This window comes from Streptomyces sp. NPDC091287 (assembly GCF_044768525.1).
GTDB lineage: Bacteria > Actinomycetota > Actinomycetes > Streptomycetales > Streptomycetaceae > Streptomyces.
Map to the genome: position 1 here is coordinate 100583 of NZ_JBIVUV010000020.1, position 115343 is coordinate 215925.

The window sequence follows — 115343 nt, forward strand, 5'->3', positions numbered from 1 at the left end:
CCATCCCGACGCCCCAACCGGTGCTGCCCCGGCCGATGTTCGGCGCCCTGGGACGAGCGGCCGCCCAAGGCTCGTTCAACTTCGTCTCCGCCGCCGCGATCGAGGACGGGCTGCCCGAACGCCTCGCCCTGCACAAGCGGTTCGTTCCCATCACCAGCACCCGGGGGGTCACCAAGGCGGACATGCGGGAGAACGACGCCCTGCCCCAGGTCCACGTCGACCCCGACAGCTTCGCCGTCACCATCGACGGCGACCCGGTCGAGCCCGCGCCGGCGGCGGAACTGCCCATGGCCCAGCGCTACTTCCTCTTCTGAGCGGATCCGGCCATGTCACGCGCAGCACTCCTCGTCCTCGCCGACGGCCGGTTCCCGGCCGGAGGACACGCCCACTCCGGCGGCGCCGAACCGGCCGTCGCCGAGGGCCGCGTCCTCGACGCCGACTCCCTCGCCGACTTCTGCCGGGGCCGGCTGCACACCGCGGGCCTCACCGCCGCCGCCCTCGCCGCGGCGGCGGCCCACGGCCTCGACCCGCTCGCCCTGGACGAGGCCGCCGACGCCCGTACGCCCTCGCCCGCCCTGCGGGCCACCGCGCGGAAGCTGGGCCGGCAGATGATGCGGGCCGCCCGCGCCACCTGGCCGAGCCCCGAGCTGGACGCGCTCGCGGCGGCCCGGCCGCGCGGCGCCCACCAGCCGGTCGTCCTCGGGCTCACCGCGCGGTCGGCGGGTCTGGACCCCGTGGACGCCGCCCACTGTGTCGCGTACGAGACCGTCAGCGGCCCCGCCACCGCCGTCGTCCGGCTCCTCTCCCTCGACCCCTTCCACGCCACCGCCGTACTCGCCCGGCTCGCCCCCGAGCTGGACCGGGTCGCCGAACAGGCCGCCGAGGCCGCCCGGCAGGGCATCGACGCCCTGCCCGCCGCCTCGGCGCCGCTCCTCGACATGACCGCCGAGGCGCACGCCGCCTGGCCGGTCCGCCTCTTCGCCTCGTAACCCGCACCCACAGGAGCCCCCATGCACCTCGGCCACTCCCACGACGGCCCCGCCGCCGTCAGCGCCGACGCCACCCGTCCCGACGGCACCCGGCGCGCCCTGCGCATCGGCCTCGGCGGCCCCGTCGGTTCCGGCAAGACGGCCACCGTCGCCGCCCTCTGCCGGGAACTGCGCGACCGGCTCTCCATCGCCGTCGTCACCAACGACATCTACACCCAGGAGGACGCCGCCTTCCTGCTGCGCAACGCGGTCCTGCCGCCCGAGCGGATCCAGGCCGTCGAGACCGGCGCCTGCCCGCACACCGCGATCCGCGACGACATCTCCGCCAACCTCGAAGCGGTCGAGGACCTGGAGGACGCGGTCGGCCCGCTCGACCTGATCCTCGTCGAGTCCGGCGGCGACAACCTCACCGCCACGTTCTCCAAGGGGCTGGTCGACGCGCAGATCTTCGTCATCGACGTCGCGGGCGGCGACGACATCCCGCGCAAGGGCGGCCCCGGCGTCACCACCGCCGACCTGCTGGTCGTCAACAAGACCGACCTCGCCCCCTACGTCGGCTCCGACCTGGAGCAGATGGCCCTCGACGCCAAGAAGCAGCGCGGCGAACTACCCGTCGCCTTCACCTCGTTGACCTCGGCCGAAGGCGTCGGGCCGGTCGCCGACTGGGTGCGGGCACAGCTCGCCGCCTGGGCCGCGTGAGCGTCCGCGCGATGGCCCGGCTCCGGGCCGAGCCCGACGGGCGGGACGGGACCGCCCTGCCCCTCCTGGTCAGCGACGGCCCGCTCGCCCTGCGCCGCACCCGCTCGCCGCAGGCCGCGTACGCCCGGGTCACCGTCGTCGGCGCGATGAGCGCCCCGCTCAACGGCGACCGGCTGGCGATCGAGGCGGACATCGCGGACGGGGCACACCTCACCGTGGACGCGGCGGCGGCCACCGTGGCCCTCCCGGGCCCACGGCCGGACACCGGCCCGTCCACGTACGGGGTGGACCTGACCGTGGGGGAGGGGGCCGTGCTGCACTGGCTCCCCGAACAACTCGTCTCCGCCCACGGCAGCGACCTGCACCAGACCACCCGGGTCCGACTCGCCCCCACCGGCCGCCTGTTGCTGCGCGAGGAACAGATCCTCGGTCGGCACGGGGAGCCCACCGGCGCGCTCACCACCCGGCTCACCGTCCACCGCGCGGGCCGCCCGCTCCTGGACCAGCAGCTGGCCTACGGGCCCGGCGCCCCCGGCGGCTGGGACGGCCCGGCCGTCCTCGGCGGGCACCGGGCCGTCGGCCAACTCCTCCTCGCCGACCCCGCCTTCGAGGACGCCCCCCTCCCCGCACGCCTCCTCGGGCCCACCGCCGCCCTCACCCCGCTCGCCGGCCCCGCCGTCCTGGTGACCGCCGTGGCCGCCGACGCCCGCCTGCTGCGCGGGGTCCTGGACGGCGCGATGCGCGAGCTGCTGGAAGGGCTCAAGGCGGACCACGACGCGGGCTGAACACGGACCACGGGGGCCCGAGTCCGCTCAGCGAACCTCCTTCACCGGTTATGGGTTCGGTAAAGAAACAGGTGTACGCCCTGGCCCCGGGTGCCCACAGGCGAAAGGATCCCCGCGATGTACCGATGACCACGCCGCCTTCGGCGGCGGATCGGACGAAGGGGGAGGTTCCACGTGAGACGTACCAAGGTGCTCGGTTCGGCCGGGGCTCTCGTCGCGGGCACGCTCATAGCGGGGGCGATGGCCGCACCCGCCGCCAGTGCCGACGGCAGCCGGCACGGCCGGGGCGACGCGGAGGCGCGCGGGGTCGCCGTCGCGGCGCACCGGGCGGCGAATGCCGGGATCGACTGGAAGGACTGCCCGGAGGACTGGGGCCTGACCGCCCCCATCCAGTGCGGCTGGGTGACCGTGCCGCTCGACTATGCCAGGCCGAACGGCAAGAAGATCAAGCTCGCCGTCGACCGGCACGTCAGCACCGGCACGAAGGGCGAGCGCCAGGGCGCACTGCTCTACAACCCGGGCGGGCCCGGCGGTTCGGGACTGCGCTTCCCCGCCCGGATCACCGCCAAGAACCCGCTCTGGACGAAGACCGCGAAGGCGTACGACTTCGTCGGCTTCGACCCGCGCGGCGTCGGCCACTCGGCCCCCATCTCCTGCGCCGACCCGCAGGAGTTCGTCAAGGCACCCAAGGCCGACCCGGTCCCCGACAGCGAGGCCGACAAGCGCGCCCAGCGCAAGCTGGCCCGCGAGTACGCCGAAGGATGCGGCGAGCGCAGCGGCGCGATGCTGCCGCACATGACGACGCCCAACACCGCACGCGACCTGGACGTCATCCGGGCCGCGCTCGGGGAGAAGAAGCTCAACTTCCTCGGCGTCTCCTACGGCACCTATCTGGGCGCCGTCTACGGCACGCTCTTCCCGACCCACGTCCGGCGCATGGTCGTCGACAGTGTGGTCGACCCGTCCCGGAAGAACATCTGGTACCGGGCGAACCTCAACCAGGACATCGCCTTCCAGACGCGCTGGGACGACTGGAAGGCCTGGGTCGCGAAGCACGACTCCGTCTACGGCATCGGCGACACCCCGCAGAAGGTCGAGCAGGCCTGGCTGGAGCTGCGGGCCGCCGCCAAGAAGGAGCCCATCGGGGGCGTTGTCGGGCCCGCCGAGCTCATCGGATTCTTCCAGGGCGCGCCGTACTACGACTCCGCCTGGGCCCCCACGGCCAAGACCTGGAGCGCCTACCGGGCCGGTGACACACAGGCCCTGGTCGACGCCGCCGCCCCCGACATGAGCGACCTCGCGGGCAACGCCGCCGCCGAGAACGGCAACGCGGTCTACAACGCCGTCGAATGCGCCGACGCCAAGTGGCCCACCGACTGGCGCACCTGGGACCGGGACAACACCCGGCTGCACGAGAAGTATCCGTTCATGACGTGGGCCAACGCCTGGATGAACCTGCCCTGCGCCACTTGGCCCGCCAAGCAGCAGACCCCGCTGGACGTGAAGACCCGCAAGGGCCTGCCGCCGGTCCTCATCGTGCAGTCCACCCGCGACGCCGCCACCCCGTACCAGGGCGCTGTCGAGCTGCACAAGCGGTTCAAGGGCTCACGGCTCATCACCGAGAAGGACGCCGGATCCCATGGCGTCACCGGACTGGTCAACCCCTGCGTCAACGAGCGGGTGGACACCTACCTGCTCACCGGGAAGACCGACCGGCGCGATGTGACGTGCGCCCCGCACGCCACGCCGAAGCCGTAGATCACCCAGGAGGCGCCCGGCCGGGGACCGCTCACCGTCCCCGGTCGTGCGCCTCCAGCCAGGCGTCCTCCGCCGCGTAGTCGAAGAGCCATGCACCGTAGTTGGCGAGCATCTTCGGGAACGCCTCGCGCCAGTCGCGCTCCGCCAGCTGCCCGGCGAGCCACTCGACCGTCTCCGGCAGCGACTCCACGTACCCGGTCACCGGGCGGTACCCGAGCTGTTCCTCGGCGGCCGTCATGTCGTAGACCACGGGGTGGGCGCCGCTCCACGGTGTCACCCCGACATGCCCCTCCGGGGAAGCGCCGTCGATCAGCACCGTCTCCGTCTCCCGCCCGAGCACGTCGTCGATCGCCGACGCGATCTCCGCGACCGTGGGAGCCTCGGGGTCCCCGGCGTTCAGCACGCGTGATCCCGGCTGCCCGGCGGCCAGCCGGATCAGCTCCGCCGCGTTGGACACATGGACCGGATGGAAGCGGCTCTCCCCGCCGTACGCGAACACCCGGCGCCGGCGTCCGTCGAGCAGCCGCTTCACCACGTACAGCTCGCGCGGTGTGCGGCAGTACGGGCCGTGGACGGCGCCCGCGCGCAACAGCGTCACCGGCAGCTCCTCGCCCGCCGCCAGCAGCTCCCGCTCCAGCAGGATCTTCCGCGTCGCGTACGAGGTGTCACCCGGTGCCACCGTGCGCCAGGTCTCCGGCAGCGGCACCGGGAAGCGGGGGAAACCGTCGCTCGAAGCCTGCGTGTCGAAGCTGCGGCCCCGGTCGTCCTCGTACACCGCCCCGCTGGAGATCACGACGGCCGATCCGATCCGGCCGGCCAGCCCCGTCAGCTGCCGGGCGTGCGCGCCGTCGAACGCCACCATGTCGACCAGCACGTCACAGCCGTCGCCCAGCGCCCGGCCGAGCGCCCCCTCCTCGGCACGGTCGAGCGACACCGCCCGGACCCCGGCGTCCCATCCCCCGTCCCGGCCGCCACCGCGCGAGGCCGCGGTGACCTCCCAGCCGTCCGCGGCCAGCGCCCGCACCGCGGCCCGCCCGATCTGGCCCGTCGCTCCCAGCACCCATGCGTGTCCCTTGCTCATGGATCCGACGCTAGGGGAGCCGATCCGCCGGGGCGAGGGCGCTCTGCCGGTGGCGTATTCGCGCTCAGCGTCGCAGCTTGGGGAACTTCCTCGGCGGCGCGGCCTCCTGTTCGGCCGCCTTCACCTTGGCCGCGTACTCGTCCACGTACTCCTGGCCGGAGAGTTCGAGGATCGCGTACATGATCTCGTCCGTCACGGCCCGGATCGCGGCCTTCTGGTTCTCCATTCCCGCGTAGCGGGAGAAGTCCAGCGGTTCGCCGAAGCGGATCGCGACCCGTTTGATCTTCGGCACGACCTGGCCGGGCGGCTGGATCTCGAAGGTGCCGACCATGGCGCAGGGAACCACCGGCGCCTGCGCGGTGATCGCCATCACCGCGACCCCGACCTTGCCCTTGTAGAGCCGGCCGTCGTGCGAGCGGGTGCCCTCCGGGTAGATCCCCAGCAGCTCGCCCTTGCTCAGCACACCGAGCCCCTCGCGGATGGCCGCCTGCCCGGCGTCCTTGCCGGACCGGTCCACCGGGATCTGGCCCGCGCTGCGGAAGAAGGCCGCGGTGAGCCGGCCCTTGATGCCCGGGCCCGTGAAGTACTCGGCCTTCGCCAGGAAGGTGATGCGGCGCTTGATGATGGCCGGCATCAGGAAATGGTCGGAGAAGGAGAGGTGGTTGCCCGCGACGATCGCCGCGCCGTCCGTAGGAATGTTCTCCAGGCCCTCGATCCGGGGCCGGAACAGCAGCCGCAATATGGGCCCCAGCACGACATATTTCAGGACGTAATAGAACACCTTGCGGGTGCACCTCGCTCTGCCGGGTCGGCGTCAGGGCTGTACTGCCGGGTTCAGGGCTGTGTACTACCAGGTCACGGTGGTGCCGGGGCGCTACAGCGTAGACCCCGGCACCACCGTGCGACCGTAGCGAACCGGTCTCCCGGCTCGTACCCGCCTCCGGGCCCGTCAGGCGTCCTCACCCGCTGCTGGGAACCGTCCCGCAGGCTCAGGTGTCCTGCGTGGCCAGCATGCCGAGGGTGCACAGTCCCAGCACCACCCAGCCGAACCAGAGCCAGCCACTGCTTCCCAGCGCCACCGTGTACGCGGTCACCGCGATCAGGGCCCCGCCGGTCATGTATCCCATGGTCTTCGTCGATCCGGACATGCGCGCACGCTCCTCGTCGGCCGCGCGGCCGTTGTCCCCATGGTCACCCCGTATGCGCCCTCCGCGCTACTGTCCGCGCGCCTGCAAAGACGCGAGATAGGCGTTGTACGCCGCCAGCTCCTTGTCACCGTCGCGGTCCGCCGCCCGGTCGGTGCGCCGCGCGGTGCGCTGCTCGGAGCGGTACCACTGGAAGACCAGCGCGATCAGCACCAGCACGGAGGGGATCTCGCTGAACGCCCAGGCGATCCCGCCCGCCCAGTTCTGGTCGCTCAGGGCGTCGATGCCGAGCGAGGCCGGCGGGTTCTTGTACGTCTCCACCATCGGCGTCGACGCCATCATCAGCGCGATCCCGAAGAACGCGTGGAACGGCATCCCGGCGAACAGCTCCAGCATCCGCATCAGATACCCGGGCCGGTGCGGGCCCGGGTCCACGCCCATGATCGGCCAGAAGAAGACCAGGCCGACCGCGAGGAAGTGCACCATCATCCCGATGTGGCCCGGCTTCGAGCTCATCAGGAAGTCGAAGATCGGCGTGAAGTACAGCGCGTAGAGGCTCGCGATGAACAGCGGGATCGTGAACACCGGATGCGAGATGATCTTCATGTACCGGCTGTGCAGCAGCTTCAGCAGCAGCTCGCGCGGCCCGATCCGCCCCCGCCCGGCCGGCGGCAGCGCGCGCAGCGCCAGCGTCACCGGGGCGCCCAGCAGCAGCAGGATCGGCGACAGCATGCTGATCACCATGTGCTGCACCATGTGCACGCTGAACATGACCATGCCGTAGTCGTTGAGCTTGGTGCACATCACCAGCGCGATGCTCAGCACGCCCACGGTGAAGAACACGATCCGGTTCACCGGCCAGCCGTCCCCGCGCCGACGCAGCCGCACCACGCCGTACCCGTACAGGGCGAGCGCCAGGACGCAGCCGGTCAGGAAGAACGGGTCGACGGAGAGCTCCAGCCCCCGCCCCAGCGTGAACGGCGGCAGATCCATGTTCATGCCGTGCCCGCTGTGATCCATCTGTTCACTCCCGATGGGGACACGTCCCCGTTTCGTGCCGGTTGTCCGGTCCAGAGTAGAACTGCCCCCGGCCGCGGTTGCGGCCGGGGGCAGTTCTGGACGACGTGTCCTGACGAGGTGTTCTAGAGCACGCACTCCGCCTCGGCGTACCGCTCGGCGGGGACCGTCTTCAGCGTCTCGACGGCCTCGCCCAGCGGGACCATCACGATGTCGGTGCCGCGCAGCGCGGTCAGCATCCCGAACTCGCCCCGGTGCGCCGCCTCCACCGCGTGCCAGCCGAACCGGGTCGCCAGGACCCGGTCGTACGCGGTGGGCGTGCCGCCGCGCTGGACGTGGCCGAGGATGACCGGGCGGGCTTCCTTGCCGAGCCGCTGCTCCAGCTCCCCGGAGAGCTGTGTGGCCACCCCGGCGAACCGCTCGTGACCGTAGATGTCCTTGACGCCCTGCTCGAACTGCATGGAGCCCTCGCGGGGCTTGGCACCCTCGGCGACCACCACGATGGCGAACTTCTTGCCCGCCGAGAAGCGCTTGCCGACCAGCTCGGTCAGCTCGTCGATGTCGAAGGGGCGCTCGGGCACCACGATGGCGTGGGCGCCGGCGGCCATGCCCGAGTGCAGGGCGATCCAGCCGGTGTGACGGCCCATGACCTCGACGATCAGCACCCGCTGGTGTGACTCGGCGGTGGTCTTCAGCCGGTCCAGGGCCTCGGTGGCGACGCCGACGGCGGTGTCGAAGCCGAAGGTGACGTCGGTGGAGGCGATGTCGTTGTCGATGGTCTTGGGGACGCCGACGATCGGGAGACCGGCCTCGGAGAGGAGGTTCGCGGCCTTGAGGGTGCCCTCGCCGCCGATCGGGATGATGGCGTCCAGACCGAGGTCCGCGACATGGCCGCGGGCGCGCTCCACACCGTCGCGCAGATGCGCGGGCTGGACCCGGGAGGAACCGAGGATCGTGCCGCCGCGGGCCAGGATGCCGCCCACCGCGTCAAGGTCGAGCTTGCGGTAGTCGCACTCCAGCAGGCCCTTCCAGCCGTCGTGGAAGCCGATGACCTCGTCGCCGTGGTCCACCACCGCGCGGTGCACGACGGAACGGATGACGGCGTTGAGGCCGGGGCAGTCGCCGCCGGAGGTGAGTACGCCAATGCGCATGGCCCGGAAACCTTTGCAACGTTAAGTCGACGACCGGACCACGTCGTCCGGTTGGATCCCCGCCACCCTACCGGCGCAGGGTGGCGGGACCGAACCGGCCGTCCGCCTGCTGGACGCCGCTCAACCGAGCGGAAAACACCTCAGGCGGACACCGCTCAGGCGAGCGGAAAGTACCTCAGGCGGGCTGGGTCGCCGAGGCGATCCGCTCGGCGCGCAACGCGTCGTACCAGCGGTCGTCGGTGGGCGGCAGCGCGTTCACGTCGAGGGCCAGCTTCAGCAGCAGATCGGCGATCTGCGGGTTGCGGGCCATCACGGGGCCGTGCATGTACGTCCCGAATACCGTGTCGTTGTACGCGCCCTCCGTGCCGTCCCCGGTGCCGTTGCCCCGGCCGAACTGCACCCGGGCCAACGGCCGTGCCGTGGGGCCGAGATGGGTGACGCCCTGGTGGTTCTCGAACCCGGTCAGCGGCGGCAGTCCGAGGTGCGGGTCGATGTCCGCCAGTACGTCGCCGACGCACCGCGCGCCCTCGCCGCGGGTGGAGACCACGTCGAGCAGACCGAGACCGGCCTCGCGCTCGCCGAGGTCGTTGACGAACTCGTGCCCGAGGATCTGGTAGCCCGCGCAGACCGAGAAGATGATCGCGCCGTTGGACGCGGCCCGGCTCAGCCCGCCGTCGCGGCGCAGCCGCTCGGCCGCCAGGCGCTGCGGACGGTCCTCACCGCCGCCGATCAGATAGATGTCGCCGGACGTCGGCACCGGCTGGTCGCTGCGCACGTCGACGCGCTGCACGTCCAGACCGCGCTGCCGGGCACGCCGCTCCACGACCAGGGCGTTGCCCTGGTCGCCGTAGGTGCTGAGCAGGTCGGGGTAGACCCAGACCAGACGCAGACCGTTGTTGCTCATGCTTCGTCCTCTCCGGAGGTGGCCGGGGCCGGGGTCAGTTGCCGACACGACGGCGCAGATCCTGGAAGGCGGTGTAGTTGGCGATGACCTCGATGCGGCCGGGCGGTGCGTAACTCACGGCCTCGTCGAGCGTCTCGCAGACCCGGAAGTCGAGACCGGCCACTTCGAGGCGGACCGCGAGGTCCAGCTTCCGGTCGCCGAGCACGAAGATCGGGTGACCCGCCAGCTGCGTGTAGTCCACGTCCCACAGCCAGGAGGTGTCCGTGCCGTCCGCGCCGCGCGCGTTCACCGAGAGGATCACCGGCGTCGGCGGCGGATCGATCAGCGAGAAGGTCTCCAGCCAGCCGGCCGGGTTCTTCGCCAGCAGCAGACGCAGCTCACGGTTCTGGAAGGTGACGACGTCATAGCGGCCGGCCACCGCCTGTACCTGGTACATCCGCTCCAGCGCGACCTGCGGCGGCACGCCGAAGACGGCGGCGACGGCGGCGGAACTGGTGGCGTTCGCCTTGTTCGCCCGGCCCGGCAGCTGGAGGTGGATCGGCCACGCCGAACCGTGCGGGTCCAGGACGTAGTCGCCGTTCAGCGCCCAGCTCGGGGCGGGGCGGCGGAAGCCGCACTGCCCGCAGAACCAGTCGTCGCCCGGGCGCTGCATCACACCGCCGCAGGACGGGCAGGACCAGGCGTCGTCCTTCCACGCCTGGCCGGCCGCCACCCACACCACATTGGGCGAGGAGGAGGCCGCCCAGACGACCAGCGGGTCGTCCGCGTTCGCGATGACCACGGCCTTCGAGCCGGAGAGGCCCTCGCGCCAGTGCTCGGCCATCATCCGGGTCTCCGCCGCGCGGTCCAGCTGGTCCCGCGAGAGGTTGAGCAGCGCGATCGCCTTGGGTGTGGTGTCGCGCGCGACACCCGCCAGATACTTCTCGTCGACCTCGATCACGCCGAACTTCGCGTCCGAGCCGCCGGCCAGCGCCGAGGTGATGCCCGCGGGCATGTTCGCGCCGAGCGCGTTCGACACGACGGGCCCGGCGGCCCGCAGCGCCTCGGCGATCAGCCGCGTGGTGGTCGTCTTGCCGTTCGTCGCCGACACGAGGATCACGTCCAGGTGCTGCGCCAGCCGCCCCAGCAGGTCGGGGTCGAGTTTGAGCGCCACCCGGCCGCCGATCACCGATCCGCTGCCCCGCCCCGCGGCGCGTGACACCGCCGCCGCGGCCTTGCCCGCCGTCACGGCCAGTTTGGCCCGCGGCGACAACGGCTCCGTGTTGCCTGCCATCGTCCTAGATCCTCCTTGCATCGGTCCGCGCCCAGCCTATCGATGTCCGGCGCGGCGACCGCACCGCGGCACCACGGGAACTGCCCGGCCCCGGTGGAACGTACGCTTGCCGCCATGCGAAACCGCCCGATCCCCGGCAGTTCCGGACTCGTCCGTGAGATGAGTCTGCTCGGCGACCCGTTGCTCCACCGCGCCTGCGAGGACGTCACGGACTTCGGCCCGTCGCTGGCGCGGCTGGTCGAGGACATGTTCGCGACGATGTACGCCGCGCAGGGTGTCGGGCTCGCCGCCAACCAGGTCGGCGTCCCGCTCAAGGTGTTCGTCTACGACTGCCCGGACGACGACGATGTCCGCCATCTGGGACACGTGGTCAATCCCGAACTGGTCGAGGCGGACGGACTCACCGTACGCGGACCGGAGGGCTGTCTGTCACTTCCCGGTCTGGAAGCGGGCACGGATCGCTTCGACCACGCGGTCGTCGAGGGCCTCACGATGACCGGCGAGCCGGTCCGGATCGCCGGGACGGGATGGTTCGCCCGCTGCCTCCAGCACGAGTGCGACCACCTGGAGGGCACGGTCTACACCGACCGGCTGACCGGGCTGCGGCGCACCCGGGCGCTGCGCGCGGCGCGGCGCGCACCCTGGGCGCGCGGGGACTGAGCACGACGGGCTCCCGGGCCCGGCATCCGGAGCGGGTCGGAGCCCGGCGTCCGGAGCGGGTCGGAGCCCGGCATCCGGAGCGGGTCGGAGCCCGGCATCCGGAGCGGGTCGGAGCCCGGCATCCGGAGCGGGTCAGAACCCCGGGCCGCCCTGGAGGTCGCCCGCCTCCGCGAGCCTGCCCCACAGCAGATCGGCGAGGCTGCTCACCAGCCGTTCGCGGGAGCAGGGCCGGTCGCCGAGCCACCAGTCGCCCGCCGCGTGCATCATGCCGACGATCCCGTGCCCCCAGATGCGGGCCATCTGCTCGCTGTCCGGTCCCAGGTCGACGCGCTCGGCGATCACCTGGCCCAGCTCCTCGCCGAGACGGCGCAGCAGCGGGGCGGAGTGCCGGCCGACGTCGAAGCCCTGCTCGGGGGAGGGGGCTGTGTCGGCGGCAGCACCGTCAGCAGGATGCATCAGGAAGCGGTAGACCTGGGGGCGGGCCTCGATCGCGGCGAGATAGGTGTCGAGCGTCGACTCCACCCGCTCACGCCGGTCGGCGGGCGCGTCCAGGGCGGCCCGCAGGGCGCTGAGCAGCGCGTCGGTGTGGCGCTTGGCGAGGGCGCGGTAGAGGCCGCCCTTGTCCCCGAAGTGGCGGTAGAGGATGGGTTTGGTGATCCCGGCCTCGGCGGCGATGGCGTTCATCGAGGCCTGCGGTCCGTCCCTGAGCACCACCCGGTCCGCCGCTTCCAGCAACTCGCGGCGACGGCGCTCGGCCGCGGTCCGCTGTCGCTCGGCGCTTCGTGCGGTCTCCATGTCGTCTCTTCTCCCACCCCTGGCCACGCGATGCCGTCGCATCGCCTCTGCACGCCCGCGCAACGTAACACTCCGCAAGGCGGGCGCCTGATCGGCTCCGTGGCGGTTGACAGTACCTACTTGTCGGTAACAGACTGTGGTTACCGCAAGTAACACATGGTTTTCGCCGCAGTGCCTGGAGGGGAAACATGGCCGAGTTCACGCTTGAGCTCAACGACGACCAGAAGCAGGTCAAGGAGTGGCTCCACGGCTTCGCGGCGGATGTCATCCGCCCCGCCGCCTCGGAGTGGGACGAGCGTGAGGAAACGCCCTGGCCCGTCATCCAGGAAGCGGCCAAGGTCGGCATCTACTCCCTGGACTTCTACGCCCAGCAGTTCTTCGACCCTACGGGTCTCGGCATCCCCATGGCCATGGAAGAGCTCTTCTGGGGCGACGCGGGCATCGCCCTGTCGATCGTCGGTACGGGCCTGGCGGCCGTCGGCGTCCTCGCCAACGGCACCGAGGAGCAGATCGGCACCTGGATCCCGCAGATGTACGGCGACGCCGACGACGTGAAGGTCGCCGCCTTCTGCTCGTCCGAGCCCGACGCCGGATCGGACGTCGCCGCGATGCGCACGCGGGCCGTCTACGACGAGGCCAAGGACGAGTGGGTCCTCGACGGCACCAAGACCTGGGCGACCAACGGCGGCATAGCCAACGTGCATGTGGTCGTCGCCGTCGTCGACCCCGACATCGGCTCCAAGGGCCACGCCTCCTTCATCGTGCCGCCGAACACCCCCGGCCTCTCCCAGGGCCAGAAGTTCAAGAAGCACGGCATCCGCGCCTCGCACACCGCAGAGGTGGTCCTGGAGGACGTCCGCGTCCCCGGACACTGCCTGCTCGGCGGCAAGGAGAAGCTCGACGAGCGCCTCGCCCGCGCCCGGGAGCGCGCCAAGTCCGGCGGCGAGCGCGTCAAGAACGCGGCGATGGCCACCTTCGAGGCGTCCCGCCCGGCCGTCGGCGCGATGGCCGTGGGCACCGCCCGCGCCGCCTACGAGGTCGCCCTCGACTACGCGAAGACCCGCAGCCAGTTCGGCCGCCCGATCATCGACAACCAGGGCATCGCCTTCCAGCTCGCCGACATGCGCACCCGGATCGACGCCGCCCGGCTGCTGGTCTGGCGCGCCTCCTGGATGGCCACCACCGGAAAGCCGTTCACCTCGGCCGAGGGCTCCATGTCGAAGCTGTACGCGAGCGAGACCGCCCGGGACGTCACCGCGCAGGCGATCCAGATCCTCGCCGGCAACGGCTACACCCGCGAGTACCCGGTCGAGCGCATGCACCGCGACGCGGCCATCTACACCATCTTCGAGGGCACCAGCGAGATCCAGCGCCTGGTGATCGCCCGCACCCTGTCGGGCATGCCGATCCGCTGACGGCGAGAGGAAGGGGGCGGTCCGGGACACGCGAACCGGACCGCCCCCTCCCGGCATACTCAGCCGGGCAGCTGCGCCTCGATCGCCGCCACGACCTCCGTGGCCTCGGGCTCGGAGCGCGGCCGGAGCCGGGCGACGGGCTCACCGGCCGGCGAGATGAGGAACTTCTCGAAGTTCCACTGGACGTCCCCGGCCTTCCCGTCCGCGTCGGCCAGCTTCGTCAGCTCCACGTACAGCGGATGCCGGTCCGCGCCGTTGACGTCGATCTTCTCCAGCAGCGGGAAGGTGACCCCGTACGTCGTCGAGCAGAAGCTCTGGATCTCCTCCGCGCTGCCCGGCTCCTGCCCGGCGAACTGGTTGCACGGGACACCGAGCACGGTCAGGCCCCGGTCCCCGTAGTTCTGCTGCAACCGCTCCAGGCCCTCGTACTGCGGGGTGAGCCCGCACTTGGAGGCCACGTTCACCAAGAGGACGGCCCGGCCGCTGTACGCGCCCAGCGTGGTCGGCTCGCCCGCGAGGGTGCGCAGCGGAATGTCGTGCAGCGTCATGAAACTCTCCCTGATCGTTGCGTGGTGGTGCCCATGGTGCCGCCCGCCGCTCACGTAGCGGCGAGCTCCTTGTAATAGAAAGTGGTCGGCTTGAGGCTGCCCGCCGGATCCGCCGCGTATCCCGGTACGCTCCCGACCTTCGTCCAGCCCGCCTTGCAGTAGACCTGCTCGGCCAGACTGCCGCTCTCGGTGTCCAGGATCAGCAGCGTGATGCCCTCGGTCGCCGCGTACGCCTCGACCGCGGCCAGCAGCGCCCCGCCGAGCCCCTGGCCGCGCGCGGCGGGCCGGACCATCAGCTTGGCGACCTCCGCGCGGTGCCGGGCGTTCGGCAGCGGCGCACGGACCAGGGCGATCGTCCCCGAGACCCGCCCGCCCTCGCGGGCGATCCAGATGCCGATCCGCCCCGCCTCCACGTCGGCGGCCCGCTCACGCCACCAGGCGGCGGCCGTCTCCCGGTCCAACGGGGCGAGGAAGCCCACCGAGGACCCCTCGTCGACAGTCTCGGCCAGGAGGCCGGCCAGGTCGTCGGCGTACGTGACCAGCTCGGGGGCGGACACGTGGACGATCTCGGTCATGCGCGGGGGTCCTTTCACAGGGCAGGGGTCGCAAGAAACCGTACGGCCCGCGGCGGAGGCTCTGTCTTCCAGGGTGCACGGGTGCTCCACCCCGGCGACATCATTTCCCACGATGCCGTCCACCCCCTACCCGGATGCGCCGCCCGACACCGGGCGCGCGTGAGGTCACCCGGTCTCGCGAACCCCGCGGTGAGATCCAGACCCGGCAGGTGGGACAGCGCGATGCCCCCCACCGCGCCCACGAACATCGCGGGGAAGACGGGTCCGCCCCGGAAACAGCGTTGCGGTCTGACGTCCCACTCCCCGGGGCCCGGCGGCGCCGCGGCCTCCCGGTCCATGAGGTGATCCTCGCGGAGCTCGTCAGATCTCTTCGGTAGTCCGTCAGGCCTCTTCGGCGAGCCGGCGGTCACGGTCACGCCGGAGTCCGACCCGTTGCCAGATCGCCCGCTGGGCCTTGAGCGTGGCCGCGCCCACCACGATCAGGACCAGGATGTTGACCACGAGCTGGATGGTCGAGCCCCGCACGTCGGACCAGCTGGTGAACGCCGTGGAGACGGCGATGTCCGCCGCGGCCGGGATCGTCGTGACGGAGATGAACACGCCGAGCAGGGCGCTGGTCCTGGCCTCGGTGAGCGACACGATCCCGACGATCCCGGCCAGGGTCGCGACGGCGACCGAGAAGAAGTTCGGCGTGTTGATGAGGTTGGAGACGGGGCGCAACCCCCGGTCGAAGGCCTCCGACTGCATCCCGAAACCGCGGATGAGGAGGGCGAAGAGGAACGTGGCGACGATGGTGAGGAGGAAGCCGGTCCCCATGGCGGTCAGCCCGCTGCGCACCATGGCCCGATGGCCCCGGTCGATCCCCAGCGCCACGCTGACGATGGCGCCGTACTCCGGCCCGACGACCATCGCCGCCACGATCAGGATCTGCGAGTTGGTGACGATGCCGACCGAACCGATCAGCCCGGCGACGACCAGATAGAGAAAGAAGCTCGGCGGGTACCGCCCGCCGGATCTGATGCGCGCCTCGACCTGCTCCCAGACCGGAGCCCGGCTCAGCGGCCCCAGCTCGCGCTGTCCCCCTTCGGTGGCGGCGCCGGAGAAGGCCATGTCGACCGGCTCGATGACGAGGGACCCACGCTGGTCCAGCCGGACGGCGCGCAAGCGGTGCAGCACGTCGTTCGCCGCCCCCGTCAGCACGTCGCAGGCGATGGAGTCGCCGTCGGGACGGCGCGCGGCGTCGCGCTGGACGATGAGATTGAGCACGCAGGGGTCGCCCGAGAGCAGGCCGACGACCTCGTCGGTCAGGTCCGGCGGGCTCACCGCGCGGATGTGGATCATGTCCATCCCGGTACCTCCGCGGCTCCCGGCCCCGTCGCACGGCGCGCCACCCGGCCGGTGGCCCCGGGGGCTCACTCCAGTAACACGGCCCCGCCCCCGTTCGGCAAACCGGGCACAGGCCGCGGTGCCGTACTGGCAGGATCGGCGTGTGGAGATTCCCGACGCCCTTCCCGAACCGCTGCCCGGTGCCGCCGGAGCCGTCGCCCGGGGCCCCGCCGCCGAGGGCGAGCAGCACCGGGGCCGCCGTCTCGTCCGCTGCCGCCTCTGCGGCCGGCCCCTCACCGGGACCGACTCGCGCCGGGCCGGCCTCGGACCGTCCTGCGACGCCAAGCTGCACCCGGCGCCGCCGGACATCCGCACCCGCCGCCACGAGGTCGACCAGGACCCGCTGCCCGGCACGTAAGAAGGGGGGGCTGTAGTCAGAAGGGGGGCTCTAGTCGCTCGTCAGCCGCCGGAACAGCCCCTCCTGCACCACCGACACCAGCAGCTGACCCGAACGGTCGTAGATCCGGCCCCGCGCCAGCCCCCGGCCGCCCGTGGCGATCGGCGACTCCTGGTCGTACAGGAACCACTCGTCCGCCCGGAACGGCCGGTGGAACCACATCGCGTGGTCCAGCGAGGCCATGTCGAAGCCGCGCGGACCCCACAGCGGCTCCACCGGGATGCGGACCGCGTCCAGCAGCGTCATGTCGCTCGCGTACGTCAGCGCGCAGGTGTGCACCAGCGGGTCGTCGCCCAGCGGGCCCACCGCCCGCATCCACACCGCGCTCCGCGGATCCGCGTCCTTGATCTCGTCCTTCGTCCAGCGCAGCCGGTCGACGTAACGGATGTCGAAGGGCTGCCGCCGGGCCATCCGCTCCAGCGCCTCCGGCAGCACGCCCAGGTGCTCGCGCACCTCCTCGGCCACCGTCGGCAGCTCCTCCGGGTCCGGGACGATCCGGGCCGGCGGCAGCTGGTGCTCGAAGCCCGCCTCCTCGGGGCGGTGGAACGACGCCGTCAGGTTGAAGATCGTCCGGCCCTCCTGGACCGCCGTCACCCGCCGGGTGGTGAACGACCGGCCGTCCCGCACCCGCTCCACCTGGTACACGATCGGCACTCCGGGACGGCCCGGCCGCAGGAAATAGGCGTGCAGCGAGTGCACCGGCCGGTCCCCGTCGGTGGTCCGGCCCGCCGCCACCAGTGCCTGGCCCGCCACCTGCCCGCCGAAGACCCGTTGCAGGGACTCCTCGGGGCTGCGGCCGCGGAAGATGTTGACCTCGATCCGCTCCAGGTCGAGAAGATCGACCAGGCGCTCGGCCGGGTTCGTCATGCCGTACCTCTCCACTCCGGTGTCCGCTTGCTCGCCTGAGGGCTCCTCACAGCTGGCCGACCTCGGTGACCCGGACGACCGCCCGGCCCTCCTCGTCGGACGCCGCGAGATCCACCTCGGCCTTGATGCCCCAGTCGTGATCGTCCGCCGGGTCGGCGAACGCCTGCCAGACCCGCCACAGTCCGTGCGCCGGGTCCTCCTCGATCTTCAGCAGCTTCGGACCGCGCGCGTCCGGACCGGTCCCGATCTCCTCGTGCGCGTCCCAGTACGCGTCCATCGCCTCGCCCCAGGCGTCCTCGTCCCACCCGGCGTCGCCGTCCAGCTCGCCCAGGTCCCGGACCCGGTCCAGCGCGGCCAGCTCCACCCGGCGGAACATCGCGTTGCGCACCAGCACCCGGAAGGCGCGGGTGTTGGCCGTGACCGGCTTGACCTCGTCCGCCTTCTCCTGCGCCTGCTCGGCGGTCTCCACCTCGGGGTTGGCCAACTGCTCCCACTCGTCCAGCAGGCTGGAGTCCACCTGACGGACCATCTCGCCGAGCCAGGAGATCAGGTCCTGGAGGTCCTCCGACTTCACGTCGTCCGGGATCGTGTGCTCCAGCGCCTTGTACGCGCTCGCCAGATACCGCAGCACGATGCCCTCGGTCCGGGCCAGCTCGTAGTGCGAGGTGAACTCCGTGAAGGTCATGGCGCGTTCGTACATGTCCCGGATCACCGACTTCGGCGACACCGGGTGGTCGTTCACCCACGGGTGGCTCGTGCGGTACACGTCGTAGGCGTGCCACAGCAGCTCGCTCAGCGGCTTCGGGTACGTGACCTCCTGGAGCCGCTCCATCCGCTCCTCGTACTCGACCCCGTCCGCCTTCATCTGCCCCACGGCCTCGCCGCGCGCCTTGTTCTGCTGGGCGGCCAGGATCTGCCGGGGATCGTCCAGCGTCGACTCGACGACCGAGACCATGTCCAGCGCGTACGAGGGGGATTCGGCGTCCAGCAGGTCGAACGCGGCCAGCGCGAACGTGGAGAGCGGCTGGTTCAGCGCGAAGTCCTGCTGGAGATCGACCGTCAGACGGACGATCCGGCCCTCGGCGTCCGGCGTCTCCAACCGCTCCACCACCCCGCCGTCCAGCAGCGAGCGGTAGATGGCGATGGCCCGCCGGATGTGCCGCAGCTGCGCCCGGCGCGGCTCGTGGTTGTCCTCCAGCAGATGCCGCATCGCCTCGAACGCGTTGCCCGGCCGGGCGATGACCGCGAGCAGCATGGTGTGGGTGACCCGGAAGCGGGAGCTCAGCGGCTCGGGATCGGAGGTGATCAGCTTGTCGAAGGTGGTCTCCGACCAGGCGACGAAGCCCTCCGGGGCCTTCTTGCGCACCACCTTGCGCTTCTTCTTCGGGTCGTCGCCCGCCTTCTTGACGTTCTTCTCGTTCTCGATGACGTGCTCGGGGGCCTGCGCCACGACGAAGCCGGCCGTGTCGAAACCGGCCCGCCCGGCCCGGCCCGCGATCTGGTGGAACTCCCGCGCGCGCAGGGTCCGCACCCGGGTGCCGTCGTACTTGGTGAGCGCCGTGAACAGCACCGTGCGGATGGGCACGTTGACGCCGACGCCGAGCGTGTCCGTCCCGCAGATCACCTTCAGCAGACCCGCCTGGGCCAGCTTCTCCACCAGGCGGCGGTACTTGGGCAGCATCCCCGCGTGGTGCACCCCGATGCCGTGGCGTACGTAACGGGAGAGGTTCTGGCCGAACTTGGTGGTGAAGCGGAAGCCGCCGATCATGTCGGCGATCTTCTCCTTCTCCTCCTTCGTGCACATGTTGATGCTCATCAGCGACTGCGCCCGCTCGACGGCCGCCGCCTGCGTGAAGTGCACGATGTAGACCGGCGACTGCCGGGTGTCCAGCAGCTCGGTCAGCGTCTCGGTGATCGGCGTGAAGCGGTATTCGTAGCTGAGCGGCACCGGACGGGTCGCGGAGCGCACCACGGAGGTGGGCCGGCCGGTACGCCGGGTCAGGTCCTTCTCGAACATCGCGACGTCGCCGAGCGTCGCCGACATCAGCACGAACTGGGCCTGCGGAAGCTCCAGCAGCGGGATCTGCCACGCCCAGCCCCGGTCCGGCTCGGCGTAGAAGTGGAACTCGTCCATCACGACCTGGCCGATGTCGGCGTACTTGCCGTCGCGCAGCGCGATGGAGGCCAGCACCTCTGCCGTACAGCAGATCACCGGGGCGTCCGCGTTGACCGAGGCGTCGCCGGTGAGCATGCCGACGTTCTCGGTGCCGAAGAGCTTGCACAGGTCGAAGAACTTCTCCGACACCAGCGCCTTGATCGGCGCCGTGTAGAAGGTGACCTTGTCCTGCGCCAGCGCCGTGAAGTGCGCGGCCGCCGCCACCAGGCTCTTCCCGGAGCCGGTCGGGGTGGAAAGGATCACGTTCGCCCCGGAGACCACCTCGATCAGCGCCTCCTCCTGAGCCGGATAAAGGGTGATGCCCTGGGTCTCGGTCCATGACGAGAAGGCCTCGAAGAGGGCGTCCGGGTCGGGTGTCTTAGGCAGCTGGTCGATGAGGGTCACGCCCCCATCTTGCCTGTCTTCGGCCCGGATGAGGGAACCGGCGGACGGCACGAAGATCACGGACGATACGCTGCGGTCTCAACCTGCCCGCGCCGTACCGGTGATGGGCGTACGAAGCGCTTGGGGCGGGAAAAGACCATGATGGGACCGGCACACTCTCTGTCAGGGGCAGCGGCCTGGCTGGGGGTGGGCGCGGCGGCCGCCGCCGCAGGCCACACGATGCCCTGGCCCGTCCTCGTCGTCGGGGCGCTGATCTGTGCGGGAGCCGCGCTCGCCCCCGACCTCGACCACAAGTCCGCGACCATCTCGCGCGCTTTCGGCCCGCTCTCCAAGGGGCTCTGCGAGATAGCCGACAAGCTCTCGTACGCCGTCTACAAGGCCACCAAGAGCAAGTCCGACCCCCGCCGCACCGGCGGCCACCGCACCCTCACCCACACCTGGTTCTTCGCCGTCCTGATGGGCGCCGGCTGCTCCTTCGCCGCGATCACCGGCGGGCGCTGGGCGGTCCTCGCGATCCTCTTCGTCCACCTGGTGCTCGCCGTCGAGGGCCTGCTCTGGCGGGCCGCCCGGGTCTCCAGCGACGTCCTCGTCTGGCTGCTCGGCGCCACCAGCGCCTGGATCCTCGCCGGCGTCCTGGACCAGCCGGGCAACGGGGCCGGCTGGCTCTTCGACGCCCCCGGCCAGGAGTACATGTGGCTCGGCCTGCCCATCGTGCTCGGCGCCCTGGTCCACGACATCGGGGACGCGCTGACCGTCTCGGGGTGCCCGATCCTCTGGCCGCTCCCGATCGCCGGAAAGCGCTGGTACCCGCTCGGCCCTCCGAAGTTCATGCGGTTCCGGGCCGGCAGCTGGGTGGAGATCAAGGTGCTGATGCCCGCGTTCATGGTGCTCGGGGGAGTGGGCGGGGCGGCCGCCCTCAACTTCATATGACCGGTCGCCGCTCGCGCGGGTGGGCGACGCGCTCCGCCCCGTAGCACGATGGCACCATGCTGCTCGCCGAGCTCGCCCAGGTGTCCCTGGAGGTCGCCGCCACCTCCGCCCGGTCCCGCAAGACGGCGCTCCTCTCCGGCCTCTTCCGGGACGCCGGACCCGAGGACGTCCCCGTCGTCATCCCGTACCTCGCCGGACGGCTGCCCCAGGGCCGCATCGGCGTCGGCTGGCGGAGCCTGGGGGACCCGGTGGAACCGGCCTCCGAGCCCACCCTCACCGTCACCGGCGTCGACGCCGAGCTGACCGCCCTCGCCGCCACCTCGGGGCCGGGATCCCAGGCCCTGCGCCGCGAGCGCCTGCGCGCCCTGTTCGCCGCCGCCACCGCCGACGAGCAGCGCTTCCTGCGGGCCCTGCTCACCGGCGAGGTACGCCAGGGGGCCCTGGACGCCGTCGCCGCCGACGCCCTGGCCCACGCCGCCGGAGCACCGCCTGCCGACGTCCGGCGCGCCGTGATGCTCGCCGGGTCCCTCCAGGAGGTCGCCAAGGTCCTCCTCGCCGACGGACCCGGAGCGCTCGCCGGCTTCCGCCTCACCGTCGGGCGGCCCGTCCAGCCGATGCTCGCGCGCAGCGCCGCCTCGGTGGGCGAGGCCCTCCACGAGCTGGGCCCGTGCGCGGTCGAGGAGAAGCTCGACGGAATCCGGGTGCAGGTCCACAGGGACGGCGACCGGATCCGCGCCTACACCCGGACCCTCGACGACATCACCGACCGGCTGCCCGAACTGGTCACCGCCGTCGCCGCGCTCGACGCGCGCCGCTTCGTCCTCGACGGCGAGCTGATCGCCCTGGGGGAGGACGGCAGGCCCCGGCCGTTCCAGGAGACCGCCTCCCGGGTGGGCTCACGGCGGGACGTCGCCGGAGCCGCTGCGCACGTGCCCGTCGTCCCCGTCTTCTTCGACGCCCTTCTCGTGGGTGACGAGGACCTGCTCGACCGGCCCTTCGCCGACCGCCACGCGGCTCTGGCCCGGCTGCTCCCCGAGAGCCTGCGGGTCCGGCGCACCCTCGTCACCGATCCGGACGGCCCCGAGGCCCGCGCGGCGGCCGACGCGTTCCTCGCCGACACCCTGGAGCGCGGTCACGAGGGAGTCGTCGTCAAGGACCTGGCCGCCGTCTACAGCGCGGGCCGCCGGGGCGCGTCCTGGCTGAAGGTGAAGCCGGTGCACACCCTGGACCTGGTGGTCCTGGCCGTCGAGCGGGGCAGCGGCCGGCGCACCGGCAAGCTCTCCAACCTGCACCTGGGCGCCCGCCGGCCCGACGGTACGTTCGCGATGCTCGGCAAGACCTTCAAGGGGCTCACGGACGCCCTGCTGGACTGGCAGACCGAGCGGCTGGGGGAGCTGGCGACCGACGACGACGGCCATGTCGTCACCGTACGCCCGGAACTCGTTGTGGAGATCGCCTACGACGGACTCCAGCGCTCCACCCGCTACCCCGCCGGGGTCACCCTCCGGTTCGCCCGCGTCCTGCGCTACCGGGAGGACAAGACCGCACAGGAGGCGGACACCGTGGAGACGGTCCTGTCCCGGCAGCCGTGAGCGCGCCCCGGGGAACCCGGGACGCGCTCACACGGAGACCGGCCGCTCAGTGCTTGATGACCGTCGCCGCCGTGTGCTCCTTGATCTGCTCCGGCGTCAGATAGGCGTCCGTGTACTCGAAGTCCCGCAGCGTCGCCGGCTTGCGGGACTGGAACCCGGTCCGTACGAAGTCGTCACCGGCGACCGCGTTCAGCATCCAGTTCGTCATCACCCGGGTCTTGGCGACGTTCGTCCGCAGCGCCGACCAGTGATAGCCGCGCGCCACCGCCTGCGCGGGCAGCCCACGCAGCTCGATGCCCAGCGGCTTGGACACGGCGTCCTTGCCGCCGAGGTCCACGACGAGCCCCAGATCCTTGTGCACGTAGTCCCGGAGCGGCTGATGGCGCAGCGAGGCGATCAGATTGTCCGCCAGCACCTTGCCCTGGCGCATCGCGTGCTGGGCCGTCGGCGGGCAGACCGCCCCGTCGCCCTTCGCCAGGTCCGGCACCGCGGCCGCGTCGCCGAGCGAGAACACCCCGTCCGAGCCCGGCAGATTCAGCTGCGGGGTCACCGCGAGCCGACCGCGTACGGTCTCCGCGCCGAGCGTGGCGATCAGCGGGCTGGCGGCCACTCCGGCGGTCCAGATCAGGGTCCGGCAGGGCAGCACCCGGCCGTCGGTGAACGTGACCTCCTCCGGTCCCGCCTTGGCGATCGAGACCCCGAGCGACACCTCGATGTTCCGCTTGCGGAGCACCTCCAGGGCGGCCTGCCCCAGCTTGTCGCCCAGCTCCGGCATCAGCTTGGGCGCGATGTCGATCAGATGCCACTTGATCAGCCGCGCGTCCAGCCGCGGATAGTGCCGGACCGCGCTGGTGGTCAGACGCTGGAGGCAGGCGGCCGTCTCGGTGCCCGCGTAACCGCCGCCGACCACCACGAACTGGAGTCGGGAAGCCCGCTCCGCCTCGTCATGACTGGCGTCCGCCAGATCCAGCTGGGCGATGACGTGGTCCCGGACGTACGCGGCCTCGGCCAGCGTCTTCATCCCTCGGGCGTTGTCCAGCAGCCCCGGGATGTCGAAGGTCCGGGTGACGCTGCCCGCCGCCAGCACGATGTAGTCGTACGGCTCGTTGACGATCTCGTCCGTGATCTTCCGGATCACACAGACCTTCGCCTGCGTGTCCACGCCGATCGCCCCACCCGGCACGATCCGGGTCCGGTGGCGGCGGCTGCGGCGCAGCGACACCGCGACGGACTGCGGTGTGAGCACCCCGGAGGCCACCTGGGGGAGCAGTGGCAGATACAGCTGGTAGGAGAACGGTGTGACGAGCGTGATCTGGGCCTCTCCCGGAGCGAGCCTGCGCTCCAGGCGGCGTACGCACTCGACGCCTGCGAAGCCGGCGCCGACGACGAGAATCCTGGGTGGTGCCACGGTCTGCGTCCCTTCTCGGGCTTGCGTGGTTCTGCGCTCGCCTGCCCCGTTTACCGGGTGATTCACCCCTCATCCTCACCGGATGCTCCGCCGACCGCCTCCTGGCAGGGGTGAACGGGGGCCCGCCACAGGGGTGGAGCGGCCCACAGCACCCGCGGCAGATGGACCGAGGGGCGCGTACCACCGCCCCCTCCTCCCCCCGGAGCGTGGGGAGTTCGGCAGCCGGCCCCGTGCGAGGATGCTGCGGTGACCACCTCGCCCCCCTCTCCCGTGGCCGACGACTCCCCTTCGGCGGACGCCCCGCCCCGCGATCGTGGCCTGGGCCCCCGCGCCGCCGCGGTCCTCGTGTTCGGATCATCGGCCGCGGTCCTGGTGGTCGAGATCGTCGCCCTGCGGCTGCTGGCCCCGTACCTCGGCCTCACCCTGGAAACCAGCACGATGGTGATCGGCATCGCGCTCACCGCCATCGCGCTGGGCTCCTGGCTGGGCGGGCGCGTCGCCGACCAGGTCGACCCGCTCCGGCTCATCGCCCCGGCGCTCGGGGTGTCGGGCGTGGTCGTCGCGCTCACCCCGCTCCTGATGCGTACCACCGCCCAGTGGTCGCCGGCGCTGCTCCTGCTGGTCGCGTCGGCGACCCTCCTGGTGCCCGGCGCACTGCTCTCCGCGGTGACCCCGTTCGTGACGAAGCTGCGGCTCACCAGCCTCGCCGAGACGGGAACGGTCGTCGGGCGGCTGTCGGGCGTGGGCACCTTCGGCGCCATCGTCGGCACCGTCCTCACCGGATTCGTCCTGGTCTCGCGACTGCCCGTCAGCTCCATCCTGATCGGCCTCGGCACGCTGCTCGTGCTCGGCGCCGCACTCGTCGGATGGCGGGCCCGCCGCTGGCGGCGCGCCGCGGCCGTCGCGCTCGCCACCGTCGTCGTGGGCTCCCTCGCCACCGCGTTCGCCCCCGGCGGCTGTGACGCGGAGACCCGGTACCACTGCGCACAGGTCGTCACGGACCCCGACCGGGACAGCGGCCGCACCCTCGTCCTCGACGGCCTGAGCCACTCCTACGTCGACGTCGAGGACCCGACGCACCTGAAGTTCGCGTACGTGCGCGCCATCGCGTCGGTGGCCGACACCGCCTTCCCCCGGGGCGAGCCGCTGACCGCCCACCACATCGGGGGCGGCGGCCTCACCTTCCCCCGCTACCTCGCGGCCTCACGCCCCGGGACGCGCAGCACCGTCTCCGAGATCGACGGCGGAGTCGTGCGCATCGACCGCGACCGGTTCGGCCTGGGGCCGTCGACCGCCACCGGGATCGACGTACGCGTGGAGGACGGCCGACTTGGCCTGCGCAGGCTGGAGGCGGGCAGCCACGACCTGGTCGTGGGCGACGCCTTCGGGGGCGTCAGTGTGCCGTGGCACCTCACGACGTCGCAGGCGCTGGGAGACGTCCGCCGGGCGCTCGACGAGGACGGCCTGTACGTCGCCAACCTCATCGACCACGGCGAGCTGGCCTTCGCCCGCGCCGAGGTCGCCACCCTCGCCGCGACCTTCGAGCACGTCGCCCTCCTCGGGAAGCCCGCGGACATCGGGCTGGACCCGACCGCGTCCACCATCGGCGGCAATCTGGTGGTGGTCGCCTCCGGCCGGCCGGTCGACGCCCCCGCGATCCAGGAAGCCCTGGACGCCCGGAACGTCGGCTGGAAGATCAGCACCGGCGACGACCTCGCCACCTGGACCGGGAACGCCCGGGTCCTCACCGACGACCACGCGCCCGTCGACCAGCTCCTCCAGCCCGACCGCACGCGGACGGCCCGGTGATCCCCGGGCCGTCCGCCGGGCGGCTCACCCGTGCCAGGACCGCCACAGGGACGCGTACGCGCCGTCCGCCGCCACCAGCTCGTCGTGGCTGCCCAGCTCACTGATCCGGCCGTCCTCCACGACCGCGATCACATCCGCGTCGTGCGCGGTGTGCAGCCGGTGCGCGATCGCCACCACCGTGCGGCCCTCCAGGACCCGGGCCAGCGAACGCTCCAGATGGCGGGCGGCCCGCGGATCCAGCAGCGAGGTCGCCTCGTCCAGCACCAGCGTGTGCGGATCGGCCAGCACAAGCCGGGCCAGCGCGATCTGCTGGGCCTGCGCCGGGGTCAGCGCGAACCCGCCCGAGCCGACCTCGGTGTCCAGCCCCTCCTCCAGGGCCTTCGCCCAGCCGTCCGCGTCGACCGCGGCCAGCGACGCCCACAGCTCCGCGTCCTTCGCCCCGTCGCGGGCCAGCAGGAGGTTGTCCCGGAGCGAGCCGACGAAGACGTGGTGCTCCTGGTTGACCAGGGCCACATGCTCGCGGACCCGCTCCGCCGTCATCCGCGACAGCTCCGCCCCGCCGAGCGTCACCTCACCGGTGCGCGGCGCGTAGATCCCCGCCAGCAGCCGGCCCAGCGTGGACTTGCCCGCGCCGGAGGGGCCTACCAGGGCGATCCGGGTGCCCGGAGCCACGTCGAGCGACACCTTGTGCAGCACGTCGACGCCCTCCCGGTACCCGAAGCGGACGTCGTCCGCCCGCACGTCCCGGCCGTCCGGACCGACTCCGGCGTCGCCCGCGTCCGGCTCGATCTCCCGGACGCCGACGAGCCGGGCCAGCGACACCTGGGCCACCTGGAGCTCGTCGTACCAGCGCAGGATCAGACCGATCGGGTCGACCATCATCTGGGACAGCAGCGCTCCCGTCGTCAGCTGCCCGACCGTGATCCAGCCCTCCAGCACGAACCAGCCGCCGAGCAGCAGCACCGCGCCCAGGATCGTCACGTACGTCGCGTTGATGACGGGGAACAGCACCGAACGCAGGAACAGCGTGTACCGCTCCCAGGCCGTCCACTCCGTGATCCGCCGGTCCGACAGCGCCACCCGGCGGTCGCCGAGGCGGTGCGCCTCCACGGTCCGCCCGGCGTCGACGGTCTCCGCGAGCATCGCGGCGACCGCCGCGTAACCGGCGGCCTCCGAGCGGTACGCCGAGGGGGCGCGGCGGAAGTACCAGCGGCAACCCACGATCAGCACCGGCAGCGCGACCAGCACGGCCAGCGCCAGCGGGGGAGCGGTCACCGCCATCGCGCCGATCAGCAGACCGGCCCAGACGACTCCGATCGCCAGCTGCGGCACGGCCTCGCGCATCGCGTTCGCCAGCCGGTCGATGTCCGTGGTGATCCGGGACAGCAGATCGCCCGTCCCGGCCCGCTCCAGGACCCCGGGCGGCAGCCCGACGGACCGTACGAGGAAGTCCTCACGCAGATCGGCGAGCATCTCCTCGCCCAGCATCGCCCCGCGCAGCCGCATGCTGCGGGTGAACAGGGTCTGGATGACCAGCGCGACCGCGAAGATCGCGGCGGTGCGCTCCAGATGCAGGTCGGTGACGCCATTGGACAGGTCCTCCACCAGCCCGCCCAGCAGATACGGCCCGGTGATCGAGGCGATCACCGCCACCGCGTTGACCGTGATCAGGACGGCGAACGCCCTGCGGTGCCGGCGCAGCAGACTCCCTACGTAACTCCGCACGGTCGTCGGCGTGCCCACGGGCAGCGTCGTCGCCGACTCCGGGGCCGCGGGGTCGTACGCCGGGGGTGCGACGCCGATCATGCCCTCTCCTCGATTTCCTGGATGCTCTTCATGGCGGGGACTTCGCCGACGCCGTTCGGCGCGCTCGTGGCGGCCGCCTCGTCGTCGGTCTCCCGGGTGACGACCGCCCGGTAGCGGGGTTCGGTGCGCAGCAGGTCGCGGTGGGTTCCCACGGCGATCACCGTGCCCTCGTGGACGAGCACCACCCGGTCGGCGGCGTCGAGCAGCAGCGGGGACGAGGCGAACGCCACCGTCGTACGGCCCCGGCGCAGCTTCGCGATCCCGGCGGCGACCCGCGCCTCGGTGTGCGAGTCGACCGCGGAGGTCGGCTCGTCCAGCACCAGCGCCTCCGGGTCGGTGACCAGCGACCGGGCCAGCGCGAGGCGCTGGCGCTGACCGCCGGACAGGGACCGGCCGCGCTCGGTGATCCGGGTCCGCATCGGGTCCCCGTCGTTGTCGGGGGAGGCCTGTGCCAGGGCGCTCAGCACATCACCGCACTGCGCCGCCTCCAACGCCGCCTCGGCGGTGACCAGGCCCGAGGCCGGGATGTCCAGCAGCTCCTGGAGCGTGCCGGACAGCAGCACCGGGTCCTTGTCCTGGACCAGCACCGCGGCCCGTGCCGCGTCCAGCGGGATCTCGTCCAGGGCGACCGCGCCGAGCAGCACCGACGGAGTCCCCGCCGAAGCAGCCCCGTCCTCCTCGCCGGTCTCCGCGTGCCCGCCGAGCCGTTCGGCCAGCCGGCCGGCCTCGTCCGGGTCGCCGCAGACGACGGCGGTGAACTGCCCCCGGGGGGCCATCAGTCCGGTCGACGGGTCGTACAGATCACCGGAGGGCGTCACACCCTCGACGGTGGCCTCCCGCGCACTGCGGCGCAGCGACAGCACGCGCACCGCACGCTGGGCGGACGGCCGTGAGAAGGAGTACGCCATCGCGATCTCCTCGAAGTGCCGCAGGGGGAACAGCATCAGGGTGGCCGCGCTGTACACGGTGACCAGCTGGCCGACGTCGATGCGGCCGTCCCGGGCCAGCGTCGCCCCGTACCAGACCAGGGAGATCAGCAGGATCCCGGGCAGCAGCACCTGCACCGCCGAGATCAGCGCCCACATCCGGGCCGAGCGCACCGCCGCCCGGCGGACCTCCTGGGAGGCGCGGCGGTAGCGGCCCAGGAACAGCTCCTCGCCGCCGATACCGCGCAGCACGCGCAGTCCGGCGACCGTGTCCGAGGCCAGCTCGGTGGCCTTGCCCGCCTTCTCGCGCTGCTCGTCGGCGCGCCGGGTGGCGCGCGGCAGCAACGGCAGCACGGCCAGGGCGAGCACCGGCATCGCGAGCGCCACCATCAGACCGAGGGACGGGAGGTAGAACGCCAGCCCCACACAGATCAGCACGAGGGCGGTGGCGGCGGCCGCGAAGCGGGAGAGTGCCTCGACGAACCAGCCGATCTTCTCCACGTCGCCGGTCGAGACGGCGACGACCTCACCGGCCGCGACCCGCCGTGTCAGCGCCGAGCCCAGCTCGGCGGTCTTACGGGCGAGCAGCTGCTGGACCCGGGCGGCGGCGGTGATCCAGTTGGTCACGGCGGTCCGGTGGAGCATGGTGTCGCCGACGGCGATCAGGACGCCGAGGGCGACGATGAGGCCGCCGGCCAGGGCGAGCCGCCCCCCGGAGCGGTCGATGACGGCCTGGACGGCGAGTCCCACGGTGACCGGGAGACCGGCGATGCCCAGCTGGTGCAGCAGCCCCCAGGAGAGGGCCTTCAGCTGGCCCGCGAGCTGGTTGCGCCCGAGCCAGTAGAGGAACCGAGGGCCTGAACGGACATCGGGGTCGCCGGGATCCGAATACGGAAGGTCGCGAATCTGCATGACGTCCCAGGGCTTGTGAAACGGAGATCCCGACGGGACCTCGAAGAACGGGGTGACGTGCAAGGTTCCCTGTTCGTCCCGGTCCGGGGCAACCGGTTTTCCGGCCCTCACCGCAGCCCTGCGGGGTCCCGGGCCCACGCGGCCCGGGACCCCGGGGACGTCACTCCGCGGGCTTCTCGGAGTCCACGCCGGACCGGGCCTTCTTCCACTCGCCCCGGGTGAAGTCCGGGATCGGCAGCGGCGCGCCCTTGGCCTTGATGGAGAGATGGCTCAGCGGCACGGGGGCCGTCCAGACCGCCGCGTCGTACACGTCGAAGTCGGGGACCAGGCCGAGCCGCATGCACTGCATGAGCCGGAAGACCATCATGTAGTCCATGCCGCCGTGCCCGCCGGGCGGGTTCGCGTGCTCCTTCCAGAGCCAGTGGTCCCACTCGGCGTACTTCTTGAAGTCGTCCCACTGGTGGTTCGTGTTCGTGGGCTCCAGGTAGACGCGCTCCGGGTAGTCCTCGAACACGCCCCGCGTACCGCCGAGGCTGTTGATCCGCGAGTACGGGTGCGGGCTCGACACATCGTGCTCCAGCCGGATCACCCGGCCCTTGGCCGTCTGTACGAGGCTGATCGTCCGGTCGGCCCCGATGTACGACTCCTTCCAGCTGGGGTCGCCGGCCGGCATGTGCTCCTTCCGGTACTCGGCGAGGGACAGGGCCGGGGTGCCGATGCTTGTGATGCTCACGGCCCGGTCGCCCCGGTTGACGTCCATGTAGTTGGCGACCGGCCCGAACCCGTGGTTGGGGTAGAGGTCACCGCGCAGCCGGGTGTGCCACAGCCGGCGCCAGGGGCCCTCGTAGTAGTCGGGGTCGAACATCAGCTCGCGCAGATCGTGGTTGTAGGCGCCCGCCCCGTGCAGCAGATCGCCGAAGAGACCCGCGTGCGCCATGCGCAGCACCCGCATCTCGTTCTTGCCGTAGCAACAGTTCTCCAGCTGCATGCAGTGCCGCCGCGTGCGCTCCGAGAGGTCCACCAACTGCCAGAGCTCTTCCAGCCGCATGGCGATCGGGCACTCCACGCCGACGTGCTTCCCGTTCAGCATCGCCGCCTTCGCCATCGGGAAGTGGAGTTCCCAGGGCGTCGCCACATAGACGAAGTCGAGGTCCCCGCGCTTGCAGAGGTTCTCGTAGTCGTCCTCACCCTTGGCGTAGACGGTGGGTGCGGGCTGACCGGCGGCCGTCACCTTGGCCGCGGCCTTCTCCGCCTTGTCCCGGACCGGGTCGCAGACCGCCTTCACCTGGACACCCGGCACGGCGAGGAACAGGTCGATCATGCTGCCGCCCCGGTTGCCGAGACCCACGATGCCGACCCGGATCGTGGAGCGCCCCTCGAAGCGGACGCCCGCCATGGTGCGGCCCTGCCGGGCGGGAGCGGCGGCGGCCGCTTCCGCGGCGGAGAGGGCTTGCGGGGCGGTCGCCTCGGCCGCCGACGCGTTCCCCGTACCCAGTGCGCCGAGGCCGAGTCCGGCGCCGGCCACACCCGCCGTGGTCCACAGCACCGAACGGCGGCTGGGATCCTGCCGCGCCGCCTCGTCGGCCGCGCCGCTGTGCGGGGGCATGTCCTGCGGTTCCGGTGCGGGCCGGGCGTCGTCGTTCATCGAGCCTCCAGGTGGGGTTGGGGGTTCAGACGGTGCGCGAGCGCGTCCGGCCCCCGCACGGATGACGAGCGCGGGGACCGGGTCTCGGTAAGGACCCTGGAGGGTGAGGCTGATGGTGCGCAAGAGAAGTATTTGGACTCTCGTCCTCAAACCATGGACTTTCTTCACGGCACGCCGAAGCCCCGACTGGTGCAACCAATCGGGGCCCGGAAACGCTCACATGTGCACGTCGGGAGGGGTGTTGGCGACCGACGTCGGATACTCAGCGGAGGGTCGGCCGGGTGGCGTGCTCCAACTCGATCAGCGCTGAGCGATAGGGCTGCCCGGTGGCTCGTTCCATGCCGATCTCGCACATTCGGTTCGCCGACAGATAGGCGTCGTAGTCGCGGAGGCCCACCTCGGCCGCCTCCTTGGCCGTCGCCGAATCGGTCAACTCCTTGTGCAGCATCCCCCGGTCGCCCGCGAACGCGCAGCACCCCGCGTCGTCCGGCACCACGACCTCGTCCGCGCATGCCTCGGCCAGCGCGCGCAACTGCCCCACGTCACCCAGGTGTTCCATCGAACAGGTCGGATGCACGACAGCCGACCCGGCGGTGCGGAACACCGTCAGCTCCGGCAGCAGCTCGTCGGCCGCCCACACCAGCGAGTCCACAACGGTCAGTTCACGGTGCAGCGCCCGGTTGTCCTCGCTGAGGTAGGGCACCACCTCCTCGGCGATCCCGAGCGTGCACGAGGACGCGTCCACGACCAGCGGCAGCGTCCCGCCCGCCGTCCAGCCCCAGGCGGCCTCCACGATGCGGTTCGCCATGATCCTGTTGCCCGCGTCGTACCCCTTGGAGTGCCAGATCGTCGCGCAGCACGTCCCCGCGACGTCCTCGGGAATCCACACCGGCTTCCCGGCCCGCCCGGACACGGCGACCACCGCCTCGGCCAGGGAGAGGCCGGGGAGGCCGTCCGGCCCGGCGAAGATGCGGTTGACGCAGGCCGGGTAGTAGACCGCGCTCGCCCCGACCCGGTCGGTACGCGGCAGCCGTCGGGCCGCCGCCCCCGGGATCTGGGGCAGCCACTCCGGTACGAGATCGGGGCGGACGGCCTTGCGGGCGAGCCGCGTCACGGCCCCGAGCGGACCGTCGCCCACCCGGTCGCCGACCGCGTCGGCCACCGCCACTGCCAGCCGCGCCGAGGCCTCCACCACACGGAAGTTCTTCGCGGTGAGCGCGGCGATCCGCTCCTCGCGCGGCGTGTGCCTGCGGTGCCGGAAGCCCTTCATCATCGCCCCGGTGTCGATGCCGACCGGACAGGCGAGCTTGCAGGTGGAGTCCCCGGCGCAGGTGTCCACGGCGTCGTACCCATAGGCGTCCAGCAGACCGGCCTCGACCGGTGAACCGTCCACCTGGCGCATCATCTCCCGGCGCAGCACGATCCGCTGGCGCGGAGTGGTCGTCAGATCCTCGCTGGGACAGGTCGGTTCGCAGAAGCCGCACTCGATGCACGGGTCGGCGACCGCCTCCACCTTCGGAATGGTCTTCAGACCCCGCAGGTGGGCCCGCGGATCCCGGTCCAGGACGATGCGGGGAGCGAGCACCCCGGCGGGATCGATGACCTGCTTGGTCCGCCACATCAGCTCGGTGGCGCGCGGCCCCCACTCCCGCTCAAGGAAGGGCGCGATATTGCGTCCGGTGGCGTGCTCCGCCTTGAGCGATCCGTCGAAGCGGTCCACCACCAGCGCGCAGAACTCCTGCATGAAAGCGTCGTACCGCTCGACGTCGGCCGGCTTCGCCGCGTCGAACGCGAGCAGGAAGTGCAGATTGCCGTGCGCGGCGTGACCGGCCACGGCGGCGTCGAAACCGTGGCGCGACTGGAGCTCCAGCAGCGCCTCGCAGGCTTCCGCCAGCCTGGCGGGGGGCACCGCGAAGTCCTCCGTGATCAGGGTGGTGCCCGAGGGCCGGGACCCCCCGACCGCCGTGACGAACGCCTTGCGGGCCTTCCAGTACCCGGCGATCATCCCGGCCTCCCGGGTGAAGGCGTTGGTCACCGACACGGCCGGGACGACCAGGTCCAGACCGGCGACGACGGCGTCGGCCACCCGCTCGAACGCCTCCTGGCCCGGCTCGTCGTCCGCCCGGAACTCCACCAGCAGCGCGGTCGTCTCCCGGGGCAGCGCCGCCCAGTCCGCCGGAACGCCCGGCACGCTGACGGAGGCGCGCAGGGTGTTGCCGTCCATCAGCTCCACGGCGATGGCCCCCGCCTCGTTGAACCGGGGCACGGCGGCCGCGGCGGCGGTGAGGGAGGGGAAGAACAGCAGGGCGCTGGAGATCCGCCGGTCGAGCGGCAGGGTGTCGAAGACGACCTCGGAGATGAAGCCGAACGTGCCCTCGGAGCCGACCATCAGCCCCCGCAGGATCTCCACCGGCGTCGCCCCGTCGAGGAAGGCGTCCAGGCGGTAGCCGTTGGTGTTCTTGATCGTGTACTTGGCGCGGATGCGGGCGGTCAGCTCCTCGTCCGCCACGATCTCCGCCTTCAGCTCCATCAGCCCCGCGCACAGCTCCGGTTCGGCGCGGGCCAGCTCCTCGTCGGCGGCCGGATCGGCGGTGTCGACGACGGTGCCGCTCGGCAGGACGAAGGTGAGCGAGGCGAGCGTCCGATAGCTGTTGCGGGTGGTGCCCGCGGTCATGCCCGAGGCGTTGTTGGCGACGACCCCGCCGACGGTGCAGGCGATGGCGCTGGCCGGATCGGGGCCCAGCAGCCTGCCGTACCGGGCGAGGGCGATGTTGGCACGCATCACCGTCGTCCCCGGCCCGATCCGGGCCCGCGCCCCGTCGTCCAGCACCTCGACGCCGGTCCAGTGGCGGCGTACGTCGACCAGGATGTCCTCGCCCTGTGCCTGGCCGTTGAGGCTCGTACCCGCGGCCCGGAAGACCACGTCACGGCCCTTGCCGTGGGCGTACGACAGGATCGCGGAGACGTCGTCGAGGTCCTCGGGGACCAGCACGACCCGGGGGAGGAAGCGGTAGGGGCTGGCGTCGGAGGCGTACCGCACGAGGTCGGAGATCTTCCAGAGCACCTTGTCCGCGCCGAGCAGGGCCGTCAGCTCGCCGCGCAGCGGCTCCGGGGTGCCGCCCGCGCTGCGGTCGGTGACCCGGTCGGGGGCGGGTTCCCGTGCGGTTCCGGGGCGCAGGGCTTCCGGGTCGGGCTCCAGCAGCGGCATGTCGGCCATCTCCTCGGCGGTTCGGCGGTTCGGCGCGGTGTTCAGCAGTGGCGTTCCGGCATGCCGTCGACCAGGGCGGACAGCAGCCCGCCGAGGACCTCGCGCTGATCGGCGGTCAATGGGGCCAGGATCTCCTCCGCGGCGGCCCGGCGCGCGCTGCGCAGGGACCGCAGCGTGGCGCGTCCCTCGTCCGTGATCTCGACGCGGACCACCCGGCGGCTGTCGGGATCCGGTGCGCGGCGAACGCGGCCACTCGCCTCCAGGGCGTCGACCAGCGTCGTCACCGCGCGCGGAACAACGTCCAGGCGCCGGGCGAGATCCGCCATCCGGGGGGCCGCCTCGTAGCTCGCGACCGTCCGCAACAGCCGGAACTGGGCCGGAGTGATGTCGATCGGCTCCAGCTGGCGGCTCTGGATGCGGTGCAGCCGGCGGGTCAGCCGCAGCAACTGCTCGGCGAGCATGCCGTCGGTGTCGGGGGAGCCGGGGGAGCTGAGCGGACCGGGGGAATCGGGGGCGTCCATACGGGGAACAATATCAGGACCTTGTTCATTGTGAGTATAGGTAACAATGAGCTAGGCTCTCCATGTGCGAGGGCCGGGTCTGTCCGGCCACGCCTCACGCTCGACGAAGGAGCCCATGAAACCCGACGAGCCCACGTGGACGCCCCCGCCCGGTGCCCACACCGCCGCCGCCGCCGACCGGCCGCCCGCCGAGGTGCGCCGCATCCTCCGCCTCTTCCACCCCTACCGCGGCCGGCTGGCCGTCGTCGGCCTGCTGGTCGGCGCGTCCTCCCTGGTATCGGTCGCCTCCCCGTTCCTGCTGCGCGAGATCCTGGACACCGCGATCCCGCAGGGGCGCACGGGCCTGCTGACCCTGCTGGCGCTCGGCATGATCCTCACCGCCGTGATGACCAGCGTCTTCGGCGTGCTCCAGACCCTGATCTCGACCACGGTCGGTCAGCGCGTCATGCATGACCTGCGCACCGCCGTCTACACCCAGCTCCAGCGGATGCCGCTCGCCTTCTTCACCCGCACCCGCACGGGCGAGGTCCAGTCCCGCATCGCCAACGACATCGGCGGTATGCAGGCGACGGTCACCTCCACCGCGACCTCGCTGGTCTCCAACCTCACGGCCGTCATCGCGACCGTCGTCGCCATGCTCGCGCTCGACTGGCGGCTCACCGTCGTCTCGCTGCTCCTGCTGCCGGTCTTCGTCGCGATCAGCCGGCGCGTCGGCCGGGAGCGGAAGAGGATCACCACCCAGCGCCAGAAGCAGATGGCCGCGATGGCCGCCACGGTCACCGAGTCCCTCTCGGTCAGCGGCATCCTCCTCGGCCGCACGATGGGCCGCTCCGACTCCCTCACCCAGGGCTTCGCCGAGGAGTCCGAGCGCCTGGTCGACCTCGAAGTGCGCTCCAGCATGGCCGGCCGCTGGCGGATGTCGACGATCGGCATCGTGATGGCCGCCATGCCCGCCGTCATCTACTGGGCGGCAGGTCTCACCTTCGCGTCCGGAGCAGCCGCCGTCTCCATCGGCACGCTCGTCGCCTTCGTCACGCTCCAGCAGGGGCTGTTCCGCCCGGCGGTCAGCCTGCTCTCCACCGGTGTGCAGATGCAGACCTCCCTCGCCCTCTTCCAGCGCATCTTCGAGTACCTCGACCTCACGGTGGACATCACCGAACCGGAGAAGCCGGTCCGCCTGGAGAAGATCCGCGGTGAGATCGCCTTCGAGGACGTCGACTTCAGCTACGACGAGAAGAGCGGCCCGACGCTGACCGGCATCGACGTCACCGTTCCCGCCGGCAGCAGCCTCGCGGTCGTCGGATCCACCGGCTCCGGCAAATCCACCCTGAGCTACCTCGTACCCCGGCTGTACGACGTCACCGGCGGCCGGGTCACGCTCGACGGGGTCGACGTCCGCGACCTGGACTTCGACACCCTCGCCCGAGCGGTCGGCGTCGTCTCCCAGGAGACCTACCTCTTCCACGCCTCGGTCGCCGACAACCTGCGCTTCGCCAAGCCGGACGCCACCGAGGAGGAGATCGAGGCCGCGGCCCGCGCGGCGCAGATCCACGACCACATCGCCTCCCTGCCCGACGGCTACGACACCCTGGTCGGTGAGCGCGGCTACCGCTTCTCCGGCGGTGAGAAGCAGCGCCTCGCCATCGCCCGCACCATCCTGCGCGACCCGCCGGTGCTGATCCTCGACGAGGCGACCAGCGCGCTCGACACCCGTACGGAACAGGCGGTACAGCAAGCGATCGACGCCCTCTCCGCCGGACGGACCACGCTCACCATCGCGCACCGCCTCTCCACCGTCCGCGACGCGGACCAGATCGTCGTCCTGGAGGACGGCCGGGCCGCCGAGCGAGGTACGCACGAGGAACTGCTCGACCGCGACGGTCGCTACGCCGCCCTGATCCACCGCGACTCCCACCCGGCCCCGGTTCCGGCCCCCTGACCGCCGGGGCAGGACCGCGGCCCCGCGGCCCCCGGCGTCAGGGTGGTGTGACAGCCCTGATGTCACCGGCGCGACGCGCGTACGGCATGATCGCCGCGCATGAGAGCTCTCCTCGGGGTGGAACTCCCCGGCTACCGAACCGTGGACACCGACACCTGGCTGAACGACCACGGTGATGTGCTGTCGCTGCACTTCTTCGACCTGCCGCCGGATCTGCCCGCCGCACTGGACGACGGCCCCGCCCTGCGCCACGGCCTGACCCACTTCACCGCCCGAGCGGGCGGCGGACTCGTCGAAGCTTCGGTGAAGCGACTGGGCGAGCTGCCCGCCCTGCGGCAGATACTCAAACTGCCGCTGCCGGGACAGCGCAGCGGGCAGGCGTTCATCGGCAGTTTCACCGTGCCGCGCGCCGGGTGCAGCACTGTGGTGAAGATCCAGGCGGCGGAGCGCGGCATGACGGGCATGCGGGAAGCCGTGGTGATGGCCAAGCTCGGCCCCGACCAGTACTTCCGGCCGCACCCCTACGCCCCCGAGGTCCAGGGCGGGCTGCCCTTCCACGCGGCGGACCACGCCCAGTGGGACGCGGAATTCCCGGACCACCCGCTCACCCGGGTCCGCCGGACGCTCGACACCCTCGCGGCGGCGGTGACCGTGGATCCCGGGTTCACCGCACTGTCGCCCTTCACCGGGCCGGCGGCGGCGAACGGCTGAGCCAGCCGGCTCCGCACACACGGCGGCGCCGCCGCTCCCGTGGGACGGGGAGCGACGGCGCCGGGCGGAGCAATGGTCAGACGAGCCAACCCACGAAGTGGACGACGCCGGCAAGCAGGTTGGTCAGGAAGTTCATCTGGTCTTTCTCCTTGTACGTGGTGCATCTGTGGGACTGCGCAGTCGCGGTCTGCAGCCCGTTGACTGCGCTCTGCAATCATCACGCCCCGGACGGGTGAACAGCAACGAATCCCCTGACGATCACACGTTCAAGCGAACACCCGATCCCCTGTTCGTGTGTTCTGTGTGTCGTGCGTTCTGGTCCGCCCGGTACGGCGTTCGTGTCGCCGGAGCCGACGCCGTGGCCGAGCTACCGGCCGTGGCCCGCGCCCCGGGTTAACGTGCCCGCATGGTGAACGAGTCCCCGGACGCCCGCCCCCGTCGCAGACTCCGCCCGACCCGTCGCGGAAAGGTCGTCCTGGCCGCCGTCGCCCTGCTCGTCGTGTCGGCCGCCGTCCTGATCCCGCTGTCCCTGACCGGACCGGACGAGGGCGGGCACGAGAAGGAGCACCCGCAGAGCACCCTGATGATCCCGGAGGGCCGTCGCGCCTCGCAGGTGTACGAGGCCGTCGACCAGGCGCTCGACCTGAAGCCCGGCAGCACGCGGAAAGCCGCGACGACGGTGGACCTCGCTCTGCCGGCCCAGGCCGAGGGCAACCCCGAGGGATACCTCTTCCCGGCGACCTATCCGCTCGACGCCGCGACCGAGCCCGCGGGCCTGCTGCGTTACATGGCGGACACCGCCCGCAAGCACTTCGGCGCGGACCACGTCACGGCGGGGGCCCAGCGCAACAACGTCTCCGTCTACGACACGATCACGATCGCCAGCATCGTCCAGGCCGAGGCCGACACCGCGTCCGACATGGGCAAGGTGGCCCGGGTCGTCTACAACCGGCTGCTCAAGGACATGCCGTTGCAGATGGACTCCACCATCAACTACGCCCTGAAGCGCTCCACCCTGGACACGACGACCGCCGACACCCAGCTGGACAGCCCGTACAACAGCTACCGGATCAAGGGGCTGCCGCCGACGCCCATCGGCAACCCGGGGGAGGAGGCGCTGCGCGCGGCCGTCAGCCCCACGCCCGGACCGTGGCTGTACTTCGTCACGGTCGGCCCCGGCGACACCCGGTTCACCGACAGCTATGACGAACAGCAGAAGAACGTCGAGGAGTTCAACCGCACCCGCGCTTCCGCCGCCACGAGCTGACGGGCCTCCGCCCCGCGGAGCGCTCAGCCCCCGGAGACCGGGACGGCGACGACCGCCCCGGCTTCCCGGTCCGTCCGTCCGCCGTCGGCCTTCCGGTCCGGCCGCTCGTCACCGTTCTCCTCGCCCGTCTCCTTCAGCAGCCGCATGACCGACCGGACCGCCGCCCGGCCCGCGCGGTTCGCGCCGATGGTGCTGGCGGACGGCCCGTACCCGACGAGATGGACGCGCCCGTCGCGTACGGCGCGGGTGTCCTCGGCCCGGATGCCGCCGCCCGGCTCGCGCAGCTTCAGCGGTGCCAGATGGTCCACGGCGGGCCGGAACCCGGTGGCCCACAGGATCACATCGGCCTCGACGACCCGACCGTCGTCCCAGGCCACACCGCTCGGCGTGATCCGGTCGAACATCGGCAGCCGGTCCAGCACCCCCTGCTCCCGTGCCCGCCGCACCGCATCGGTCATCGGCAGCCCGGTCACGCTGACCACGCTCCGCGGCGGCAACCCCTTGCGCACCCGCTCCTCCACCATCGCCACGGCCGCCCGCCCCCACTCCTCGGTGAACGGCCCCTCGCGGAAGACCGGTTCGCTCCGGGTCACCCAGAAGGTGTCCGCCGCGTGCCCGGCGATCTCCATCAGATGCTGCGTACCGGAGGCCCCGCCCCCGACGACGATGACGCGCTGCCCCGCGAACTCCTCCGGCCCCGGGTAGTTCGCCGTGTGCAACTGCCGCCCCCGGAACGTCTCCTGGCCCGGATAGCGCGGCCAGAAAGGCCGGTCCCAGGTGCCGGTCGCGTTGATCAGGGCCCGCGGGGCGTACGACCCCTCGGACGTCTCCACCAGCAGCCGCCCGCCGCTCCCCTCCCGTACGGCGCTCACCTCCACCGGGCGGTGGACCCGCAGGCCGAAGCGCTCCTCGTACGCGGCGAAATACGCGCCGATCACCTGAGACGAGGGCCGGTCGGGGTCGGCTCCGGTCAGCTCCATGCCCGGCAGCGCGTGCATCCCGTGGACCTTGCCGTACGTCAGCGAGGGCCAGCGGAACTGCCACGCGCCGCCCGGCCGGGGCGCGTGGTCCAGCACGACGAAGCCGACGTCCGGCTCCAGGCCGACCCGGCGCAGGTGGTGGGCGGCGGACAGCCCCGCCTGACCCGCGCCGATCACGACCACGTCCAGCTCACGCACCCCAGAAATGTTCACGCTTCTACTAACTCGTCGGGGGGCCGGGATCTTCCCGGCCCCCCGACGAGCAGCACCGCGAGACTCAGCGGCCCCCGGCGACCAGCAGGGGCGCTCCACCCGGAGCCGTGGCGGGCCGGGGCTCGGCGCCGTTAGCGCCCAGCAGCGGGGACGCGGGCACGGTCGACAGCAGTCCGCGCCGCGCCAGCTCGGGGGTGACTCCCTCGCCGAACCAGTACGCCTCCTCCAGATGCGGATACCCGGAGAGCACGAAGTGCTCCACGCCCAGCGCGTGGTACTCCTCGATCCGGTCCGCGACCTCGGCATGGCTGCCCACCAGTGCGGTCCCGGCCCCGCCCCGCACCAGACCGACACCCGCCCAGAGATTCGGCGCGATCTCCAGTCTGTCCCGTGAACCGCCGTGCAGTGCCAGCATCCGCTGCTGTCCGACCGACTCGCTCCGCCCCAACGCCTGCTGTGCCGCCGCGATCGTGTCCGGATCGAGGTCGCCCAGCAGCCGGTCGGCGGTGGCCCACGCCTCGGCCGAGGAGTCCCGCGAAATGGTGTGCAGCCGGATGCCGAACCGGACCTTCCGCCCCTGCTCCTCCGCCAGGCCGCGAATCCAGTCGATCTTCTCCTTCACCGCGGCCGGCGGCTCGCCCCAGGTCAGATAGACATCGGCGTGGGCCGCGGCCACCGGTCCCGCGGCAGCGGAGGACCCGCCGAAGAAGATCTCCGGCAGCGGGTCCGGCGGCAGCGCGGTCAGCCCGCCCTCCACCTGGTAGTGCTCACCGTCGAAGTCGTACGGCTGCCCGCTCCAGACGCCCCGCACCACCGACAGGAACTCCGCGGTCCGCGCATAGCGCCGGTCGTGGTCCAGGTGGTCCCCGAACCGCCGCTGCTCCGTGGAATCGCCCCCGGTCACCACGTTGAGCAGCAGCCGCCCCCGGGTGATCCGCTGATACGTGGAGGCCATCTGGGCGGCGAGCACCGGGGAGATGACCCCCGGCCGGAACGCCACGAGGAACTTCAGCCGCTCGGTGTGCTGGGCGAGCGCCACCGTGGTCAGCCAGGCGTCCTCGCACCACGTACCCGTGGGCGTCAGCACGGCCTCGAAGCCCAACTGCTCGGCCGCCTTGGCGATCTGGATCAGATACTCGATGTCCGGGGCCCGTACGCCGCTCACCGGGGTGATCCGGTCGCGTTTGATGCCGCCGTCGGTGTAGGCGTGCCGGTCGACGAGCGTCCGGCCGTCGCCCCCGGTGGGCAGGAACCAGTGCAGATGGACGTTCACGATGAGGCCTTTCCGTAGGAGCGCGGCGCGGTGGAGGAAGCGGGGAGGTCACGGTTGAACCGGGTGTCGACGTAGTCCTCGAAGTCGAACCGCCGGGGAATCAGCCTCAGTTCGGCGAAGGTGTCGGCGATCTCCTGCTCGGAGGCGATGGCCGCGGCGTCGATCGCGACCGGGACACGGGTGCCGTAGCTGAGCTTCACGGCGTCCAGTGCCACCTCGTAGGGCAGCCCGGTCTCCTTTGCCCAGACCTTCGCCCACTCCTCCGGGTGCTCGAAGACCCACTTCTGGGCCCGCTCCAGCCGGACGAGCAGGTCGCCGATGGCCTGCGACTTCTTCCCGTCCTTGAGAGACACGGGTGAGGCGACCTGAAAACCGAGGCCGTTGACGACGCCTTCGCCGGTGGTGAGGACCCGGGCGTCCGCCGTGCGCAGGACCTGCGAGGTGTACGGGTCCCAGATCGCCCAGGCGTCGACCTTGCCCCGGCTGAACGCGGCGAGCGCGTCGGCGGGCTGGAGGTAGTTCAGCTTCACGTCCTCGATCCCGAGGCCTGCCTTCTTGAGCGAGGCGACCAGCTGGAAGTGGGCCGAACTGCCCTGTGCCACGGCGATGGACGCGCCCTTGAGCTGGGCGGGCTTCGTCAGCGGCGAGTCCTCGGGCACGACGATGACCTCACCGGCCGACGAGCCGTGCGTGGCGCCGATGACGGTGATGTTCGAGTCGGCCCCCGCGGCGAAGACGGGCGGCGTGTTGCCGACGCCCCCGATGTCCACCGCACCGGCGCTCACGGCCTCCAGCAGGGGCGGTCCCGAGGTGAAGGTGGACCACTTGATGCGGTAGTCGAGGTCGTCGAGCTCGCCGGAGGCCCGCAGGATTGCCTCGTAACCACCTCTCTGGTCACCGACGTTGAGCGTAAGGCTGCCCGCTCCGTCCGTGCTGCCGTCCGTGGTCGCGGAGGAGGAGCCGCCGCACGCGGTCAGGAGCAGGGCGAGGGGGAGGAGCAGGGCAGGCAGAGCGCGGCGTTTCATGGGGCCTCTCCGTGACGGGGGTGTGCGGATGACGCGGCGGGGTTCTTCGTCGGTCCGGGACCGGACGGGGCGGCGGCCACGGACGGCTTCGCACCGGCGGCGTCCGCCTCACCGCGGGCAGGGCCCTCCCTTTCGACGCCGCCACCGCCCTCGCCCTCGACGCCCAGTTCGGTCAGCAGGCGGGAGCGCAGGTCGGTGAACCCGGGGGAGCCGACCCCGCGGGGCCGGTCCAGCGCGACAGGCGTGTCGTACGCGATCCGCCCGTCCCGCATCACCAGCGCCCGGTCGGCCAACAGCAGGGCCTCGTCCACGTCATGGGTGACCAGCAGCACGGCGCAGCCGCGCCGCTGCCAGAGCTCCGCGACGAGCTGCTGGGCCTTGATCCGGGTCAGGGCGTCCAGTGCGCCGAAGGGCTCGTCGAGCAGCAGCAGATCGGGCTCGCGCACCAGGGCTCTGGCCAGCGAAGCGCGCTGCGCCTCGCCGCCGGACAGCGTCTTGGGCCAAGCCCCGGCCCGCTCTGCCAGCCCGACCTCCGCCAACGCCCGTTCGGCGACTTCACGTTGGGGCTTGCCCGGCAGCCCGAGCAGTACGTTGCGCCAGACCTTCTTCCACGGCATCAGCCGCGGGGCCTGGAACGCGACCGCGCGCCGGCGCGGCACCAGGACGGTGCCCGAGATCTCCCGGTCGAGCCCGGCGAGCACCCGCAGCAGCGTCGATTTGCCGCAGCCGCTGCGCCCGAGCAGCGCGGTGAACTCGCCTGTCCTCAGGGTGAGATCGAGGTCGTCGATGACCGGACGCCCGTCGAAGGCCCGGGTGAGCCCTTCGACCCGCACGGCGGCCTCCGGAGCGCCGTCAGAGGCCGCGGTCAGCGGGCCGGGGGCAAGGTCGTCTCTCACTGGCCGGTGAAGGTCGGTCGCCATTGCAGCAGCAGCCTTTCGAGGATCCGGACGATGACGTCGGCGGTGAGGCCGAGGAAGGCGTACACGACGAGACAGACGACGATCACGTCGGTCCGGAAGAACTCGCGGGCCTGGTTCATCAGGAACCCGATCCCGGCGTCGGCGTTGATCGACTCACCGAAGACGAGCGCGAGCCAGGCCGTCGCCAGCGAGTACCGCAGCCCGGTCATGGCCCCGGGCAGCGCACCCGGCAGCACCACATGCCGGACCAGCCCCCACCGTCCGAGCCCCAACGACTTACCGGCTTCGATGAGTTGGGCGTCAACGCCGCGGATTCCCGCATAGACGTTGAGATACAGATGAAAGGCCACCCCGAGCGCGATGAGGGCCACCTTCGGCGCTTCGCCGATCCCGAGCCAGATGATGAACAGGGGGATCAGCCCCACCCAGGGCACCGTGCGCAGCATCTGCACGGTCGCGTCGACCAGGTCCTCCCCGAGCCGTGAGAGCCCCGACACGAGCGCGAGCGCCGTCCCGACGACGCCACCGAGCAGGAGCCCCACGACCACCCGCTGGAGCGAGACGCCCATCGCGGCGGGCAGTGTCCCGTCCGCCACCAGGTCGGCGCCCGCGCGGGCGATGGTCCCGGGCGAGGCGAGCACATCGGGATGCAGCACCCCCGTGGCGCTGAACACCTGCCACAACGCGAGCAACAGCAACGGCCCCACCGCCCGCCGCACCCACCGCGGAGCGGCCCGCAGCCGAGACCGCCGGACGGACGCCGGAACGACCGCCTCCAGATCGGGCGGCGTTCGACTCGGCGCGGAGGATTTCTCCGGGGCAACGGACAGGCCGGGTGGTGGTGGCGCATGGCTGACGGTCATGAGGGCTCCACGGAAGGGCGCACGGATGCGGGGCGAAAGTTCGAGGAGAGGAGGGGAAGGAGCGGGGGAGCGACGCACAGAAGCGAGGAGGAGGGGCGGCCGCGGGCATGCCGGGGTAACCCCGTACCCACGCGCCACGACCGACCTGGAGGCGGCCGACGGGGGCGGCGGAAGGCAGGAGTAACCACGGTGCGATCAGCGGTCGCGCGGCGGCACTGAGCCGGAGGCGACTACGCGCCTACGCGACCAACACGACTACGGAAAGGGCGAACGACGGAGTACCGCAGGCACAGCCGTGCGGTGGGAAACCGCGCTGGGAACGCTCCGGAAGTCGCTGGGAGAACGTCAGCAGCCGCGACAACACGCGGCGGAAGCCACTCGCAGCAGGTCGATGTGACCGCGCGAAGTGAGCAGGGCTGATCGGAACATGGTGCTGAACGTAGTCATCCGGTCGGGACACGGTCAATGGTGTCTCGGAGCGTGGACGCGTCATCTCACACCTGTGGGGTGAAGATGGAGGCATGTCCTCCTCCTTCACCACCAGGGTCCTGAACATCACCACCGGTACGGCCGAGAGCGTCACGGACCTGACGCGCGCCTGCGAAGAGTTCCTCACCCGCACCGCGCCCGGCCGCGACGGCCTGCTCAACGTCTTCGTCCCCCACGCCACGGCCGGGATCGCCGTACTGGAGACCGGCGCGGGCAGCGACGACGACCTGCTGGCCGCCCTCCACCACCTGCTCCCCGCCGACGACCGCTGGCAACACCGCCACGGCAGCCCCGGCCACGGCCGCGACCACGTGCTCCCCGCCCTGGTCCCGCCCCACGCCACGCTGCCGGTGATCGGCGGCAGGCTGGAGCTGGGCACCTGGCAGTCGGTCTGCCTGGTGGATACGAACAGGGATAATCCGGAGCGTCAGGTGCGGTTGAGTTTCCTGGGTTAGCCGGTCCTTTCGGCGGGATTGCAGAGGGGGAGTCCGGCCGTGCTCACGTCTGTCAGGCGGCGTTTCCCGCCGGGGCTCGTGCGGCGTCGGGAACCTGGCCGGTGTCGGCACCCTCGGCGACCGCGTCCTTCACCGGCACCCCGATGCCCAGCTTTTCCAGGATCTTCTTCTCGATCTCGTTGGCGAGGTCGGGGTTGTCCTTGAGGAAGTTGCGGGCGTTCTCCTTGCCCTGGCCGAGCTGGTCGCCCTCGTACGTGTACCAGGCGCCGGCCTTGCGGACGAAGCCGTGGTCCACGCCCATGTCGATCAGACCGCCCTCGCGGCTGATGCCCTGGCCGTAGAGGATGTCGAACTCCGCCTGCTTGAACGGCGGGGCGACCTTGTTCTTGACGACCTTGACGCGGGTGCGGTTGCCGACGGCGTCGGTGCCGTCCTTGAGCGTCTCGATCCGGCGGATGTCGAGGCGCACCGAGGCGTAGAACTTCAGCGCCCGGCCACCGGTGGTGGTCTCCGGGGAGCCGAACATCACGCCGATCTTCTCGCGGAGCTGGTTGATGAAGATCGCCGTCGTTCTCGTCTGGTTGAGCGCGCTGGTGATCTTGCGGAGGGCCTGGCTCATCAGACGCGCCTGGAGACCCATGTGGGAGTCGCCCATCTCGCCCTCGATCTCGGCGCGGGGCACCAGGGCCGCCACGGAGTCGATGACGATCAGGTCGATCGCGCCGGAGCGGATCAGGATGTCGACGATCTCCAGCGCCTGCTCACCGTTGTCCGGCTGGGACAGGATGAGGTTGTCGATGTCGACGCCGAGCTTCTTCGCGTACTCCGGGTCCAGTGCGTGCTCGGCGTCGATGAACGCCACCGAACCGCCGAGCTTCTGCGCGTTCGCCACCGCGTGCAGCGTCAGCGTGGTCTTACCGGAGGACTCCGGTCCGTACACCTCCACCACACGGCCGCGCGGCAGACCGCCGACGTCGAGGGCGACGTCGAGAGCGGTCGATCCCGTGGGGATGACCTCGATGGGCTCGTTCGGCCGCTCACCCAGGCGCATCACCGCACCCTTGCCGAACTTCCGCTCGATCTGTGCGAGTGCGGTGTCCAGCGCCTTCTCCTGGTCGGTTCCTGCCATGAGCTGTCACCCGGTCCGATTGAGTGGCACGCCGCACGTCGGAGAACGTGGGCGTCTACTGCCGACAACGGACGTTTCGGAGATCCAAAAAACGAACACCCGATCGAATTTCGTGTCCAGTGAAAGGTATCAAACCGAAAGAAGCGGGACGGGGTGCGCGCCGGACCGTTCCGGACACGTTCCGTGCCAGGCCGCCGGAGGGCGACGAGGGTTGAGGTGAAGGGCGGAAGGCGGTGACGGTGGGGGAGCCGGGGGTGCAGGTGAGGAGGGGCTGCTCCCCAGGCCCGCCGAGCCCGGACCCCTGTACGACCTGACGTACACGACGGTCACTCGGGCACGTCGCCCCGGAGCACCAGTGCGGCCAGGGCAAGGGCGTTTCCGCGGGGGGAGGCGATGTCGAGGCCGGTGAGGTGGGTGATTCTTGCGAGCCGGTTGTCCACGGTGTTGGGGTGGAGGCCGAGATGGTGTGCGGTGGCGCGGCGGTCGTGTCCGTGTTCGAGGTGGATGCGCAGGGTGTCGATGAGGTCGGGGCGGTCCTCGAGGGGGTTCAGGAGAGCGGCGATGCGGTCACTGCTCTCGTCGTGCCGGGAGAGGTGGTACTCCAGTAGGACATCGTCCATGAGGTGCAACCCTGGGGGCCGGCCGCAGGCACGCGAGATCCGGACGATCTCGGCGGCGGTGCGGGCGGCGTCCGGCACGTCGTGGGCAGTGGCGGCGGTGACCGAGGCCAGTCTGACGTCGTCGCCGCAGACCTGCCTCAGCGAGACGCACAGTTCCTCGCAGGTGCGGAGGCCGTCCTTGTCGTTGGTCCGCTGGGCAACGATCACCTGACCTCCGCCGACGCCGAGCAGTGACACGGCCCGGGTGTCCAGGCTGCGGTCGACGGCGGCTTGGACGCGGCGGACCAGGCGGCGGCCCGCGACGTTCGTGGCCGCCGTACCCGGCTCCTGCGGCAGGTGCAGGTGCACGACGAGACAGGAGCCTTCGAGGCCCAGCTCCTCGAAGGCACGCTGAGGAGACACCGAGCCGTCCAGCAGGCCGCGAACCAGACCGCGATGGTGCTCGCGGCGCTCAGCCGAAAGCGTGGTCTGTTCCACGACGTAGGTTTCGGTCACGGCGCCGATGACGGCTTCGTGGCCGTGCAGGAGGAAGTCGACTAGCTCGATCAGCGCACCCGTTTCCTCGTCGGTGGCCTCGTCCCGGAGCGCCTGCCACAGCACATAGACGGCTGCGGAGTGGCTGCGCAGAAGCGTGTGCAGGGGCATGCCCTCCGCGGCGCGCTGCGCAGCGCGCTCGCGGAAGAGGCTGTAGTCCCCGACGCGCCCCTGGGGGTGCTGGACGCGGCGCAGGAAGAGACGTAGGCCATTGCGGACCGTCGCCGCGACCTCCACGTCCTTCACGTCGTCGGGAAGTTCGGAGTAGCCCGGCAGCCGTTCGAAGGCGTCGCGGGCCATGCTGCGGGCGAGCTCGTTGACGCGGCTCTCGCAGCGCGCGGCCAGCGCCTGCGCGGCGGGGGACGGCGCCGGATACGTCGTGCGGCGCTCGGGCAGCGGGTCGCTCGGCACGAGCTCTCCCTTCGGAGGTGCCTGTGACAGGTCACAGGAGCAGTCGTCTTTGGCTGTGAGGACGACGGATGTCCCCCCGTTCGCCTCCGGCGCAGACTCTACGCACATCAGGGGGCCGCCTCCGTGGGCAGGACGGCGGCCCATGGGCGATCGCGAGGGAGCCGGACGCTATGACAGAACACAATTCAAGCGGTTACATGGCGTACGCGGACCGAGTCTGGTCCGGCGAGGAGACGCTGCTGGCCCACTTCACGGGTGCGTTCGCGAGCGGCGGTCTCGTAGCGGTCGGCGAACGGACCGGGTTCTTTCCCGCCTTCGCGAACGTGGCGGTGTTCGACACCGGGGACGGCCTGGTGCTGGTCGACTCCGGAGACTTTCGTACGGCGACCCAGCTGCATGCGTCGGTGCGCGAGTACTCGGCGGATCCGGTGAGCTGCGTCGTCTACACCCACGGTCATGTGGATCATGTCTTCGGTGTGGCGCCGTTCGACAAGGAGGCGTCCGACGCCGGTACGCGGCTCCCCGAAGTCTTCGCGCACGAGGCGGTGGCGGGGCGCTTCGACCGCTATCGGGAGACCGCCGGGTACAACACGTGGATCAACCGCCGCCAGTTCGGCGTTCCGTCCCTGCAGTGGCCGACGGAGTACCGCTACCCGGACACGACCTACCGGGACCGGCTCACCGTGCGCCGCGGGGAGCTGACCTTCGAGCTGGTGCACGCGCGCGGGGAGACGGACGACCACACCTACGTGTGGATCCCGGAACTGCGCACCCTGTGCACCGGTGACCTGTTCATCTGGAACTCGCCCAACGCGGGCAACCCGCAGAAGGTCCAGCGCTATCCGGTCGAGTGGGCGCGGGCGCTGCGCGACATGCAGGAGCTGGACGCCGAAGTGCTGCTCCCCGGGCACGGGGTGCCGATCCTCGGCCCCGACCGCATCCGACAGGCGCTCGGCGACACGGCGGAACTGCTGGAGTCACTGTGCACCCAGACGCGGGACCTGATGAACGCGGGCGCACGCCTCGACGAGGTGCTGCACGGGGTGCAGATCCCTCCGGGCCTCCTGGAGAAGCCGTACCTCCACCCGGCGTACGACGAGCCGGAGTTCGTCGTACGCAACCTCTGGCGGCTGTGGGGCGGCTGGTACGACCAGAACCCGGCGAACCTCAAGCCGGCCCCCGAAGCGGCGCTGGCCGCCGAGCTCGCCGACGCGGCGGGTGGCGCGCAGGCACTGGCGGAGCGGGCCGGGCAACTGCTCGGACGCGGGGAACTGCGTCTGGCGGCACACCTTGCCGAGACCGCCGCGCTGGCCGCACCGGCCGACCGGGAGGTGGCCCGGATCCGGGCCGAGGTCTTCGGCCGCCGGGCCGAGCGGGAGACCTCGACGATGGCGCGCGGCGTATTCAACTGGGCGGCTGCCGAATCCGCCGCCGTCGCCGGTGGCACGGACCTCGCCACCGAACTGACGCGCAGCGACGAGGGACGGCGGCGGGCGGCGGGAGCGATCAGCGTGGGCGTCATCGACGATGACAGCTGCGGTTGCGGCGTGCCCGTGGACGACAGCACCCAGGAAGGGGTGTGACCGTGGAGGCGACGAATGCCCCGCTGCGCGACGGCAGCCCGGCGACCGTGCCGTCGGCCGGCCGGCCGGCTTGGACGACCACGTGGCTGCTGTTGGCCTTCATGCTGGTGAACTTCGCCGACAAGGCCGTCCTGGGGCTGGCCGGCCCGGAGATCATGAAGGAGTTCGGCATCGGCCGCCAGGAGTTCGGCACCGCCCAGGCCGCGTTCTTCAGCCTGTTCTCGCTCTCCGCGGTGGGCGTGTCGTTCCTGACGCGCAAGGTGCGCACCTCGGTGCTGCTCCTGGTGATGGGCCTGCTGTGGTCAGTCGCCCAGCTTCCGATGCTCTGGGCCGCGGCGGGCTTCGGGACGCTGATCGCGACGCGCGTGCTCCTCGGCTTCGCCGAAGGGCCCGCGGCACCGGTGGCGGTCCATCACGTGCACGGCTGGTTCGAACAGCGGGAGCGCACCCTGCCCACCGCCATTCTTATGGTGGGCGCGGCGGCGGGAGTCGCGGTGGCGGCACCGACCCTGGGAGCGGTGATCTCCCACTTCGGCTGGCGCTGGGCCTTCGGAGCGGCGGGTCTCGCCGGTCTGCTGTGGGCGGTGGTATGGGCGGTGAAGGGCAAGGAGGGGCCGCTGGCCCCGCCGGTGGGCCGCCGTGCGCACCTCGCGGACGAGGGGCCCGGATCTGTGGAGGTGCCGCTGCGGTCCGTCTTCCTCTCCGGCACGTTCATCACCGCGGCCTCGGGCGCGTTCGGGGCCTACTGGGTGATGAGCGCCAAGCTCACATGGCTGCCGGACTATCTCCAGACGGTCGTCGGCTGGAACCTCGGGCAGGCCGGTGCCGCGGTCGGCGGGGGTGCTGTCGCCAACGGCGTGGTCCTTCTGGCGCACGGTCTGCTGGCCCGCCGGGCCACTCTGCGCGGCGCCAGTGGGAAGCTGCCCGCCGGCGCGGGCGCCGGTCTGCTGCTGGTGGTCTCGGCTGTCGCGGTGACCGTGTTCGCGACCGTCGACACGCTCTGGATCAAGGTCCCGATGATGTTCGGCCCGATGGCTCTCGCCCTGGTCATGATCACTGTCGCGCAGACGGCCATCGCCCGGATCACACCGCCCTCCCAGCGCGGCGTCGTCCTCGGCGCGCTGGTGGCGGTCTTCGCTCTGGGCGGGATCGTGTCGCCCTTGGTCCTCGGCCGGATCGTGGACAGCGCGGCGAGCGCCACGATCGGCTATCAGAACGGCTGGCTCGTCACGGCGGCGCTGCTCCTGGGCACCGGCCTCCTGGCGGCCCTCTTCATGCGCCCGGAGAAGGATGCCCGGCGCCTCGGCGTCCCGGAATCGCCTGCCTCCGGGGTCCCCGTCAGCCACTGAAGGGGCGGCCCGGCGTGCTGGTCAGACCGGTCCGCCGGTCGCCGCCGAGACCGCGTCGTCGACGGTGCGGTGGAGGCCGTACGGTCCAGCGCTGTCCGCCAGGGCGTGCCGGGTCAGGTCCTGTTGGGCCCGTGCCCGTACGTGGGCGGGCCAGGTGCAGGGCGATGTCCTTCCCGGCCAGTTCCTCCCGCAGCTTGTCCAGCGTGTCGAGGACCGCGATGCCGAGCCGGTAGCTGCTGGTCAGGTCAGGACGACGGCACGCGGCGGGGGTCGGTGCGTGCGACCTGGGCCGGCGGTGGCGGCCGTGCGCGGGTGCTGAGCGACGTCGGCGCACAGGTGGTGCCGGGCAGCCATCCGAGGACGGCGACGTCGCGGCGGTCGGCGGCGCTGATGGCGAGCACGAGGACAGGGCCACGGCGAGCAGCGGCGCGGGCAGGTCGGTGAAGAGCTGGGTGAGGAAGGCCTCGGTCAGCAGGATCAGGCCCGCGGCAGTCAGACACCATCGGGGTACGGCCGCCCGCGCCGGTCGCCGCACCGGCCCTGCGCGAAGCGCTTTTACGCCCGCTGTCGGAGTTCGCCGATACCGCCGCACCGCGCCGGGTCTCTCGGGTATCACGGAGACCGTGGGCTGGTGCCGTCGGAACGGGTTGGTGCCCGTGCTGGCCACTCTGGCCTGGTCGCCGGTCGGCAGTTACCTGACCGACCGCTTCGGCTTCCACGCGTTCTGCGGACCTCGGCTGGAGACCGATGGCAACCGGTTCACCGGACGCGTCGCCCGCCACTTCGACGAGTACGACAAACGAGATTTCGCCCTCGCGCAGGCCCGGGAGCTCGGGTTGGCTCCCGGCTCGTGCGGGGCCGTCGGAGACAGCCGATCCGACCTGCCCCTGTTCGCGTCCGTCGGACTGAGTGTGGCGTTCGACGCCTCGGCAGGAGCACGGGTAGCGGCGACGGTCACGGTGGACGGCGGCGACCTACGCGGCGTGCTCCCCACCCTGAGCCGCTTGGTCACCACTCGTTGACGGCAGCGACGAGCATGGTCGCCTCGTAGCGGACCGCGGGCTTGTCGTCTCGCGTGGCGACGGCACGGTGGCGCTTGAGGCGATTGGTCCCGCACTCGACCGCATGGCGCTCGCGGTTGGGGCGGATCCTTGGCCGGCCCGGCCCGATGCGGGGAACACGGACCTCCTCCAGCACGGGTTCGAACTGAGGCGAGTCGTGAGACCTCCCCGCCCCATGAACCGAGGTCATCCATCGTTCAAGATCTACTTTGGATTCACCCGCGCCGCCTGATGGTCCACCTGGAAAGCCGCTGCGCTCGGGACCGCTGCGGAAAGGAGGCCCGGAGCGCAGCGGTGCTGTTCGGGCGAGTCAGACGCCCAGGGCGAGGTGAGGGCTTGCAAAGCTCGTTAGCGGTCAGGCCCCCTAAGACTTCTTCTTCCGTTTACTCTGAGAAGCCCCAGAGATCCTATTCTCAAGCTCTTTCCCTATTTCCGCCTTCAGGGAGATGGCGGCAGTCCTGTGTACCTCATTTACCATCACCGTGATTCCCCGGTCAAGCGTTCCCAGTGTTTTCTCTACATAGCCACTCCAGTACCTCAGTGAACCTGCGAAGTCATCAGCTCCTGCCGTACCCTTACGAAGCTTCTTAACGCCTGCCAAAAGGTTCCTGGCGTATGAGACTAGCCACTCTTCCGTTTCGTTCACGTATGCCGGATCGGCGGAGATTCCAGTTCTTCTTGCATTCTCCAGCTCCCACACGTGGGTCTCTATCTCCTGCATCGGGATCTGGACTTCGGTGAGCCCTGATTTCTCATAGGCGAACGCATATATGAGATCATCCGAGCTTTCGGCCGTATCATCCGGCTCGCCTGACCGTTGCGCAACGTGGATGAACTCGTGCCGGACCGTGCTGTAGAGAATGGCTGGGCTCTTGAACGCATCGCGCAAAAAGGACAGTGAGACTTCGCCTTGCGTGTCCGTCTCCGTCAGGGCCACAGGCTTTCCTGGCCCCGCCTCCTCATCCTTGTACTCGATGAGAATTTTTTCCGGACTTATCTCTTCATAAAATTTCTTATCATCTTCATTCGCCCTGTTGTTGAGGTCGTGGAAGACATGGCTGTAGAGCTCTCTCAGAATTTCTGTCCGCTGGTCCGGAGTTGTGGCGTTCTTGATTTTCGCGACAAGTTCTTCGGAGAGTTCTGGAACTTCACCAGAAACCAACTGGCCCTGAGGGGGGTCTATTTCATCGGTCGCGATTCGCTGAACCGCGCCGTCCGTTTCCCTCTCCCGCTCATCGACCGGCCGGTGCTCCTTGTCTCCGTTCTGGGAGCCTGCGTCCGCACGGGAAGGAGCGGGCGCGCGCATCACCTTTGCCGCGTTGGCCTCGGCTTCCCTCTCGAAGCGGTCCGAGGGGGCGGAGACGCTCAGTCCGTTGCCGTTATCGGTGCCCGCGACGGGGCCCTGACGCTGCTGGATGACGTGGGTGAGTTCGTGGGCGAGGGTGTGCTTGTCGTTGCCGTGGTCACCGATGACCACCTGGGACCCCGAGGTATACGCACGGGCGCCGACCTCCGCCGCCGACTCCTTCGCCGCCGCGTTGTCGTGAATACGTACGTCGGAGAAGTCCGCGCCGAGCCGGGACTCCATATCGGCGCGGGTGGAGTCGTCCATCGGGCGACCCGAAGAGCGCAGCACGTCACGGACTGCCGAAGCCTGTACAGCGGGCTTCTGATGGCCGCAGCCCGCACCGTGCTCATGCCCCTCCGGCTGGGCCCGGCTACGGTCGGCCTGACGTAGCATCTGCACAACTGCGGCGTTGCCCAAACTGGCCTGTAACGCCGCCAACCCCGTCGGCGGAACGCCTGTCTGTCCTGCTCTGGAAGTGCGGCGAGAAAACTCCTGGGAATCTTTCTCAGCATTCTTCGCCAGATCATTGTATGGACGGCCAGGAGTCACATGAAGACCTTTCGAAGTGGACCTACACGCGTACCGCTGCACAGTAACGTTGCACTGCTGCGCCCGTCGCATGCTCGACCCGCAGTCCAGGCGGATGCCGGCACCTTTCAGCACGTGCTGGTGGATCGGCTCGGTGATCACCGTGCCGACCGAGTAGGTGAGTCAGCCACTGTCCCCGCTGGGCGGGCCAGGCGACGAAGTCGTGGGTGCCGAGTGTGCGATCACCAGCACCTCGTCGAGGTCCGCGGTCACCGTCCCGTTCGCATCGGTCGCTTTCCGGTCGGCCAACCGCCAGACCTGACCTGCTGGCGGACTCCACTCATGCCGTTGCCGGGTACGTGAGGCCTCAGCCTTGGCGTACGCCGGACCCAGGCGTACGCCGCATCCGTCAGGTCGACCAGACCACCCTGCCGTTGTGCACGATGACCACCTTGCCGTCGGGCCTCAGGACCATCCGGGCGCCGCCGAAGTCATGGGTCTTGGAGGCCCAGATCGCTCGGTCGTCGCCGTTGTGGATCACCAGGTTGCCGTCGGGCTGGAAGATCGCCCGGTGGTTCTCGCCGAAGGTCATGGCGGCCCAGATCGGCTTGTTCTGCTCGTTGTAGACGACGAGGTTGCCGTCCTGCTGCATCGTCATGCGAATGCGGTTGGTGGCCCAGGACTGGCCGACCCCGATGGAGCTGGTCGCGGAGACCGTCTGGGTGCCCCAGTTCGGCTTCGGGGCAGCCTTGGGCTTCGGTTTGGGTGAGGCCTTGGGCTTCTCGGCGGGGGCGCTCGTCCGGGGCGCGGGTGCGGGTGCGGGTGCGGGCGCCACGGGTGCGGGAGCGGCCTTCGTGGGGGTGATCTTCTTCTGTTCCGTCGGGGACGGCGTGGGCTTCACTGCCACGTAATCGTCCAGGGCCGCCGGGGCCGATTCGGGGTTGAGGACCGTGTCGGCGCTCCCGGCGACCGGGGTGGTGCCGGGGTTCCGGGGCTCCTCGTCGTTCGCGCTGCCCATCAGCAGCACGGGTATCGCGACCAGGGCGGCGCCGACGAACGCGGCCCCCGCCAGGATCGGTGTGCGGGGGCGTCCCTTGTCGACAGCGGTGACGGTCCGGGTCTCCGGCGTCGTGCCGATGGCCGCTGCCACGCCGTGGCCCTCCGCGCGGGCCTCGGGGGCCTCCGGTATCTCGGCCGGCTTCGCCGTGGCCGAGGGCTCGGGCGGGGCGGAAGCCGTCTCTTTGGCCGGAGTCGTGGAGGACTCCGCCTCGCCGGTCGGGGCAGCGGGCTGCGTCTGTGGCGCCGGTGCGGCGGACGGCGAGGGCGGGGCGCCGGACTCCTCCGGGCGGGCGGTGGCCGCCGCGGTGCCGGCGCCGGGGGCGGGGTGCTCGGGGGACATGCGGTGACTCCTCCTCGGGGGCGCGCCCAACGTAGCCCGTCATGGGGGTGGCGGCGGTGTCCGGTCCCGAACTCCCTCCGGTGCTTTGTCCTCCCGCGCCTCACTGGTCCCGGAAAGTTCTCTGTTCGGGCAGCAAACGGGCACGTGGGGAGGCCGATACGGACCCGGGGCCGAGCCCCGTGGGCGGTGCTCGTGTGACATCCTGATGGCTCCCCGATCTGATCACTGTCGGCGGCGAGTGTGCCGTTCGGCGCTCAAGAACGCGTACGGAGCCAAGAGTTCAGGTGGAGATACGTCCCGGAGAGCGGCAAGTGGGCGGACAGGGCGTCCCGTTCGGCGTTTCCGGTGCCTCCGGAGCGTCCGACGGGCCCGAGGCGTCCGGCTCCGGCGGCACCGAGGTGGTCGATGCCTCCCTGGTGCCCGATGCCGTGAAGGACGCCGCCCGGCGGGCTCCGGGGCACTGGGTCGGGATCGTCGACCCGGAGTGGGCCGAGGAGCGGACGCCGCCGGAGTGGGCTGTGCTGGGGGAGTGGCGGTCGGACGAGAACGGGGGCGTCGGGGAGTACCGCGCCAACCCGACGTACCGGCCCTCGGCGCGGGTTCTCGGGTGGCCGGAGCCCACCGATCCGGTGGACGCGGCGGCCCAGCGGGCCGCCACCGGGTACGGATCGGTGGAAGCGGCGCTGGAGGCACTCGCGGAGGCGGAGGTCACCGTCGTGCGCGGGCCGGACGGCGGGCCGCTCACGGCCGCCGGGCGGGACGGGGCGCCGGTGCTGCTGTTGTTCACCTCGCCCACCCATGCATTCATGTCCTCGGCACTTCACCATGACAGCCTTCCCGCCAGGGAGTTGGCCAGGTCGGCGCGGGCCGTCGACGCCCTGCTGATGGTCAACGCCGGCGCCGCGGCTCCGCTGCTCGTCCCGGCCGACAGCCTTCTCGGACCCGTGAGCGGGACGGGCGACCCCGGCTCGACCGAACCCTGGCCCCACACCACAGGGAGGACCACCCCGTGACGCGTTCGTCCCAGCAGACCCCCGCCTCCCCGGAGGCTCGCACGGAGTCCGGCGCCGAAAGCGCGGAAAGCGCCGGGAGCGCGGAAAGCGCCGAAAGCGCGGAAATCGCCGGGAGCGAGGGGGCGGCCGCGAGCGCCGCCTCCGGCGGTCCCGCAGCGGCCACAGCTCCCGCTGTGCCCGGTACGGCCGCAGGGCCAGACCCGGAGGCGCCGGAGAGCGAGAAGTCCGCAGAGCGGAAGGACCCCGAGGCCGCGGCCGACCCCGCCGACCCCGTGTCCACCCGGTCGGAGCCCATGGCCCCCGAAGCCAGGACCGGAACCGCTGAGGCCCGGCCCGGAACCCCCGACGCCGGCCCTGCCCCCGATCACGATCCCGGTCCCGATCCCGGTGCCTCCGCCGCAGCGCAGAGCCGGCTCCCCGCCCTCGTACGGACCATGACGGCCACCGCCATCGACCGGCCACAGCCGCAGGCCGGGCCCGTCGGGCGGCCGGGCAGGGCGGTGCTCGCCGGGGCGGCGGTCGCGGGCGCGCTGCTCGTGTCCGTGCCCTTCCTCGTCCTGGCCGGGAACGACGACGACGGGCCCAAGCGGACGAATGCGGCGGCGGCCGGTACCGTGCTCGACGGGACCGGGCAGGAGGCGCCGGGCGAGTTCGCCGTCACCGCGCCCGAGACCAGCCCCCCGGGCGACGGCAAGGGGGGCGAGGGGAAGCCGGAGAAGTCCGCCGAGCCCGTGCGGCACGTTCCCGTGCCCGCCGCCGCGGCGGGCACGGACAAGGACGCGTCCAAGGCGAACGACACCCCGGAGAACCCGCCCAAGACGGCCGACAGCCCCGAGGCGAAGCCGAAGAAGGACGACCAGGCGAAGAACCAGCCCGCCAAGGCCGCGCCCGCCGTGACCCTCAGCGGGCCCGTCTCCTTCCGCAGCCACCTCTCCGGCCGCTGCGTCGACGTCCCCGGTCACAACTTCAACGACGGCCAACCGCTGTTCATGTGGGACTGCAACGGCGCCGACGCCCAGAAGTGGCGCTTCGCCTCCGACGGCACCATCCGGATCAAGGACAAGTGCCTGGACGTCGCCAACGCGAACTTCAACGACGGCGCGCGTATCCAGATCGCCTGGTGCAACGGGGCCGACGCCCAGAAGTTCGCCCTCAACGGCGCCCATGACCTGGTCAACACCGCCGTCGGCAAGTGCGTCGACATCCCCGACCACAGCCGGAACAGGGGCCCGGAGACCTATCTGATCCTGTGGACCTGCACGGGCCTCGACAACCAGAAGTGGAGCGTCTGACCTGAACGCCCGGGTGCCGGGAGCCGCTTCCGGCACCTCGTGCGCCCGGGCGAGGAATGATGGCACCGCCGGATCGCCGACACGCGTCCCCGGCGAAGAGGGGCGTCCGTCGAGGACGCCGCCGTAGCAAGGAGGTTGGTGCGTTGTCGCGCCAGGTACTGACGGTCGGCCCCGAGGACCGCTTTTCCACGATCGGTGAGGCGCTCGCCGCCGCCCGTACCGGTGCGCTCATCAGCGTCCGGCCCGGAACGTACGCGGAGAACCTGGTGATCCACACCCGGGTCACCCTCACCGCCGCCGAGGGGCGGGGCACGGTGGAGATCCGGCCGCGCGCGGGAAGCGTCATCGCGCTGCGCGCCGACGCCGTCATGCTCTCCGAACTGACCCTGCGCGGCGGCGACGCCGAGCTGCCCGCGGTCGATGTGCGGCGCGGACAGGCCGCGTTCGACGGGTGCGAGATCGTCGGCGCCGCCTGGACCGCGATGCTCGCCGGCGGGACCGGCTCCCTCGCGCTGCGGGACTGCCGGGTGAGCAACCCGCAGGGCGCGGGCATCGTGGTCACCTCCACCACACCCACCACCGTCGAGTCCTGCACGCTCGAACACCTCGGGACCAGCGGCTTCGTCCTCGCCGAACAGGGCGAGGCACGCATCCGCGACTGCACGGTACGGGGCGCCCGCGGCAACGGCCTGCTCGCCAACGGTGAGACCCGTGGCACCGTCGAGGACTGCGACATCTCCTCCACCGACAAGCCCTCCATCGCCCTGGAGGGCGACTCCGCCGTCTCGGTCGTCCGGACCGTGGTGCACGACACCAGCACCGGCGTGCACCTGAGCAGCGCGGGCCGCACCACCCTGGAGGACGTCCGCGTCACCGGCGCCTCCGGCAACGGAATCGCCCTGGCCGGGGGCACCGACCCCGTACTGCGCCGCTGCCGTGTCTCGCGCGTGCGCGGCCACGGCGTGGTCGTCACCGACCGGGCGCGCGGCACCTTCGAGGACTGCTGGGTGGACGGCGCACAGAGCGCGGCGCTGCGCGTCGCCGGGGCCTCCTCCCCGGCGCTGACCGGGCTGACCGTCCGTGACTGCGAGGGGGCCGGGCTGCTCCTGGAGGAGGACTCGGCGCCCGAGTTGGACCGCCTGGAGGTGATCGGCTCCTCGCCCGCCGTCGCCGTGCTCGGCGGCGCCAACCCGCTGCTGCGCCGGGCCCGTCTGGTCGAGCCCGCCGGCGACGGCATCGCGGCCACCCGTGACGCCCGGGGCCGCGTCGAGGACTGCGAGATCGTCCGGCCGAAGGGCGCCGGTGTACGCGTGGCCTCCGGCTCCACCCTCTACCTGGCCGGTGGCGGGGTCTCCGACACGGCCACCAGCGGCCTGGTCGTCGAGGACGGCGGCAACGTCACCGTCCGCGACTTCCGCGTCGAGACGAGCGGCGAGGAAGGCGTGATCGTTGCCGCCGGCGGCGAACTGACCGCCAACCGCACCTCGGTGCACGCCTCCAAGGGCCACGGCTTCCTCCTCCGGGAGGGTGCGCTCGCCTCGCTCAGCGGCTGTGAGGCGGGCGGCGGGGCCCAGGACGGCTTCCGGGTGGAGTCCACCGCCCCCGTCTCCCTCGTCAACTGCGCCGCCCGGGAGAACGAGGGCGGCGGCCTGGTGCAGACCGCCCCCGGTGACCGGCTCGCCGTGGAGGGCCTGAACAGCGTCGGCAACGGCAAGCGGGACGCCTGGGGCAGCGGCAGCGCCGAGAACACCGACCCGGCAGGCTCCGGCGCGGCCGACGCGCCCCCGCCGGACCGCGCGGACGGCCCGCTCGGCGCCCTCAACGCGCTGATCGGCCTGGAGAACGTCAAGCAACAGGTGGGCACCCTGGTCAACCTCACCCGGCTCGCCCAGCGCCGCGAACAACTCGGCATGCCCGCACCGCCGATGAGCAGGCACCTGGTGTTCGCCGGCCCGCCCGGCACCGGCAAGACCACCGTCGCCCGCCTCTACGGGGCGATCCTGGCCGAGCTGGGTTCGCTGCGCAGCGGCCACCTGGTGGAGGTCTCCCGCGCCGACCTGGTCGCCCAGGTCGTCGGCGGCACCGCCATCAAGACCTCCGAGACCTTCCAACGGGCCCTGGGAGGCGTGCTGTTCATCGACGAGGCGTACACCCTCACCTCGGACAGCGGCAACGGCGGCGCCGACTTCGGCCGCGAGGCCGTGGACACCCTGCTGAAGCTCATGGAGGACCACCGCGACGACGTGGTGGTGGTCGCGGCCGGCTACTCCCGCGAGATGGACTCCTTCCTCGGCTCCAACCCGGGCCTGGCGTCCCGCTTCTCACGGACCGTCGGGTTCGAGAACTACTCGGTGCCCGACCTGGTCGCGATCATGGAGAGCATGTGCGCCCAGCACCAGTACGAGCTGGGTGAGGGCACCGCCCAGGCGCTCGCCGCGCACTTCGGTGCGATGGACCGGGACGCCGGATTCGGCAACGGCCGTGCCGCGCGCGGGGTGTTCGAGGAGATGGTGGACCGGCAGGCGGTCCGGCTCTCCGCACAGTCGCAGGTCGGCGAGCGCGATCTGCGGCTGCTGCTGCCCGACGACGTCTCCGCCACCGCCGCCGCTTCGGCCGCCGGGACCGCCGCGCCGGCCGACGACCCGCTCACCCGCCTAGGCGACATGATCGGCCTGGCCGGGGTGAAGCGCGAGGTCGCGGACCTGGTCAACCTCATCACCACCGCCCGGCACCGGGCCGCCGCCGGGCTGCCCGTCCCCTCGCTCAGCAACCACCTCGTCTTCACCGGCCCACCCGGCACCGGCAAGACCACCGTCGCCCGCCTCTACGGGGAGGTGCTGACCCAGCTCGGCGTCCTGGAGCGCGGCCAGTTGATCGAGGCGGCCCGCGCCGACCTCGTCGGCCGCTACATAGGCCACACCGCCCAGTTGACCCGCGAGGTCTTCGAACGGGCGCGCGGCGGTGTGCTGTTCATCGACGAGGCGTACACCCTCACCCCGCGCGGCGGCGGCGCCGACTTCGGCCAGGAGGCGGTGGACACCCTGCTGAAGCTGATGGAGGACCACCGCGACGAGGTCGTCGTCATCGTCGCGGGCTACACCGACGAGATGGAGCGCTTCCTCGCCTCCAACCCGGGGCTGTCCTCCCGCTTCCCGCGTCGGATCTCCTTCGCCGACTACTCTTCCGAGGAACTGGTCACCATCGTGCGCGCCCAGGCCGCGAACATGGGGTACGAGTGCGGGCCCGGCACCGGGCCCCTGCTCAAGGAGTACTTCGACGCGGTGCCCCGCGACCGCTCCTTCGGCAACGCCCGCCTGGCCCGCCAGGTCGTCGAGTCGATGGTCACCCGCCAGGCGGGCCGGCTCAGTTCGCTGGCCGCACCCACCCTGGACGACCTGCGCATCCTCCTCCCGGCGGATGTCACGGCCGCAGCACCCGAGGCGGCCCCCCGATGAGGCCGCCCGCCCGCCTGCTGTACGGCGCCGGGCTCACGGCCGCCCTGATGCTGCCCGTGGCCGTACCCGCCCAGGCAACGCCCCTCGCCCGTACGCCGGCGGCGCTCGCGGCCGACGGGAAGAAGGGCCAGGAACTGCCCGGCATGCCTTCCGCGCTCGACCCGCGGGCCGACGAGGTGGTCTGCACCCCCGCCTCCGAGGAGAAGGCGAAGAAGCAGGACTGGTCGCGTCAGCGCCTCGACCTGGACCGGCTGCACCAGCACTCCACCGGGGCGGGCGTCACCGTCGCGCTGATCTCCACCGGGGTCGACCCCGACGCCACCGGGCTCGACGGCCGGGTCACCGCCGGGGGCACCGCCGCCGACGACTGCGTCGGACACGGCACGTTCCTGGCCGGGCTGATCGCCGGGAGCGGCGGGAACACCCCGAAGCTGGCCGGAGTCGCCCCCCGCGCGAAGGTCCTGGCCCTGCGCGGCACCGACCGGCGGGGGCGTCCGAGCCCGGCCCTGGTCGCGGCGGCGGTGCGCGAGGCGACCGAGGCCCGGGCCGGCGTGATCGCGGTCGCGGTCGCCCTGCCGCGCCGGGACAAGGCGCTGACCCGGGCGGTCGCCGAGGCCCGCCGGGCGGGCGCGGTGGTCGTCGCCGCGGCCACCCCGGACCCGCCGTCGCGGGGCTCCGCCGACGAGATCCCCTCCCGTACCTACTGGCCAGCCGGCGAACCGGGCGTCCTCTCGGTCGCCGACATGCTGCCCGCCGGCACCCGACCGGACAGCGCCCTGCCGACCGGCACCGTCGACCTGGCCGCTCCCGGCGCCGGGGTGGTCTCCGGCGGGCCGCGCGGGGCCGGGCACTACCTCGGGGGAGGCGTCGCGGTGGCCACCGCGTACGCCGCCGGGGCCGCCGCGGTCGTCCGCGCCACGCACCCCGACGACTCGGCCGACGCGGTGGCCCGCCGACTGACCGCCACCGCCTACCCGGCCGACCTTCCGCAGCTGGACGCCTACGCCGCCGTCACCACGGTCCTCGGCGACGCGGTCGCACCGGCCGCCGGTGCGGAGCGTGCCGCCGCACCCGTGGCCGTACGCGACACCTCCGGCACCGACCGCGCCACCGGCCGGGCCACACTCTTCGTCCTCCTCGGATCGGCCGGTGTCCTCGCCGTCCTCTGGGCCGGTTTCGCCCTCTCCCGGGCCCGTGCCCGGGGCTGGCGCCCGGCGGAAGCGAGCACCCCGGGCAAGGGCTGAACGTGTGCGGCGCCCTCTTCGGGGAGGGCGCCGCAGGTCCGTACGCTCAGCCCTCCTCCACCAGCGCCGTCTGCATCAGCCGCGGCTTGCGGCGGGCGATGTGCAGGGCCCGGCCCGGCGGGAGGTTGAGCGGCTTCGCGTTGCCGAAGAGACGGCCCTCCGTGGGCGGGCAGGAGAGCAGGACCGCCGGGTTGTTGGCCTCGTCGAGGCGGCGGACGAGACCGTCGCTGAGACCGCGGCCCGCACCCATGGCGCTGCGGGCGACGACCAGGTGCAGGCCCATCTCGTAGCCGAGCGTCAGACTCTCGAAGAGCGGCTCGAAGGGACTCTGGAAGGAGTTTCCGGAGACCATGTCGTAGTCGTCGACCAGGATGAACAGACGCGGCCCCGTCCACCAGTCGCACCGGCGCATCCGGGCCGGGGCGATGTCCGCGCCCGGGACACGGGTCTTCATCGCACGGGCCGCGCCCTCGATGGTCTCGTTGAGGTTGTCGAGGGAGATCACGTGCCCGATGCGGTACTCCTCGGGGATGGCGTCGACCAGGTTGCGGCGGTAGTCCACCGCGATGATCTTCGCCTCCTCGGGGGCGTACCGGGTGGTGATGCCCTTGGTGATCAGGCGCAGCAGGTTGGTCTTGCCGCTCTCGGTGTCGCCGACCGCGATCAGGTGCGGGGTGCGGCTGAAGTCGTGCCAGACCGGTTCCAGGGCGTCCTGGTCGAGGCCGAGCGCGAGGCGCATGCCGCCGCCCTCCGTGGCCTCGGGCGCGGGCAGGTCGGCGAGCGGGAGGCGGTGCGGCAGCATCCGGACCTGGGGGGCGGGAGGCCCCTGCCAGTGCCGCGAGATCTCCGCGACCAGGTGGGCGACGCCGTCGCCGAGGTCCTCCAGGGAGCCGCTGCCGTCCAGGCGGGGAAGGCCCGCGAGGAAATGCATCTTGCTGTCGGCGGTGATACCCCGGCCGCCGGAGCGCGGCACCGAACGGGCCTTGCGGGTGTCGATCTCGGAGTCCATCGGGTCACCCATCCGCAGCTCCAGACGGGTGCCGGCCTGGTCGCGGACCTGGGCGGACAGCTCCACCCAGCGGGTGGTGGTGATGATCAGGTGGATCCCGTAGTTGAGGCCACGGGCGGCGAGTTCGTTGAACTTCGGGATCAGGTCGTCGTAGTCCTGGCGGACCGTGGACCAGCCGTCGACCACCATGAACACATCCCCGAACGGCTCCTCGGGGAACTCCCCGGCGGCCCGGCGACGCCGGTAGGACTGCATGGAGTCGAGGGTGTGGTCCACGAAGAACTGCTCGCGACGGGCCAGGAGCGTCATCACCTCGGCCACCGCACGGTGCACCCGCTCCGGGTTGAGCCGCGCCGCGACCCCGCCGACGTGCGGGAGCGCGGCGAGCTGAGAGAGCCCGCCGCCGCCGAAGTCCAGGCAGTAGAACTGGACTTCGGCCGGGGTGTGGGTGAGCGCGAGGGCGGCGATGAGCGTGCGGGCGAGCGTGGACTTGCCGCTCTGCGAACCGCCCGCGACGGCGACGTGGCCGCCCGCTCCGGAAAGGTCCACGATCAGCGGGTCACGGCGCTGTTCGAAGGGCTTGTCCACGAGGCCGACCGGGACCCGCAGCCGGCCGGCGCCGGGCCACCCGGCGGCGACCAGACCGCGCCCCTCGTCCGGCGCGATGCCCGGCAGCAGGGCGTCCAGCGGGGACGGCTCGTCCAACGGCGGCAGCCACACCTGGTGGGCGGCCGGCCCCGAGCCGCGCAGCCGGTCGAGCGCCACGTCGAGCAGCGCCTCCTCGTCCTCGGCCCCCTCCTCCGCCTCGGGCTCCGGCTCGGGCGGGGTCTCCAAGGTGCGGGGCACCACCCACCCACTGGTCCACGGCACCACCTGACTGGCGACCCTGGCCTGTACCACCGCACCCGTCCGACGCCGGTACGTCCCCGAGGAGTACGCGGCGCGGAACCGGGTCAGGGCCTCCACACCCGACTTCAGATAGCCGCTCCCGGGCGCGGCGGGCAGCTCGTAGGCGTCCGGGACGCCGAGCACACCGCGGCTCTCCATCGCGGAGAAGGTGCGCAGCCCGATGCGGTACGAGAGATGGCTCTCCAGCTGGTGCATGCGCCCCTCGTCCAGGCGCTGCGAGGCGAGCAGCAGATGCACGCCCAGCGAGCGGCCGAGGCGGCCGATCATCACGAACAACTCCATGAACTCCCGGTGTGTGGAAAGAAGTTCGCTGAACTCGTCGACCACCACGAACAGGCTGGGCAGCGGGGCCAGATCCGCCCCGGCGGCGCGGGCCCGCTCGTACTCCAGGGCCGAGGTGTAGTTGCCCGCCGAGCGGAGCAGCTCCTGACGGCGGATCAGTTCGCCGTGCAGGGCGTCCTGCATGCGTTCCACCAGGGCGACCTCGTCGGCGAGGTTGGTGATGACGGCGGAGGTGTGCGGGAGTTCCTCCAGGCCGAGGAAGGTGGCACCGCCCTTGAAGTCGACCAGCACGAAGTTGAGCGTCTCGGAGGAGTTGGTCAGGGCGAGGCCGAGGACGAGGGTGCGCAGCAACTCGCTCTTGCCGGACCCGGTGGCGCCGATGAGCATGCCGTGCGGGCCCATGCCGCCCTGCGCGGACTCCTTGATGTCGAGCTCGACCGGGCGGCCGTCCACGCCGACCGCGACCGGCACCCGCAGCCGGCCGGAGCCGGAGTGCTTGTCGAACAGGGACTGCGGTTCGTGCCGGTGCAGGTCGGGGATGCCGAGCAGGGTGGTCAGCTCGACGTCGGTGTCCAGCGGCTGCGCGATGTCGGCGCCGAGGCTCATCCGGCGCGGGGTGAGGAGCCGGGCCAGCGACTGAGCGCCGAGCGGGCCGAGCCGGTCGGGAACGCCCAGCGGCACCGACCGCTCCTTGCGGCTGCGGTCGGTGCGCACCAGGCTCACCCGGGCGGGCCCGACGGTCAGCCGCAGGGTGTTGCGGCCGGGCCGCCAGCGCAGCGCCCCGGAGGCGTCGAGGATCAGGGCGTTGCGGTAGCCGTGCCCCTCCCAGCGGTGGCCCTCCGGGACGGTGACGCCGTCCAGCACGACGACCGTGTACGGCTCGTCACGGCCGGGGCGGGCGTCCGGGTCGAAGCCGGGGCGCTCGGCGAACTCGGCGCCGAGCAGGTCGTCCAGCTCGCTGAGGTCGGCGGTGATCCGGCGGGCCTGCCCCGCGCCGTCCTCCTCGTGCGGATCCAGCACGTGCGGCAGCCACTTGACCCACTCCCAGTCGGGGCGCCGCTCGTCGCTGACGCAGAGGGCGATCCACAACTCCTCGGGCGCGTGGAACACCGCGAGCTGTCCCAGCACGGCGCGCACCAGGGCACGTACGGCGTCGGGACCGTCCGACTCCTCGCCCCGCTCCCCGGGAGCCTCCGCGACCCCTTCGCCCGGCGCCTCCTCCGGGCGCAGCAGAATCCGGGCCGAGGAACGCAGGTAGAGCCCCAGCGGCTGCTCCGGGATGGTGGAGTAGGCGCGGATGAAGCGGCGCAGGGCGTGCGCGCAGAGAGGTTCGAGGTCCTCCACCGGGCGCGTGGAGACGGGGTTCAGGGTGAGAGCCAGCTGCTGTTCACCGACCGCGAGCCGGACCTCGCCGAAGTCCTCGTCCGCCGGGCGGCGCTCCCACAGCCGGCTGGTGCGGGCCAGCGAGCGGAGCGAGGCGGGTTCCGGGTGACGCCAGGCGAGCGCCCGCTGCTGCTCCGCGATGGTGGTCCGCACCCGCTTGCGGGTCTGGGCCAGGTAGCGCAGGTAGTCGCGGCGTTCGCCCTTCAGCCGCTGTTTGCGCTCGCTGGACCGGCGCATCAGCTGACCCAGCAGCATGGCACCGGCGGAGAGCGCCATGACGCCCATCGCCAGATACATGAAGACACCGTTCCCGCCGCCGGGGCGCAGGAACATCAGCATCATCGACACCGACATCAGCGCCATCGGCAGGTAGGTCCACACCGCCGAGGTGTCGGGCACCGACTCGGCGAGGACGGGCGGCTCCTGGAGGGTCAATTGCCCGTCGGGCATCTCCGGCCCGCGCCTGCGGGCCGGGCGGCGAAACAGCACGACACTCAAGGAACAGAACCTCCGGTTCACTGACTTTCCGGCCCGCCGAATACCGGCGTACCCGGCAGGGGGAAAGACCGCACCAGGCTGATTCCCGGGGCGGCACGCGCCCCGATGAACGCCGGGTGAATGTCTCGAGCGGATAGCGCGGAGCGGTCAACTTCCGTGATGGCCAACCACCTACCGGATTCGGAGCCCGGTCCGCAGCACGACCGGTGGCCGCAGGCAGTAGTCTGCATTCACGGAACGCGACCTGTCCACGCGGGAGGGGCGGTCGCCGGGTGTGCGGGCATAAATTCCCTGCCCGGCCCACCGGTTCACGGCCGCGCGGACTTTCCGTACTGTTCGCACATTCCCTCTCCCGGGGAAGTCCTCTGTCAAAGCCTGCACGGAAGACGAGAGTTCTGCTGATGACCGACAGTGCGGTGGCCGAATCGTGCCGCCTGACCGTACGTGCGCCGAGCGTCACCATCGATCTGGCCGTGCCCGCCGACGTACCGGTCGCCGATCTGCTCCCCACCCTCCTGCGGTACGTCGGGGAGGAGGCCGAGGAGGCCGGGCTCGACCACGCCGGCTGGGTGCTCCAGCGGCTCGGCGACGCCCCGCTCGACGAGGAGACCACCCTGGCCCGCGCCGGGCTCGCCGACGGAACCGTGCTCCATCTGCGCCCGCACACCGAGGCGCTCCCCGAGGCCCGGCTCGACGACCTGGTCGACGGGATAGCCGAGACGGTGGGCCGCCGGCTGCACACCTGGCACGCCGGGGCGGCCCGCGGCCTGCTGGTGGGCACGGCCGTGGCGGCCGTGGCGGCCGCCCTCCTGCTGGTGTTCCGGCCGGGAGTGAGCGGTTCCGCCACCACCCGGGCGGCCCTCGCGGCGGTGGCCGGAGTGCTCCTCCTCGCCGGTGCCGGCTCCGCGAGCCGGGCGGTCGGCGACCGGCTCTCCGCCACCGCGCTCGCCCTGCTGGTCGCCCCGTGCTTCGCGCTGGTCGGCTGGGTGCTGCCGGGCGGCGACCTCTCCGGCCCCGACGCCGCGCAGGTCGCGGGGGCGCGGCTGCTCGCGGCCGGCGCCGCGGCGGCGGGCGGCGCGGTCCTCGCGCTCGCCGCCACCGCGGTCGGCGCCCCCGCTCTGCTGGCCACCGCGGTGGTCGCCGTGGCCACCGCGGTCTCCGGGGCCCTGATGGGCTACACCGGCCTGGACGCGGCGGCCGCGGTGGCGCTGGTGGCGACGGTCGTCGCGCTCGCCGCCGGGGCGGTGGCCCCCTTCGCCTTCAAGCTGGCCGGGATGCGGATGCCCGCGCTGCCGTCCTCCGCCGGGCAGCTCCAGGAAGGCATCGACCCGTACGCGGGCGACGAGGTCGCCGAGCGCACCGAACTCGCCGGACGCTGGGTCACCGCGCTCTTCGCCGCCACCGGCGCCATCGCCGCCGCCGCCCTGGCGGTCCTCGCCCACACCCCGGACCTGCCCGAGACGCTCACCGCGCTCGCGCTGACCCTGCTGCTTCTCCTCCACTCCCGGGGGCTGGTCCACATCGGCCAGCGCCTCACCCTGGCGGTGCCCGGCATCTGGGGGCTGCTGCTGCTCGCCCGGGCCTGGGCGGTCGACAGCGACGCCGACGGCCGCGTGGTGGTCTTCGGGGTGCTGCTCGCCGCGGCGGCCGTCCTCGTGACCGCCTCCTGGACGGTGCCCGGTCGGCGGGTGCTGCCGTACTGGGGCCGGGCGGCGGAGCTGGCGCACACCGGCCTGGCCGTCGCGCTGCTCCCGCTCACCCTGTGGGTGGCGGGCCTCTTCGGCTGGCTGCGCGGTCTGTTCGGCTGAGCCACCCCCCGTGCGCCGTTCCACCAGAAGCGAGTTGAGGAGAGGCTGTGCAGTCCAAGCGCGACCAGGTCCAGGCCCACGGTTTCATGATGGGCAGGCTCAGCTCGGGTCTGCTGACGGCCGACCCGGACGCTCCGGAGAGCCCCCTGGGCCGCACCACTCGGGGTGTCGTCTTCGGCCTGTTGGTGACCGTCCTGATCGGGGCGGGCGCCACCGTCTACGGGCTGCTGCGGCCCGGCGGGAACGACACCTGGCGCAAGGGCGAGCACCTGGTGGTCAACCGCGAGACCGGGGCCCGCTACTTGTGGACCGGCACCGACGGCGTACTGCATCCGGTGCGCAACTACGCCTCGGCGCGGCTGATCGGTGGTTCCGACCTCAAGGCCGTGGACGTCTCCACCGCCTCGCTGCGGGACGTCCCCGTGGGGTCCCCGGCCGGGATACCCGGCGCCCCGGACACCCTGCCGGGCCCGGGCGGGCTCGACGCCGGCGCCTGGCACCTGTGCGTCACCGGACCGGACGGCGCCCTGCCCAGCACCTCCGGCGCCGTCGCGGCCGCCGGTGTGGAGCGGCCCGGGGCCACCACCGTGGTCGCCGGGGCGCCGCTGGAATCCCAGGGTGTCGGCGCCGACCGCGGGGTGCTCGTACAGGGCCCGGACCGCACCGCGTACCTGGTGTGGCGGGGCAGCCGACTCCCGCTGGACCCCGACTCCGACGCCCGTAACGCCCTCGGTTACGGCTCCGAGCGGGCGATGCCGGTCTCGGCGGCCTTCCTCGACGCACTCGCACCCGGGCCGGCCCTGAAGCCGCCGGAGGTGCCGGGCCGCGGAGGTGAGGGGCCGGTGCTCGGCGGCGAACCGAGCAGGATCGGCCAGCTCTTCGAGGTCAGCGTGGTCGGCGGCGGCAGCACGTACCACCTGCTGCGGAAGGACGGTCTGGTGCCGCTGTCCCGGCTGGAGGCCGCCCTGGTGCTGGGGGACCCGGCCACCCAGAAGGACGCCTACCGGGGGCGCTCGCCCGAGGCCCGGGCGGTCGGCGCGGACGTGCTGCGTACGCACCGGTCCAAGGAGATTGCCCCCGCCGGCTCCGCGACCGCCGAGCTGCCCCGTACCCCGCCCGTCCCGCAGTCCGCGCCGCGCGGCACCGCGCTCTGCGCACAGGTGGACGGCGGCAACGGCGGCGCCAGGATCAGGTCGGTGCTGGTCCCGCTGACCGGGCTCGCCCCCGTCGCGGTGTCGCAGGGCACCGCCCGGCCGCTGGCCGCCGCCTGCGCCCGGACGGATGCCACAGTGGTACGCCCCGGGCACGGCGCCCTGGTCCGGGCGCTGCACGCGAGCGGTGCCGCACACGCGGGAACGACCTACCTGGTCGCGGACAACGGCGTGAAGTACCGGGTCCCGGCCAAGGACTCCCTGACGGCACTCGGTTACGGGGAGGGGGACATCGGCTCGGTCCCCGCACCCCTGCTCGCCGCTCTGCCGACCGGCGCGGACCTCGATCCGGCCGCCGCCTCCGGCGCCGCGGAGCCCAGGGTCACCGCCCCGAAATGTGGCGCTCCCGGCGCAGCCGGGACAGTCGACTCCCAGCCATGATCCAGGCAAAAGGCCCATACGGTGCCGAAGAAAGGGAAAAGGGCGGGGAAGCGGAATTTCGCACATGACTCGGCGTCGGCGGGGCGTCATTCGGTGCGGACCGGGCACGGAGGGAAACCTCAGAAAAAGCTCAGACAATTGAGCGCTCACCCTTCCGAGGAATCCCGTGAAAGGGGCGCACGGCACTGGAAACGGGCCGCCTCGATGACCGTTCGGATTCTCCGGCTGCCCGTTTTCCGTCCGCATCGACCGGTCCGGACGCCCAAGGGGCAGGGCCCGTTCACTTTGTGGAAACCTTCGGACAACTCCGTTGGCATGGAAGGATTCTGACGAGCCGACCTATGCTCAAATCTTCCTTACATGCGTTGCGCCGGGCGGGTATTTCTCTTTAGCCTCAACGGGCAACGGCGCGACGAGAAGTGACTCAACGAGACTCACCGAGACTCAACGAAGGGAGCGCGACATGGCGGACAGTGGCCAGAGGCGGGCGGACTATGCCAAGGGCTTGGGAGGTGTCTCCTCCCTGGAGTCGGCCCGGGCCGCGGTCGAGAAGATCCAGAACAACGTCGCCGAGATCGCCGCGCGTTCGGGCGTCGGCGGTGACGAGGGTCAGGCCCTGTTGAAGCTGTTCCGCAGCTGGAACGGCGAAGCGCAGAAGGTCGTCGTCCAGATCAGCAAGATGGTCGACGCGCTCCAGGAGAACGTGACCTCGGCCGACCGGCTGGCGAAGGAGAACCAGGACCTCACCGAGGTGCTCAACAGCAAGACCAGCCAGGGCGTCTTCGAGGCGCTGCGCTGACCCGTCCCCGACGGCACCGGCCCCTCTCGCGGAGGCCGGAACCTGTGAGCACCCCCGGGCCCAGGGCCCGGCCACCCGAGAGGAGATGTCATGGCCGACGGCATCATCGATGTGCAGTACTCCACGGTCCGCAACGCGATCGAGGAGCTGAAGCAGCAGACCCAGCAGATCATCACCACCCTCAACAACCTGGAGGACGAGCTCAAGCCGCTCGTGACCTCGTGGGAGGGTGACGACCAGCAGATGTACCGCGGCGTCCAGGCCGAGTGGGACCAGGCGACCAAGAACATGGCCCTGCTCCTCGGCGACAGCGGTGAGCTCGTCCAGAGCATCCACGACAACCACTCCCGCGACGAGCGCAGGAGCGCGGACAACTGGGGCGGTGTGCGCGCCCGATAGTCACCGCCGGGGTTCACCTCCGTCCGTACGGTGCGGAGGGCGGGCCCCGGCCTTCGTGCGTGCGCCCCGCCCGCGCGCGGCCACCGAGCGGCTCCCCGCCCCCGTTTCCCGTAACCCTGTCCCGCTCCGACCGCAGGAGGACGCCTCATGGCCGGTGAGAAGGCCGACGTCAAGCATTTCGACCTCAAGCAGATGGAGAACTTCCGGGACAACGAGGTGCACCCGGTGTACGTGAAGGCGAAGCAGCACCGGGAGGACGGGAGCGGTGAGGAGGGCGAGGCCCACATCCGGCCCCTCGGCCGGCTCATCAAGGGCTACACGACACCGGACAACCTCGCCCAGGACCAGCAGATCCTGCGACTCGGGCTGATGAACACCGAGAAGCTGGTCTCGGGACCGACGCTGATCGAGAGCGTCACCACAGCCGCGACGGCCCTCGACAAGCTGCTCGGTGACCAGATGGACCTCTTCAAGGAGCTCAAGGAGGCCCTCACCGACACCATCGAGGAGGCGGAGAAGACCAAGAACAAGAACCTGGACGCGATCGACGCCCAGACGCTGCTCCAGACCTTCGAAGAGGTCGACACGCTCACCAGCGGGTCCACGGGCACGGAAGAGAAGTAGCACGACCCGCGCACGCCGGCGGCGAGGACGACACATGACCAGAGGGGTGCCCGGTGGCCGACCAGTACGACGATGAATCCAAGGGCAACGTCGACAAGTACAGGGAGACGGACGCGGCGTCCTCCGACAACTGGGCGGAACTCGTCAAGCACCTCACCGGCTACCCCGTGCCCGATCGCTCCACCATCTTCGACACGCTCCGCTCCGACCACGGCGGCAAGCTCTTCCGGATGGACATCAAGGAGCGCAGCCTCGGCCTGCTCGTCAAGGACTCCGGCTTCCTGCAGAACAAGGGTCAGGACTACGACATCTGGTTCTTCGACAGCGGAAAGAAGAGCTCCATCAAGCAGGCCCGGATCGTCTTCGAGGGGCGCGTGAAGTCGGGTGACGAGGTCATCTTCGCCGGTACCGACTCGACAGACGTCGAGGACGTGAGCGTCCGTGAGGGCAACGAGTTCACGGACTACAACAAGGACAAGATGAGTACCATCCCGCTGGCCCGGTACATGAACGGGCCGCGGGCGGCGCTCCTCGCCCTGCTGCGGGGCAACAGCGGGGACGGCCGCTTCAGCGGGGAGGGGGCCGGTGACAAGGGCATCGTCGACCTGGACACCTTCAACAGGACCGGTGAGTCCTTCGACTACGCGGCCAAGTTCTTCAAGGACCAGGCGCCGCTGCTCAAGGAGTGGGAGGAGCGCTTCGGCCGGGACGACGCCAGCTGGAAGGGCGAAGCGGCCGAGGTCTTCATCAGCCTCATCAGGAAGGTCCGCGAGAACTACGACAACTACGTGGAGACCTTCAACAACACGGCGGGCACCGGCGACCAGAACGGCACCGGCTCCACCGTGTACTCCCGGGCGCTGTCCCTGGGCCGCACCCACCTGGAGGACGCGGCCCGCACCCTGCTGGACAAGTGGCTGACCTGGGCCCGGTCCGACTACTACGACCCCCACCGGGTCCTGCGGTACGTCCTCGACGACCTGGCCCAGTGGGTGGACGCCAACAACGTGGCGAAGACGGACATCCAGTCGTACACCTCCCGGTACACCACGTCAGTCACCCATAAGCCGCAGCCCGGCTTCACCCAGGTGCACCCGGACTACGGAGACCTCAACGACATCGCGAACTGGGCGAAGGTCGGCGACAAGGCGGTCGACATCTGGAGCCGGGCCGTCGACGAACTCCTCGTCGTCCCCGCACGCGAGGTGCAGTCGAAGCTCAACAACCAGTTCCTCTCGCTCTCCGACGACTTCACCGAGAACGTGCCCGAGCCCAAGTCGACCAGCACGGCGGGCGAGGAGTACGAGAAGGAGAAGCTGGAGGAGGAGAAGGAGAAGCTCGACGAGGAGAACGAGGAGAACCGCCGGTACCAGGACGAACTGCGTGAGGAGCAGCGCCTCCAGCGCGAGGAGGACAAGAGGCTCCAGGAGGAGATGCGTGAGGAGCAGCGGCTCCAGCGCGAGGAGGACAAGAAGCTCCAGGACGAGTTGCGTGAGGAGCAGCGGCTCCAGCGTGAAGAGGACAAGAAGCTCCAGGACGAGTTGCGTGAGGAGCAGAACAACCAGCGCGACGAGGACCGCCGGTACGCGGACGAGCTGCGCGAGGAGCAGCGGCGCGAGCAGGAGGAGGCCAAGCGGGAGGCCGAGGAGCAGGCCAAGCAGATGGAGGAGAGCCTCGGCAACATCAACGGGCCCGGCGGCGGGGGCGAGCACCTCGGCGATCTCGACGAACTGCTCAACCTCAAGCAGGACGTTCCGGTGACCGAGAGCCTCGGCGACCTCGGCGGCCTCAACACCCCCGGTCCCGGCGGCGGGAACCCCCCGAGCCTCGACGATGTGAACAACGCGGTGTCCGAAAACCTCGGCAGCCTCGGAGACGTCAACAACCTCGGCAGCCTCGGAGACGTCAACAACCCCGGCAGCCTCGGAGACGTCAACAACCCGGGCGGCGAGAACCAGCAGGCACCGGTCGGCGGGCCCCTGCCTGCCGGCCAGAACTTCGGCAACCTCGGCAATCTCAACGGGCCGGGCAACACGAAGAACCCGGCCGACGCGGCCAACGACGCGATCACCCAGAACCTGGGCGGCCTCGGGAATCCGAACGGCGCGGGCGGCTCCCTTTCCACTCCGACCGGCGGCAGCACCCAGCTCGACGGTTCCGGCCTCACCACCGACTTCCCGGACGGCAGCAGCGCCTCGTTCGACCCGGACAGCGGGCTGCTCACCACCACGCACCCGGACGGGAGCGTCACCACACAGGGCCTGGGCGACGGCGTCCGGGTGACCAACCCGGACGGCTCGGTCACCTCTCTCGGCGACGACGGCAAGCTGACCACCACGTTCCCCGACGGCACGACGCAGGTCGTCGACCCGAGGTCCGGCCAGGCGACCTCCACCGCGCCCGACGGCACCGTCACCACCGAGAACCTCGGCAGCCTCGGGGGGCTCAACGACCCGGACGGGACGGGAGGCCCGGGGGACCTGGGCAGCCTGCGGGACCTGGGCGACCTCGGCGACATCAACGCCGACCTGCCCACGGAGTCCCCCGGTGACCTCGGCGACCGGGAGACCGTCAACGACCTGGGCGACCTCGGGAACCTCAACACCGACGGCGCGGGCCTCACGTCCTCCACGGGCAGCGTGACCGGACTGGAGAACGGCGACTTCGCCACGGTTTTCCCGGACGGCGGCAAAGCGGTCTTCGACCCGGACACGGGGCAGCTCACCAGCATCGCTCCGGACGGTTCCAGGGTCACCACCGACCTCACCCACGGGGCCGACGTGACCAACCCGGACGGGTCCGTCTCCTCGCTGGACAACGGCCGGTTCGTCAACTCCTTCCCCGACGGTTCCCGTCACTCCGTCGACCCCGACACCGGCCTCACCACCGTCACCGACCCGCGGGGCGGGACCGGGACGGTCACCCTCGACGAGCTCAACTCGCTTGGGAACGACGGGAGTCCGGACTTCCTCGACGACCTGCGGGACCTCGGACAGAACCGCGACCTCGGCAACCTCGGCGACCTCAACGGGAATCGGGACACCGAAGGGCCCGGCACCGGCCGGGACCTCGACCTCGATGCCCTCCGGGGAGTCGGTGGCAGCGGCAGTGCGGGCGGGGGCGGCGACGGGGTCAACACGCGGGACGTCTCCTTCTCCGACCTGGGGCTCGGCGTGGCCCAGGCCGGCGCGGGACCCTCCGGCGGCGGCCTCCCCGGGGCGGGCCTCTCGTCCTCGGAGATCCCCGGCCAGGTCGCCCCGCTCTCCGACAGCGTCTCGGCCGGCGCGGCGACCCCCGGTGCCGGCGGCAGCGGCCCGGGCGCCCCCGGCGCCCCGGGCACGCCGGGCAGCCCCGGTATGCCGATGGGCGGCGGGATGGGAGGCATGGGCGCGGGCGGCGAGAAGGGCAACGGCGAGCGCGTGCGCGCCGTCCTGGTCGACGCGGCGGAGGAGAGCGAGCGCCGCAACCGTCGCCGGCGCAGCCCGTGGAACCGTCAGGAGGACAGCGACACCTTCCTGGCCCCCGCCCCCCGGGTGACGACCACCGGCGGCAACTCCCCCGAGGAGGAGGCGGATCAGGAGCGCAGGCCCGCCACCTCCGCCGACTACCTGGAGGAGGACGCGGACGTGTGGGGCACGGAGGAGGGCGGTACCCCGGCCGTCATCGGCAGGTGAGGGGCGCTCAGGGCCGTGTTCCGGGCCCGGACGCACCGGCGGGACGCGGGGGCCGTACGGTCGCCCGTACGGAGGAGAAGACCGAGGCAGAAGGAGGGAAGCGGGCGTGACGGAACCGCTGGAGAAGCGCCTGGAGAAGGCCATGGCCGAACTGGAGGCGGCCCAGGAGGCGGTCGCGCGCACCGAGCGCGAGCTGCGGACGGCGTCGTTCGCCGCGCTCTCCTCCGACCGCGCGGTCCGGGCCACCGCGGGCCCGCAGGGCGAGCTGACCGGGATCGAGTTCCTGGAGAACAAGTACCGCGACATGTCACCGCAGGAGCTGGCCGCCAGCGTCCTGGAGGCAGCGAGCGCGGCACGCCTGAAGATGAACCGGCATGTGATGCGGGCGATGGCCCCCTTCGCCGAGCCCAGCAGCAACGTCCCGGAGCTGAAGGGATTCGAGCTGGACTGGGAGCGCATCTTCGGCCCCGAGGTGCTGCGCGAGGACGACGAGGATCCGGCACGGGGCGGCCCGGCCACCCCCGTCTGGCGGGACGCGCTCGGCGACGAGGGAGAGGACTGACGATGGGACAGCGGTACTACGTCGACCCGCACCGCATCGAGTCCCTGGCACGCCAGTTGGAGGAGATCGGCACGCTCACCAGGAGCATGACCGAGGAGTTCCTCGACGAGCTGGCTCCCACGGTCTCGTGGCCCGGCACCAACAGCGAGTTCTCGGAGAAGGCCAAGCCGCAGGAGCAGAAGGAGCGGCAGACCACCAAGGACACCATGCTGTCCATCCGCGACGCGCTGGTGGGCATCACCGACGCCACGGTCAGCAACGTCCGGATGATGAAGGACACCCGCGACCGCAACATCGACGAGATCGAGCACGGCAACAGTCGCCTCGACACCGATGGATTCGACGGCCCGGGCGGGCATGGCCGCCGCTGACCCGCGCGGCGCGGGCCGCTCCCGTACGCGATCGGGAGCGGCCGCTTCGTCCTGCCCGGGCGCCCCACGAGGGAGCCGTCGGTGAGCATTCAGGTCTCGCCCGAGGTCAACGCCATGATCTTCATCCTCACCGGGGAGAAGCTCATGGATGCCGACGAGGATCTCGCCTTCGAGAGCCGTCGGCCCTACTCCGGCCTCGGGCGCAAACTGGAGCGGCTGTCCTCGCTGATCGACAAGTCGATCCACGACATCGGTGAGTCCATGCCGGACGATCTCGCCACGTCGTACGGCCGGGCGATGGGCATGCTCGTCGACGACGGCGGCAAGAACTACCTGCGCGACTTCGCCGAACAGCTCGACAAGATCGCCGAAGGCCGGCGCAAGACCTCCATGGACATCATGGAGTCCAAATGGCAGGTCATCGCCGAGATCATCCGGCTGCTCATCGAGATCGCCATCTACCTGGCGATGTCCTTCTTCACCGGCGGCGCCTCGGCCAGCCAGATCATGATGGCCAAGCTCCGCAGCCGCTTCTTCATCCTCACCACGCTCAGCCACCTGCTCCAGCGGCTGCACCTGACGCCCTCCCTGACCGAGGCGTTCGCCGAGGCGTTCACCACCTTCGCCGTGCGGCTGGCGATGATGAACTTCGCCCCGGACGGCCGCCGCCCCGACGGCATCGACTGGAGCGACATCGGCAAGGCCGCGGCGTTCGGCGCGGCGGCGGGCTTCTTCACGAGCGTCTTCGACAAGTTCGCGAAGGACATCGTCAGGAGCTTCGACGGCAACTTCCTGAAGAACGGCCCGGACTTCAAGAACAACCCCAACCCGCGGGACACCCCGAACCCCGACCTGAAGAACAACGGTCCGACCCCCAACCCCGACCCCAACCCCGACCCCCGGCCGAACCCCGACCGCGACAACCTGCCGGACGACCGCCCCGACCCCGGCCCGTCCGGGAACGGCCCCGTACCCCCGCCGAGGCCACCGGTCACCTTCCGGGACGGCCCGCTCGCCTTCCGGAACAACCCCGATCTGTGGCGGAACAACCAGATCCTGCGCTACAACGCGGACCGGCCGGGTGCGCTGGCCGGGCACTACGGGCTCAAGGGAACGGCCGACTTCCTCGCCGCCGGGTCCGGCGAGGCGCTCGCGGAGATCCTGATCAAGGGCGCCTTCGACGGCGACTGGTCCACCAGCTGGTCCACCTTCGTCGGCGCGGGCATCAGCAGCCAGGTCGAGTCCTCGCTCACCAGCACCGCCCTGAACAGCGGTGCCGAACTACGCCACGCCATCGACAAGTTGCGCGACCAGCCGCCGCCCACCGTCTCCGGCGGCAGTGACTCCGGTACGCGCGGCTCCGGGGACTCCTCCCGTACCGCTGACGGTCCTGACCGTACCGACGGCCCCTCGCGGTCGGACACCACGGGCGGTGAGCCACCCGCACTCGGCGGGCCGCCGCCGGTCGTCCAGCAGACCACCGGCCAGGGCGCTCTCCCCGGCAGCCAGTCGCCGCCGCCCTACGTCGCGCAGGACCCGCCGCCGTACGTCCCGGTGGACCCGCCTCCGTACTCCCCGGGTCCGATGCCCGTGACCGCCGCCGAGAACGGGCTGTGGCAACAGATCCACCAGGGCCCCGCCGAGATGCGCGAGCAGGCGCTGCGCGACCTTGCCGCCGTACGGGGCGGCCTGCCGCCCAGCAGCACCGAGACCGGGGTGCGCGACAGCCTGAACACCCACCTGTCGCAACTGCCCGAGGTCCGGGTGGTGCCCACAGGGCACAGCCCCTCGGCCCAGGTGGACGCCGAGGAGATCCGCAGGGCCCTCGGGGGCTTCGGTACGCCGGTGACGGTGGACCCGCCGATCGGCGGTGGTTCGGATGCGCGTGATCCGGGTCAGGTCGGCGGCGCTGCGGATGTGAGTGATCGAGGTCAGGGCAGCGGCGGTCCGGATGTGAGTGATCGGGGTCAGGGCAGCGGCGGTCCGGACGCGCGCGAGGTGCGGGGAGGGGCCCCGCCCGTCGTCGCGGACCCCGCGGCCGGCACCGGGGCGCCTCCGATGACGATCGTCGTCTCGGAGGTGCCGCCACCGGCCGAGGGGTCCCCGGAGGCCGCCGAGTTGCTGGACGGCGCCGGGGTCGATCGGGCCGTGGTGCTCGGTCCGCCGGTCGCGCCGCTCCCGTCGGACATGACGGGGGAGGCAGGAGAGCCGGTACGCGGCGCCGTGGAGCTGACCCGCCACGGTCCCGGCGATCCGGTCCAGGTCCGTCCGCTCACCGGTCCGGAAGGCACGGTGATGCCGGACGGCACGGCGGGGACCGCGTTCCCCGGCGCCGACGTGTTGCTGCCGCTCGCGGCCGCTCTCGGCCCGCCGCCCATCGCGTCGGCCTCTCCGCCGCCGGTCGTCCCGGCGTCCCCGGTCCCGGTCCCGGCCCCTGTCACGCCCGCCGGGCCGACGCCTGCCACGCCAGTCATATCGCCCGCGCCCACGTCCGCGCCCACGTCCGCGCCCGTGACGCCGGCGACCCCTGCGCCGGCCGCGTCGGCCGCTCCGCCGCCCGGGGAGAAGCCCACCGGCAAGCCGGTCGGCGGCGCGTTCGCACCGGGCGACCCGGACCCGCTGCCCGTGAAGGTGGTTTCGAGCGAGCCGACCCCCGTGACCGGCACCGAAGGCGGCGCGGACGTCAAACCGCCGATCGTCACCACGAGCGACACCGCGCCCGCCCCGGACACCAAGCAGACGCTGTCCACGGCGACCGACAACCCCCGCACCGCGACCGACGTCCCCGTCGCGTTCAAGCCGGCCACCCTGTCCAGCCCCTGGACCGAGACGGCCACCGATCTGCTTCTGGAATCGGGGCGCGGTGACACGACCACCCCCGCTACCGGCACCGGAACGGGGGGCGGCGAGCCCCCCACGGACCAGGTGCGGCCGGGGCAGCCCGAGACGCTGCGGGACTTCCTGCCGGAGAACGAGTGGTGGCGGTACTACATCGACCCCAAGAACCACGACGCCGCGCTGGCCGCCTTCCCTCACGACCCCGGCTCGTACTACGACCACGACCGGTCCCCCGGTTTCCAGGCGGGCATGGTCGCGGCGTACACCCAGTTCCTGGGCGACCCCGACACCGTCGCGGCCCCCATGGACTCGTCCGCGTACCGGGCCATGCACGGTCTGGCGACCGGCCATCTCGGCCGTACGATCGGCTGGTCCGGCGGTGGGGCCACCCAGTTCCCGCTGCGCGGTGACGCGCTCGCTCCCGACATCTTCGACGAGCGCATCGGGGGCCAGGCCCTGGTCTACGACATGACCACGCACAACTGGGCCAACCCCCTGCCCTCACCCCGGCCGGTCACCATCCTCACCCGCTTCATGCACAGCAACCCCTCGCTGGCGACCAACTACAAGAAGGGCGCCGCCGCCGACCTCGTCGACACGCTGTTCCAACAGCACTACGCGCGGGTCGGCCGACCCGACGCCGACGACGGAGCCAAGCTCGCCTCCATCGCCCGCACCGTCCGGGCGCTGCACGTGGTCCACCCCTTCCAGGACGGGAACCTGCGGTCCAACGTCCAGGTCCTGCTGCCCAAACTCCTTCTGGAACAGGGCTTCCGGCCCGTCGTGCCCGACACCATGTACAGCCTGTTCCAGGGCGGCCATTCGGTACCGCAGATGGTCGATTCCCTGGTTCGCAACGGGGCCCTGGACACCGTCAGGCCCCGCCCGGTCCCCGAGCAGGCCGCCATGGACCCGCACCTGGAGTCGGGCGGCGGCACCATCGACACCACCGGGGGAGACAGCCCCACGCCCCCCGAGGGGCAGCCGGTCGTCACCACCCTGAGCGGCCACGCGGTGCCCTTCGCGCAGCTGCGGCGCTGGGTGCCGGACGGAGCACACCAGCCCCGACCGGGCCGTGCGGTGCGGACGTTGACCATCTCGCAGAGCCCCGCCGAGGACGGTACGGGACAGAGCGCGGGGCGCCGTGCGCTGCTCGGCCAGGACACCTTCCGCGGCGTGCGCACCACCTCCTCCGGGGCCCCGGCCCCGGGGGCCACCCCCTCCGAGGCCCCGCCCGCCCCTCGTACGGTGTTCACCGGACCACCGACCGCGCTTCCCGGCTCCGGAACCGGGCGGGGCGCCGACTACTTCGCGGGCCACGGCACCTCCCGCACCGTCACGCTCGGCACCGACGACCCCGCACACCCCAGCGTGAAGGTCAGCGGGGTACAGCTCGGCGAGGTGCTCAAGTCCTGGGCAGAGGAAGGAGATCAGGACCGGCCGCTGGTGCTGTTCTCGTGCGAGACCGGGCGACAGCCGCGGATCGCGGGTCTGCCGGTGGCCCAGCACGTGGCGAACCGGACCGGGCGCCCGGTGTACGCGCCGACCACCGAGGCGGGCACGGCCAAGGACCGGGACGGCAACGTCCGCGCGGTGCTCACCGACGGCCCGGACGGGCCGGGTCGGTGGCGGCTCTTCACGCCGGAGCCCGGTGGCGCCGAACTGGACGCGCTGGCACGCGACGCCGGGCTGCACGCGGGCCCGGACCCGGCCGACGCCTTCGCCCGGGCCCGTACCCTCCAGCAGATCCGGACGCTGCGCGATGTGCTCGGCACCGACGTCGAACAGCGTCCCGGCAGCCGTGAGCTGCTCGCCGGTCTCGCGTACGTGGACGGCCTGCGCTGGCTCGATCAGGACACGGCGGCCCGCTACGGCGACGGTCGCATGACCCCGGACCTCCTGCGCCGGATGGTCGTCGACCGGCGCGGCGCGATGGGCGCGACGACCGTCGGCAGGGAGACAGCCCCGGCAGGCACCGCCACCACCACCGGGAACCCCTCGGCCGACCCCACCCCCGAGGAGTACCGGCAATTCCTGCGCGCCGCGGCCGAGTTGCGGGCCACCGCCGGCCCCGACACCACGCTCGACGCCCTGCTGCCCCCGCCGCCCCCCGAACTCCCGCCGACAGCCCTGGTCTCGCCGGAAGACGTGGCAGGCCTCACCTACGCGCCCGCCGCGCGGATCACCTGGTCGCTCTCCACCGCGCCGCTGCCCCTCTCCGACCTGGCGCTCAGCCCCGAGGACACCGCCGAACTGGCCCGCCGACGACCCGATCTGGCACCCGCACAGAGCCGACCGGAGAGCCTCGCCGAAGGTCTGACCCTGCTCAGCAAGGACCCGGTGACACCCGGCCCCGCGGACGCCGTGCGCGCGGACGGGCCGGCCTTCCGCCGGCTGCACACGCCGGGCGGCGGCGACTGCCTCTTCCGGGCGCTGCTCGACAGCGCGCGCAGCCGGCCCGTGCCCCCGGCGTGGGCCGCGCGGGACGTCACCCGGCTCCGCGAGCTGCTGCGCGACCGGCTCACCGGTTCCGAACTGCTCGCCACGGCGGCCGAGGCGAACCCCGATCCGGTGCTCGCCGTCGTCGACGACCTGCGGATGACCGCCCTCGCCGGGGTACGGGACCCGGGCGCGCAGAGCCGGATCACGCAGCGCTGGGACCGGATCGCGCAGGCGGTCGTCACCGACGGAGACGGCCGGCGGTGGCGTCGGCTGCTCCGGGACAGTGGCTACCCGCACCTCGCCGAGGTGGCGCCGACCCCCGCCGACGCGCGGCGGCTCGGCACCGACGGGCTGATCCTCGCGGCGGCGGAGCGCCCCGCGCTGTGGGCGTCCCCCTTCGCCGACGTACTCCCGCAGGCGCTGGCGCACACCCTCGGCCTCGACCTGCGCCTCGTCCAGCCGGACCCGCGGGCGCCGGGGAGCACCTTCGTCACGCCCCTCAACCCGGGCGGCCGGGGCGAGGCCCTGCACCTGTCCTACAACGGCACCGACCACTTCGACGCCCTGGTCCCCGCATCGGCTCCCTTCACCCCCACCCCGGCACCCGTCCTCGCCCCCGCGCCGGCCACCCAGGACCCGGTCGGCTCCGACGTCTTCGGGGAGTGGCTGCGGAGCATGGGCGGGATCACCGACTTGGGCGCCCCCGGTGCCCCGACCCCGGACCGCGGCGATCCCGTGCCGCTGGAGACCCAGCTCGAACGGCACCGTCCCGCACGGCTGTTGACGGGGGAGAACGCCCGGCCGCCGGGTCCGGCCCCGCGTACCGTCACCTTCGAGGACGGCGGTCGGCTGCCCACTGTCCTGATCAGCCCGGACGCCGATCCGGGCGACGGAGGGCCGGGCTCCACCACGGCCGCCGCCCCCCGCGCGGGGCTCCTGAACGGCGTCGGCGTCCTCACGCTCCGCTCACCCGATCAGGTGGCGCGGGAGATCCTCGCCAAGCTGCCCGAGAAGCTGCGCGCCCAGTTCGACGAGGCGGAACTGCTGCGCCTGCTCACCGATCAGCCCGGCGCCTTCACCGCCCCGCGCGGCGCCCGTTTCGTGGGCCGGGAGAAGTCCGGCGTCGGCCACGAGATGACCGTCGAGGCCATCCCGTACCACCGCTGGCAACGCTTCTCCGACGTCGACGGCTCCACGGTCCGGGTGGACACCATGCGGCGCGGCCAGGCCGGAACGGGCGGCGGGCGCAGCGTCGGCGTCGGGCGTCGGGTGGCCGCCGCGGTGGGCATGGGGCCGCCGCTCAACTGGATGCTGAAGATCGGCGTCTCGCTGGGCTGGAGCCGCCGGACCGACTACACCCTGGGCACACAGGCGTACCTCCAGTCCGAGTACCGGGCGGTGGACGGCTCGCATCTGCATCTGGACGATGTCCACTACCGGGTGCGGGTGGAACGCGTCACCGAGGCGCCGAAGACCACCGGGCCGGACGCCACCTCGCCCGCGACCGCCCCCCGTTGGCGGCGCACCCCCGTGCACACCGCGACGTTCGCCGTGCGGGACGGGCTGAGCTGGCGGTTGCCGGACGATCTCACCGTGCCGTTCACCGGGCCGAAGCGGGCCCCGGAGACGCTCACCTTCCCGGACGGCGTCGAGCCACGGGTCAGCGACACCACCGCACTGCATCTGACGGACCCGCCGGAGGATGTGGCGCTCGCCATCTCCGGTGCGCGTCCCGGAAGTTCCGCGCACCGCACCCTGGTCTCCTACGTCCGGCCGGGTCGGCTGCACGGTCTGTTCGGGCGGTTCTCCGGACCGGTCAGCGGGCCCGAGCTGACCCGTGGCAGCGGCCGGCACCCGCTCGGGCACCTCGTCGTCGAGCGGTCCATCCCACACCGGGCCACCCTGGTCACGGAGTCGGTCAAGGCGGAGGTGCGCGACCTCGCCCAGACCACGTACCAGAACCAGCGCGCCCACGTCCGTGACACCCGTTTCGGTGTCCAGGTCACCGCAGGCCCCAACCACACCCTCATCGGCCCGGAGACCGACGTACGCCTCCAGGGCGGCCCGCTGGTCCGCGCGGACCTCAGCACCGGCCGGGGCCACTACCTCGGCAACGACGCGGCCCGCAAGGTCACCGGCCGCGTCCGCAACCACCCGCTCGCGCTCTACCGGGTGGAGCGCACCCTGATGGTGCGGAGGGCCGGTGAACCGGCCTCCGCCGCCCGCCCGGTCCGGGTGGTCAGCCTGGACTGGATCTCCACCCAGGACGCGCGCCGCCTCGCGGGCTGGGACAGCCGTACGCCCGGTGCGACGGGCCCCAACCCGGACGCCGAGCCGCCGGTGCCGTGGTACCTGACCCGCGAGGACCCGGTGCACCTGGGCGGCCAGGTCCGCGCCGAGGGGTTCCGGCCGGACCAGCGGCCTACCGCCCAGCCCGGCCAGGACGGGCAGCCGGGCCGGCAGGACCAGCCGGGCAGGCAGAACCGGAACGGGCCACCGCTTCCGGCTCCCGCGTCTTCCCCCGCTCCTCAGGACCCCCTGCGGGCCTTCGCCGACACGGTGCTGGACACGCTCCACCACTCCTACCCGTCCCTCTTCGTCCCGCCGTTGATGCTGCGACACCCTCGACTGGCCAAGCTCTGGTACGGCGACGGGCGCGTCCGGACCGCGCTGCACAACGACCGCCAGGTGCGCGAAGCGCTCAACCGGCCCAGCCTGGCGCAGAGTCTGGACGACCTGACGACCACCGGGGTGCCGGTCACCCTCACCGAGGACGGCAAGGTGCGGCGCGGCCACCACACCCTGATCCTGCGGGCGCGCCTCACCGACCGGCGGTTCGAGACCACCATGAGCGAACGCTCGCTGCGCAACGCGGTGATCGGAACCGAGGTCTCCGGCCAGGGGCAGCAGGCCTCCACCACGCTCTCCGCCGGTGTCGAACTGGGCATCTCGCCGCGCGACCACGACAAGGCGCCCGAGGCCGGGCTGCCGCGTCAGACGGGCAACGTCTCCCTCGGAGCCCGTTACGCGAAGACCGACACGAAGGCCACCCGGAACACCGTCGCGGTCACCCACGACCAGCTGACGTTCCAGAACGGAGCCGACCTCTACAGCTACCGGGTGGAGCTGGGCGCCACCTTCGAGGGCCACCGACGCCCGCGCGGCTGGGCCCGGCTCGCCTCGGTCGGTCTGCTGGGCGCGGGCGTCTTCGTCAGCAAGGTCGAGGAGCGTCCGCTGTTCAGCCGGGGGACGGAGACCGTGGGCCGGGTGGAGCTGGCCGTGCCCGCGGCGCACGGCTCCGACCGCTACGCCCCCACCGACCCCCCGGCCGCAGGTCCCGCGAACGGAGCGGCGACGTCGACGACGCCCGCGCCCACCACCGCACCGCGCCCCCTCTCCTCCACCGAGGCGGACCAACTCCTCGACGGAACACGCCCGTTGCCTCACGGTGAGTCGTCCGACCGGCAGCTCGTCCGCAGGCTCCTGAGCTCCCCGCACGTGGTCCTCAGCACCGAGGGAGGTCAGCAGCGTCAGCGGCTCGTCCAGGACACCGCCGACCGCGCCTCCGGCGCCTCCTGGCACGTGAGCGCCCCCGGCGCCCCGATACGCACCGCCCTGCGCCGGGCGATGGTGGATCTCAGCATCGCCGGACAACTCGGCCAGTACCTCGGCCCGTTCGGCTCCCGCATCACCGGGCTCAACGGTGCGGGGCCCTTCTCCACCCACTACCTGAAGGCCGCGGTCCGCGGCGAACTCAGCAACGTACGGGTCACGAGCGAACCGAAGCCCGGCAGCCTCGAAGCCACGATCGGCAACGAGCACCGCGTCGCCGGCAACTCCAGCACCGTGTCCCGCACCACCCTCGGTCTCCAGGGCGCCACCATGCCGTTGCAGCAGGCTCCCGGGGAGCAGGCCGTGGTCGGCTCGTACGCGACGGCCCTCCAGTACGCCTGGGGCAAGGGCCGCAGCGCCTCGGGGACCCTCACCCGGGGCCGCAACACCACCCTCTCCTACGCCGGGCGGATGTACCTGGTGGTCGCCGACGCCGCCGAGACCGTCGCGGTACGCGACCGCTGGACGGCCGCGATGGGGACGGTCGGCACCCGCGCCGGGGCCGGGATCAGCGCCGCCGCCGGGCGGATCTCCGAACGACTCGGGCGGGGTCTCGCGCCGCGCCGGGCCGCCGCCGCGCTCCAGCGCATCCGCGACGCGGTGATGTTCCACCTGCCGTTGCAGGACGCCATCGAGGCCGGGCTCGCACCGGACGGCCTCGGCACCACCACACCGGGCAACCTCGGCGGCGGCTACCGGCTGCCCCCCTTCCTGCGCGGTCGCCGCTTCCCCTCCCACCCCAGCGGCCAGCTCGACGCGAGCCGGGCGGCACAGCGGCTGATGGGGCAGCTGGAGAAGGCCGGCGTCCCCTCGCACGACCGCGAACAGGTACTCCAGCGCCTCTCGCCGGACTTCCTCCGCTCCCACCTCCACGAGCTGACGACCGACGGGATGACCCTGCCGGTCCGCTACCGCGCCTGGTCCCGCCCGCACCACCTGCCGGTCGGCGGCAGCCCCGGACAGCTCCGGTTCACGCTGACACCGGTCACGACCACCGTGGAACGGCTCCGCACCGGCTACGAACTGGAGGACTACCGCACCACGGCCCGGGACGACGCCACGGGCACAACCCAGGACCGCGGGGCCGACGTGACGCTCAGCGCGAGCCAACGCGCGGCGGGCAGTGGCGTGCTGGTCGCCAACCCGGCGCTCCAGGGCACCGCGGCCAAGCAGCGGTCGAGCACCCGGACCGAGACCACCGGCAGCACCGCGATGCCGAACATCGCCACCACCCAGACGCACGCCGAGATCGTCACCTCGTACACCCTGACCGTCACCATGACGGACGCCTCCGGCGAGCCGCTCGGCCCCACCGCGACCGCCCCGGTCGGCAGCCTCAACGAGATCCTCCCGACGAGCCTGCTCACCCCGGACGGCGACGGCGCCGACGGCGCGCTCACCGAACAGGACGTCCCGGAACCGGAGCGCGCGGTCAGGCTGTTGACGGCCCCTCAGGCGCAGCCGGACGCCATCGCGAAGTGGCGTCGCCCCACCGTCGGGGACACCGGTGCCCCCGACCCGGACATCCTGGCCGTCGATGACCGGCTCGGCTCCGGCATCCTCGCCGTGGACATGCTCGGCGCGGTCAACGTACGGGACGCCCTCACCCTCGCCACCGCGCGAGCCGGCGGCTCGCCCGGCGACAGCGACCTCGGCCGACGGCACACGGGAGGGGTGCTCGCCGAGCGCGTGCGGATGGCCCGCCACACCCCGCTCACCGGCCTCGGCACCGCCCCCGCCCAGGCCCAGCAGGAGGCCACCACCCAGGTCGGTCTGACCGCCGGATTCCGCGAGGCGCTCGGCGCGGACGGTTCGCCGCTGCCCACCCAGTCCTCCGCCCACCTCGTCGGCCAGTCCCACACCGCCGACTCCCGCCTCTACGCGAGGATGCACCGCCGGGGCGCCCGCCTGCTCGCCGTGGAGAACAAGCCGCGCATGGAGGCGATGCGGCGACGCAAGACCTCCGACGCGCTGGAGACGGGCATCGCCGACAACGTCGAGGGCGCGGTGAGTTCGTCGCCGATGGCGGGCAACAGCAACGCGGGGGTGACCAACCCCGGCGCCACGGTCCCGATCGGCGGGGCGAACGACGGCACCACGCTCAAGGGCGCCACGGACACCACCCTGGGCACCCACGTCAAGGTCGTCACCGACCGCAGCATGCTCTTCGCGATAACGGTGAGCTGGCTGTCGGTGGCCGAGGTCGACCACCGGTTCACCGACAGCCGCCCGGTGCAAGCGCTGGGCAAGCCCCGGCGGGGCCCGCGCGCCGCCGAGGCCGAGACCACCGCCCTGGTCTGGCTGCGCGAGGACATCGCCCGCGACCACGGGCTCCTGGACGACACCACGTTCCCCGACGAGGCCCGCACGGCCTGGGACGACCAGGCCAGGGCGGCGGCCGACCTCGCCGCCGCCGAGAAGAACTACTACGACGCCCGTGCGAAGGCCCGGGAGGCCTGGCTCGACCTGGGCGCGGCCGAGCGGGCCGCGCTCGGCGACGGCCATCCCGACCGGGCGACCGTCCTGCCCCGGTCCATGGACCGGTCCCCGGCCGTCGCCGCCTGGCGCACGGCCCGCGAAGAGGTACGCCGGTGGGGGCGGCACACCGACGTCGCCGCCGCGGACCACCACCGCCTGCACCTCGCCGCGACCCGCCTCACCGCCCACCACCAGGGTTCGTTCTCGGCCGAGGTGAAGGACCCGCCGCAGGAGTACACCGCCCCCGACTGGCGCTCCGAGGCGCCGGAACCGTACACGATCACGGAGGCCACCGACTCGGCTCCCCGCACCCTCACCTCGCCGGACGGCACCACGGTGCGCGAGGTGCACGCCGTGCCGCACGACGGTGCCTCGTTCTTCCACGCGCTGCTCGCCGTGGCCCGGGACGGTGGACGCCTTCCCTACCTCCTCGGCACCGACCTCGCGGACCGGTTCGAGGCCGGCCCCGCGGATCCTGCGGTCACGGCCGAGGCCGTCGCCGCCACGCGCGACCGTCTGGCCTGGGCGTTGGCCGACCACGGCAACGAGGATCTGCTCGACGCCCTGGCGCTGGACGCCGCGGACACCTTCACACAGCACGAACTCGCCATCTCCGGCGTGGAGTTGACCGCCGCTCAACAGGCAGAGTTCGACGCGCTCGGCCGTCTGCCGCAGACGCTCTGGCCGACGCCCGAACAGCGGGTCGCGCTGGCCGTCGTGGCCCTGTTCCGACCGTTCGCTGCCGAGCCGTCGGCAGCGGACACCACGGACCGGGACGCCGGAGAAGCGGCCCCGCCCGAGCGCCGCGCGGGCGACCACGGCGGCGCCGACCTGCTGCCCGCGCTCGCCGCCCGGGTCCTGGGGACCCCACTGACGGTGGTGACGGGGGAGGGCCGGCAGCAGCTCTTCCTCCCGCACGGCGCGGACCCGGCGGCGGTCGACGCGGCCACCGATCCGGTGCTCCTCGCCGAGGAGGGCTTCTTCCACGCCACGCTCCCGGCCGGCACCGCGCCCCCGGTCGCGACGCCGCTGCCGGCGCCCACGACGACGACCGCGGGCACAGGCACGGGCACGTCCACGGAGACGACCACCTCCACCCGCACGACAACCACGTCCACGGCGACGACTCCCGCGAAGCCCCTCACCCACCGCAGCCACGCCACCGCCCCCTGGCTGCCGCCCGCCGACGCCACCGGTCCGCGCTACCGCCTGGACCGGGACGGCGTACTCACCGCCCCCGACGGCGCGACCTACACCCAGGGCACCCCTGCCGGGCGGGGCAACGGCTTCTTCGGCGCGCTCTCCACGGCCCTGCGCCAGGCCGCCGGGCAGCCCGGCCCGGACCGCCAGGAGGCCTCGCGGCTGCGCACCCGCGCCGGAGCGTCGCCCGCCCAGCTGATGCGGCTCAACGGTCTGCCCGGCAAGCCGGCGGAGCGCGACGCGCTCTTCATACCTCCGCCCCTCCGCTCCCGCCCGGGCGCTCTCGCGCCGAGCCAGGACGCCCGCGACGGCCACCTGCGCCGCCACCTGGCCGAGGCCCCGTGGGGCCCGGACGCCGACCGCGCGGTGGCCGAGTGGGCCGCCGCCGCGACCGGTGCCACTGTCACGCTGATCGAGGAGAACGGCACCGCCCACACGTACGCCGGCCCGTCCGCCGACGCCCCCACCCTCCGGCTCCGCCGGCGTGGCGGCGACTTCGTCCCCCTGCTCCCGCGCACCCCGGCTCCCGCGCCGAAGACCGGGAACCCGGTGCGGCCCGACCCGCTCGCCCTCCCGCTGCCGCCGTCCCCCACCGCCGGCGACCACCCCGGGCTGCCGGGTGACGTCGAGGCGTACGAAGAGGCGTATGAAGAGGCGTACGAACTGAGCACGTTCTCCGGCGCGGGCAACCGGCCGGACACCGGGACGGACTCCGAGAACGGGGGCACGGACTCCGAGGACGAGGGCACGGACTCCGAGGACGAGGTCACCCCTGCGGCCTGGGCCGAACCCGCGTGGCTGAGCACGGTGTTCGGCCCGCAGTGGAGCAGGGCCCCGCGCCCCCGGCTCCAGGAGACCTCCGAGGCGCTGTACGCGCTGGTCGAGCAGGCGGCGGGCGGCCGTCCGCCGCGGGCCGGGCTGGCCGACCTCACCCACAAGGTCCTGCACCTGCTGCGGCGGGCCCGGGTGAGCTCCCAGGACGTGCTGGATCTCGGAGCACTGGCGCTGGAGGCGTCATCGGACGACCTGGAGAGTGCCGAGGACCTCGCCGCGTACTTCATCGACCGTCAGATCGAGACCCGGCGGGACGCCCTGGCCGAGGAGACCCTGCTGCGCACCGGAGACCGGAGCCCGGCCGGCCGTGACTTCACCGGGACGGGCCAACGCCTTCCGGAGCTGGACTCCTACCTCGCCGAGCGCTCCGGCGTCGTCGCCCGGCAGCCCGCGCCGTGGCGCAGCCCGTACGTGATCGTGGCCGAGGAGGCCGACGGCGGTGGCGTCGAGATCGTCACGCCGTGGCGGACCTTCGTGGTCCGCGACGCCGTGGAGATGGCCCGGATCATCTCCTACGACTCCCGGCGACCGCGCGGCGCGGACATCGTCCTGGTGCTTCCCGCGGCGTTCGCCGCGCAGGTCGCCAACCTGGTCTCCGGCACGACGGCCCGCCCCGTGCGGTACCCGCTGGGCCCGGCCGAGGTGGCCACCCACCCCACCACCGGAGACCGCCGCCTGGTGCTGCACCGGAGCCCGGGGGAGACCGGGCCGGACTGGGCCGCGCCGCCACCGCCGCAGGACCGCGGCCTGACCGGCGCCCGCGATCTCAGCAGCGACAGCGACAGCGACCAGGACACCGGCACCGAGAGTGACAGCGGCTCCACCGACGACGGGGACGCGGAGTTCGACCGGCTCGCCGACCGGGCCCAGTGGGAACGCCGGATCGCCGCCCTGCGCCCCCGGCCCCTGATCACCCGCGACTACCGGGTCGTCGACGAGAGCGGCACCGGGGTGCTGTTCACCGAGCCGCGGCCCCGGGCCGTCGGCGAGGTTCGGGCCGAGGACGGGTCCGACGCGCCCGCCCTGGTCCTGCCGCACCAGGACCAGGGCGTGGTCCACGCCGCCGACCGGCCGCCGCTGCACATCTCCGAAGACCGGACGCTCGCCCTGCACTCGGCCGGCGACGACACCACCGGCCGGAGCAGGCAGGTGTACGCGACCCGGGCGGCGATCGAGCGTTCCTCCGCGCAACTGGCCGCCACCGGTGCCGGGGTGAGGCTGGTGGCCGACCCCTCGGTGCGCGTGCTGCTGCCCCGGGAGGACGGCTCGACGGGCGAGCCGCTGTTCCGGGTGGAGCCACGGTTCCTGACCGCATCCGGCACCTCGGAGCACGCCTTCTCCCGGGACTTCGCCCGGATGGTCGCCGGTGCCGAGGCCCCGCCGCTCTCCCACATCGCCTTCCGCGGCCCGGACGGCACCGTCGCCACGGCCCCGGTCAACGGACTGCACGGCCGGGAGGTCACCGGCACCCACCACCTCGCCCAGGCCCTGACGGAGGTCGCCCGCGGCGCCCGCCCGGCCACCGGCGTCACCCCTGACTGGGCGGCCCGCCGGGCGAGCTCGGACCCGCGCTTCACCGGCGGCGTGGTGGGCGCGCCCACCCCGGGCGAGCCGTACGGCCGGGCCCTGAGCCACACGCCGGACAACACGCTGCGCGGGCCGCTGAACACGGCCGCGGCCCGCACCGGGGTCAACCAGTTCGCCTGGGCGGAGGTCGGCGAGGGCTATCTGATCCAGTCGGTCAGCACCACGAACGACGGCGGCGCCCAGCTGTTCACCCACAACCACGCCAAGCCCGGCGACCGGGTCGGTCCGCACGCCCCGTACCACTTCGCCCAGGTGGTGCTGGCCAGTGAGGACGGCACCCACCAGATCACCCTGGAGAACGAGACCCACTCCCGTACCGACATCCCCGCGGACCGGCTCGACGACATCGTCGACGACAACCTCGACCGCTACGACGCGGACGAACTCGGCCGACTGGCCCAGGAGACCGACCGGCGCGCCGAGGAGGCGCGGCGCGGCGGCGCCGACGCGGCGGACATCGCCCGGCTGGAGGGCTTCGCGCGCGCGGCCCGGGCACTGGCCGGCGTCCACGAGGCGGAGCAGGTCCGCTGGTACTTCGCCGAGGACCGCCCCGAGCACGCGCCGGCCCAGCGCGAGGTGGACCAGGCCCGCGCCCGCGCCCGGGACGCGGTCCGGGCCGCGGCGCCGGTCACGGACGTCAAGGATCTGTGGTTCTTCCGGGCGTACAGCAAGCGCCCGGGAGAGTCGGCGCACGCGGTCAACGCGGCGCTGCTGTCGGAGGGACCGTCCGCCGTCTCCAACCCGCTGACCACGGTGGTCCTGCACGGGCACACGCCCCGCCCGCACCAGCGGACCCTGCGGTTCGCGGAGCAGCAGCACACCCCGGCGCCCGACGCGGACGAGAACCTGAACGCCCTGGCGCTGGCGCTGGTCCGGGCGGGCCTGTGGAACAGGGCCAACGGGTTGCCTCTGCCGACGGTCACCGTCACCGGGCACGGCAACCGTTCGCGGGCCAGCGGCCGTAAACGGGCCGAGGCGGTCACCGACGCGCTCGGCGACCGGCTCGGCCGGCTGCTCAGGACGTTCCAGGAAGGCACCCCCGGACCGCACGTCACGCTCTCCGACTTCCGGCTCACGCAGGACGCGAAGCGGGTCCGCGGCGCCACCGACCCGGACCGGGGGCGGGTGGTGACGGTCGACATCGACGACCGCCGCCACACCCCGGCACCGCGTCCGGACCGCCCCGAACCCCTCGGAGAGGCTCCCCGGCCCGGGACACCCGCGCTGCCCCGCCCCGCCTCCGGGCCCCCGGCCGAGCGGCCCGGGAGCGCCGGATCCGCGTCGCCGTCCGGCCGCGACCGGTCCCGCACACCCCGCCGGTCCGTGGCGACGAGCCCCGACCGCGGTGTCGAGGTGCCCGCGTGGGTCCGGGCCCGCATCCGCTACGCCGAGGAGTCCGTCGCCTTCGAACGGCGCCTGGCCGAGCACCTCGCCGAGAACGAGGCGGTGACCGCGGAGTTCCGGAAGATGGCCCGCGCCGCGTGGGAGCGGGCGCGGCAGCAGTTCCCGCGCCACCTGGCCACGTTCGGCAGCGAGAACCCGAGCCTGGCGGGCTCCGTCGGCACCGACAGGCCGGCACTCCAGCAGGTGCTGCGGAGCGGGAATCTGCGCGAGCTCGTGACCTTCCTGTTCCAGGGCATCTCCAGCGACCTGGTGCCGGAGATGCTCGGCGGCCGCGAGGACCAGCACCCGGAGATCGAGGCGGAGCGGCCCAGCCGCCGGCAGGCGGAGGGCCGCGCCGAACTGGAGCGGCTGGCCGAGGAACTCCGGCCGGACGACAGCCTCTCCCCGCAGGAGAAGCAGGCGGCGCTCGCCCGGGCCACGAGGGCCCTGGCGGTCCAGGCCCACCCCGACGACGTACGCCCGCCGTTGAGCCGGGCGGAGCGCCCGTACGCCGTCAACGCGTACGGGCTCACCTGGATGCCGGCGACGTCGGTGTACGACCTCGCGATGAGCTCCGGCTTCCAGGGACTGTCCGAGGACTCCGGCGGCCTCGTCGCGACCGGCACCGCGGGTTCGACCTACCGCTTCCTGGTGCACGCCGCCCGGATGCGGGACCGGTGGGGGATCGACCTGGACCTCGGCCTGATCCGGGCCGGCATGCTCGCCACCTCGATGTCGACGGGCCACCACTCGTTCCACGAGGTGATGCGCGGCGCCCAGTTGGCGCTCGACGGCATTCCCGGTCACGACCCGGCACTGGACTACCAGGACAACTGGGGCCGGTACTGGCACGTCCACCCGCTCACCGAGCAGGAGCTGCGCGACCACGTCGCCCGGGACGGGCTCTTCCCCGACGAGCACGCCCGGGCCCTGCTCGACACCCGATGACAGGGGTGGCGGCCCGCCTTGGTGGCGGTGCCTGCTACCGCACCCGGCTGAGGCGGGAGAAGAGGCCCCGGTGCGCCCAGCCCGTGCGGCGTAGTCCTGTCCAGACGCAGCCGGCGGCGATACAGACAGCGAGTGCCGTCGCACCGACCGCGGACGGAAGCGCGGCCATCAGGGCGACGCCCATCAACACGACGACGAACCCGTCGAACTGCCAGGCAACGACCCGCAGCCCGGAGAGGTCGCCGAACGGCGTGATGATGGGGAGGAGCAGTTCGAGCGGAAGATCCAGTTTCATCTCGCGCAGGAACCTGGCGCCCAGCGCCATGACCACCGACCCGGCGACAAGAAGGGCCGTGTCACCCAGATGCCCGCTGTGGTGGTCCCACTGGACGACGACGGCGAAGCCACCCCCCAGGAGAGCACCGATCGCCACCGCGATGACGGGCCAGGCCAGCGTGCGGGCGAGGGTTCCACCCCACCGTTCGCCGAACAGCGGAGCCAGGGTCAGCTCGTCTCGCAGTCCGCGCCACGTCTCGCCCGCCCACCCCGATCCCAGGTACACACACAGCGCCCCCAGTGCCCACAGCCACGACGCCGGTCCGTCCCCCCGCCCGGCAGCCCCGTGCATCAGCACGGAGGAGCCGATCAGAAGGAGTGCCGCGCCCGCGCTCGCGCGCCCGGGTGTCCGCAGTGCTCGGATCGCGCCCTGCGAAAGATATCCGCGAAGACGCCCGTCCGGACGGATCAGGGCCGAGGTGAAACCGGACGGCTCCGGCCGGTACAGATCCAGTGCGTGATGGAGCGTCCCGGTCCAGGCGTAGGTCTGGGCCTGAGAGGCGCGGGCCGACTCGCGGGCGAGCCGGGCGAGGTCGACGGTGCGGATCGCCCGGAGGGCCGCCCGCCCCAGGACCGCCGCGGTGGCCGCCAGCACTCCGGGGAGGAGCCACAGCCCCGTTCCGCTGTCCGGAGCCACTCGGCTCACCCCGGCGACCACAACTGCCGCGCCGCCGATGGCGGAAGCCAGCAGGAGATTGTCGCGCAACGGCCGTACCTGGCCCCAGAGCCACGCGAACGCCGCGAGGGCGCTGAGCCCCACCCCGGACGCGAGGCCCTGCACCGCGGAATCGAGGTGATCGAAGAGGTCGGTCGCGAGGTACGCCGCCGCGCAGGCCGACAGCAGTCCGGTCGTACCGACGTACGTCAGTCTGCGTCGGGCGATCGTGCCGAGGTAGCGCGTCGGGGAGATGTCCGTGGACATGAACACGTGCAGCAGGAACGGCTGGACCACCACCGGCCCCCAGAACCGCCCGGCGATCTGGGCCGCCCAGCACACCGCCACCGCGAGCGCGCAGACCCAGGGCGCCGCCTCCGTGAGAGACCCTACGGAGACCGATGCGGGCGAGGTGCTCCGGGCGTGGACCACCGGCACCAGGTAGAACGCGGCGAACAGGGCGACGAGGTAGAGGGTGTAGGCGTGTCCACGCACCGTGCCGCGGTCGCCCCGGCGGGCGTAACGCTGCCGCACGGCACGGACGCGGGCCGCGGCGTCGGACTCGGGTGCCGCGAGAGTGTCCACCGTCATCCCAGCTCCACGCGGCCGTCACGCACCTCTACCAGGGCGGGCTCATGGGTGGCGACCAGGAAGGCCGTGCCCTCCTCCGCCCGCTCCGTGAGCAGGGTCGCCACCAGTTCGACGCGGTCGCTGTCGAGGTGTCGCTCGGGCTCGTCGAGCAGTACCACGTCGGCGGGGCGCACCAACGTCAGTGCGAGGCTGAAGAGTTGAAGCTGACCCGAAGAGACCTGATGGGGAAACCGCTCGCCCAGCGGGGAGAGTCCCAGTCGCTCGATGACCTCTTCGGCGGCGTCGGCGGTCGTCGCGCTGTTGCCGTACCAGGAGGCGGCAACCAGGGTCACCTGCTCCCGCAGTGTCATGTCACGGGCGAACGGGATCGCGTCGACCAAGGAAGCCATGAGGCGTCGGTGCTGCGGCTTGGCCATGTCCGCGGGTTCGCCCCGCACCGAACCCGAACCGGCCGTGAGACTCCGGCTGCCCAGGAAGGCCCGCAGGAGCGTGGTCTTCCCCGACCCGTTGCCGCCGGTGAGGCACCAGACCTCGCCCGGCATCACCGCGAACGAGGTCGGCTCCAGCAGGGTGACGTCGCCCATGGTGACCGTGGCGCCCTCGGCCGCGATGATGGGAACAGCGGTCACGTCGCCTCCAGAACCACAAGCATCTCCCGTGAGCGTGCAGTGTATGCGTCGCCCGCGTACGATCCGTCGACGGCCGTCACCTCCAAGCCGGCGATCCGTGCCAGCAGCCGTATCTCCGGCAGTGACGCCCAGGTGGCCATCTCGTGGAACGAGGTGAGGGTCGAGGCGCCCTGGACCATGAAGATGCTCATGATGGCCTGGGTCGCGCGGGAGCGGTTTCCTTGTGTTGGGACGCGGAGTCGAGCGGGATCCACTCGGATGTGAGAATCGGTTTCATGCGTCTTTCCGGCGGTGCGCTGGGGAAGACGTTCATGAGAAGGAACTGCAGAGCTTGCGCATCGTCCGACGCCGATGCCCGGCCGGCCGCGAATACCAACTGGTACGGCACGCTCTGCGTGACCCACGAGAAACCCGCCTGGTTCGCGCTCATCACGGAGAGCTGCTGCATGGCGTCGAACAGGGCTTTGGGGCCTCGGCTCGCGGGATTCCAGATGACCTGCGTCCACCCGTGCGGGACCTCCGGGGTCACGTCGCGCCAGGGGCTCGGCTGAGCGTCGCCCGCCTTGGTATCGCGCACCAGCAGGTGGACGTTCTGCACACCCGGGTTCGGGGCGAAGAATCGCCAACCCGGGATGGGCCAGCCCCCGGTGAACTGGCGAAGATCCTGGTTGCAGGAGTCGGGGGTGTTCTGCAGAACGGTCGCGACCAGGTGCGCCGCGACCGCCCCTACGGCCAGCACGCCTGCTGCACCATGAATCCGGCTACTTGGCATGTATGAACCTTCGGACTGCACGTGGCTGTACTGGGTATCGGGTGTGCAGCCCGCCTGGCGCTCCACCCCGTTCGGCGCCCATACATAGATGCCGGTCACGGCGGCGAAGAGCGAGTGCACCTGGATCTGGATGAAATTGCCGAACCTCCGCCGATCGGATCGGTCCGCGTCGAGCAGCTCCGGGTCGGTGCCGTCGACGACGACGAGCTTGCCGATCCGGCCGGCGAAACGGGGGTCCTGGACGTAGGAGGCGGCACTCAGGGAGCCGATCGAGTGGGTCACCACCACGATCTCGCCCTTCGCCCCGACCGCTTCGAGAATGGCGTCGAGGATGTCGGCACTGGACGCGCGGGACTTCGTGAGGCCGTATCCGGCCCGGTGGTAACGGACGACCGTGTGGTCCTGGGCCAGGCTCTCCGCCACCCACTCCCACGATTCGAGGGACTGGCCGAAACTGCCGAAGGCAGGCCCGCTCCTTGTCCGAGTTTTGTGTGGGCTTGGACCGCGGCCCTGCACGATGGGCAGGGAATCCGGAGGCCGGGCCGCCGGAAGCCGGGGCCGTACGCGGCTACGCGGGTGTCGACTTGGGGGAGTAATGCATTTCCGAATGCTGGGTCCGATGCAGCTCGTCGACGACGACCGCACGGTAGGACTGGGGGGCATGAAGCAGCGCGCCACACTCGGCTTCCTGCTGCTCCGGGCGAACCAGGTCGTGGCCACCAGCCAACTGCTGAACGTGCTGTGGGGAGTGGACGGCACGCCCACCACGGCGCGCAAGATCCTGCAGAACGCGGTCCACGGGCTGCGCGGCGTCCTGTCCTCCACCGGGACCGCCCACGATGCCGTGCCGGGCCCAACGCCCGCGCTGCTCACCCAGCCGCCCGGCTACATGATGCGGGTGGACCCCGAACAGGTGGACCTGTATCTGTTCCACCAGTGGGCCGGCCAGGGGCGGGAGCAACTGGCCCGGGGCGCCGCGGACACGGCGTCCGTGCTGCTGAGTGACGCGCTGGCACTGTGGCGCGGGCCCGTCCTGGCCGACCTGGTGGAGGCGGGCATCCGATGGCCGGAGCTGGCCGCGGTCCAGAGCGCCCGGCTGGACGTCATGGAGGACTACTTCGACGCACAGCTCGCCTGCGGGCGCCACCAGGCGATCCTGCCCGAGCTGGAGGAGATGGTCCGCGCCGATCCGCTCAGGGAACGGTGCTGCGGCCAGCTGGTGCTCGCCCTGTACCGGTGCGGACGGCAGGCGGACGCGCTCAACGCGTACAGCAGCGTACGAGCCGCCCTGGTCGAGAATCTCGGCCTGGAGCCCGGCCGCGGTCTGCAACAGCTTCAGCAGGCGATCCTCGTCCAGGACCCCGCGCTGTCCTTCGCCGGGGCGGAGCCGCGCGCCGAGTCCGACCGCCGCCGGATGGGCGTCGTCTCCGTACGCACCCGAATCGCGCCCTCGCTCACCGGCGGTCCGGGCCAGGAGACCGACGGCAGGCCGGACAGCACCGCCCAGTCGGCCAGGGAGCAGGCCGAGCGGCTCGGGGGAACGGTGACCGCCCCCGAGGACTCGGAGAGCGGTGTGTACGAACTCGACATCCTGCGCGGTCTGGTGAAGCGGACCCGGCACCGGGGCGTTCCTCATCTGGTGACGGTTCTCGGGCAGGGCGGCACCGGGAAAAGCAGGCTGCTGCGCGACTTCGGACGCTGGGCCGGTGCCCGTCCCGGCGGGCAACGCGTTCTCGGCGGGCGGGTCTCCCCGGCGGGATCCGGCACCCCGCTGGCCGCCCCGAGGCAGATCCTCGCCGACTACTGCGGCGTCGGCCCGGGGACGGACGAGGCGACGGCGCGGTCCGTGCTCGCCCGGGCCGTCCAGCAACTGTTCCCTTCGGAGCGGACGTCGGAGCTGTTGCTGTCCCGGCTGTGCCGGCTGCTCGCCGCCGACAGCGTCGGCTCCCGCCTCGCCGGGGAGCCGCCCCTCGCCCGAGTGCTGGGCGCCTGGGCCCAGTTCATCCAGGAGGCGGCCAGGCACGAGCTGCTGGTGTTGTGCGTCGACGACCTGCACCGCGCCGACGACCTCGTGCTGGACACCTTCGAGGAGATCGCCGAGGCCTCGACGCCGGGGGCGCTGTTCGTGGTCGCCGCTGCCGGCCCCGAACTGCTGGTGCGCCGCCCGAACTGGGCCGGCGGAAAGAGCCATGTCACCACGGTCACCCTGGACCCGCCGGGGCGCGTCGCCCGCGAACAGCGCCTGGAGCCGACTCGGTTGGAGCGGCTACGGGTCGGCCGGGTTCCGCGCCCGGCCGCGACCGCGGCGGCCGTACAGAGCTTCTCCGGCGGTACCGAGCCGACGACCGGCCCGGCGCCGAGCGGCACGTGGGGCGCCGCGCACACAGACCGTGCAGTGACCGGCCGGTGAGAAGCCGCCCCTAAGGGCTGTCCCGTAATCCCTGGCGGGCGCACGACGACAGCTACGGCACCTCGCCGCGTTGTCGGAACGCCCGAATACATCCAGTATGCGGACGCCCCTCCGCCTTGCGATGCACCGCATCTGACGCCGTGCGCTGATCCACCAAGGATTACGGGACAGCCCTTGGCCTTGCAGTGTCTGTGCAAGCGGTGGTCGGGCGCCCGCCGTCCGGTGCCGAGGAGAAGGAATGCAGCGTATGGCCCGAGAGTCCAACGCCCGCTACCGCCGCCTGATCGAGAACGGTGCGACAGACCTGTCCGTGGCTTTCGACCTGCCTACGCGGACGGGGCACGACTCGGACTCGGGTCCGGCGCGGGGCCGGGTCGGCGGGGCGGGTGTGGCCATCGACTCCATCGACGACATGCGCGTGCTGTTCGACGCGATCCCGCTGGACCGGGTGTCGGCGACGCTGGAGTCCGACGCCACCGCGGCGCCGTTGCTGCTGCTGTACCAACTGGTGGGTGAGGAACAGGGGATCGAGCCCAGGCGGCTCACGGGCACCGTCCACAACGATGTGCTCACCGAGCACATCGTCGAAGGCGACAGCATCTTCCCGCCCGGGCCCGCACTGCGCCTGACCGCGGACATCCTCCGGTACGCGGAGGCCGAGCTCCCGCGGTGGAACACCGTTTCCGTCTCGGCCGGGCGTCTGGCCGGCGCGGGGGCGTCACCGGCGCAGGAGATCGCCTTCACCCTGGCCAACGGCATCGAGTACATCCGAACGGCGGTGGCCGCCGGCCTGGACGCCGATGGCCTCGTGACGCGCCTGTCGTTCACCTACGCCGCCCCCGGCACGAGCCGGGCCGCGCACCGCATCTGGGCGCAGGCGCTGAGGAAGGAGTTCGGCGTACGGATTCCAGGGCCGGACGCGGACGGTGTGCCTGCTGCCGGCCCAGCCGTTGGGATCGTGGAGACCGCCCTGGAACTCATGAGCAGCATCTCCGAGTTGGGTGGTGCGGCGCGCGCGGTCGAGCAGGGCTTCCAGCGGGGCGAGATCGCTCCGCACGAGCGCTCGTGTGTGTTGCCCCTGCCCGGGGCCCCGAAGCGGCTTTCGCACCACGACGGGGCCCTCGCGGCCCGCCAGGCCGAACGCCTCGCCAAACTCCGCGCCTGGCGCTGCCACGAGCGGGTGGGTGCGGCCCTGACCAGGACGCGCGAGGCCGCCGAGGGCACGGCCAACGTCCTCCACCCGATGAAGGACGCGCTCGCGGCCGGGGCCACGGTGGGCGAGGTGTGCGACGTGCTGCGCGAGGTGTGGGTGCCCGGTTACCCAGGGATGAGAGTGCGGGAGATCGGCCGATCTATGTTCTCCGTATGAGTCTGAGGAAGGGTTTGGCATGAGGTCCGTGTCCGCTGAGAACACCGCCTACCGGATTCCGATGAAACCGTCATCCCTACGGGATTCCATGTCGCGCTTCGCCACCGGTGTCATCGTGTTGAGCGTGGGCGGCGAGAACATTCACGGAATGACCGCGAACGCGTTCACGTCCGTTTCCCTGGATCCGCCACAGGTGCTGTGCTGTGTGTCCCGCAGCGCCGTCATGCACAAGGCCCTCATGGCGGAGAAGCACTTCGCCATATCGATTCTCGGATCCGAACAGGAGCAGCTGGCGCGTTACTTCGCCGACAAGAAGAGGCCGCTGGGACCCGAGCAGTACGACGACCTCGCGTGGGAACCGGGTCTCAGGACCCGGGCCCCGTTGCTGCACGGGGCGCTGGCCTGGCTGGAGTGCGAGCTGTCCGAGTGCCACGACTCCGGGGACCACTCCATCTTCATCGGGAACGTGATCGAGGCGAGCAGCAGCGCCGCGGGACCGGCCCTGGTCTTCTTCAATGGAGGGTTCCAGCAGACCGGCACAGCCGGCACGTGACGGATGCGTGAGGGTGGACGCGCGATGCCGAACGACATCGGAAGTGACACGGACAGCGGCGACATCACCATGACGGCCCTCGGGCGAAACTTCGTGCAGGCGCTGAACGAGGGCCTGTCGCGAACGGTGGCCTCGCACACTCCGGCCCGCCCGGGGCACCTCCCCCGTACCGCTGAGCTGTCCGACCCCTACGCGGCCGCCGTGCTCAGACGCTTCAGGGCGTCGCTGGCAGCCGCGGTGGCTCCCGCGGAACAGCACGACGCCACCGTGCGGTCCGCGCTGGTGTGCCGCGCCATGTACCTGTTGGCCGATGCGTTCGGTCTGCCCGCTTCGCCGAGACCGCCGGGGCTGCCACCGCTGCCCGCCCGGCAGGAGGCGCTGGTCGGCACCCTGCTCCTGGAGTGTGCCGCCACGGTGGCCCTGGCCGACGGGCCCTGTCCGGATTCCCGCCGCACACCGGCCGAACTGGTCCGGATACTGGGCCGGTCGGTACGGGAACCGTCCGTGCGCGCCGAGTAGCCCCGCCCGCCGGCAGCCCAAGCCGCCCCTCGTCCCGTTCTCCCGACGCGCCCACCGACCCGCTGGGACAGCGGACGAGAAAGTCGGTTCACCGTCGGACGCCCCACCGGAACCCGCCTCGCCCGCGATTTGTGCGTGCTTTGTGCGGGGCTGGACGGCGGCCCCCCACCATGGGTGGTGAACAAGAGACCGGACCGCGCACAGAGTCGTGCGCACACCACGATCCGGTGAGACCTGCGACTGGCTGCCCCGGTGGGCACGGAAACCCGCCGACAGTCATTCGGCAAAGAGTCTGCACGCCGCTCTGGGGGGAGTATGGCGATGTTCAGCAGGGAAATTCCACCGCACTTCGAAAAATCTGTGCCGGTTTTCCGGACCGTAAACGGAAAGCCCGACTTCAGTATGCGGAACTTTGAAGAGACTTCGTGGAAAGGGGGCGACGGCGATGTTCCGGGTCTTGGGGCATCTGGATGTGTCCGAGGAGGAGGGCGCGTCGGGCGTACGCGGACTACGGCAGAGGGCTGTGCTCGGTTACATCCTGCTCCACCACGGCTCCCCGGTCACCGTGGCCAGGCTGGAGCAGGCACTGTGGCCCTCCGATGCTCCGCCCACCGGCAGGCAGGTGGTATACAACGCGGTGCACGCGCTGCGCAGGGCGGGGTTGCCGCTGGAGAAGCGAGCCGGGGGGTATCAGCTCGGCGTCGCCCCTGATCGGCTCGACGTGGTGCGCTTCCAGCTGCTGCTGGCCCGGGGAAGGACCGACCTGGCGAACGGCCACTGGGAAGCCGCCTCGCGCGTTCTGCGCGAGGCGTTGTCACTGTGGCGCGGCCAAGCGCTCGCCGACCTTGCCGAACAGGGCCTGTACTGGCGGGAGATGGCCGCACTCAACGATTCCAGGCTGACCGCGCTGGAGTACCGCGTGGAGGCGGAGTTCCGGCTGGGCCGCCACCGCGATGTGCTCGGCGAACTGGAGGCCGTGGTCGAGGCGGAACCGCTGCGGGAGCGCCTGTGCGGCCAGCTGATGGAGGCCCTGTACCACTCCGGCAGGCAGGCGGACGCGCTCAGGCTGTACCGCCGTACGCGCACCGGCCTCAACGAGCAGCTCGGCCTGGAGCCGAGCCCCGCGCTGCGCGAGCTGGAGCACGCGATCCTCAACCACGAACTGCGGCCCGAGCCGGCTCCCCCTGCCGTCCCCGCTCCCCGGACGCCCGCGGGGCGGCCCGCCCCCGTCTCCGACTCCGCCACCGTGAGGTCCCTCAGGACGGGGCGCCACGCCGAGTCCGAGCGGCTCGTGCGTGAACACGCGGGCATCGACCCGGACGACTGCGACGAGATCGTGGCGGCGAAGATCCGCTGGGTCGTGCGCCGCGCACTCGACTCCGGCGACCTGGCCACCGTCGTACGCTGCGGGGTGATCGATCTGCTGGCGGGCGTTCGGAACGATGAGACGCTGCGGGCCGGTTCGCTCCTGCTGGACAGGATCTCCCAGCTGCACCAGGCCGAGGCCGTCTCCCGCTGATCCCTCTCCACCTCCTTCGCCTCACCCGGTCCGAGGGGCCACCGGAACTCCGGTGGCCCCTCGGCGCGTCACCTCACGGGGCGGGCAGGTAGGCGACGTCGGTGAAGAAGTCCAGGTAGGTGCCCAGCAGTTCGCTCCGCACCGGCGGGCAGACGATCGAGGTGTCCGCCAGTGCGGCATCGGCCTTGGAGCAGTCGATGCCCGGGTAGGTACCGCCCGGCAACCCCACGAGCTCCACGAACTGGTCGAGCAGCGGCTGCATCGCGTTGGACCGGTCGATACGGACCTTACGGGTCCACGACGTGAGGTCCATCCCGTCGATGCGGTGGCCCCTGGCCCGCAGCGCGTCGATGATCTCGCCGAACGTCAGCCGCGCCGGGTTGGACAGGTTGTAGGTGTCACCGGTGCCGGTGAGCTGCCACGCCAGCTGGAGCATCGCGCCGCTGACGTAGTCGGCGGGCGTCGGGTGGAAGTGGCTCTCCAGACTGTCCGGTACGGCCCGCGCCTCCACGATGCCGCGGATGCTGAGCCAGACGAAGTCCTGCGTCTGGCAGGCACCGTTGACCTGATCACCCGTCACCACGTCCACCCGGTAGGACGACACCGGGATGCCCCGCTCGCGGGCGATGCCGATGATCTCCTCGCACACCCACTTCGACTGCCGATACCCGCTGAAGAGCTGCTCCGGCGGGCCGATCGGCGCGTCCTCGGTCAGGCGTACGCCCTCCTCCGGCAGGTTCGCGTAGACACCGGTCGACGAGATGTAGTGCACCGGCACCGTGCGGTGCTTCGCCGCGATCCGCAGGATCTCCTCCGTCGCGGTGACGTTGGCCGCCTTCAGCTTCGCGTACGGGTAGAGCCAGTTGACGTGGGCGCCGATGTGGAACACCACGTCGGCCTCGCGGGCCAGCCGGTCCGCCGTCTCCGCGCCGAGCCCCAGCCCCGGCGCACCGAGGTCACCCAGGACCACGCGCACCCGGTCCAGCGCTATGCCCGTCCTGTAGTACGCGGACGCGGAACGGATCTTGGCGTAGGCCGCCTCCTCGTCCGCGGCCCGCACCAGGCAGTGCACGGTGGCTCCGGTGGTACGCAGCAGGTCGCGCAGCACGAACGAGCCGATGAAGCCGGTGGCGCCGGTCAGCAGCACATGCTGGGGATCGTCCGTCCTGTGCACGGTGTCCGCGGCCCGGATGTCGTCCGCCAGCCGCACCTCGGCCGTGAAGTCCACGACCCGGCCTCCGCCCGGCGCGCCCAACAGCTCGGAGAGCAGCCGGTCGGTGAGGTCATCGGGCGTGGGGTGGTCGAAGACGAGGGACACCGGCAGTTGCACACCCGTCTCGGCGAGCAGGCCTCCACGCAGGTCCACGGCCGTCAGCGAGTCGAACCCGAGGTCGCCGAAGTTCTGGGTGGCGGTGACCGAACCGGTGGTGTCATGGCCGAGGACCGCCGACGTCGTGTCGAGGACGATACGCAGCACCACCTCGCGCTGCTCGTCGACGGGCAGGCCGGCCAGCCGGTCCAGGAGCGCGCCGCCCGAGGACTGCTGGGCCGCGGCCGTACGGCGGTTCTGCGTGCGCAGCACCTTGCGCATCAGCGCCGGGACGTTCGCGTGCGCGGCGTGCTCACGGGCCAGTGTCACGTCGAAGGGCTGGCCGATCACCAGCGACCGGTCCAGCGACAGCGCCGTGTCCAGGATCGCCGTACCGAGCGGTGTGGGGATCTGCCGCATGCCCTCGCGGGCCATGCGGCTCAGTATCACCGGGGTGAGGTGTGCGGAGACGGCACTGGCCTCCTCCCACAGACCCCATTCGATCGAGACCGCGGGCAGCCCGAGCCCGGCACGGTGCTGTGCGAGGCCGTCGAGGAAGCAGTTCGCCGCGGCGTAGTTGCCCTGGCCGGGGCCGCCGACCGTGGCCGCCATCGACGAGAACAGCACGAACGCGTCGAGGTCGAGGTCCTTGGTCAGTTCGTGCAGATGCCATGCCGCGTCGACCTTCGGCCGCAGCACCGCGTGCAGCTGGTCGGCTGTCATGGTCGCGATCATGCCGTCCTCGGTGATGCCGGCGGTGTGCACGACGGCCTTCAGCGGATGCTCCAGGCCGCCCAGCAGCGCTTCCACGGCGTCGCGGTCGGTGGTGTCGCACGCCTCGACGCGCACATCGGCGCCGAGCGCGGACAACTCCGCGACCAGCTCGGGCGCCCGGCCGCGCCTGCTCACCAACAGCAGGTGCTTCACGCCCTGCGTGGTCACCAGATGCCGGGCGACGACCCTGCCCAGGGCGCCGGTGCCACCGGTGATCAGTACGGTGCCCTCGCCGCCGATGCGGGGGGTGCGAGTCGTCGCGGCAGGGGTCCGCATGAGCCTCGGTACGAACGCCCGGCCGTCCCTGACCGCGATCTGCGGTTCGTTGTCACTGGCCGCGGCGGCGAGCACCGCCGGCAGACTGTCGCGCGCCGGGGCGTCGGTGTCCACCAGCACGATGCGGCCGGGGTACTCGTTCTGCGCTGACCGCACCAGACCCCACACCGCCGTCGCCGCCGGGTCCACGGCATCGGAGTGCACGGCGTCGCGGGTGAGGACGACCAGCTTGACGTCTTCCCCCAACAGCAGCCAGCGCTGCAACAGGTCAAGCGTCCGGCCTGCCGCGTCGTGCGTCGCGGCGACCGGGTCGTCGCCCGGCCGCACCGGCTCGAACAGCAGCGTCTCCGCGTCGTAGGGGATGTCGTCCTCGACGAACGCCCACCGCCCCTCGACGGGCGACGGCAGGTTGACCGGTGCCCACTCGACACCCAGCAGCGCTTCACGGACCTCGGTGTCCTCCGCGTGGAGGGAGAACGGCCGGGTGCGCACCGAGTCGACGGTGAGCACCGGCTGTCCCGCGGCGTCGGTGGCGAGGAGGGACGCGCCCCCGTCACCGTCCGGGGTCAGCCGGACGTTCAGCCCCGTCGCGCCGACCGCGTGCAACTGCACGCCGGACCACTCGGACGGCAGGCCCGAGGTGACGGCCACGTACGGGCGCAGGGCGGAGACGAGCAGCGCGGGGTGGATGCCGAAGCCGTCGCCAGGCACCGATTCCGACAGCCGTACCGTCGTGTACAGCGCGTCGCCGTCACGCCACAGCTCGTCGACGCCCTGGAACGCGGGCCCGTAGCCGAGGCCGAGGCCGTCCAGCGCGGAATCGATCTCCCCGGGTGCCACGGCGACGGCGCCCGCCGGCGGCCACTCGGCGTCCGCGGGCGGTGGGGCGGCGAGCGCGGTGCTGGTGAGTACGCCGGTCGCGTGCAGGGTCCACGCCCCCTCGGAACCGTCCGGGCGGGAACGGATCACGACCGTACGGCTGCTGTCGTCCTCCGCGGCACCGGCGCACACCTGGAGCTGCACCGGGGCGTGCTCGGGGAGCATGACCTGGTTGTGCACGCGCAGCTCCCGCAGCTGGTTGCAGTCGACCTCGTCACCCGTGTGGATCGCGAGCTCCACCAGCGCCGAGCTCGGCAGAACGGTCCTGCCCGACACCGTGAACTCAGCGAGCCACGGCTGGGTCGTGCGGGTCAGACGCGCGGTGAACATCACCGAGTCGTCCTCGGTGTGGACGGTGGCGCCGAGCAGCGGGTGCTCGGCGGCGTGCACGCCCACACCGGCGACGTCCGTCATCGCGCTGCCGGGGTCGAGCCAGAACCGTTTGCGCTGGAACGCGTAGGTCGGCAGGTCGACCGGCCGGGCATCCCCGCCGAAGACCGCGGCCCAGTCGGCCGAGTGGCCGTTGACGTAGGCCGTGGCGAGTGCGGTGAGCACCGTGGTGACCTCGCCGCTGCCCGAGCGCAGCGCGGGGGCGAACGCGTGCTCGGCCAGCGACTGCCGGGCCTGAGCGGTCAGCACACCGTCCGGGCCGAGTTCGATGAACGTCGTCACGCCCAGCTCGTCCAGGTGCGTCACCGCGTGGTGGAACCGGACCGCCCGGCGCACCTGCTTGACCCAGTACTCGGGCGTGGCGACCGTCTCGGCGTCGGCGAGCTTGCCGGTGAGCGTGGAGACGATCGGGATCGACGGCGGCTGGTAGCTCAGCGTGCGGGCCACGGCGTGGAAGTCGTCCAGCATCGCGTCCATACGGTGCGAGTGGAACGCGTGGCTCACCACGAGCGCCTTGGTGCGGCGGCCCCGCGCGGCGATCGTCGACGCCAGCTCCGTGGTCGCGTCGTGGTCACCGGAGACCACCAAGGAGGTGGGGCCGTTGACCGCGGCGAGGCTCACGCTCCCGTCGGCGGGCAGCAGGGCCGAGACCTCGTCCTCGTCCGCCTCGACCGCGATCATCGTGCCGCCGCGCGGCAGCTCGTTCATCAGCCTCGCACGGGCGGCGACGAGCCGGGCGGCGTCACCGAGCCCGAACACGCCGGCGACGTGTGCGGCGGCCAGCTCACCGATCGAGTGCCCGACCAGGTAGTCGGGGGTGACACCCCAGTGCTCGAACAACCGGAACAGCGCGGTTTCCAGGCAGAACAACGACGTCTGGGTGTACAACGTCCGGTCGAGCAGCCCCGCCGCGGGTGTGTCCTCCCGGGCGAAGAAGACCGTGCGCAGCGACACCGGCACCTGGTCGCCGAGCGCGCTGTCGACGGCGTCGATCGCGGCGTCGAGCGCCTCGGCGAACACGGGACGGTCCTCGTACAGCTCACGTCCCATGCCCACGCGCTGCGCACCCTGCCCGGTGAACATCAGAGCGAGCCCACCCATGCCAGCGACGCCCCTGGCCGCCACGGTGTCGCCCAGCAGCACGGCCCGGTGCGGGAACTGCGTACGGGTCGTGGCCAGGGAGAAGCCGACGTCCGCCGGGCGCAGATCCGGGCGCCGCCCGAGGTGCTCGACGAGCCGTGCCGCCTGCTCCTCCAGCGCTTCGGCGCTCTTGGCGCTGACGGGCAGCGGCACGACCCGGCCGCCCGCGGAACCCCCTTCCGGCGCGCCGGGCGTGGGGGACTCCGGTGAGGCGCCGGCGGGCGCCTGTTCCAGTACCAGGTGTGCGTTGGTGCCGCTGAGGCCGAACGCGGAGACGGCGGCCCGGCGCGGCCGGTCCACCTCGGGCCAGGGCTGGGCCTCGCTGAGCAGCCGGGCGTTGCCCGCCGCCCAGTCGACGTGCGGGGTGGGCTCCTCGACGTGCAGGGTCCGCGGCATCACGCCGTGCCGCAGCGCCATCACCATCTTGATGATGCCGCCGATGCCCGCGGCGGCCTGCGTGTGGCCGATGTTGGACTTCAGCGACCCCAGCCAGATCGGCCGGTCGGCCGGCCGGTTCTGCCCGTACGTCGCGAGGAGCGCCTGCGCCTCGATCGGGTCGCCCAGCGTCGTGGCCGTGCCGTGCGCCTCCACCACGTCCACGTCGGACGTCGTCAGCCGCGCGTCGGCGAGCGCCTGCTGGATCACCCGCTCCTGGGCCGGGCCGTTGGGCGCGGTGAGACCGTTGGACGCGCCGTCGGAGTTCACCGCACTGCCCCGGATGACCGCGTGGATCGTGTGCCCCTTGCGGCGGGCGTCGGAGAGCCGCTCCAGCACGACCATGCCGACGCCTTCGCTCCAGCTCGTGCCCTCGGCACCGGCGTCGAACGTGCGGCACCTGCCGTCGGCCGAGAGGTTGCCCTGGCGGCTGAACTCCACCCAGCTCTCGATCGAACCGATCACGGTCGAGCCGCCCGCCAGCGCGAACTCGCACTCGTTGTTGCGCAGCGACTGCACGGCGGTGTGCGTGGCGACCAGCGACGACGAGCAGGCCGTGTCGATGGTGACGGCGGGGCCCTCAAGTCCGAGCGAGTAGGCGATCCGGCCGGAGGCGATGCTGCCGACCATGCCGGTGATGACGTACCCGGCCAGCTCCTCGCTGGTGAAGTGACCGCGGTGGAGGTACGACTGGCCCGCGAGACCGGCGAACACGCCCACCTGACGGCCCTTGAGGGACGTCGGGTCGATCCGGGCGTTCTCGACCGCCTCGTACGCGACCTCCAGCAGCAGCCGCTGCTGCGGGTCCATCGCGAGTGCCTCGCGCTGGTTGATCCGGAAGAACTCGGCGTCGAACTGTGGTGCGGAGCCGATGAATCCGCCGTGCTTCGTGTAGGTCTTGCCGGGCCTGCCCGGATCGGGGTCGTACGTGCCCGCCACGTCCCAGCCGCGGTCGGAGGGGAACTCGGTGATCGCGTCCCGCCCGTTCGCCACGAGGTCCCACAGCTCGTCGGCGTTGGTGACGCCGCCGGGGAACCGTGCGGCCAGGCCGACGATCGCGATGGGCTCGTGCTTCGAGGACTCCAACTCGTCGACGCGCTGCCTGCTCTTCCTCAGGTCGGCCGTCACCCACTTCAGGTACTCCACGGCCTTCTTCTCATCGGACACTGTGATCACGTTCCCTTCGTGCGGCGCGACAGGCGTCAGTTGGTGGCGCGTCCGAGCTGGTTGTCGATGAAGTCGAAGATGTCCTCGGCCGACGCGGACTCGAAGTTCTCGTCCTCGCCGTCGGTGTTCTCGTCAGGGTCCTCGGTCCACTTCGCGAGCATCGCCCGCAACCGGTTGGTGACCGCCGCGGTGTGCGCCGACGTCGGGGCCGAGGCGGCGGCGAGGCTGGCCTCCAGCCGGTCCAGATCGGACTGGACCACCTGGTGCGCCTGGTCCTCCGGGCTGAGCCGCTCGCGCAGGACCTTGGCGAGGGCGGCCGGGGTCGGGTGGTCGAACACGAGCGTCGTGGAGAGATCGAGGCCGGTGGCGGTGAACAGCTGGTTGCGCAGCTCGACCGCCGTCATCGACGTGAACCCGAGGTCGGAGAACGGGTACTCCGCCTCGATCTCCTTCGGGTCGTCGTGCCCGAGCACCTCGGCGATCGCCTCGCGCAGCACCTCCAGCACCACGGCGCCCTGCGCGGCGGCGTCCAGCCCGACGAGCCGGGAGGCGAGCGTCCGGCTGCGCTGCGGCAGTGGTTTCACCAGCCCGCGCAGCACGGCGGGCACAGGGCCGGCGGCGCGGATCCCGGACGGGTCGAGCGCGTTCGCCACCACCGTCGGCCGCCCGGCCGTCACGGCGGCGTCGAACAGCTCCTGGCTCTGCTCCGCCCCCCACGCGACGGCGAGCGCGGGCAGACCGCGGGCGTTGCGGTGCCGGGCCAACGCCTCCAGGTACGCGGCGGTCGCGGCTTCGGCGCCCCGGCCGGTGTGACCGACGGTGCCGACGATCGAGGAGCTGAGCACGAACGCCACCAACTGGCGGCCCTCGGTGAGCCGGTGCAGGTGCCGGGCCACGTCGGCCGCGCCGCGCACCGCCTCGACCAGCTGTTCCGGCGTGAGGTGCGAGACCAGCGCCTCGACGCCGGGCCTCGGCACGTGCACGACGGCCGTGACGTCGTGGGCGTCGAGCACCTGCCGCAGATCGTCCGGGTCGTCGCCGGCCCAGGTGACGACGTCCGTGACGGGCAGGTGGTCGATGAAGGGCGCGTCCCCGGTCGTGAGGACCGTGCCGTGCCAGCGGGGCGCGGGAGCGGACGCGGTGATACGGGCCAGCCGGGCCACCAGGGTCCCGTGGCCGCGCACGGCGACCTGCGGCTCGTCGTCGGGCAGCGCGTCGGGCACCGTTTCACCGTCGACCAGGACGAACCGGCCGGGCTCCTCGTGCTGTGCGGTGCGGACCAGACCCCAGACGGCCGCCGCGACGGGATCGGGGTCCTCGGTGTGGACGGCGTCGTGCGTGTGGACCACGAGCGGCCCGGAGCGCTCGGACCGCAGGGCGTGCAGCACCGTGGTGAGCACCTCCTCCAGATCGCCGAACCGCGGCACCTCCAGTACGTCGAACTCGGTGGCACCGGACTTCGCGGACGGCACCCAGGCGAGGTCGAACAGGGCGTGCTGCGCGGCGCTGACCGGCGCCGTGGTGACCTGCTCGGCGGTCAGCACCGGCACGCCGTCCTCGTCCGTCGCGAGGAGACCGCCGTCGAACCGGACGCGCAGGGTCGTCGCCCTGGCACGGTGCAGCCGGACGTTGCGCCAGTGCAGTGGCTGCACCGGCACTCCGCCCTGCTGGAGCACGGCGGTGAGCAGCCCCGGGTCGACGCCGTGCTCCGTCGAGTCCGTGGTGGCCTCGGCGTAGAAGGTGCTGCCGTCGCGCCACGCCTGCGTGACGCCGTCCGCCTGGGGGCCGACCTCGGCGGCGTTCGGCGGCCAGGGGAGGCCCGGCGCGTCGGAGTTCACCGTGGCGAGCGTGCCGGTGGCGTGGCGCTGCCACGGCGCGCCGTCGGCACGGGAGTGGATCGTGAGCCTCGTGCCGTTGACCGCGACCTGGAGCAGCAGCGCCTCGCCGGGCGGCAGGGGCGACTCGACGGTCAGCTCCTCCAGCCCGTCGTCCGCCGCGTGCAGGGCGAGGTCGAGCAGGGTCGCGGCGCCGTGTTCGGCGTTGGCGGTACGGCCGGTGAACAGGACGGTGTCGCTGTCCGCCTGCTGTATCTCACCGCCGAGCAGCGGATGCCCGCCCGGCAGGAGCCCGAGCCCGGCGGCGTCGACGGGGCCGACGTCGGTGAGCCAGTAACTCTGCTGCTGGAAAGCGTAGTTCGGCAGCTCTACGGTGTTGCCCGCAGGCAGCACCGGAGAACTGCCGTGTACGTAGGCCGTGCCGAGAGCGGTGAGCACGCCGGTGACCTCGGACTGGGCGGTACGGAGCGTCCCGGAGAACGGGCCCTTCGCGAACTGCTGTGCGGCGGCGCTGAGTACGGGGTCGGGGCCGAGCTCGATGAAGACGGTGCCCTCCGGAAGCGCCGTCACGGCGTCGTGGAAGCGAACCGCCGAGCGGACTTGGGTGACCCAGTATTCGGGGTCGGTCATCGTGAGGTCGGTGGCGACCGTCGGGACGATCGGGATCGTGGGCCGGTGGTAGGTGAGCTGTGTCGTGGTGGCGCGGAAGTCGTCGAGCATCGCGTCCATGTGGTGCGAGTGGAAGGCGTGGCTGACGGTGAGTTGTTTGGTGCGGCGTCCTTGTTCGCGGAACTTCTCCGCGATCCGGTCGGTGGCGTCGGTGTCGCCGGAGACCACGGTCGAGCGGGGTCCGTTGATGGCGGCGATGCTCACGCCGTCGTCGAGGTGGGGGGTGACTTCTTCTTCGGTGGCTTCGATGGCGGTCATGGTGCCGGTGTGGGGGAGGGCGTCCATGAGGGTGGCGCGGGCGGTGACGAGTCGTGCCGCGTCGTCGAGGGTGAGGATGCCGGCGACGTGGGCGGCGGTGATTTCGCCGATGGAGTGGCCGACGAGGTGGTCGGGTGTGATGCCCCAGGACTCGTAGAGGCGGTAGAGGGCGGTTTCCAGTGCGAAGAGTGCGGGTTGTGTCAGGCGGGTGCGGTCGAGGTCGCCGGTGAAGTACTCGTCCTGGATGCCGAGTGCCGCGAGTGCGGCGTCGAGCGCTTCACGGAAGACCGGGTACGTCTCGTAGAGCTCGCGGCCCATGCCTGCGCGCTGCGAGCCCTGCCCGGTGAACAGGAACGCCAGACCGCCCTTGCCGACAACGCCGTCGACCAGCTCCTCCGTACCGAACAGCAGCGCCCGGTGGTCGAACTGCGCACGCCCGGCGAGGGTGTGAGCGACATCCGGGGCGACCAGCTCGGGATGCTCGGCCAGATGCTGCTTGAGCCTGGCGACCTGCGTCGTCAGGGCCTCGGCCGTCCGCGCCGACACCAGGAACGGCACCGGCACCGGCTCCGCCGCGGACGCGGCCGCGGGGGAGTCGGAATCGGAGGAGCCTGGAGCGTCCGGTGCGGGCGCCGGAGGCTCCTCGATGATCAGGTGCGCGTTCGTGCCCGAGATGCCGAAGGACGAAATTCCCGCCCTGCGCGGCCGGTCCCCGGCCGGCCACGGCCGGGCCTCCGCCAGCAGCGTCACCGAGCCCGTCGACCAGTCGACCTCAGGCGTCGGCTCGTCGACGTTCAGGGTGCGCGGCAGCAGGTCGTGCTTCATCGCCATCACCATCTTGATGACGCCGGCGACGCCGGCCGCGCCCTGTGTGTGCCCCAGGTTCGACTTGAGCGACCCCATCAGCAGCGGAGACGTCCGGTTCTGCCCGTAGGTCGCGAGGACGGCCTGTGCCTCGATCGGATCGCCGAGTACGGTCCCCGTGCCGTGTGCCTCCAGGGCGTCCACGTCTGCCGGGACGAGCCCGCCGGAGGCGAGCGCCTCCTGGATCACCCGCTCCTGGGACGGGCCGTTGGGGGCGGTGAGCCCGTTGGAGGCCCCGTCGGAGTTCACCGCTGAGCCGCGGATGACCGCGTGGACGGTGTGGCCGTTGCGTACCGCGTCCGACAGCCGCTCCAGGAGCAGCAGGCCCGCGCCCTCGGCGAAGCTGGTGCCGTCGGCGCCGGCGCCGAACGACTTCACCCGGCCGTCTCGCGCGAGGCCGCCCTGACGGCTGAACTCGGTGAAGATGTCCGGCTGCGCGATCACCGTGACACCGCCGGCCAACGCCAGATCGCACTCACCGGACCGCAGCGTCCGCATCGCGATGTGCGTGGCCATCAGCGAGGAGGAGCACGAGGTGTCGACCGTCAGCGCGGGCCCCTCGAACCCGTACGCGTAGGCGATGCGGCCGGAGGCGACGGCGTTGGAGATGCCCGTCATCACGTGGCCCTCCACCTCGTCGAACGCCTGGGACCCGCGGGGCGCGTAGTCCTGACCGAGCAGTCCGACGTACGTGGCGGTCCTGCTGCCGCGCAACGACTTCGGGTTGATGCCGGCGTTCTCGAACAGCTCCCACGACGTCTCCATCAGCACGCGCTGCTGCGGATCCATCGCCAGCGCTTCCTTCGGCGAAATACCGAAGAACGCCGCGTCGAAGCGGTCGGCGTCGTGCAGGAACCCGCCGACCCTGATGTAGGAGGTGCGTGACCGGGTGCGCTCCGGGTCGTAGAGACCGTCGAGGTCCCACCCCCGGTTCGTCGGGAACCCGGTGATCGCGTCCTGCTCACCCGCGACGAGCCGCCACAGGTCCTCCGGCGTGCGCACATCGCCGGGGAGGCGGCACGCCATGGAGACGATGGCGATCGGCTCGTCGTCGGTCACGACCGCACGGACGACCGGAGCGGCGGCACTGGCCCCACCGGTGAGCTTCGACCGCAGGAACGCGGCCATGGCGGCGGCCGTCGGATGGTCGAAGATGATCGTCGCGGGCAGCCGGACCCCGGTCGCCGCACTCAGGCGGTTGCGCAGCTCGACGGCGGTGAGCGAGTCGAAACCGATGTCCTTGAAGGGAGTTTCGGGGTCGACCGCGTCGCCGCCGCTGTGGCCGAGCGTGTAGGCGACGTGCTCACGCACGATGCCGAGCAGCAGTTCCAGCCGGCCGGCCTCGTCGCGGGCGGCCAACGCACTCGCCAGGGCGTTGGTGTCCGCGGTCCGGGCGCTCGCGGTGCGTCGCGACGGCGTACGGACGAGCGCTCGCAGCACCGGCGCCACCTCACCGCGCAGCGACGACAGGGTGATCGGGGCGGTGAGGACCGCGGCCTGGCCGAGGGTGAGAGCGGCGTCGAACATCCCGACACCCTGCGCGGCGTTGATCGAGGGGAAGCCCTCGCGGGCCATCCGGGCGAGGTCGGTCGTGGTGAGGTGCGCGCTCATCGCGCTCGCGTCCTCCCACAGGCCCCACGCCATCGACACCGCGGGCAGCCCCCGCTCACGGCGGTGGTGCGCGAGTGCGTCGAGGTAGGCGTTGGCGGCGGCGTAGTTGCCCTGGCCGGGACCGCCCAACGTACCGGCCATGGAGGAGTACAGGACGAACGCCGCAAGGTCGCGGTCCTGGGTCAGCTCGTGCAGGTGCCACGCCGCGTCCGCCTTGTTGCGCAGCACCACGTGAAGTTGCTCGGGCGTCAGGTTGGTGACCATCGCATCGTCCAGCACACCCGCGGTGTGCACGACGCCCGTGAGGTTCTCCACCCCGGCCAGGAGCGCGGCGAGCGCCTCCCGGTCGCTCGCGTCGCACGCCGCGATCGTCACGTCGGCGCCGAGCTCGGTGAGCTCCGCCGCCAGCTCGGGGGCGTGCCCGCGCCGACTGGTCAGCAGCAGTCGGCGGACGCCGTGCCGCTCCACCAGGTGCTTCGCGAGGATCGCGCCGAGCGTGCCGGTACCGCCCGTGATGAGCACGGTGCCCTCGGGGTCGAGCGGCCGGTCGACGGTGAGAGCGATCTTGCCGGTGTGCTTGGCCTGCCCCATGTACCGGAAAACGGCGGGCGCCTGGGGCACCGGCCATGCCTGCACCGGCAGTGCGGTGAGCACCTGCCGCTCGAACAGGTCGCACAGCTCGGCGAGCAGCGCCTGGAGGGTGTCCGGGTCACTGGCGTTGAGGTCGTAGGCGGTGTACGCCACGCCCGTGTGCCGCTGTGCCACCTCGTCGGCGTCCCGGATGTCGGTCTTGCCGATCTCCAGGAAGCGGCCTCCGTTCGGCATCAGCCGCAGCGAAGCATCCACGAAATCGCCCGCGAGCGAGTCAAGCACCACGTCGACACCGCTGCCGCCGGTCTCACGGAGGATGTGCTCCTCGAAGTCCAGCGTGCGGGAGTTGGCGATGTGACGGTCGTCGACACCGAGCGACCGCAGCACGTCCCACTTCGGCAGGCTGGCCGTCGCGTACACCTCCGCGCCGTAGTGGCGGGCCAGCTGGATCGCCGCCATGCCGACGCCGCCGGTGCCGGCGTGGATGAGGACCTTCTCGCCCGCGGACAGACCGGCGATGTTCCGCAGACCCAGCAGCGCGGTCATCCAGACGATCGGAGCGGTCGCCGCCTGAGCGAACGTCCAGCTGCCCGGCATCGCGTGCAGCGCCCGGTGGTCCCCGACGGCCTGCTGGGAGAACGTCCCCTCCGCGAGACCGAACACACGGTCGCCCACGGCCATCGTGGTGACGTCCGGC

The 115343-nt window shown here is 72.0% G+C and carries 72 protein-coding genes and 1 pseudogene (2 of these 73 running past the window's edge); 36 read left to right on the forward strand and 37 right to left on the reverse strand.

Translation table 11 applies throughout. The features are described from left to right. The 5 genes from ACIQRW_RS30255 to ACIQRW_RS30275 form a co-directional block, all read left to right on the forward strand. On the forward strand, positions 1-314 hold the 3' portion of the coding sequence (locus ACIQRW_RS30255) for an urease subunit alpha (RefSeq protein WP_403766145.1). The gene continues 1408 nt to the left of window position 1, outside the view; only the last 314 of its 1722 coding nucleotides appear in the window; its start codon lies beyond the left edge, outside the window; its stop codon occupies positions 312-314. 12 nt (positions 315-326) lie between these two features. Next, positions 327-989 (forward strand): urease accessory protein UreF, encoded by a 663-nt coding sequence (locus ACIQRW_RS30260; protein WP_403766148.1) that lies wholly within the window; start codon positions 327-329, stop codon positions 987-989. Positions 990-1010: 21 nt separating this feature from the next. Then, positions 1011-1688: an urease accessory protein UreG gene (gene ureG, locus ACIQRW_RS30265; protein WP_403766151.1), complete on the forward strand. Its 678-nt coding sequence runs from the start codon at positions 1011-1013 to the stop codon at positions 1686-1688. Beyond that, positions 1685-2473, forward strand: a complete 789-nt coding sequence (locus ACIQRW_RS30270; protein WP_403766153.1) for an urease accessory protein UreD — start codon at positions 1685-1687, stop codon at positions 2471-2473. The genes ureG and ACIQRW_RS30270 overlap by 4 nt, the downstream gene beginning before the upstream one ends. A gap of 240 nt (positions 2474-2713) precedes the next feature. Next, entirely contained in the window at positions 2714-4231 is a 1518-nt protein-coding gene (locus ACIQRW_RS30275) for an alpha/beta hydrolase (RefSeq protein WP_403766320.1), read from the forward strand. 31 nt (positions 4232-4262) lie between these two features. On the opposite strand, the gene ACIQRW_RS30280 is transcribed toward ACIQRW_RS30275, so the two are convergent. The 7 genes from ACIQRW_RS30280 to ACIQRW_RS30310 all read right to left on the reverse strand — a co-directional run bounded on the left by ACIQRW_RS30280 (position 4263) and on the right by ACIQRW_RS30310 (position 10802). Continuing rightward, complete coding sequence (locus ACIQRW_RS30280; RefSeq protein ID WP_403766156.1) at positions 4263-5312, reverse strand: NAD-dependent epimerase/dehydratase family protein; 1050 nt, start codon at positions 5310-5312, stop codon at positions 4263-4265. A 64-nt stretch (positions 5313-5376) separates the two neighbouring features. Then, positions 5377-6093, reverse strand: coding sequence for a lysophospholipid acyltransferase family protein (locus ACIQRW_RS30285; protein ID WP_403766159.1), 717 nt, complete (start codon positions 6091-6093; stop codon positions 5377-5379). Between the two features lie 208 nt (positions 6094-6301). Further along, positions 6302-6460, reverse strand: coding sequence for a hypothetical protein (locus ACIQRW_RS30290; protein ID WP_003970622.1), 159 nt, complete (start codon positions 6458-6460; stop codon positions 6302-6304). A gap of 66 nt (positions 6461-6526) precedes the next feature. Continuing rightward, positions 6527-7477: a cytochrome c oxidase assembly protein gene (locus tag ACIQRW_RS30295; protein WP_403766162.1), complete on the reverse strand. Its 951-nt coding sequence runs from the start codon at positions 7475-7477 to the stop codon at positions 6527-6529. Between the two features lie 122 nt (positions 7478-7599). Continuing rightward, a complete protein-coding gene (locus tag ACIQRW_RS30300; RefSeq protein ID WP_003970624.1) occupies positions 7600-8625 on the reverse strand; it encodes a 6-phosphofructokinase in 1026 nt (341 codons plus the stop codon). 175 nt (positions 8626-8800) lie between these two features. Then, a complete protein-coding gene (locus ACIQRW_RS30305; protein WP_097870965.1) occupies positions 8801-9529 on the reverse strand; it encodes a type 1 glutamine amidotransferase in 729 nt (242 codons plus the stop codon). A 34-nt stretch (positions 9530-9563) separates the two neighbouring features. Then, positions 9564-10802 (reverse strand): MurT ligase domain-containing protein, encoded by a 1239-nt coding sequence (locus tag ACIQRW_RS30310; RefSeq protein ID WP_217222877.1) that lies wholly within the window; start codon positions 10800-10802, stop codon positions 9564-9566. 114 nt (positions 10803-10916) lie between these two features. Between ACIQRW_RS30310 and def the strand changes: the two genes are divergently transcribed. Further along, positions 10917-11462, forward strand: coding sequence for a peptide deformylase (gene def / locus ACIQRW_RS30315; RefSeq protein ID WP_018957919.1), 546 nt, complete (start codon positions 10917-10919; stop codon positions 11460-11462). A 132-nt stretch (positions 11463-11594) separates the two neighbouring features. Here the strand turns inward: def and ACIQRW_RS30320 are convergent, their stop codons facing one another. Continuing rightward, complete coding sequence (locus ACIQRW_RS30320) at positions 11595-12257, reverse strand: TetR/AcrR family transcriptional regulator (protein ID WP_018957920.1); 663 nt, start codon at positions 12255-12257, stop codon at positions 11595-11597. 188 nt (positions 12258-12445) lie between these two features. Between ACIQRW_RS30320 and ACIQRW_RS30325 the strand changes: the two genes are divergently transcribed. Next, a complete protein-coding gene (locus tag ACIQRW_RS30325; RefSeq protein ID WP_403766167.1) occupies positions 12446-13672 on the forward strand; it encodes an acyl-CoA dehydrogenase family protein in 1227 nt (408 codons plus the stop codon). Positions 13673-13731: 59 nt separating this feature from the next. Here the strand turns inward: ACIQRW_RS30325 and ACIQRW_RS30330 are convergent, their stop codons facing one another. The 3 genes from ACIQRW_RS30330 to ACIQRW_RS30340 all read right to left on the reverse strand — a co-directional run bounded on the left by ACIQRW_RS30330 (position 13732) and on the right by ACIQRW_RS30340 (position 16142). Next, positions 13732-14220, reverse strand: a complete 489-nt coding sequence (locus ACIQRW_RS30330; RefSeq protein ID WP_403766169.1) for a glutathione peroxidase — start codon at positions 14218-14220, stop codon at positions 13732-13734. Positions 14221-14270: 50 nt separating this feature from the next. Continuing rightward, positions 14271-14795, reverse strand: a complete 525-nt coding sequence (locus ACIQRW_RS30335; protein WP_403766172.1) for a GNAT family N-acetyltransferase — start codon at positions 14793-14795, stop codon at positions 14271-14273. 381 nt (positions 14796-15176) lie between these two features. Next, positions 15177-16142 carry a DUF389 domain-containing protein gene (locus ACIQRW_RS30340; RefSeq protein WP_403766174.1) on the reverse strand — a complete coding sequence of 322 codons (966 nt, stop codon included), beginning with the start codon at positions 16140-16142 and terminating at the stop codon, positions 15177-15179. 142 nt (positions 16143-16284) lie between these two features. On the opposite strand from ACIQRW_RS30340, the gene ACIQRW_RS30345 reads away from it, so the two are divergent. Then, complete coding sequence (locus tag ACIQRW_RS30345) at positions 16285-16539, forward strand: DUF6011 domain-containing protein (RefSeq protein WP_398615820.1); 255 nt, start codon at positions 16285-16287, stop codon at positions 16537-16539. A 30-nt stretch (positions 16540-16569) separates the two neighbouring features. Here ACIQRW_RS30345 and ACIQRW_RS30350 read toward each other — a convergent pair whose 3' ends face one another. Beyond that, on the reverse strand, positions 16570-17445 hold the full coding sequence (locus ACIQRW_RS30350) for an acyl-CoA thioesterase (protein WP_398601720.1): 876 nt from the start codon (positions 17443-17445) through the stop codon (positions 16570-16572). 46 nt (positions 17446-17491) lie between these two features. Further along, complete coding sequence (locus ACIQRW_RS30355; RefSeq protein ID WP_403766177.1) at positions 17492-20005, reverse strand: DEAD/DEAH box helicase; 2514 nt, start codon at positions 20003-20005, stop codon at positions 17492-17494. Positions 20006-20143: 138 nt separating this feature from the next. On the opposite strand from ACIQRW_RS30355, the gene ACIQRW_RS30360 reads away from it, so the two are divergent. Next, on the forward strand, positions 20144-20935 hold the full coding sequence (locus ACIQRW_RS30360; protein ID WP_403766180.1) for a metal-dependent hydrolase: 792 nt from the start codon (positions 20144-20146) through the stop codon (positions 20933-20935). Positions 20936-20991: 56 nt separating this feature from the next. After that, the gene (locus ACIQRW_RS30365) at positions 20992-22527 is read left to right on the forward strand and encodes an ATP-dependent DNA ligase (protein ID WP_403766182.1); all 1536 of its coding nucleotides are present in this window, start codon (positions 20992-20994) and stop codon (positions 22525-22527) included. Positions 22528-22573: 46 nt separating this feature from the next. On the opposite strand, the gene ACIQRW_RS30370 is transcribed toward ACIQRW_RS30365, so the two are convergent. Beyond that, the gene (locus ACIQRW_RS30370; RefSeq protein WP_403766185.1) at positions 22574-23935 is read right to left on the reverse strand and encodes an NAD(P)/FAD-dependent oxidoreductase; all 1362 of its coding nucleotides are present in this window, start codon (positions 23933-23935) and stop codon (positions 22574-22576) included. A 246-nt stretch (positions 23936-24181) separates the two neighbouring features. Here ACIQRW_RS30370 and ACIQRW_RS30375 point away from each other — a divergent pair, with 246 nt between their 5' ends. After that, positions 24182-25744 carry a fused MFS/spermidine synthase gene (locus ACIQRW_RS30375; protein ID WP_403766188.1) on the forward strand — a complete coding sequence of 521 codons (1563 nt, stop codon included), beginning with the start codon at positions 24182-24184 and terminating at the stop codon, positions 25742-25744. A gap of 24 nt (positions 25745-25768) precedes the next feature. Here the strand turns inward: ACIQRW_RS30375 and ACIQRW_RS30380 are convergent, their stop codons facing one another. From ACIQRW_RS30380 to ACIQRW_RS30400, 5 genes are all read right to left on the reverse strand, one after another. Beyond that, positions 25769-27550, reverse strand: coding sequence for an ABC transporter ATP-binding protein (locus ACIQRW_RS30380; protein ID WP_403766191.1), 1782 nt, complete (start codon positions 27548-27550; stop codon positions 25769-25771). Beyond that, positions 27547-29388 (reverse strand): ABC transporter transmembrane domain-containing protein, encoded by a 1842-nt coding sequence (locus ACIQRW_RS30385; protein ID WP_403766194.1) that lies wholly within the window; start codon positions 29386-29388, stop codon positions 27547-27549. The genes ACIQRW_RS30380 and ACIQRW_RS30385 overlap by 4 nt, the downstream gene beginning before the upstream one ends. Positions 29389-29548: 160 nt before the next feature. After that, positions 29549-31033 carry a Gfo/Idh/MocA family protein gene (locus tag ACIQRW_RS30390; RefSeq protein WP_403766196.1) on the reverse strand — a complete coding sequence of 495 codons (1485 nt, stop codon included), beginning with the start codon at positions 31031-31033 and terminating at the stop codon, positions 29549-29551. A 262-nt stretch (positions 31034-31295) separates the two neighbouring features. After that, the gene (locus ACIQRW_RS30395) at positions 31296-34241 is read right to left on the reverse strand and encodes an FAD-binding and (Fe-S)-binding domain-containing protein (RefSeq protein WP_403766322.1); all 2946 of its coding nucleotides are present in this window, start codon (positions 34239-34241) and stop codon (positions 31296-31298) included. Positions 34242-34282: 41 nt separating this feature from the next. Continuing rightward, positions 34283-34762 carry a MarR family winged helix-turn-helix transcriptional regulator gene (locus tag ACIQRW_RS30400; RefSeq protein WP_403766199.1) on the reverse strand — a complete coding sequence of 160 codons (480 nt, stop codon included), beginning with the start codon at positions 34760-34762 and terminating at the stop codon, positions 34283-34285. A gap of 115 nt (positions 34763-34877) precedes the next feature. Here ACIQRW_RS30400 and ACIQRW_RS30405 point away from each other — a divergent pair, with 115 nt between their 5' ends. The 3 genes from ACIQRW_RS30405 (at position 34878) to mltG (ending at position 38679) form a co-directional block, all read left to right on the forward strand. Then, complete coding sequence (locus tag ACIQRW_RS30405) at positions 34878-36701, forward strand: ABC transporter ATP-binding protein (protein ID WP_403766202.1); 1824 nt, start codon at positions 34878-34880, stop codon at positions 36699-36701. Positions 36702-36800: 99 nt separating this feature from the next. After that, positions 36801-37412, forward strand: coding sequence for a hypothetical protein (locus ACIQRW_RS30410; protein WP_403766204.1), 612 nt, complete (start codon positions 36801-36803; stop codon positions 37410-37412). A gap of 406 nt (positions 37413-37818) precedes the next feature. Beyond that, entirely contained in the window at positions 37819-38679 is an 861-nt protein-coding gene (gene mltG / locus ACIQRW_RS30415) for an endolytic transglycosylase MltG (protein WP_403766207.1), read from the forward strand. A 23-nt stretch (positions 38680-38702) separates the two neighbouring features. Here the strand turns inward: mltG and ACIQRW_RS30420 are convergent, their stop codons facing one another. The 6 genes from ACIQRW_RS30420 to ACIQRW_RS30445 all read right to left on the reverse strand — a co-directional run bounded on the left by ACIQRW_RS30420 (position 38703) and on the right by ACIQRW_RS30445 (position 44400). Beyond that, a complete protein-coding gene (locus ACIQRW_RS30420; RefSeq protein WP_403766210.1) occupies positions 38703-39857 on the reverse strand; it encodes an NAD(P)-binding domain-containing protein in 1155 nt (384 codons plus the stop codon). Between the two features lie 79 nt (positions 39858-39936). Further along, positions 39937-41145: an LLM class flavin-dependent oxidoreductase gene (locus tag ACIQRW_RS30425; protein WP_403766212.1), complete on the reverse strand. Its 1209-nt coding sequence runs from the start codon at positions 41143-41145 to the stop codon at positions 39937-39939. Then, a complete protein-coding gene (locus tag ACIQRW_RS30430; protein ID WP_403766215.1) occupies positions 41142-42170 on the reverse strand; it encodes an ABC transporter substrate-binding protein in 1029 nt (342 codons plus the stop codon). The genes ACIQRW_RS30425 and ACIQRW_RS30430 overlap by 4 nt, the downstream gene beginning before the upstream one ends. Then, positions 42167-43090: an ABC transporter ATP-binding protein gene (locus ACIQRW_RS30435; protein ID WP_403766217.1), complete on the reverse strand. Its 924-nt coding sequence runs from the start codon at positions 43088-43090 to the stop codon at positions 42167-42169. Before ACIQRW_RS30435 ends, ACIQRW_RS30430 begins: the two co-directional genes overlap by 4 nt. Further along, positions 43063-43953 (reverse strand): ABC transporter permease, encoded by an 891-nt coding sequence (locus ACIQRW_RS30440; protein ID WP_403766220.1) that lies wholly within the window; start codon positions 43951-43953, stop codon positions 43063-43065. Before ACIQRW_RS30440 ends, ACIQRW_RS30435 begins: the two co-directional genes overlap by 28 nt. Positions 43954-44298: 345 nt before the next feature. Continuing rightward, complete coding sequence (locus tag ACIQRW_RS30445; protein WP_403766223.1) at positions 44299-44400, reverse strand: putative leader peptide; 102 nt, start codon at positions 44398-44400, stop codon at positions 44299-44301. A gap of 74 nt (positions 44401-44474) precedes the next feature. On the opposite strand from ACIQRW_RS30445, the gene ACIQRW_RS30450 reads away from it, so the two are divergent. Further along, the gene (locus ACIQRW_RS30450; protein ID WP_403766226.1) at positions 44475-44897 is read left to right on the forward strand and encodes a secondary thiamine-phosphate synthase enzyme YjbQ; all 423 of its coding nucleotides are present in this window, start codon (positions 44475-44477) and stop codon (positions 44895-44897) included. A gap of 52 nt (positions 44898-44949) precedes the next feature. Here the strand turns inward: ACIQRW_RS30450 and recA are convergent, their stop codons facing one another. Together recA and ACIQRW_RS30460 are read right to left on the reverse strand one after the other, a co-directional pair. Further along, a complete protein-coding gene (gene recA / locus ACIQRW_RS30455) occupies positions 44950-46026 on the reverse strand; it encodes a recombinase RecA (RefSeq protein WP_403766228.1) in 1077 nt (358 codons plus the stop codon). A gap of 326 nt (positions 46027-46352) precedes the next feature. After that, positions 46353-47591, reverse strand: a complete 1239-nt coding sequence (locus ACIQRW_RS30460) for a PucR family transcriptional regulator (protein WP_403766231.1) — start codon at positions 47589-47591, stop codon at positions 46353-46355. Between the two features lie 170 nt (positions 47592-47761). On the opposite strand from ACIQRW_RS30460, the gene ACIQRW_RS30465 reads away from it, so the two are divergent. Together ACIQRW_RS30465 and ACIQRW_RS30470 are read left to right on the forward strand one after the other, a co-directional pair. Next, the gene (locus tag ACIQRW_RS30465) at positions 47762-49174 is read left to right on the forward strand and encodes an alkyl sulfatase dimerization domain-containing protein (protein ID WP_403766234.1); all 1413 of its coding nucleotides are present in this window, start codon (positions 47762-47764) and stop codon (positions 49172-49174) included. Between the two features lie 2 nt (positions 49175-49176). After that, entirely contained in the window at positions 49177-50523 is a 1347-nt protein-coding gene (locus ACIQRW_RS30470) for an MFS transporter (protein WP_403766237.1), read from the forward strand. Here ACIQRW_RS30470 and ACIQRW_RS30475 read toward each other — a convergent pair. Further along, positions 50513-51058 carry a hypothetical protein gene (locus ACIQRW_RS30475; RefSeq protein ID WP_403766331.1) on the reverse strand — a complete coding sequence of 182 codons (546 nt, stop codon included), beginning with the start codon at positions 51056-51058 and terminating at the stop codon, positions 50513-50515. The genes ACIQRW_RS30470 and ACIQRW_RS30475 overlap by 11 nt on opposite strands. On the opposite strand from ACIQRW_RS30475, the gene ACIQRW_RS30480 reads away from it, so the two are divergent. Continuing rightward, positions 50976-51545, forward strand: coding sequence for an HAD family hydrolase (locus ACIQRW_RS30480; protein ID WP_403766240.1), 570 nt, complete (start codon positions 50976-50978; stop codon positions 51543-51545). The genes ACIQRW_RS30475 and ACIQRW_RS30480 overlap by 83 nt on opposite strands. A 1312-nt stretch (positions 51546-52857) precedes the next feature. On the opposite strand, the pseudogene ACIQRW_RS30485 reads toward ACIQRW_RS30480, so the two are convergent. Together ACIQRW_RS30485 and ACIQRW_RS30490 are read right to left on the reverse strand one after the other, a co-directional pair. Further along, positions 52858-53325 (reverse strand): annotated as a pseudogene (locus ACIQRW_RS30485) (DUF4157 domain-containing protein); the annotation flags it as partial. A 544-nt stretch (positions 53326-53869) separates the two neighbouring features. Then, positions 53870-54859 (reverse strand): mannose-binding protein, encoded by a 990-nt coding sequence (locus ACIQRW_RS30490; RefSeq protein ID WP_403766242.1) that lies wholly within the window; start codon positions 54857-54859, stop codon positions 53870-53872. 284 nt (positions 54860-55143) lie between these two features. Between ACIQRW_RS30490 and ACIQRW_RS30495 the strand changes: the two genes are divergently transcribed. From ACIQRW_RS30495 to ACIQRW_RS30510, 4 genes are all read left to right on the forward strand, one after another. Continuing rightward, the gene (locus tag ACIQRW_RS30495) at positions 55144-55872 is read left to right on the forward strand and encodes a type VII secretion system-associated protein (RefSeq protein ID WP_403766244.1); all 729 of its coding nucleotides are present in this window, start codon (positions 55144-55146) and stop codon (positions 55870-55872) included. Next, on the forward strand, positions 55869-57164 hold the full coding sequence (locus ACIQRW_RS30500) for a ricin-type beta-trefoil lectin domain protein (protein WP_403766247.1): 1296 nt from the start codon (positions 55869-55871) through the stop codon (positions 57162-57164). Before ACIQRW_RS30495 ends, ACIQRW_RS30500 begins: the two co-directional genes overlap by 4 nt. A gap of 143 nt (positions 57165-57307) precedes the next feature. Beyond that, positions 57308-60619, forward strand: coding sequence for a right-handed parallel beta-helix repeat-containing protein (locus ACIQRW_RS30505; protein WP_403766250.1), 3312 nt, complete (start codon positions 57308-57310; stop codon positions 60617-60619). Next, positions 60616-61863, forward strand: coding sequence for a S8 family serine peptidase (locus tag ACIQRW_RS30510; protein WP_403766253.1), 1248 nt, complete (start codon positions 60616-60618; stop codon positions 61861-61863). Before ACIQRW_RS30505 ends, ACIQRW_RS30510 begins: the two co-directional genes overlap by 4 nt. Before the next feature lie 46 nt (positions 61864-61909). On the opposite strand, the gene eccCa is transcribed toward ACIQRW_RS30510, so the two are convergent. Then, positions 61910-65944, reverse strand: a complete 4035-nt coding sequence (gene eccCa, locus ACIQRW_RS30515; RefSeq protein ID WP_403766256.1) for a type VII secretion protein EccCa — start codon at positions 65942-65944, stop codon at positions 61910-61912. A 401-nt stretch (positions 65945-66345) separates the two neighbouring features. Between eccCa and eccD the strand changes: the two genes are divergently transcribed. The 9 genes from eccD to ACIQRW_RS30560 all read left to right on the forward strand — a co-directional run bounded on the left by eccD (position 66346) and on the right by ACIQRW_RS30560 (position 93095). Beyond that, positions 66346-67752 (forward strand): type VII secretion integral membrane protein EccD, encoded by a 1407-nt coding sequence (eccD, locus tag ACIQRW_RS30520; RefSeq protein ID WP_403766259.1) that lies wholly within the window; start codon positions 66346-66348, stop codon positions 67750-67752. Between the two features lie 47 nt (positions 67753-67799). Then, positions 67800-69344, forward strand: a complete 1545-nt coding sequence (gene eccB, locus ACIQRW_RS30525) for a type VII secretion protein EccB (protein ID WP_403766262.1) — start codon at positions 67800-67802, stop codon at positions 69342-69344. Positions 69345-69807: 463 nt separating this feature from the next. Next, on the forward strand, positions 69808-70143 hold the full coding sequence (locus ACIQRW_RS30530; RefSeq protein WP_003970669.1) for a hypothetical protein: 336 nt from the start codon (positions 69808-69810) through the stop codon (positions 70141-70143). Between the two features lie 90 nt (positions 70144-70233). After that, complete coding sequence (locus tag ACIQRW_RS30535) at positions 70234-70542, forward strand: WXG100 family type VII secretion target (protein WP_003970670.1); 309 nt, start codon at positions 70234-70236, stop codon at positions 70540-70542. Positions 70543-70689: 147 nt separating this feature from the next. Continuing rightward, positions 70690-71166: a type VII secretion system-associated protein gene (locus tag ACIQRW_RS30540; RefSeq protein WP_403766265.1), complete on the forward strand. Its 477-nt coding sequence runs from the start codon at positions 70690-70692 to the stop codon at positions 71164-71166. 53 nt (positions 71167-71219) lie between these two features. Next, on the forward strand, positions 71220-74840 hold the full coding sequence (locus tag ACIQRW_RS30545; protein WP_403766268.1) for an AAWKG family protein: 3621 nt from the start codon (positions 71220-71222) through the stop codon (positions 74838-74840). A gap of 106 nt (positions 74841-74946) precedes the next feature. Then, positions 74947-75402, forward strand: a complete 456-nt coding sequence (locus ACIQRW_RS30550; protein ID WP_403766271.1) for a YbaB/EbfC family nucleoid-associated protein — start codon at positions 74947-74949, stop codon at positions 75400-75402. Positions 75403-75404: 2 nt separating this feature from the next. Next, complete coding sequence (locus ACIQRW_RS30555; protein ID WP_403766274.1) at positions 75405-75773, forward strand: hypothetical protein; 369 nt, start codon at positions 75405-75407, stop codon at positions 75771-75773. Positions 75774-75887: 114 nt separating this feature from the next. Beyond that, positions 75888-93095 carry a hypothetical protein gene (locus ACIQRW_RS30560; RefSeq protein WP_403766325.1) on the forward strand — a complete coding sequence of 5736 codons (17208 nt, stop codon included), beginning with the start codon at positions 75888-75890 and terminating at the stop codon, positions 93093-93095. A 34-nt stretch (positions 93096-93129) separates the two neighbouring features. On the opposite strand, the gene ACIQRW_RS30565 is transcribed toward ACIQRW_RS30560, so the two are convergent. From ACIQRW_RS30565 to ACIQRW_RS30580, 4 genes are read right to left on the reverse strand one after another with little or no spacing between them, the layout of a single operon-like run. After that, positions 93130-94677 carry a hypothetical protein gene (locus ACIQRW_RS30565; protein WP_403766276.1) on the reverse strand — a complete coding sequence of 516 codons (1548 nt, stop codon included), beginning with the start codon at positions 94675-94677 and terminating at the stop codon, positions 93130-93132. Next, positions 94674-95306, reverse strand: coding sequence for an ATP-binding cassette domain-containing protein (locus ACIQRW_RS30570; protein WP_403766279.1), 633 nt, complete (start codon positions 95304-95306; stop codon positions 94674-94676). Before ACIQRW_RS30570 ends, ACIQRW_RS30565 begins: the two co-directional genes overlap by 4 nt. Next, positions 95303-95497 carry a hypothetical protein gene (locus ACIQRW_RS30575; protein ID WP_403766282.1) on the reverse strand — a complete coding sequence of 65 codons (195 nt, stop codon included), beginning with the start codon at positions 95495-95497 and terminating at the stop codon, positions 95303-95305. Before ACIQRW_RS30575 ends, ACIQRW_RS30570 begins: the two co-directional genes overlap by 4 nt. After that, positions 95494-96741 (reverse strand): alpha/beta fold hydrolase, encoded by a 1248-nt coding sequence (locus ACIQRW_RS30580; RefSeq protein WP_403766328.1) that lies wholly within the window; start codon positions 96739-96741, stop codon positions 95494-95496. Before ACIQRW_RS30580 ends, ACIQRW_RS30575 begins: the two co-directional genes overlap by 4 nt. Between ACIQRW_RS30580 and ACIQRW_RS30585 the strand changes: the two genes are divergently transcribed. From ACIQRW_RS30585 to ACIQRW_RS30605, 5 genes are all read left to right on the forward strand, one after another. Continuing rightward, positions 96698-98488, forward strand: coding sequence for a BTAD domain-containing putative transcriptional regulator (locus tag ACIQRW_RS30585; RefSeq protein WP_403766284.1), 1791 nt, complete (start codon positions 96698-96700; stop codon positions 98486-98488). The genes ACIQRW_RS30580 and ACIQRW_RS30585 overlap by 44 nt on opposite strands. Positions 98489-98735: 247 nt before the next feature. Continuing rightward, on the forward strand, positions 98736-99857 hold the full coding sequence (locus ACIQRW_RS30590) for a methylmalonyl-CoA mutase family protein (RefSeq protein WP_403766287.1): 1122 nt from the start codon (positions 98736-98738) through the stop codon (positions 99855-99857). A gap of 88 nt (positions 99858-99945) precedes the next feature. Beyond that, a complete protein-coding gene (locus ACIQRW_RS30595) occupies positions 99946-100410 on the forward strand; it encodes a flavin reductase family protein (RefSeq protein ID WP_403766290.1) in 465 nt (154 codons plus the stop codon). Positions 100411-100434: 24 nt separating this feature from the next. Beyond that, on the forward strand, positions 100435-100929 hold the full coding sequence (locus ACIQRW_RS30600) for a hypothetical protein (protein ID WP_403766293.1): 495 nt from the start codon (positions 100435-100437) through the stop codon (positions 100927-100929). A gap of 445 nt (positions 100930-101374) precedes the next feature. Then, entirely contained in the window at positions 101375-102448 is a 1074-nt protein-coding gene (locus tag ACIQRW_RS30605; protein WP_403766296.1) for a BTAD domain-containing putative transcriptional regulator, read from the forward strand. A 73-nt stretch (positions 102449-102521) separates the two neighbouring features. Here ACIQRW_RS30605 and ACIQRW_RS30610 read toward each other — a convergent pair whose 3' ends face one another. Together ACIQRW_RS30610 and ACIQRW_RS30615 are read right to left on the reverse strand one after the other, a co-directional pair. Then, positions 102522-108827: a thioester reductase domain-containing protein gene (locus tag ACIQRW_RS30610; protein ID WP_403766299.1), complete on the reverse strand. Its 6306-nt coding sequence runs from the start codon at positions 108825-108827 to the stop codon at positions 102522-102524. Positions 108828-108853: 26 nt separating this feature from the next. After that, positions 108854-115343, reverse strand: part of the annotated coding region (locus ACIQRW_RS30615; protein ID WP_403766302.1) for an SDR family NAD(P)-dependent oxidoreductase (this coding region is incomplete at its 5' end). Its footprint extends 2258 nt past the window's final position; 6490 of its 8748 annotated nt are in view.

Coding starts and splice junctions, on each gene's coding strand:
- ACIQRW_RS30260 (WP_403766148.1), top strand. CDS start 327: ATGTCACGCGCAGCACTCCTCGTCCTCGCCGACGGCCGGTTCCCGGCC.
- ureG (WP_403766151.1), top strand. CDS start 1,011: ATGCACCTCGGCCACTCCCACGACGGCCCCGCCGCCGTCAGCGCCGAC.
- ACIQRW_RS30275 (WP_403766320.1), top strand. CDS start 2,714: ATGGCCGCACCCGCCGCCAGTGCCGACGGCAGCCGGCACGGCCGGGGC.
- ACIQRW_RS30280 (WP_403766156.1), bottom strand. CDS start 5,312: ATGAGCAAGGGACACGCATGGGTGCTGGGAGCGACGGGCCAGATCGGG.
- ACIQRW_RS30290 (WP_003970622.1), bottom strand. CDS start 6,460: ATGTCCGGATCGACGAAGACCATGGGATACATGACCGGCGGGGCCCTG.
- ACIQRW_RS30295 (WP_403766162.1), bottom strand. CDS start 7,477: ATGGATCACAGCGGGCACGGCATGAACATGGATCTGCCGCCGTTCACG.
- ACIQRW_RS30300 (WP_003970624.1), bottom strand. CDS start 8,625: ATGCGCATTGGCGTACTCACCTCCGGCGGCGACTGCCCCGGCCTCAAC.
- ACIQRW_RS30305 (WP_097870965.1), bottom strand. CDS start 9,529: ATGAGCAACAACGGTCTGCGTCTGGTCTGGGTCTACCCCGACCTGCTC.
- ACIQRW_RS30310 (WP_217222877.1), bottom strand. CDS start 10,802: ATGGCAGGCAACACGGAGCCGTTGTCGCCGCGGGCCAAACTGGCCGTG.
- def (WP_018957919.1), top strand. CDS start 10,917: ATGCGAAACCGCCCGATCCCCGGCAGTTCCGGACTCGTCCGTGAGATG.
- ACIQRW_RS30320 (WP_018957920.1), bottom strand. CDS start 12,257: ATGGAGACCGCACGAAGCGCCGAGCGACAGCGGACCGCGGCCGAGCGC.
- ACIQRW_RS30325 (WP_403766167.1), top strand. CDS start 12,446: ATGGCCGAGTTCACGCTTGAGCTCAACGACGACCAGAAGCAGGTCAAG.
- ACIQRW_RS30330 (WP_403766169.1), bottom strand. CDS start 14,220: ATGACGCTGCACGACATTCCGCTGCGCACCCTCGCGGGCGAGCCGACC.
- ACIQRW_RS30335 (WP_403766172.1), bottom strand. CDS start 14,795: ATGACCGAGATCGTCCACGTGTCCGCCCCCGAGCTGGTCACGTACGCC.
- ACIQRW_RS30340 (WP_403766174.1), bottom strand. CDS start 16,142: ATGGACATGATCCACATCCGCGCGGTGAGCCCGCCGGACCTGACCGAC.
- ACIQRW_RS30350 (WP_398601720.1), bottom strand. CDS start 17,445: ATGACGAACCCGGCCGAGCGCCTGGTCGATCTTCTCGACCTGGAGCGG.
- ACIQRW_RS30360 (WP_403766180.1), top strand. CDS start 20,144: ATGATGGGACCGGCACACTCTCTGTCAGGGGCAGCGGCCTGGCTGGGG.
- ACIQRW_RS30365 (WP_403766182.1), top strand. CDS start 20,992: ATGCTGCTCGCCGAGCTCGCCCAGGTGTCCCTGGAGGTCGCCGCCACC.
- ACIQRW_RS30380 (WP_403766191.1), bottom strand. CDS start 27,550: ATGATCGGCGTCGCACCCCCGGCGTACGACCCCGCGGCCCCGGAGTCG.
- ACIQRW_RS30385 (WP_403766194.1), bottom strand. CDS start 29,388: ATGCAGATTCGCGACCTTCCGTATTCGGATCCCGGCGACCCCGATGTC.
- ACIQRW_RS30390 (WP_403766196.1), bottom strand. CDS start 31,033: ATGAACGACGACGCCCGGCCCGCACCGGAACCGCAGGACATGCCCCCG.
- ACIQRW_RS30395 (WP_403766322.1), bottom strand. CDS start 34,241: ATGCCGCTGCTGGAGCCCGACCCGGAAGCCCTGCGCCCCGGAACCGCA.
- ACIQRW_RS30400 (WP_403766199.1), bottom strand. CDS start 34,762: ATGGACGCCCCCGATTCCCCCGGTCCGCTCAGCTCCCCCGGCTCCCCC.
- ACIQRW_RS30405 (WP_403766202.1), top strand. CDS start 34,878: ATGAAACCCGACGAGCCCACGTGGACGCCCCCGCCCGGTGCCCACACC.
- ACIQRW_RS30410 (WP_403766204.1), top strand. CDS start 36,801: ATGAGAGCTCTCCTCGGGGTGGAACTCCCCGGCTACCGAACCGTGGAC.
- mltG (WP_403766207.1), top strand. CDS start 37,819: ATGGTGAACGAGTCCCCGGACGCCCGCCCCCGTCGCAGACTCCGCCCG.
- ACIQRW_RS30430 (WP_403766215.1), bottom strand. CDS start 42,170: ATGAAACGCCGCGCTCTGCCTGCCCTGCTCCTCCCCCTCGCCCTGCTC.
- ACIQRW_RS30435 (WP_403766217.1), bottom strand. CDS start 43,090: ATGGCGACCGACCTTCACCGGCCAGTGAGAGACGACCTTGCCCCCGGC.
- ACIQRW_RS30440 (WP_403766220.1), bottom strand. CDS start 43,953: ATGACCGTCAGCCATGCGCCACCACCACCCGGCCTGTCCGTTGCCCCG.
- ACIQRW_RS30445 (WP_403766223.1), bottom strand. CDS start 44,400: ATGACTACGTTCAGCACCATGTTCCGATCAGCCCTGCTCACTTCGCGC.
- ACIQRW_RS30450 (WP_403766226.1), top strand. CDS start 44,475: ATGTCCTCCTCCTTCACCACCAGGGTCCTGAACATCACCACCGGTACG.
- recA (WP_403766228.1), bottom strand. CDS start 46,026: ATGGCAGGAACCGACCAGGAGAAGGCGCTGGACACCGCACTCGCACAG.
- ACIQRW_RS30465 (WP_403766234.1), top strand. CDS start 47,762: ATGACAGAACACAATTCAAGCGGTTACATGGCGTACGCGGACCGAGTC.
- ACIQRW_RS30490 (WP_403766242.1), bottom strand. CDS start 54,859: ATGTCCCCCGAGCACCCCGCCCCCGGCGCCGGCACCGCGGCGGCCACC.
- ACIQRW_RS30510 (WP_403766253.1), top strand. CDS start 60,616: ATGAGGCCGCCCGCCCGCCTGCTGTACGGCGCCGGGCTCACGGCCGCC.
- eccD (WP_403766259.1), top strand. CDS start 66,346: ATGACCGACAGTGCGGTGGCCGAATCGTGCCGCCTGACCGTACGTGCG.
- ACIQRW_RS30530 (WP_003970669.1), top strand. CDS start 69,808: ATGGCGGACAGTGGCCAGAGGCGGGCGGACTATGCCAAGGGCTTGGGA.
- ACIQRW_RS30535 (WP_003970670.1), top strand. CDS start 70,234: ATGGCCGACGGCATCATCGATGTGCAGTACTCCACGGTCCGCAACGCG.
- ACIQRW_RS30540 (WP_403766265.1), top strand. CDS start 70,690: ATGGCCGGTGAGAAGGCCGACGTCAAGCATTTCGACCTCAAGCAGATG.
- ACIQRW_RS30555 (WP_403766274.1), top strand. CDS start 75,405: ATGGGACAGCGGTACTACGTCGACCCGCACCGCATCGAGTCCCTGGCA.
- ACIQRW_RS30560 (WP_403766325.1), top strand. CDS start 75,888: ATGATCTTCATCCTCACCGGGGAGAAGCTCATGGATGCCGACGAGGAT.
- ACIQRW_RS30565 (WP_403766276.1), bottom strand. CDS start 94,677: ATGACGGTGGACACTCTCGCGGCACCCGAGTCCGACGCCGCGGCCCGC.
- ACIQRW_RS30575 (WP_403766282.1), bottom strand. CDS start 95,497: ATGAGCATCTTCATGGTCCAGGGCGCCTCGACCCTCACCTCGTTCCAC.
- ACIQRW_RS30585 (WP_403766284.1), top strand. CDS start 96,698: ATGCAGCTCGTCGACGACGACCGCACGGTAGGACTGGGGGGCATGAAG.
- ACIQRW_RS30580 (WP_403766328.1), bottom strand. CDS start 96,741: ATGCCCCCCAGTCCTACCGTGCGGTCGTCGTCGACGAGCTGCATCGGA.
- ACIQRW_RS30590 (WP_403766287.1), top strand. CDS start 98,736: ATGGCCCGAGAGTCCAACGCCCGCTACCGCCGCCTGATCGAGAACGGT.
- ACIQRW_RS30595 (WP_403766290.1), top strand. CDS start 99,946: ATGTCGCGCTTCGCCACCGGTGTCATCGTGTTGAGCGTGGGCGGCGAG.
- ACIQRW_RS30600 (WP_403766293.1), top strand. CDS start 100,435: ATGCCGAACGACATCGGAAGTGACACGGACAGCGGCGACATCACCATG.
- ACIQRW_RS30605 (WP_403766296.1), top strand. CDS start 101,375: ATGTTCCGGGTCTTGGGGCATCTGGATGTGTCCGAGGAGGAGGGCGCG.